Annotated in this window: 102 protein-coding genes (2 of these 102 cut by a window edge); 57 read left to right on the top strand and 45 right to left on the bottom strand. The window is 63.6% G+C overall.

The features are described 5' to 3' along the window. A protein-coding gene (locus tag OKW20_RS28665; RefSeq protein WP_429177614.1) for a D-TA family PLP-dependent enzyme crosses the window boundary here: on the bottom strand, positions 1-410 show its 5' end (the start). It extends 649 nt beyond the left edge of the window; 410 of the gene's 1,059 nt are visible here — the first part of the coding sequence; the start codon lies at positions 408-410; its stop codon lies beyond the left edge, outside the window. 162 nt (positions 411-572) lie between these two features. Between OKW20_RS28665 and OKW20_RS28660 the strand changes: the two genes are divergently transcribed. From OKW20_RS28660 to OKW20_RS28645, 4 genes are all read left to right on the top strand, one after another. Further along, entirely contained in the window at positions 573-1,412 is an 840-nt protein-coding gene (locus OKW20_RS28660; RefSeq protein ID WP_052201656.1) for a transporter substrate-binding domain-containing protein, read from the top strand. Between the two features lie 66 nt (positions 1,413-1,478). Beyond that, positions 1,479-2,141 (top strand): amino acid ABC transporter permease, encoded by a 663-nt coding sequence (locus OKW20_RS28655; protein ID WP_043613628.1) that lies wholly within the window; start codon positions 1,479-1,481, stop codon positions 2,139-2,141. A gap of 5 nt (positions 2,142-2,146) precedes the next feature. After that, positions 2,147-2,809 (top strand): amino acid ABC transporter permease, encoded by a 663-nt coding sequence (locus tag OKW20_RS28650; protein ID WP_043613630.1) that lies wholly within the window; start codon positions 2,147-2,149, stop codon positions 2,807-2,809. A 13-nt stretch (positions 2,810-2,822) separates the two neighbouring features. Continuing rightward, positions 2,823-3,593 carry an amino acid ABC transporter ATP-binding protein gene (locus OKW20_RS28645; protein ID WP_429177611.1) on the top strand — a complete coding sequence of 257 codons (771 nt, stop codon included), beginning with the start codon at positions 2,823-2,825 and terminating at the stop codon, positions 3,591-3,593. 66 nt (positions 3,594-3,659) lie between these two features. On the opposite strand, the gene OKW20_RS28640 is transcribed toward OKW20_RS28645, so the two are convergent. From OKW20_RS28640 to OKW20_RS28615, 6 genes are all read right to left on the bottom strand, one after another. Next, positions 3,660-4,745: an ABC transporter ATP-binding protein gene (locus OKW20_RS28640; protein WP_429177609.1), complete on the bottom strand. Its 1,086-nt coding sequence runs from the start codon at positions 4,743-4,745 to the stop codon at positions 3,660-3,662. Then, positions 4,742-5,677 carry a PfkB family carbohydrate kinase gene (locus tag OKW20_RS28635; protein ID WP_429177607.1) on the bottom strand — a complete coding sequence of 312 codons (936 nt, stop codon included), beginning with the start codon at positions 5,675-5,677 and terminating at the stop codon, positions 4,742-4,744. The genes OKW20_RS28640 and OKW20_RS28635 overlap by 4 nt, the downstream gene beginning before the upstream one ends. Positions 5,678-5,679: 2 nt before the next feature. After that, positions 5,680-6,705 carry an SIS domain-containing protein gene (locus OKW20_RS28630; RefSeq protein WP_429177605.1) on the bottom strand — a complete coding sequence of 342 codons (1,026 nt, stop codon included), beginning with the start codon at positions 6,703-6,705 and terminating at the stop codon, positions 5,680-5,682. Next, positions 6,702-7,547: a carbohydrate ABC transporter permease gene (locus tag OKW20_RS28625; protein ID WP_429177603.1), complete on the bottom strand. Its 846-nt coding sequence runs from the start codon at positions 7,545-7,547 to the stop codon at positions 6,702-6,704. Before OKW20_RS28625 ends, OKW20_RS28630 begins: the two co-directional genes overlap by 4 nt. Further along, positions 7,547-8,428, bottom strand: a complete 882-nt coding sequence (locus OKW20_RS28620) for a carbohydrate ABC transporter permease (RefSeq protein WP_429177601.1) — start codon at positions 8,426-8,428, stop codon at positions 7,547-7,549. Before OKW20_RS28620 ends, OKW20_RS28625 begins: the two co-directional genes overlap by 1 nt. Positions 8,429-8,601: 173 nt before the next feature. Beyond that, the gene (locus tag OKW20_RS28615) at positions 8,602-9,840 is read right to left on the bottom strand and encodes an extracellular solute-binding protein (protein ID WP_043613644.1); all 1,239 of its coding nucleotides are present in this window, start codon (positions 9,838-9,840) and stop codon (positions 8,602-8,604) included. Positions 9,841-10,071: 231 nt separating this feature from the next. On the opposite strand from OKW20_RS28615, the gene OKW20_RS28610 reads away from it, so the two are divergent. Continuing rightward, positions 10,072-11,301: an ROK family protein gene (locus tag OKW20_RS28610; RefSeq protein WP_429177594.1), complete on the top strand. Its 1,230-nt coding sequence runs from the start codon at positions 10,072-10,074 to the stop codon at positions 11,299-11,301. Positions 11,302-11,318: 17 nt separating this feature from the next. On the opposite strand, the gene OKW20_RS28605 is transcribed toward OKW20_RS28610, so the two are convergent. After that, complete coding sequence (locus OKW20_RS28605) at positions 11,319-12,239, bottom strand: LysR family transcriptional regulator (protein WP_429177592.1); 921 nt, start codon at positions 12,237-12,239, stop codon at positions 11,319-11,321. Positions 12,240-12,360: 121 nt separating this feature from the next. Between OKW20_RS28605 and OKW20_RS28600 the strand changes: the two genes are divergently transcribed. Both OKW20_RS28600 and OKW20_RS28595 read left to right on the top strand, forming a co-directional pair. Continuing rightward, positions 12,361-13,230, top strand: coding sequence for a pirin family protein (locus tag OKW20_RS28600; RefSeq protein ID WP_429177590.1), 870 nt, complete (start codon positions 12,361-12,363; stop codon positions 13,228-13,230). Between the two features lie 155 nt (positions 13,231-13,385). Then, positions 13,386-14,063 (top strand): isochorismatase family protein, encoded by a 678-nt coding sequence (locus tag OKW20_RS28595; protein ID WP_429177586.1) that lies wholly within the window; start codon positions 13,386-13,388, stop codon positions 14,061-14,063. Between the two features lie 66 nt (positions 14,064-14,129). Here the strand turns inward: OKW20_RS28595 and OKW20_RS28590 are convergent, their stop codons facing one another. From OKW20_RS28590 to OKW20_RS28545, 10 genes are all read right to left on the bottom strand, one after another. Next, a complete protein-coding gene (locus OKW20_RS28590) occupies positions 14,130-15,383 on the bottom strand; it encodes a Zn-dependent hydrolase (protein WP_429177584.1) in 1,254 nt (417 codons plus the stop codon). Next, positions 15,380-15,910 (bottom strand): L-2-amino-thiazoline-4-carboxylic acid hydrolase, encoded by a 531-nt coding sequence (locus OKW20_RS28585; RefSeq protein WP_429116363.1) that lies wholly within the window; start codon positions 15,908-15,910, stop codon positions 15,380-15,382. Before OKW20_RS28585 ends, OKW20_RS28590 begins: the two co-directional genes overlap by 4 nt. A gap of 206 nt (positions 15,911-16,116) precedes the next feature. Then, positions 16,117-18,672 (bottom strand): fused MFS/spermidine synthase, encoded by a 2,556-nt coding sequence (locus OKW20_RS28580; RefSeq protein WP_429177582.1) that lies wholly within the window; start codon positions 18,670-18,672, stop codon positions 16,117-16,119. Positions 18,673-18,737: 65 nt separating this feature from the next. Beyond that, a complete protein-coding gene (locus OKW20_RS28575; RefSeq protein ID WP_082005933.1) occupies positions 18,738-20,381 on the bottom strand; it encodes an arylsulfatase in 1,644 nt (547 codons plus the stop codon). A 135-nt stretch (positions 20,382-20,516) separates the two neighbouring features. Continuing rightward, positions 20,517-21,905, bottom strand: a complete 1,389-nt coding sequence (locus OKW20_RS28570) for a BatD family protein (protein WP_429177580.1) — start codon at positions 21,903-21,905, stop codon at positions 20,517-20,519. Then, positions 21,902-23,473 carry a VWA domain-containing protein gene (locus OKW20_RS28565; RefSeq protein WP_429177577.1) on the bottom strand — a complete coding sequence of 524 codons (1,572 nt, stop codon included), beginning with the start codon at positions 23,471-23,473 and terminating at the stop codon, positions 21,902-21,904. The genes OKW20_RS28570 and OKW20_RS28565 overlap by 4 nt, the downstream gene beginning before the upstream one ends. Next, entirely contained in the window at positions 23,470-24,474 is a 1,005-nt protein-coding gene (locus OKW20_RS28560) for a vWA domain-containing protein (protein WP_429177575.1), read from the bottom strand. Before OKW20_RS28560 ends, OKW20_RS28565 begins: the two co-directional genes overlap by 4 nt. Further along, positions 24,461-24,919, bottom strand: a complete 459-nt coding sequence (locus OKW20_RS28555; RefSeq protein ID WP_429177573.1) for a DUF4381 domain-containing protein — start codon at positions 24,917-24,919, stop codon at positions 24,461-24,463. Before OKW20_RS28555 ends, OKW20_RS28560 begins: the two co-directional genes overlap by 14 nt. 68 nt (positions 24,920-24,987) lie before the next feature. Continuing rightward, positions 24,988-25,983 carry a DUF58 domain-containing protein gene (locus OKW20_RS28550; RefSeq protein WP_082005935.1) on the bottom strand — a complete coding sequence of 332 codons (996 nt, stop codon included), beginning with the start codon at positions 25,981-25,983 and terminating at the stop codon, positions 24,988-24,990. Between the two features lie 16 nt (positions 25,984-25,999). After that, positions 26,000-26,971 carry an AAA family ATPase gene (locus OKW20_RS28545; RefSeq protein ID WP_429177654.1) on the bottom strand — a complete coding sequence of 324 codons (972 nt, stop codon included), beginning with the start codon at positions 26,969-26,971 and terminating at the stop codon, positions 26,000-26,002. Between the two features lie 278 nt (positions 26,972-27,249). Here OKW20_RS28545 and OKW20_RS28540 point away from each other — a divergent pair, with 278 nt between their 5' ends. From OKW20_RS28540 to OKW20_RS28525, 4 genes are all read left to right on the top strand, one after another. Next, a complete protein-coding gene (locus OKW20_RS28540) occupies positions 27,250-28,215 on the top strand; it encodes a formylglycine-generating enzyme family protein (RefSeq protein ID WP_429177571.1) in 966 nt (321 codons plus the stop codon). A 60-nt stretch (positions 28,216-28,275) separates the two neighbouring features. Continuing rightward, the gene (locus tag OKW20_RS28535; protein ID WP_429177652.1) at positions 28,276-29,325 is read left to right on the top strand and encodes an HAD family hydrolase; all 1,050 of its coding nucleotides are present in this window, start codon (positions 28,276-28,278) and stop codon (positions 29,323-29,325) included. A 441-nt stretch (positions 29,326-29,766) separates the two neighbouring features. Beyond that, positions 29,767-30,027 carry a hypothetical protein gene (locus OKW20_RS28530; protein ID WP_043613666.1) on the top strand — a complete coding sequence of 87 codons (261 nt, stop codon included), beginning with the start codon at positions 29,767-29,769 and terminating at the stop codon, positions 30,025-30,027. A gap of 233 nt (positions 30,028-30,260) precedes the next feature. Beyond that, positions 30,261-32,036 carry a tetratricopeptide repeat protein gene (locus tag OKW20_RS28525; RefSeq protein WP_429177569.1) on the top strand — a complete coding sequence of 592 codons (1,776 nt, stop codon included), beginning with the start codon at positions 30,261-30,263 and terminating at the stop codon, positions 32,034-32,036. An 18-nt stretch (positions 32,037-32,054) separates the two neighbouring features. Here the strand turns inward: OKW20_RS28525 and OKW20_RS28520 are convergent, their stop codons facing one another. From OKW20_RS28520 to OKW20_RS28480, 9 genes are all read right to left on the bottom strand, one after another. Continuing rightward, complete coding sequence (locus tag OKW20_RS28520) at positions 32,055-33,080, bottom strand: NADP-dependent oxidoreductase (RefSeq protein WP_429177567.1); 1,026 nt, start codon at positions 33,078-33,080, stop codon at positions 32,055-32,057. Between the two features lie 190 nt (positions 33,081-33,270). Continuing rightward, positions 33,271-34,632, bottom strand: coding sequence for an O-acetylhomoserine aminocarboxypropyltransferase/cysteine synthase family protein (locus OKW20_RS28515; protein ID WP_429177565.1), 1,362 nt, complete (start codon positions 34,630-34,632; stop codon positions 33,271-33,273). 45 nt (positions 34,633-34,677) lie between these two features. Further along, the gene (locus OKW20_RS28510; protein WP_429177562.1) at positions 34,678-35,715 is read right to left on the bottom strand and encodes an isopenicillin N synthase family dioxygenase; all 1,038 of its coding nucleotides are present in this window, start codon (positions 35,713-35,715) and stop codon (positions 34,678-34,680) included. A 464-nt stretch (positions 35,716-36,179) separates the two neighbouring features. After that, entirely contained in the window at positions 36,180-36,416 is a 237-nt protein-coding gene (locus tag OKW20_RS28505) for a hypothetical protein (RefSeq protein WP_034799160.1), read from the bottom strand. Positions 36,417-36,535: 119 nt separating this feature from the next. Beyond that, a complete protein-coding gene (locus tag OKW20_RS28500) occupies positions 36,536-37,261 on the bottom strand; it encodes a TfuA-like protein (RefSeq protein ID WP_429116396.1) in 726 nt (241 codons plus the stop codon). Then, positions 37,258-38,505, bottom strand: coding sequence for a YcaO-like family protein (locus OKW20_RS28495; RefSeq protein WP_429177560.1), 1,248 nt, complete (start codon positions 38,503-38,505; stop codon positions 37,258-37,260). The genes OKW20_RS28500 and OKW20_RS28495 overlap by 4 nt, the downstream gene beginning before the upstream one ends. A 7-nt stretch (positions 38,506-38,512) precedes the next feature. Continuing rightward, entirely contained in the window at positions 38,513-38,734 is a 222-nt protein-coding gene (locus OKW20_RS28490; protein WP_043613678.1) for a hypothetical protein, read from the bottom strand. Between the two features lie 32 nt (positions 38,735-38,766). Beyond that, complete coding sequence (locus OKW20_RS28485) at positions 38,767-40,638, bottom strand: SARP family transcriptional regulator (RefSeq protein WP_429177558.1); 1,872 nt, start codon at positions 40,636-40,638, stop codon at positions 38,767-38,769. Positions 40,639-40,680: 42 nt separating this feature from the next. Then, positions 40,681-41,130 (bottom strand): helix-turn-helix domain-containing protein, encoded by a 450-nt coding sequence (locus OKW20_RS28480; RefSeq protein WP_043613681.1) that lies wholly within the window; start codon positions 41,128-41,130, stop codon positions 40,681-40,683. A gap of 427 nt (positions 41,131-41,557) precedes the next feature. Here OKW20_RS28480 and OKW20_RS28475 point away from each other — a divergent pair, with 427 nt between their 5' ends. The 6 genes from OKW20_RS28475 (at position 41,558) to OKW20_RS28450 (ending at position 50,297) form a co-directional block, all read left to right on the top strand. Then, positions 41,558-44,167: an SH3 domain-containing protein gene (locus OKW20_RS28475; protein ID WP_429177556.1), complete on the top strand. Its 2,610-nt coding sequence runs from the start codon at positions 41,558-41,560 to the stop codon at positions 44,165-44,167. A gap of 109 nt (positions 44,168-44,276) precedes the next feature. Beyond that, on the top strand, positions 44,277-46,412 hold the full coding sequence (locus OKW20_RS28470; RefSeq protein WP_043613683.1) for a mechanosensitive ion channel family protein: 2,136 nt from the start codon (positions 44,277-44,279) through the stop codon (positions 46,410-46,412). Positions 46,413-46,448: 36 nt separating this feature from the next. Beyond that, positions 46,449-47,903 (top strand): lytic transglycosylase F, encoded by a 1,455-nt coding sequence (locus OKW20_RS28465; RefSeq protein ID WP_043613684.1) that lies wholly within the window; start codon positions 46,449-46,451, stop codon positions 47,901-47,903. Positions 47,904-48,009: 106 nt separating this feature from the next. Further along, positions 48,010-48,291 (top strand): hypothetical protein, encoded by a 282-nt coding sequence (locus tag OKW20_RS28460; protein ID WP_043613884.1) that lies wholly within the window; start codon positions 48,010-48,012, stop codon positions 48,289-48,291. A gap of 147 nt (positions 48,292-48,438) precedes the next feature. Next, entirely contained in the window at positions 48,439-49,536 is a 1,098-nt protein-coding gene (locus tag OKW20_RS28455; protein WP_043613685.1) for a glycosyltransferase family 4 protein, read from the top strand. Further along, entirely contained in the window at positions 49,533-50,297 is a 765-nt protein-coding gene (locus OKW20_RS28450; RefSeq protein WP_429177552.1) for a polysaccharide deacetylase family protein, read from the top strand. The genes OKW20_RS28455 and OKW20_RS28450 overlap by 4 nt, the downstream gene beginning before the upstream one ends. A 115-nt stretch (positions 50,298-50,412) precedes the next feature. Here the strand turns inward: OKW20_RS28450 and OKW20_RS28445 are convergent, their stop codons facing one another. Continuing rightward, a complete protein-coding gene (locus OKW20_RS28445) occupies positions 50,413-50,595 on the bottom strand; it encodes a hypothetical protein (RefSeq protein WP_043613687.1) in 183 nt (60 codons plus the stop codon). A gap of 108 nt (positions 50,596-50,703) precedes the next feature. After that, complete coding sequence (locus tag OKW20_RS28440; RefSeq protein WP_043613689.1) at positions 50,704-51,537, bottom strand: MBL fold metallo-hydrolase; 834 nt, start codon at positions 51,535-51,537, stop codon at positions 50,704-50,706. A 279-nt stretch (positions 51,538-51,816) separates the two neighbouring features. Between OKW20_RS28440 and OKW20_RS28435 the strand changes: the two genes are divergently transcribed. Further along, on the top strand, positions 51,817-53,010 hold the full coding sequence (locus OKW20_RS28435) for a DUF3095 domain-containing protein (protein ID WP_429177550.1): 1,194 nt from the start codon (positions 51,817-51,819) through the stop codon (positions 53,008-53,010). A gap of 32 nt (positions 53,011-53,042) precedes the next feature. Here the strand turns inward: OKW20_RS28435 and OKW20_RS28430 are convergent, their stop codons facing one another. Further along, entirely contained in the window at positions 53,043-54,380 is a 1,338-nt protein-coding gene (locus OKW20_RS28430) for a nucleotide sugar dehydrogenase (protein ID WP_429177548.1), read from the bottom strand. 382 nt (positions 54,381-54,762) lie between these two features. On the opposite strand from OKW20_RS28430, the gene OKW20_RS28425 reads away from it, so the two are divergent. The 10 genes from OKW20_RS28425 (at position 54,763) to OKW20_RS28380 (ending at position 68,493) form a co-directional block, all read left to right on the top strand. Then, a complete protein-coding gene (locus tag OKW20_RS28425; protein ID WP_043613693.1) occupies positions 54,763-56,112 on the top strand; it encodes an adenylate/guanylate cyclase domain-containing protein in 1,350 nt (449 codons plus the stop codon). An 8-nt stretch (positions 56,113-56,120) separates the two neighbouring features. Then, positions 56,121-57,071 carry a polysaccharide lyase gene (locus tag OKW20_RS28420; RefSeq protein WP_429177546.1) on the top strand — a complete coding sequence of 317 codons (951 nt, stop codon included), beginning with the start codon at positions 56,121-56,123 and terminating at the stop codon, positions 57,069-57,071. Positions 57,072-57,194: 123 nt separating this feature from the next. Then, positions 57,195-59,087 (top strand): ABC transporter ATP-binding protein, encoded by a 1,893-nt coding sequence (locus tag OKW20_RS28415; RefSeq protein WP_043613696.1) that lies wholly within the window; start codon positions 57,195-57,197, stop codon positions 59,085-59,087. Next, on the top strand, positions 59,084-60,985 hold the full coding sequence (locus tag OKW20_RS28410) for an ABC transporter substrate-binding protein (RefSeq protein ID WP_429177544.1): 1,902 nt from the start codon (positions 59,084-59,086) through the stop codon (positions 60,983-60,985). Before OKW20_RS28415 ends, OKW20_RS28410 begins: the two co-directional genes overlap by 4 nt. Before the next feature lies 1 nt (position 60,986). Beyond that, positions 60,987-61,985 carry an ABC transporter permease gene (locus OKW20_RS28405; RefSeq protein ID WP_043613700.1) on the top strand — a complete coding sequence of 333 codons (999 nt, stop codon included), beginning with the start codon at positions 60,987-60,989 and terminating at the stop codon, positions 61,983-61,985. Between the two features lie 29 nt (positions 61,986-62,014). Next, positions 62,015-63,157, top strand: coding sequence for an ABC transporter permease (locus tag OKW20_RS28400; protein ID WP_429116849.1), 1,143 nt, complete (start codon positions 62,015-62,017; stop codon positions 63,155-63,157). 70 nt (positions 63,158-63,227) lie between these two features. Continuing rightward, positions 63,228-64,445, top strand: a complete 1,218-nt coding sequence (locus OKW20_RS28395; RefSeq protein ID WP_402321784.1) for a glycosyltransferase family protein — start codon at positions 63,228-63,230, stop codon at positions 64,443-64,445. 4 nt (positions 64,446-64,449) lie between these two features. Next, positions 64,450-65,694, top strand: a complete 1,245-nt coding sequence (locus tag OKW20_RS28390; protein ID WP_429177542.1) for a glycosyltransferase family 4 protein — start codon at positions 64,450-64,452, stop codon at positions 65,692-65,694. Beyond that, entirely contained in the window at positions 65,694-66,830 is a 1,137-nt protein-coding gene (locus OKW20_RS28385; protein WP_429177540.1) for a glycosyltransferase family protein, read from the top strand. Before OKW20_RS28390 ends, OKW20_RS28385 begins: the two co-directional genes overlap by 1 nt. 496 nt (positions 66,831-67,326) lie before the next feature. Further along, entirely contained in the window at positions 67,327-68,493 is a 1,167-nt protein-coding gene (locus tag OKW20_RS28380) for a hypothetical protein (RefSeq protein WP_429177538.1), read from the top strand. An 84-nt stretch (positions 68,494-68,577) separates the two neighbouring features. Here OKW20_RS28380 and OKW20_RS28375 read toward each other — a convergent pair whose 3' ends face one another. Next, on the bottom strand, positions 68,578-69,252 hold the full coding sequence (locus OKW20_RS28375) for a class I SAM-dependent methyltransferase (RefSeq protein WP_429177536.1): 675 nt from the start codon (positions 69,250-69,252) through the stop codon (positions 68,578-68,580). Positions 69,253-69,553: 301 nt separating this feature from the next. On the opposite strand from OKW20_RS28375, the gene OKW20_RS28370 reads away from it, so the two are divergent. The 8 genes from OKW20_RS28370 to nadE all read left to right on the top strand — a co-directional run bounded on the left by OKW20_RS28370 (position 69,554) and on the right by nadE (position 79,065). Continuing rightward, positions 69,554-72,244 (top strand): ABC transporter transmembrane domain-containing protein, encoded by a 2,691-nt coding sequence (locus tag OKW20_RS28370; protein ID WP_429177534.1) that lies wholly within the window; start codon positions 69,554-69,556, stop codon positions 72,242-72,244. A gap of 91 nt (positions 72,245-72,335) precedes the next feature. Further along, positions 72,336-72,800 carry a cyclic nucleotide-binding domain-containing protein gene (locus OKW20_RS28365; protein WP_034799203.1) on the top strand — a complete coding sequence of 155 codons (465 nt, stop codon included), beginning with the start codon at positions 72,336-72,338 and terminating at the stop codon, positions 72,798-72,800. 137 nt (positions 72,801-72,937) lie between these two features. After that, entirely contained in the window at positions 72,938-73,699 is a 762-nt protein-coding gene (locus OKW20_RS28360) for an FkbM family methyltransferase (protein WP_429177532.1), read from the top strand. Positions 73,700-73,909: 210 nt separating this feature from the next. After that, positions 73,910-74,113 (top strand): hypothetical protein, encoded by a 204-nt coding sequence (locus tag OKW20_RS28355; RefSeq protein WP_429177530.1) that lies wholly within the window; start codon positions 73,910-73,912, stop codon positions 74,111-74,113. Positions 74,114-74,259: 146 nt separating this feature from the next. Beyond that, positions 74,260-76,197, top strand: a complete 1,938-nt coding sequence (gene asnB, locus OKW20_RS28350; protein ID WP_429177528.1) for an asparagine synthase (glutamine-hydrolyzing) — start codon at positions 74,260-74,262, stop codon at positions 76,195-76,197. A 23-nt stretch (positions 76,198-76,220) separates the two neighbouring features. Beyond that, the gene (locus OKW20_RS28345) at positions 76,221-76,487 is read left to right on the top strand and encodes an acyl carrier protein (RefSeq protein WP_034799210.1); all 267 of its coding nucleotides are present in this window, start codon (positions 76,221-76,223) and stop codon (positions 76,485-76,487) included. A 20-nt stretch (positions 76,488-76,507) separates the two neighbouring features. Beyond that, positions 76,508-78,058 (top strand): class I adenylate-forming enzyme family protein, encoded by a 1,551-nt coding sequence (locus OKW20_RS28340; RefSeq protein ID WP_429177525.1) that lies wholly within the window; start codon positions 76,508-76,510, stop codon positions 78,056-78,058. Beyond that, the gene (nadE, locus tag OKW20_RS28335) at positions 78,055-79,065 is read left to right on the top strand and encodes an NAD(+) synthase (RefSeq protein WP_429177523.1); all 1,011 of its coding nucleotides are present in this window, start codon (positions 78,055-78,057) and stop codon (positions 79,063-79,065) included. Before OKW20_RS28340 ends, nadE begins: the two co-directional genes overlap by 4 nt. A 25-nt stretch (positions 79,066-79,090) precedes the next feature. Here the strand turns inward: nadE and OKW20_RS28330 are convergent, their stop codons facing one another. Both OKW20_RS28330 and OKW20_RS28325 read right to left on the bottom strand, forming a co-directional pair. Further along, the gene (locus OKW20_RS28330) at positions 79,091-80,203 is read right to left on the bottom strand and encodes a hypothetical protein (RefSeq protein WP_429177521.1); all 1,113 of its coding nucleotides are present in this window, start codon (positions 80,201-80,203) and stop codon (positions 79,091-79,093) included. Continuing rightward, positions 80,200-80,865 (bottom strand): N5-glutamine methyltransferase family protein, encoded by a 666-nt coding sequence (locus OKW20_RS28325; RefSeq protein WP_402323017.1) that lies wholly within the window; start codon positions 80,863-80,865, stop codon positions 80,200-80,202. Before OKW20_RS28325 ends, OKW20_RS28330 begins: the two co-directional genes overlap by 4 nt. Before the next feature lie 283 nt (positions 80,866-81,148). Between OKW20_RS28325 and OKW20_RS28320 the strand changes: the two genes are divergently transcribed. The 11 genes from OKW20_RS28320 to OKW20_RS28270 all read left to right on the top strand — a co-directional run bounded on the left by OKW20_RS28320 (position 81,149) and on the right by OKW20_RS28270 (position 94,459). Next, entirely contained in the window at positions 81,149-82,468 is a 1,320-nt protein-coding gene (locus OKW20_RS28320; protein WP_429177519.1) for a lipopolysaccharide biosynthesis protein, read from the top strand. A 49-nt stretch (positions 82,469-82,517) separates the two neighbouring features. Next, positions 82,518-83,606, top strand: coding sequence for a GNAT family N-acetyltransferase (locus OKW20_RS28315; protein WP_429177517.1), 1,089 nt, complete (start codon positions 82,518-82,520; stop codon positions 83,604-83,606). Positions 83,607-83,733: 127 nt separating this feature from the next. Next, positions 83,734-85,374 carry a GumC family protein gene (locus OKW20_RS28310; protein WP_043613732.1) on the top strand — a complete coding sequence of 547 codons (1,641 nt, stop codon included), beginning with the start codon at positions 83,734-83,736 and terminating at the stop codon, positions 85,372-85,374. Positions 85,375-85,387: 13 nt separating this feature from the next. Continuing rightward, on the top strand, positions 85,388-86,719 hold the full coding sequence (locus OKW20_RS28305) for an O-antigen ligase family protein (RefSeq protein WP_429177515.1): 1,332 nt from the start codon (positions 85,388-85,390) through the stop codon (positions 86,717-86,719). Beyond that, complete coding sequence (locus tag OKW20_RS28300) at positions 86,712-87,482, top strand: polysaccharide deacetylase family protein (RefSeq protein ID WP_429177513.1); 771 nt, start codon at positions 86,712-86,714, stop codon at positions 87,480-87,482. The genes OKW20_RS28305 and OKW20_RS28300 overlap by 8 nt, the downstream gene beginning before the upstream one ends. Before the next feature lie 8 nt (positions 87,483-87,490). After that, a complete protein-coding gene (locus OKW20_RS28295; RefSeq protein ID WP_429177511.1) occupies positions 87,491-88,735 on the top strand; it encodes a glycosyltransferase family 4 protein in 1,245 nt (414 codons plus the stop codon). Positions 88,736-89,079: 344 nt separating this feature from the next. Beyond that, the gene (locus OKW20_RS28290; RefSeq protein WP_429177650.1) at positions 89,080-90,180 is read left to right on the top strand and encodes a glycosyltransferase family 4 protein; all 1,101 of its coding nucleotides are present in this window, start codon (positions 89,080-89,082) and stop codon (positions 90,178-90,180) included. A 173-nt stretch (positions 90,181-90,353) separates the two neighbouring features. Next, on the top strand, positions 90,354-90,716 hold the full coding sequence (locus OKW20_RS28285; protein ID WP_192449603.1) for a VanZ family protein: 363 nt from the start codon (positions 90,354-90,356) through the stop codon (positions 90,714-90,716). A gap of 77 nt (positions 90,717-90,793) precedes the next feature. Continuing rightward, positions 90,794-91,792 (top strand): glycosyltransferase, encoded by a 999-nt coding sequence (locus OKW20_RS28280; protein ID WP_429177508.1) that lies wholly within the window; start codon positions 90,794-90,796, stop codon positions 91,790-91,792. After that, positions 91,789-93,957 (top strand): glycoside hydrolase, encoded by a 2,169-nt coding sequence (locus OKW20_RS28275; RefSeq protein ID WP_429177506.1) that lies wholly within the window; start codon positions 91,789-91,791, stop codon positions 93,955-93,957. The genes OKW20_RS28280 and OKW20_RS28275 overlap by 4 nt, the downstream gene beginning before the upstream one ends. Positions 93,958-94,039: 82 nt before the next feature. Next, entirely contained in the window at positions 94,040-94,459 is a 420-nt protein-coding gene (locus tag OKW20_RS28270) for a CBS domain-containing protein (RefSeq protein WP_429177504.1), read from the top strand. A 62-nt stretch (positions 94,460-94,521) separates the two neighbouring features. Here the strand turns inward: OKW20_RS28270 and OKW20_RS28265 are convergent, their stop codons facing one another. The 6 genes from OKW20_RS28265 to OKW20_RS28240 all read right to left on the bottom strand — a co-directional run bounded on the left by OKW20_RS28265 (position 94,522) and on the right by OKW20_RS28240 (position 100,548). Further along, positions 94,522-95,229 (bottom strand): OmpW/AlkL family protein, encoded by a 708-nt coding sequence (locus tag OKW20_RS28265; RefSeq protein WP_429177502.1) that lies wholly within the window; start codon positions 95,227-95,229, stop codon positions 94,522-94,524. A 193-nt stretch (positions 95,230-95,422) separates the two neighbouring features. Further along, positions 95,423-96,169, bottom strand: a complete 747-nt coding sequence (locus OKW20_RS28260) for an ABC transporter ATP-binding protein (RefSeq protein WP_429177648.1) — start codon at positions 96,167-96,169, stop codon at positions 95,423-95,425. Continuing rightward, positions 96,163-96,975: an ATP-binding cassette domain-containing protein gene (locus OKW20_RS28255; protein WP_429177500.1), complete on the bottom strand. Its 813-nt coding sequence runs from the start codon at positions 96,973-96,975 to the stop codon at positions 96,163-96,165. The genes OKW20_RS28260 and OKW20_RS28255 overlap by 7 nt, the downstream gene beginning before the upstream one ends. Further along, complete coding sequence (locus OKW20_RS28250) at positions 96,972-97,823, bottom strand: ABC transporter permease (RefSeq protein ID WP_429177498.1); 852 nt, start codon at positions 97,821-97,823, stop codon at positions 96,972-96,974. Before OKW20_RS28250 ends, OKW20_RS28255 begins: the two co-directional genes overlap by 4 nt. Beyond that, complete coding sequence (locus tag OKW20_RS28245; RefSeq protein WP_429177646.1) at positions 97,820-98,785, bottom strand: ABC transporter permease; 966 nt, start codon at positions 98,783-98,785, stop codon at positions 97,820-97,822. Before OKW20_RS28245 ends, OKW20_RS28250 begins: the two co-directional genes overlap by 4 nt. Positions 98,786-99,003: 218 nt before the next feature. After that, a complete protein-coding gene (locus OKW20_RS28240; protein WP_429177496.1) occupies positions 99,004-100,548 on the bottom strand; it encodes an ABC transporter substrate-binding protein in 1,545 nt (514 codons plus the stop codon). A 433-nt stretch (positions 100,549-100,981) separates the two neighbouring features. Between OKW20_RS28240 and OKW20_RS28235 the strand changes: the two genes are divergently transcribed. From OKW20_RS28235 to OKW20_RS28205, 7 genes are all read left to right on the top strand, one after another. After that, complete coding sequence (locus OKW20_RS28235; protein ID WP_429177494.1) at positions 100,982-102,061, top strand: LacI family DNA-binding transcriptional regulator; 1,080 nt, start codon at positions 100,982-100,984, stop codon at positions 102,059-102,061. After that, the gene (locus tag OKW20_RS28230; RefSeq protein WP_429177492.1) at positions 102,058-103,080 is read left to right on the top strand and encodes an ABC transporter substrate-binding protein; all 1,023 of its coding nucleotides are present in this window, start codon (positions 102,058-102,060) and stop codon (positions 103,078-103,080) included. Before OKW20_RS28235 ends, OKW20_RS28230 begins: the two co-directional genes overlap by 4 nt. 104 nt (positions 103,081-103,184) lie before the next feature. After that, positions 103,185-104,012 (top strand): ABC transporter permease, encoded by an 828-nt coding sequence (locus OKW20_RS28225; RefSeq protein WP_043613763.1) that lies wholly within the window; start codon positions 103,185-103,187, stop codon positions 104,010-104,012. Next, positions 104,009-104,788: an ABC transporter permease gene (locus OKW20_RS28220; protein ID WP_043613765.1), complete on the top strand. Its 780-nt coding sequence runs from the start codon at positions 104,009-104,011 to the stop codon at positions 104,786-104,788. The genes OKW20_RS28225 and OKW20_RS28220 overlap by 4 nt, the downstream gene beginning before the upstream one ends. After that, positions 104,781-105,809: an ABC transporter ATP-binding protein gene (locus tag OKW20_RS28215; protein WP_402321866.1), complete on the top strand. Its 1,029-nt coding sequence runs from the start codon at positions 104,781-104,783 to the stop codon at positions 105,807-105,809. The genes OKW20_RS28220 and OKW20_RS28215 overlap by 8 nt, the downstream gene beginning before the upstream one ends. 7 nt (positions 105,810-105,816) lie before the next feature. Next, the gene (locus OKW20_RS28210) at positions 105,817-106,737 is read left to right on the top strand and encodes a nucleoside hydrolase (protein WP_429177490.1); all 921 of its coding nucleotides are present in this window, start codon (positions 105,817-105,819) and stop codon (positions 106,735-106,737) included. Between the two features lie 26 nt (positions 106,738-106,763). Further along, positions 106,764-108,521 carry an adenine deaminase gene (locus OKW20_RS28205; RefSeq protein ID WP_429177644.1) on the top strand — a complete coding sequence of 586 codons (1,758 nt, stop codon included), beginning with the start codon at positions 106,764-106,766 and terminating at the stop codon, positions 108,519-108,521. Positions 108,522-108,658: 137 nt separating this feature from the next. On the opposite strand, the gene OKW20_RS28200 is transcribed toward OKW20_RS28205, so the two are convergent. Next, positions 108,659-109,834 carry a M20 aminoacylase family protein gene (locus tag OKW20_RS28200; protein ID WP_429177488.1) on the bottom strand — a complete coding sequence of 392 codons (1,176 nt, stop codon included), beginning with the start codon at positions 109,832-109,834 and terminating at the stop codon, positions 108,659-108,661. A gap of 156 nt (positions 109,835-109,990) precedes the next feature. On the opposite strand from OKW20_RS28200, the gene OKW20_RS28195 reads away from it, so the two are divergent. The 3 genes from OKW20_RS28195 to OKW20_RS28185 all read left to right on the top strand — a co-directional run bounded on the left by OKW20_RS28195 (position 109,991) and on the right by OKW20_RS28185 (position 112,398). Then, on the top strand, positions 109,991-110,710 hold the full coding sequence (locus OKW20_RS28195) for a phosphoribosyltransferase (protein ID WP_429177642.1): 720 nt from the start codon (positions 109,991-109,993) through the stop codon (positions 110,708-110,710). Between the two features lie 216 nt (positions 110,711-110,926). Continuing rightward, a complete protein-coding gene (locus OKW20_RS28190) occupies positions 110,927-111,886 on the top strand; it encodes a hypothetical protein (RefSeq protein ID WP_429177486.1) in 960 nt (319 codons plus the stop codon). Positions 111,887-112,002: 116 nt separating this feature from the next. Continuing rightward, positions 112,003-112,398, top strand: a complete 396-nt coding sequence (locus OKW20_RS28185; protein WP_429177484.1) for a VOC family protein — start codon at positions 112,003-112,005, stop codon at positions 112,396-112,398. A 114-nt stretch (positions 112,399-112,512) separates the two neighbouring features. On the opposite strand, the gene OKW20_RS28180 is transcribed toward OKW20_RS28185, so the two are convergent. From OKW20_RS28180 to OKW20_RS28160, 5 genes are all read right to left on the bottom strand, one after another. Next, positions 112,513-112,971, bottom strand: coding sequence for a DUF411 domain-containing protein (locus OKW20_RS28180; protein WP_429177641.1), 459 nt, complete (start codon positions 112,969-112,971; stop codon positions 112,513-112,515). Between the two features lie 90 nt (positions 112,972-113,061). Continuing rightward, positions 113,062-113,349 (bottom strand): copper-binding protein, encoded by a 288-nt coding sequence (locus tag OKW20_RS28175; RefSeq protein ID WP_043613781.1) that lies wholly within the window; start codon positions 113,347-113,349, stop codon positions 113,062-113,064. A 27-nt stretch (positions 113,350-113,376) separates the two neighbouring features. Beyond that, positions 113,377-113,862: a cupredoxin domain-containing protein gene (locus OKW20_RS28170; protein ID WP_043613783.1), complete on the bottom strand. Its 486-nt coding sequence runs from the start codon at positions 113,860-113,862 to the stop codon at positions 113,377-113,379. 50 nt (positions 113,863-113,912) lie between these two features. Beyond that, a complete protein-coding gene (locus OKW20_RS28165) occupies positions 113,913-115,250 on the bottom strand; it encodes a multicopper oxidase family protein (protein ID WP_429177482.1) in 1,338 nt (445 codons plus the stop codon). Between the two features lie 57 nt (positions 115,251-115,307). Then, on the bottom strand, positions 115,308-115,343 hold the final stretch of the coding sequence (locus tag OKW20_RS28160) for a TolC family protein (RefSeq protein WP_429177480.1). 1,422 nt of this gene lie beyond the right edge of the window; only the last 36 of its 1,458 coding nucleotides appear in the window; its start codon lies off the right edge, out of view — the gene reads right to left on this strand; it ends in the stop codon at positions 115,308-115,310.

The following is a 115,343-nucleotide window of genomic DNA, read 5'->3' as shown; positions in this document are numbered from 1 at the left end:
CCGGTGTTGCATTCGACGAACACGCGCAGCGGCTTTTCTTTACCGGCGAAATAGCCGGCGAGCCCATCGATGACCGTTCCGCTGTCGGCGACGACCGCGAGCGAAACGCGGTCATTGAGCCGCTCCAGCCGCGCCATCTTGGCTTCGCCGAGAATGTTGTAGGTGATCAGCACGTCCCTGATCCGCTCGCTACCCGCAACCATCGCTTCCGCCTCGGTGACCTTCTGGCAGGTGATGCCGACGGCGCCGGCTTGAAGCTGAAGCTCGGCCATCTGCGGCAGCTTGTGCGTCTTGATGTGCGGGCGGACGCGAATGCCGTGCTCATCCGCATAGGCCTGAAAGCGCTCGATGTTGCGCTTGGCAATATCAAGATCGACGAGAACGGCCGGGGTTTCGATCGGCAGGGGCATCGCGACTCAACTCCTCTTGGGCGGCGCAGGATCGGGGCGAAACTACCTCAACTGCCCTTGACAAGATATGACCGCGGGCCTTTGATACGTCAATCCATTATTCAAGATTATGATGCATAGTAATAGAATAATGGTGGGGAGGCTAAAAAAGGGAGGAATGAAATGAGCAAGACCGTTTTTGCAGCGGCTGCCATCGCAGTCATGGCTATGGCCGGTACGGCCGCGGCCCAGGAACCGGCGAGCAAGCTGGACGAAGTGATCGCCCGCGGTCATCTGGTCATGGGCACCGGCAGCACCAATGCGCCGTGGCATTTCAAGAGCGCCGACGACAAGCTGCAGGGCTTCGATGTCGACATGGGCCGTATCATCGCCAAGGCGCTGTTCGGCGATCCGGAAAAGATCGAGTTCGTCAATCAGTCGTCCGACGCCCGCATTCCGAACATCACCACCAACAAGGTGGATATTACCTGCCAGTTCATGACGGTGACCGGTGAGCGCGCGCAGCAGATCGCCTTCACCATTCCCTACTATCGCGAGGGCGTGGGCCTGATGCTGAAGGCCGACGGCAAATATGCCGATTACGCCGCGCTCAAGGCCGCCGGCTCGTCCGTCACCGTATCCGTGCTGCAGAACGTCTATGCCGAGGCGATGGTGCATGCCGCCTTGCCAGAAGCGACGGTCGACCAGTACGAATCCGTCGACCTCATCTATCAGGCGCTGGAATCCGGACGCGCCGACACGGTCGCCACCGACCAGTCGTCGCTCGCCTGGTACATGACCCAGAACCCCAACCGCTACAAGGATGCCGGCTACGGCTGGAACCCGCAGACCTATGCCTGCGGCGTCAAGCGCGGCGACCAGGACTGGCTGAACTTCGTCAACACCGCACTGCACGAGGCGATGACCGGCGTCGAGTTCGACTTCTATGCGAAGTCGTTCAAGACCTGGTTCGGCAAGGACCTTGCTCCGCCGCAGATCGGTTTCCCGGTCGAGTACAAGTAAGCCTCTCCGGGGCGATCCCGCCGCCTGCGGGGTCGCTCTCCGTCCTTCGGCATGGGTGGCTGAAACATGGGCTATACTCTGAATTTTTCCGCGGTCTGGCGCTCCTTCGATCTTCTGCTCGAAGGGCTGGCGCTCAGCCTCGGCCTCGCCTTCGCGGCGATCCTTGCGGGCTGCCTGATCGGCCTCGTCACGGCGTTCGGGCTGGTGTCAAAAAACCCGTTCCTGCGCAAGCCGGCCGGTCTCTACGTGACCGTCATCCGCAACACGCCGATCCTGGTTCTGGTGCTGTTCAGCTACTTCGCCTTGCCGCAACTCGGCGTCAGGCTCGGCAAGATCGAGAGCTTCGTGCTGACGCTGGCGATCTATTCCGGCGCCTATCTCGCTGAAGTTTTTCGCGGCGGGCTGCTCTCGGTACCGCCGGGGCAGCGCGAGGCGGGGCTGGCGATCGGGCTCACGGAAATGCAGATCCGCACCTCGATCATCCTGCCCTTGATGCTGCGCAACGTGCTGCCCTCGCTCAGCAGCACGATGATCTCGCTGTTCAAGGACACTTCGCTTGCCGCGGCGATCGCCGTTCCCGAACTCACCTTCGAGGCGCGAAAGATCAACGTCGAGACCTTCCGGGTGATCGAGACCTGGATCGTCGCGAGCTGCCTCTATGTCGCCACCTGTTCGGTGCTTGCCGCCCTGATGCGCGCGGTCGAGCGTCGTCTCTCCGTGCCGAGGTGATCGCGATGGATTTTCCAGCATTTCTCGATCAGCTCTGGCTCGCCCGCATTCCCTTGCTGAAGGGGCTCGGTGTTTCGATCTCGATCTCCTTCCTGTCGATCGTCGTTGGAACGGTACTCGGCGTCTTCGTCGGCCTCGCGCTCACCTATGGCTATCGGCCGGTGCAATGGATCGTGCGCGGCTATACGGATTTCATCCGGGGTACGCCGGTTCTCGTGCTCGTTCTTGCGAGCTACTATGTGCTCAGCACCGTCGGCATCGATCTCGGGCCCTTCCAGGCCGGCATCCTGGCGTTGTCGATCTTCTGCAGCTCCCATGTCGGCGAGCTCGTTCGCGGCGCTCTGCAGGCAATCCCGAAGGGGCAGACGGAGGCGGCGAAGGCCATCGGTCTGACATTTTCGCAGACCTTCGTCTACGTGCTCGGCCCGCAGGCGTTGCGGCAGGCGCTGCCGGCCTGGGTCAATACAGCGGCCGAGATGGTCAAGGCCTCGACGCTTCTGTCGATCATCGGCGTCGCCGAGCTTCTGCTTCGCACCCAGGAGCAGATCTCGCGCAGCTTCATGAGCCTGGAGTTCTATTTCTTCGCTGGCTTCCTCTATTTCGTCATCAACTACAGCATCGAGCGCTTCGGCCGTTACGTCGAACGCAAGACCGCTGTCCCATCCTGAGGCTTCGGCTCCGATGACCCAGACATTGCTTGAAATCCGCGATCTCCATAAACGCTACGGCGCCGTCGAAGTGCTGAAGGGCGTCGACTGCACCATGGCGCAAGGGGAGGTCATCTCCATCATCGGCTCCAGCGGCTCGGGTAAGACGACGATGCTGCGCTGTATCAACATGCTGGAGGAGTTCCAGGGCGGCTCGATCCGCATCGACGGCCAGGAGATCGGCTACGAGACCGTGGGTGGCCAACGCCGCCGCAAGAAGGAAAAGGAAATCGCCCGCCAGCGGGCGATGACCGGCATGGCCTTCCAGCAGTTCAACCTCTTCCCGCATATGAGCGCGGCGAGAAACATCATGCTCGGCCTGATGAAAGTCCGCGGCATGGGGCGCGACGAGGCGCGGGCGGTTGCGGAGAAATGGCTGGACCGCGTCGGGCTGCTGTCGCGCATGGATCACTTTCCCGGCCAGCTCTCGGGCGGACAGCAGCAGCGCGTGGCGATCGCCCGGGCGATCGCGATGAACCCGAAGCTGATGCTGTTTGACGAGGTGACTTCGGCGCTCGATCCGGAACTCGTCAACGAGGTGCTGCAGGTGATCAAGGGGCTTGCCGAAGACGGCATGAGCATGCTGCTCGTCACCCACGAAATGCGCTTTGCCTATGAGGTCTCGACGCGGGTGATCTTCATGAACCAGGGGCGCATCGGCGAGGAGGGCAATCCGAAGGAAATGTTCGTGAAGCCGCAGACGGAACGTCTGGCGGAGTTCCTGAAAAGCTCGTCCTTCAACTGATCCGGGTTCTATGATCGGGCCGGCCGCCGCAAAAGCGACGGCCGGCTCTCATTTTCCGCGAAAGGCTCAGCCTTTCGCGAGCGACCGGCCGCTTTGCGGATCGAAGAGATGCAGCGCATCCGCCTCGATGGTGAAGGCGCGCTCGTCGCCGGCAAGCAGCGAACTGCGCGGCGGCAGGCAGGCGGTGATGCGCTGGTCACCGATCCGCGCGGTGGTGACGAGTTCCGGGCCGGTCAGTTCAACCACCTCGACACGCGCCTTGAACTGTGGCGCAGCCTCGTCGCCGGAGGCCAGTCTTAGCGCTTCCGGACGAATGCCGACCTTGACGCGCTGACCATCGGAGACCAGGCCGCGAAAATGGGGCGGCAGGGCGATTGCCTGATCACCGCCGGCGATCGTCACCGTGCCTTGCGCAACGATCGCGTCCAAGATGTTCATCGGCGGCGAGCCGACGAAGCCAGCGACATAGAGCGTAGCCGGCCGGTCGTAGATTTCCTCCGGTGTGCCGAGCTGCTCGATCCGGCCGTCGCGCATCACGGCGATGCGGGTTGCGAGTGTCATCGCCTCGATCTGGTCGTGGGTCACGTAGACGACGGTCGTCTTCAACATCTGGTGCAGGCGCTTGAGCTCGGTGCGCATTTCCATGCGCAGCTTGGCGTCGAGGTTGGAGAGCGGCTCGTCGAAGAGGAAGACCTGCGGATTGCGCACCAGCGCCCGGCCGATCGCGACGCGCTGGCGCTGGCCGCCCGAGAGCTGGCTTGGCTTGCGCTCGAGCAGGTTTTCGATCTGCAGCAGTTTTGCGGTTTCCTTCACCGCCTTCTCGCGTTCGGCGACCGGAACCTTGCGCATCTCCAGGCCGAAGCCGATGTTCCGCGCGACGCTCATGTTCGGGTAGAGCGCATAGGACTGGAACACCATGGCGATGTCGCGATCCTTCGGATGCGCGCCGAGAATGGAGCGCTCGCCGATGCGGATGTCGCCGCCTGTCGGCTCCGCCAGTCCGGCGATGATGTTGAGAAGCGTGGACTTGCCGCAGCCGGACGAGCCGAGAAGGACGAGGAACTCGCCGCTTTCGAGCGCGATGTCGATGCCCTTCAGCGTCTCGATCTCGCCATAGCGCTTGTGGATGTTCTCTATGGCAAGAGCGCTCATGCGCCGGTCTCCTGAAGGTAGGACGAAAGCGGTTGGCCGTAGCTGCGCGGCAGGGTGGAGATCGCCTCCGAGGCGATGGCGACGCCGGTGCGCAGGCAGGCTTCGAGCGGGACTTCGGCTGCAAGTGCCGCGAGGAAGCCGGCATTGAAGACGTCGCCGGCGCCGATCGTGTCGACCACGGTAACGACGGGTGCTGCCGCCGATGAAACGCGGCCTTCCGCGTCGATGGCGATCGCGCCGTGCGGGCCGCGCTTGACGACGACGATCGCGTCCTCGGGCATGTGTTTGCGGAGCTCGCGCGCCGCCTCGGTCGGGTCGGAGACGCCTGTCAGAGTCGTCGTCTCGACCTCGTTGAAGAGCGCCAGCCGGCAGCGCTTCAACCAGCCGATGGTCGCCGCGCAGTTCGCCTCGGTCCAGCCGTCGAGCGGCCAGCCGGTGTCGAGGGCCACTGCAATGTCGTGCGCATCGGCCCAGTCGAAGAAGCGGTCATAGTCTGCGGTCAGCGCGTCGGTCAGGAACGAGCCGGTCAGAAGCGCGTAACCGCCGCGCAGTCTTTCGCCGTCGAGCATGGCACGGACTTCCTCGAAATTGAGGAGCGGCAGATGCCCGCGCGTGGTGAAAAAGGTGCGCTCGCCATCGGGATGGGTGATGCCGACGGAGAGCGTGGTTCCGACAGTCTCGACCGGCCAGGCCTTGGATCGCTCGGGAAAGGCCTGCCTCAGCCAGGTGCCGAACTGGTCGTTGCCGACATTGGCCGCGATCGCGTAGTCGACGCCGAGCGCGTCCCAGGCAAGCGCGCTGTTGCCGGCGCAGCCGCCGACGCGCAACTCGTCATGGTCGACGATGATTTCGGTTCCGGCCTTGGGCCAGGGGGCCGCCGGCCCGAGGATGAGGTCGACATTGGCGTTGCCGACCACGGCAAGAGAACGCATCGTTATTCGCTCCGGGTAATCTTGGTCGAGCGCACGGGGGTGCCGGCATTCTCGACGCGGGCCGCCGCAAAGGCGATCATGAAGGATTGGGCGACCGGCAGCATGGCGAAGATCGCCGCCAGGCCGGAAGCCGATGCAAAGGGGATGGTGGTGACGCCATCGATCGCCGCCTCGCCGGACGCGTCGAAGACGACGACCGGCGAACCGGCTTCGGCAGCCGAGATCGCCATGGCGCGAACGAGCCCGGCGGTCGGATCCGCGCCACGGAAGAGAACGACGCCGACCGAAGGGCCGAGCATTTCCATCGGCCCATGCCGAAGCTGGCCGCCTTCGAGCGAGAAGCACGGCAGGCGAGAGAGTTCGGTGAGGCCGAGGCCGATCGCCTCGGCGAGACCCTGCAGACGACGGCCCGAAGTGACGACGGAGCGGACGTCCGTCAGCGCCGCAAGCGCTGCGGACGTATCCGGCGCTTGCGGATTTTCCAATGCGGAAAGCGCGTCGGCGGGATCGTCGCCGAGCGCTGCGAGCACGGCGAGATGCAGGGCGAAGCTGATCGTCAGGCTGCGGGTGGCGGCAAAGGCCTTTTCGGTCCCGCCGACACCGACGAGCGACGGCGCGTTGCTAGCGAGGAAGGAGCCGCCCTCCAGCGTCAGCCCGAACGTGTGCGGCGTTCCGCCATTGGTCTCGCCGAACCATCGCAGCACTTCGGCACTTTCGCCGGACTGAGAAGTGATGAGGATCGTCTTGCCTTCGATCGACAGCGGCTGGCCGAGCTGCTCGGAGAGTGGCAGGGCGACGGCGTCGATGCCATGGGCGCGGTAGAGCGGTTCGACGGCGCGGCCGACGGCATGCGAGCCGCCCATGCCAAGCAGGAGGAGTTTGCCGGTCGCCTTCAGTGAGCGGGCGATCTCCGCGGCGCGCGGCGCTGCGCCGCGGACCGAGGCGATGGCGTCGGCCGCCTGGCGCGCCATTTCACGATCGATTGCGACGAGCCCAGCGGGGCGTTCCGAAGTGGTCATAGCCGTCATCCCTTCACACCGCCGCTGGTCAGCCCGGAGATCAGGGCACGTTGCATGACGAGGCCGATCAGGACCGGGGGCAGGGCGGCCAGCACCCCGGCTGTGGCGATCAGCCCGTAATCGGAGACACGGCCGCCGGCGAGATCGGAAATGGCAACCGTCAGTGTCTTGGCGCGCAGATCCGACGTGAAGAGCAGCGCGTAGAAGAATTCGTCCCAGGCGAGCAGGAACGCAAAGAGGGCCGATGTCGCCATGACGGGTGCCGCGAGCGGAAGCGTGATGAGCCGCAGGATCTGGTCGAGGCGGGCGCCGTCGATCATCGCCGCACTCTCGATTTCCCTGGGGATGGAATCGAAGCCGGATTTCAAGAGCCAGGTGGTGAAGGGTGCGAGAATGGTGAGGTAGACGAGCGCCAGGCCGAACACCGAATTCAGAAGTCCGAGATAGGCAAGCCCCATGTAGAGCGGCACGGCAAGCGCCACCGGCGGCAGCATGTAGGTGGCAATCACCGCATAGAGCGACCAGGAGACATTTGACGTGCGCGACACCGCCCAGGCGGCCGGAATGGCGACCGCGATCGCTGCCAGCGTCGCCATGCCGGCGACCTTCAGGCTGTTGAAAAGCGAAGCGGTAAAGGCCGCGCCTGCGCTGTTTTCGATCGTCGAAAGCAGCAGCCGGTAGCGCGAAAGGTCGATTTCCTCCGGCCACCAGTTGAGCGGCTTCGCCGAGAGGTCGGCGGCCGACGAAATGCTCATGACGAAGAGCCAGAGGATCGGGGCTAGAATGACCGCGGCCAGCAGCAGTGCAGCCGCATAGACGAAAACGGTAAAGAGGGGGCTTTGGCGTTCCATCACGAGGCTCCCGCGGCTTTGCGCACCATGGCCGCGTAGGCGACGGCGAGCACGGTGACGAGCAGGGTGACGATCAGCGCCAGCGAGGCGCCGGATCCCGCCCGCTGAAAGGAGAAGGCTTCCTGGTAGACCAGGATCGACAGGGTGCGGGTGCTGTTGGCCGGTCCGCCGCGCGTCATCACCCAGATGAGGTCGAAGACCTTGAAGGCCTCGATGGTGCGCAGCACCAGCGCAACCAGCAGCGGGCCTGCCAGATAGGGCATGATGACGTAGCGGAACCGATTGAACGGCCCGGCGCCGTCGACGAGCGAGGCGGCGGTGATGTCGCGCGGTACGGCCTGAAGGGCGGCGAGCGCGATTAGCGCCACCAGCGGAAAGTTCTTCCAGCAGTCGGCGATGATCAGCGCCGTCAGCGCCGAGCCGGGCTCGCCGAGCCAGGAGCGGTAGCTGTCGATCAGGCCGATCTGCGTCAGGGCGGCGTTGAGCGCACCGTATTCCGGGTTGTAGATCAGCCGCCACAGCGTGGCGTTGACCACGGTCGGGAGCGCCCAGGGCAGGATCATCAGGGCTCTGAGCGCCGTGCGGCCGCGGAATTGCTGGTTGAGCAGCAGGGCTGCGAGCACGCCGAGCACCATTTCCGCCGTGACCGAGACGACCGCGAACCAGGTCGTCGTGATGAACGCACGCTGGAAATTCGAGCCACCAAGCATCTTGGCATAGTTGTCGAAGCCGACGAACGTGCCTTCCGTGCCGACGAGCTTGGCGTCGGTGAAGGAAAGCCTGATCGTGTCGATCAACGGCCAGCCGATGACGGCGATCATCACCGCCAGCAGTGGCAGCATGAGCAGCCATGCGCGCGTTGTTATCCAGGTGCCGGACATAGGATGGAAACCTTCTCGGGCCTAGGGAGCCCCGTCATGCTATCGCATACTGCCCCGGATCGTCATCGACCCAAGCGAATGATGCGCCAAATCAAAGTGTTGAAGCGTGGCGGTGCTGCCGCCAGTTCCCGCGGTCCCCGGGCGGTTTCCCGCCCGGGGCTTGGGAGGGCGGCTCAAAGGCCGCTGTTTTCGGCCGCCGTCTTCAGGGCGTCTTCGGCCGAAGCCTGGCCGAGAAGCGCTTCCTGGATCGCCTGTTGAAGGGCGGTCGAAAGTTCCTGGTACTTCGGGGTCGTCGGACGCGGATACATGGCCGCAAGGCCGAGCTTGGCAGCGCCGATCAGCTCTTCCTGGCCCTTGGTGACGCTGGCATCCTCATAGGACGAGGCCCAGATCGGCAGGCTGAGCTTGGCATAGGCGTTCTGCGTCTGCTGCGAGGTCATGTAGACGATGTACTTCCACGCCTCGTCCGGGCTCTTGCTGGTCGAGGTGACGCCGAGACCCATCGAGCCGTTGACGGCCGAGACTTCGCTCTTGCCGGCCACGCCCGGTGCCGGCACGACGCCGACCTTGCCCGCGACCTTGCTTTCCTTCGGATCGTTGGCGAGGTTGTACATGTAGGTCCAGTTGAGCGCGAAGGCAGCTTCGCCGTTCTGGAACACCTTGCGCACGTCCTCCTCCAGGAATTCCTTGGAGTTCGGATTGGTGAGCCCCGAGGTGTAGCTCGTCACCATGTAGTTGAGCGCATCGAGACCGCCGCCCGACGTAAAGGCCGGCTTGCCACCGTCGATGAACTTGCCGCCATAGGCGCTGACGAGGGTGGTATAGTCGCAGATCGCGGCTTCCGCCTGCGACCAGCTCCAGGCGATCGGGGTGGCGAGCAGGCCCTTGTCCTTGATGACCTTGGCCTGTTCGGCAAGCTCGTCCCAGGTCTTCGGCGGCGCCTTGATGCCGGCCTTCTCCAGGATTTCCTTGTTGTAGAACAGGTATTTGGTATCGAGAATCCAAGGCATGCCGTAGCGCTTGCCGTCATATTCGACCGTCGTCCAGGCGCCGGGCAGAACGCCGGACTTCATCTCGTCGGTGATGCGGTCGGTGACGTCGACGAGCACCTTGTTAGCTGCATATTCGGCCGGCCAGATCACGTCGAAGAGCACGACGTCGTAGCCGCCGCCGGAACCCTGCGCCAGCACGGTCTTGTCGTGCAGGCCTTCGTAGGGAACGAATTCGAGATTGACCTTCACATCCGGGTTGGCCTTGGTGAAGGCCTCGGTCATGGCGCGCACATCCGCCTCGCTATAGGCGGCCTGGGCCATGAACAGTGCGTTGAGCGTCGTTTCCGCATGCGCGTGGCCAGCAAAGGAGACGCCGGCAAGGGTCGCGCAAAGCAGCGTCGTTCTTATGGATTTCAACATTCCTACCTCCCAATGACATAAGCGTTTCAGATTTCCCGGCATGCCCTATGCGGCACGCCGCATGCGAGAAGTCCGCCTTTCGCGAAGCGGCTGTCGACATATCAATTGGAGCGCTCGCGGTGGTCTTGCCGCCGCTGTCGTTCCCCCGAAGCTCTTTTCGGCTTCTATTAAGTCAATTGTCTTGACTTATTTTTTGTTCAATATTCTAACAGTGTCAAGAGGGGTTTTTGGATGAACGATATGCGCCTGATCCGGGCGAAGAGCGGCACCAATCAGGAGGGGACGAGCGCGCATAACCGCCGCGTCATGATCGACGCGTTGCGGCTGAACGGCCAATTGTCCCGCGCTGACCTTGCCCGTGCGACGGCGCTGACCAAGCAGACCGTTTCCAACATCATCGAGGACCTGGAGCGAGACGGGCTGGTCGAGTCGCTGGAGGCCGTGCGCAATGGCCGCGGGCAGCCGTCCACGCCCTACCGGCTGGTTCCGGAAGGCGCGTTTGCGATCGGGTTGCAGATCGACCGGCACGTGACGCGCACGATCGCGGTCGATCTTGTCGGCCGGGTGCTTGCCCGCGGCGAGGCCAACCTGCCGGCCGGCGGGCCGGCGACCGGGGTCAGGACCATCCTCGAGCTGATCGAAAAGACCCGCCGCGACCTGACGGCGCTGGCGCCCCATTCGGAGGATCGTCTCGTCGGGCTTGGCGCCGCCATGCCCGGTCCGTTCGGTGTGGACGCCGATGCCGACGACCCCTGGATGATGGCCGCCTGGCAGAACTTTCCGTTGCTCGAAACGCTTGCCGCCGGTACCGGGCTCGATGTCGGCCTGCAGAACGACGCCGCTGCGGCCGCGACCGCCGAGCGCATGGTCGGGGCGGCGCATGGTGTCGATCATGCGATCTGCATTTACTTCGGCTACGGTCTCGGCGCGGGCCTGATCCTCAACGGCGAGCTTTATCGCGGCGCCAACGGCAATGCCGGCGAGATCGGCATGATCCTCAGCCTGCCGCGCGGGGCCAGTTCCGACGAGCGTATGCCGCTCGAACACCGTGCCTCGATCGCGTCGCTGTGCAAGCTTCTCGACCTCGATCCGGCCGACCCGGACCTCTATGCGCGCATTGATGCCGTGGCCACGAGCCCGGACCACAGCCTGCTTCGCTGGATCGACGCGGCCGCCTTCGAAATGCGCGCGGCTGTCCAGGCGCTGGAAACGATCTTCGACCCGCAGACTGTGATCCTCTGCGGTGGCCTGCCGCCGGGCCTTGCGCGCCTGTTGACCGACGCGATGATGCCGCTGCTGCCGTCGATCGCCGATCGGCGAGACCGCACGCTTCCGAGGCTTCAGGTCGGCTTCACCGACCCCTGGGCGGTGGCGATCGGTGCTGCCGCCGAGCCGATCAGCCGGACCTTCGATCCGCGCTTTTCGGCAATCCTCAAGACCCGGGTCGCCGCCGTCGTCTGACGGCCGGCTTCCGGCGATCAGGTCCGTGGTTCGTCCAGACGGGCAAGTTCCGCAAATTCGGCGCCGAGAAAATCGAGCAGGGCGCGCACGGATGGAAGCAGGCCGCGCCGCGACGGGAAGGCCGCATGAATGATGCCGGCCTTCGGCGCCCAGTCGGGCAAAACGTCCACAAGCGTGCCGTCCTTCAGGTCCTGCCGCACCACCATGGTCGGCAGTTGGCAGATGCCGACGCCGTTGAGCGCGGCGAGCCGCAGGGCCACCATATCCTCTGTCACCAGCCGCGGCCGGTGCCGGACGATCGCGGTCGCGCCGTCGGGGCCGTCGAGCCGCCAGTCGTGACTCTGGCGATCGGGGTTCCAGGCAAGGCTCGGCAGGCCACCGAGATCCGCCGGTGCCGGTGGGTTGGCCATGCCGGCAAGCAGCCTGGGGCTGGCGACCAGCCTTTGCTTGCTCTCAGCGAACCGCTTGACGACAAGATCGCTTTCCTCGAGCGGGGGGAAGCGCACGCGAATGGCGACATCGATGCCTTCGCGCAGGACGTCGACGCGCCGATTGGTGCTTTCGAGCACGACCTCGACCTTCGGGCATTCGGCCATGAAGCGCGCGATCATCTCGCCTACCTGGAAATAGACGACAGACGACGGGCAGCTGACATGAACCACGCCCTGTGGTTCGGAGCGGGTGCGGTCGATCATTTCCTGCGCGGCCTCGGCCTCCACCAGCATGGCCACGCAATGACGGTAATATTCGCGCCCGATCTCGGTGATGACGAAGTGGCGCGTCGAGCGCTGCACCAGCCGCACCCCGAGGCGCTCTTCGAGAAGGCCGATGCGACGGCTCAGGCGCGAGCGCGGCATGTTCAATTTGCGGGCCGCGGCGGCAAAGCCGTTCTGCTCGACAACGTCGACGAACAGCTTGAGATCGTTCAAATCCTGCATGGGCGTTTGTCCTGTTTTCAGGACACTATAGACCGATTTAGCCGTCTACCGCCAGATTTGGTGCACGCATATCTTCCCTACAATGCTCTCGCTGACATGGCGAGGCCAAGGAGAAACAGCCATGAGAAAGATACTCGGCATCTTCGGGAATGCGCATCCGCATTGGGTTGGCGATGGCTTTCCGGTTCGTTCGCTGCTGGCGCGTGACCGCGCCGGCGATCATGCAAGCCCCTTCCTGCTGCTCGACTACGCTGGGCCGATGAATTTTGCGCCGGGCGTTACCCCGCGCGGCGTCGGTGTCCATCCGCACCGCGGCTTCGAGACCGTGACCATCGTCTACCAGGGCGAGGTCGACCACCGCGACTCCGCCGGCAATGGCGGCCATATCGGTCCGGGCGACGTGCAATGGATGACGGCCGCCGGCGGTATCTTGCACGAGGAGTTCCATTCGGAGCGTTTCACCCGAGAAGGCGGCACGCTTGAAATGGTGCAGCTCTGGGTCAATCTGCCGGCCGCCCACAAGAGTGTCGATCCCGGCTACCAGACGCTGCTCGATCGCGACATTCCGACGGTCAGCCTGCCGGACGGTGCGGGATCGCTGAGGGTGATCGCCGGAAGCTACGCCGGAACGCAAGGACCTGCGCGCACCTACACGCCGCTCAATCTCTGGGACCTGCGCCTGAAGCAGCAGGGTTCGCTCAGCCTTGACCCGCCCGAGGGCCACTCGCTCGGCCTGGCGGTCCTGCGCGGCAACGTGCTCGTCAACGGCAGCGATCTCGTCGGCGAGGCGCAGTTCGTGCTCTTCGGCCGCGACGGTGGCGGCATCACGCTGGACGCCAGTTCGGATGCTGCTGCGCTGATCCTCACCGGCGAGCCGATCGACGAGCCGGTCGCCATGTACGGGCCCTTCGTCATGAACACCGAGCAGGAAATCAGGCAGGCGATGACGGACTTCCAGTCCGGTCGCTTCGGCAAGATCGCGAGCGCCTAGCTCCGGCTCGGCGCACGCACCGGGTCGATGCTCGGATGACCCACCGGCGGCAGCGATCCGCCTAAAGATCTAGAGCCTCACACGGAGCAACGGCCGCAAATCAACCGGGCCGTTGTCTCGACACAAATAGACGTCAATCAACAAGGAGCAAGACCATGACCCCTGCAAACTTCAACGGGCAGCGCCCGGTTATCGATCCCGATGATGCGGTGATGCTTTTGATCGACCACCAGAGCGGCCTGTTCCAGACCGTCAACGACATGCCGATGCCGAAGCTTCGCGCCCATGCGGCAGCGCTTGCCAGCATGGCGACGCTGACGAAGATGCCGGTCATCACCACCGCCTCCGTGCCACAGGGCCCGAACGGCCCGCTGATCCCGGAAATCCATGCCAATGCGCCGCATGCCAAGTATGTCGCCCGCCGCGGCGAGATCAACGCCTGGGACAATCCGGACTTCGTCGCCGCCGTCAAGGAAACCGGCCGCAAGACCCTGATCATTGCCGGCACGATCACCAGCGTCTGCATGGCCTTCCCGGCGATCAGCGCCGTCTATGATGGCTACAAGGTCTTCGTGGTCGTCGATGCCTCGGGCACCTATTCGAAGATGGCGGAGGAAATCACGCTTGCCCGTGTGGTCCAGGCCGGCGTGGTGCCGATGGATACGGCAGCCGTCGCGTCTGAACTGCAGCGCACCTGGCATCGCGACGACGCCCAGCAGTGGGCCGAGATCTACACCAAGATCTTCCCGGAATACCAGCTGCTGATCGAAAGCTACCTCAAGGCCCAGCAGGTCGAGAAGGACCAGGAAAAGCTGGACTCGCAGCGCGGCTAAGACCATCGCGAGAGCAAACGAAGCACCCACGGCAGACATTCTGCCGTGGGTGTTTTCTATTGATGGTCAGCGGCGGTCGATTTCCAGGATGGTCTGGAACAGGACCTCGGCGCCGCGGGCGCATTCCGCGGGTGACGTGTATTCCGCCTCGTTGTGCGACAGCCCGTCCTTGGACGGCACGAAGATCATGGCGGTCGGGGTGATCGTCGCGATATGGGCCGCATCATGGCCGGCGCCGGAGACCATGTCGGTCGCCGAATAGCCGAGCGCCTCCGTACTGGCGCGCACGGCGTTTACGATCGTCGGATCGAAAACGACGGGCGCCTTCGACCAGATGTGTTTCAAGGCGACGCCAGGGCCAGCCTTGCGGACTGCGTCTTCAAGAGCCGCCTGCATCTGGTCGAGCCCGGTCTCGGACGGATGGCGCATGTCGATCTGCAGCCGCACGGAACCCGGCACGACATTGCGCGAATTCGGGCCGACCTCGACGAAGCCGACGGTGCCGACGCCCGGCGGGTTCTGGTGGGCGATGTCGCGGACGGCAAGGACGATCTCGGCCGCCGCCACGAGCGCATCGTCGCGCTGCGCCATCGGCGTGCTGCCCGCATGCGCCTCCGTGCCGGTGATGGCGACATCGAACCAGCGCAATCCCTGGATACCGGTGACGACGCCGATTTCGGTCGCCGACGCTTCGAGCAGCGGCCCTTGCTCGATATGGAGCTCGACATAGGCGGCAAAGGAAGCAGGATCGATCGTGGCCTCGCCGCGATAGCCGATCGCATCGAGGGCCGCACCGACGGTTACGCCTTCGCGGTCGGTGCGCGCCTGGGCGTCATCGAGCGCCATCGCGCCGGCAAAGACGCCGGAACCCAGCATTGCCGGCGAGAAGCGAGAGCCTTCCTCGTTCGTCCAGTTGACGACCACAAGCGGATGGCGGAGCCGGGTGGCGCTTTCCTTGAGCGTGCGCAGGATTTCGACCCCGGCAAGCACGCCGAGAATACCGTCGAAGCGGCCGCCCTGCGGCTGGGTGTCGAGATGGCTGCCGACGGCGATCGCCGGCAGCGACATATCCTCGCCTGCATAGGTCGCGAAGATGTTGCCGATGGCGTCGATTTCGACCGTGCAGCCGAGCGCTCGGCATTCGGCAACGTACCAATCGCGGACCTCGCGATCCTCCTCGGTCAATGTCAGTCGCGTGACGCCGCCCTTGTCCGCAGCGCCGAAGCGCGCGGTCGAGACGATGTCGGCCCAAAGCCGGTCGCCGTTGGTCGCCGGCGTGTTGATGCGGCTCGGTTCGCTGCGCATGGCTTCCGCGTTCATTTCGACTGCTCCGGCGCGTCCTTGTTGAGCCGGTAGCGGAAATCGCAATGGGACGCGCCCTGCATCACGGTCTGGGTGCGCTCCAGCGTGATGCGCGGATCGTAGCCGGTGCAGAAGACGCCGTCGCGGTTGCAGGACAGCAGGTGTCCGATATGGCCGAGCCCCATTTCGCGATAGGTCTCGGCGTAGCGACAGCGCTTCACGTTGTAGTGGAATTCGTCGTCCGTCGCTTTCGTCACCTCGATGACGAGGGCGTCGTCCTGGGTCCAGAGATCCTGCAGTTCCTGGAAGGTGCGCAGGTTGGTGCCGCCGGGGGTCTTTGCGGCAAAGGTCCGGCCGGCCTCGATCGCGGCCTTGGTGATCGCCTTGTCGAGGATCGCCTGGGCGCGTTCCTCGCCGATCTCCTCGCGCATCGCCTCATAGATCGGCGCGATGATGCCGGCCTCGATACGGCGGCGTGCGAGAATGCCGATCTCGCCGTCCATCGCCGCGCGTGAATCGGTGTTTTGTTTGTCCGTCTTGTCCATGCAATGCCTCCCTGTCTGCCTCAGGGCAGATCGACAGGGGACAGGATACTACGCCGAACATGCCTCGGTGTTGCAAATCTGTGCCGGAGCTGTTTCTCCAGGTGCAATTTTTTGCGTCAAATTGCCGTTGTGCAGGAATCGATCGCGAGCTTGTCGAAAAGCAACGAACGACAGGTGCGTGGAAGCGCTGGATCTGCAGCGTGCGATCAGCGCTCGCTGCTCGAAACGAACCAGCGATAGTAGGGATTGTCCGGCTCCACGCGCATCAGCAACTCCATGTCGCGCGCCCACTCGTCGCGATAGCCGGCATAGGCGTTGAGCGAGGCCTGGTAGAACAGCATCAGCCGGTTGTGGGCGTCGCTTACGGATTTTTCGAGCGCGGCGTCGCCGCCGGCAATTGGCGCCTTCGAACGCAGGGCAACGAGGGCCGGAAGCGTGCGCTGCAATTCGTCGGGGCGAACCCAGCTTGCATACTCGATCCGCGGCTGGTCGTCGGTGACGGGAAGGGCGGAACCGGCATAGCGCTCGAGCCCGGCCCGGTCGGTCATCCAGGTGGCGATGAGGTCGGCCGGCCCGGAAATTCCGACCTCGCCAAGCGCCGCCGCAAGCGGCGGTTTGGAGAGCCGGGCGGCGATGCGGGAAGCGTCAAGCTCCTGCGGCTCGAGCGAGCCGACGAGCAGCATCTCGTGCAGTTCGGTCGACCAGAGCGTGGCGTGGGGGAAACTGTCGAGAAAGCTGCGCACGAGCGCGCGGGTGTCCTCGTCGTTCTGGGTGGCGATCGGCAGCCATTGCGCGACCAGGCCGTTCGGCGCGAGGCGCGCGCGCGCCAGAGCGTAGAAGTCGGAAGAGTAGAGATTGACGACGCCGGCGGCGGATGGCGGCGGCGGTTCGAGCGTGATGAGGTCGTAGTGCTCTTGGCTGCGCATCAGTTCGCGCCGCCCGTCGGCGACACGCATGTCGAGGCGGCTATCGCCGGCCGCATTGAAGTTGCCGGCAAAGAGCGCCGAGGCGCGGGCCACCGAGGGCAGGAGTTCGGCGGCAACGCGCCGGTCGAGACCGGGATAGGCAAGCAACGAACCGGCGGTGATGCCTGTGCCGAGGCCAATGACGAGAGCCGATTTCGGTTCGCCCTTATGAATGACCAGCGGCAACAGCGCCTGCAGCCGCATGTAGCGCAGCGACGGCATGGCGTCGCCGGTGTTGGAAACGCCCTGGATGTAGAGCCGGCGGAAGCGGCGGTCCTGCTGGCCCTGCTCGATGACGGCGACGGTCGCGCCGAGGCCCTCCTCATAGGAAACGATCGTGCCGTTGCCGCGCGACAGGTTGAGCAGGTTCGCCAGCCGGTCCGGCGGCACGACGAGGGCGATCATCACGGTGAGGACGCCGAGCGCCGGTGCGAGAAGCCGCCGACTGGTCCAACTGCCTTGTCCGCGGCTGACGGCGACAAGGCCGATTGCGGCTGCGGCCACGGCGAGAACGGCAAAGCTCCGGACAATGCCGAGGGACGGGATCAGCACGAAGCCGGTCAGAAGCGTGCCGAAGATGCCGCCGAGCGTGTTGAGCGCCAGAACCCGGCCGGTGTCGCGGCCGGCGTGTTCCGGATCGACCGCGAGCCTGAGGGCGACCGGGAAGGCGGCGCCGAGGATCAGCGTCGGAACGAAGACGATCGTCAGTGCTGCGACGAGGAACCGCGCGCACATGCCCGCAAAGATGCTGCCGGTAAGGCCGGCGACGGCGGCCTCGGCGTTCGTCTGCAGCGTTGTCAGCCAGGGGCCGAGCAAGGCGAGCTCGGCAAGCGCAACTAGGCCGGCAAGCGTGATCAGCAGGCCGAATGTGCTCCAGGGATCGGAGAGGCGCTCGCTCCGGCGCGCGAAAAGGGCGGCGCCGAGGGCAAGGCCGGCGAGATAGGTGGCAAGCACCACCGAAAAGGCGAAGGAGCGGGTGGAGATGAATTGCACGATCGCCTGCGACCAGGCGACTTCATAGCCAAGGGCGATCCCGCCGGCGACCGCATAAAGGACGAGCGCCAGCCGCGAACCGCCGGCGCTACGGGTTTCCACAGGCAGCCTCCCTAGAACGAGTTCGCGGGCGGCTGGGGTGTTCAGGAAAAGTGCTACCGCTGCGGCGGCAAGGCCGAGCCCCGCGGCCGCGAGCCCGGTCGCCTGAACGCCGAGGGCTGGAATGAGAACGAAGGAGACTGCAAGGCAGCCGGCGATCGCGCCGAGCGTATTGGCGGCATAGAGCCGGCCGCCCTTTGCCGCGACCCCGCCCGGAGCCGCATTCATCGCCCGCAGCAGCACCGGCAGGGTGCCGCCCATCAGGAAGGCCGGCGTGGCGACGATCAGGACCAGCAGGGTCCAGGCGGCCAGCGGGTTGGTGCCCTCGATCGCAACGAAGACCGGCGCAATCCTGGAAAGGATGAAGGTGACGCCGGCGCCGAGCACGGCGACGCCGGTTTCGAGCAGGGCGTAGAGGCGGAGCGGCTGTCGGGAACGGTCGCCGGCGCGGCCAAGGGCAAAGCTGCCGAGTGCAAGGCCGAGGAAGAAGGCGCTGACCCCGGTGCTGACTGCGTAGACGTCGACGCCGGCGACGAGCGAGAGCTGCTTGATCCAGAGAACCTGGAAGACCAGTGCGGCAGTGCCGGAGAGAAAGAGCATGAATGCAGCGGCTGCCGGAGCGAAGTGCACCGCTTCTTCCGCCATCGCGTCTTCATTCGACGCCTCCATGGCAACCGTTCGAGCGGGCGGAATGGTCTTCGTCATTGCGTCACGCCATCTCTTAACAAAGGCAATAGAAGGCGGCGCAGGGCGCGCCGCCTCCGAGAGTGTTATTGAGCCGGTTGCGACTTCGCCAGGATCTCGTCGATCTTCTGGTGCACGCTTTCTTCGATCTGGTCGACCGAGAAGCTTGCCGGCTTCTGGCTCGGCGGATACTCGATGAAGGTCTCGAGGAAGGTTGCGGTCCGCGCCACGGCCTGGGCGGTCAGGTAGACGTTCTTCGTTCGCCAGTCGTTGTACTGGTCGGAAACGATATCGGCCCGCTCATAGGGGTCCATGCGCAAGTTAAAGATCTTCGGAACACGCAGGCAGGTGAAAGGATCCTGCCAGACGTCGAAGCCGCCGGGCTTGCGCATTTCGCAGAAGACATACTTCCAGTTTTCGAAGCGCATGCCAACGAGTTTGGCGTCGTCGTTGAAATAGTAGAACTCGCTGCGCGCACTCTTCGGCTGCTCGCCGGTGAGGTAGGGCAACTGGTTGAAGCCGTCGAGGTGAACCTTGAACTCCTTGTCGCCAAGCTTGGTGCCCTTCAGCAACCGGTCCTTGATGTCCTTGTCGCCGGCAGCCGCCAGCAGCGTCGGGAACCAGTCGAGGCCGGAAACCATCTCGTTGGAGATGCCAGGTTTGATCTTGCCGGGCCAGCGGATCATCGCCGGTACGCGGAACGCGCCTTCCCAGTTCGAATCCTTTTCGCTGCGGAACGGAGTGGTCGCCGCATCCGGCCAGGAGAACTGGTTCGGGCCGTTGTCGGTCGTGTAGACGACGATGGTGTTGTCGGCGATCTTCAATTCGTCGAGCAGGTTGAGCAGCTTGCCGACGTCGCCGTCATGTTCGACCATGCCGTCGGCATAGTCGTTGCCGGGCATGCCGCTCTGGCCTTGGTACTCAGGGCGGATGTGGGTGAACATGTGCATCCGCGTGGTGTTCATCCAGGTGAAGAACGGCTTTTTCGCTTCCGTCTGCTTCTTGATGAACTCCATCGCGGCCGCGGTGGTTTCGTCGTCGATGGTCTCCATGCGCTTGGTGTTCAAGGCGCCGGTATCTTCCACCTTTCCGTCGGCGAAGGAGTGCAGCACGCCGCGCGGCGCATAGGCCTTGAGGAAGGCCGGGTCGTCCTTCGGCCAATAGGGCCGTTCGGGCTCCTCCTCGGCGTTCAGGTGATAGAGGTTGCCGAAGAACTCGTCGAAGCCGTGCGCTGTCGGCAGGAAGCGGTCCTGGTCGCCAAGGTGGTTCTTGCCGAACTGGCCGGTGGCATAGCCGAGCGGCTTCAGCGCCTGGGCAATGGTCACGTCGCGGTCCTGGATGCCAACCGGCGCGCCGGGAATGCCGACTTTCGACATGCCGGTGCGCAGCACCGTCTGGCCGGTAATGAAGGTCGACCGACCGGCGGTGCAACTGTTTTCGGCATAGTAATCGGTGAACATCACGCCGTCGCGGGCGATCCGGTCAATGTTCGGTGTCTTGTAGCCCATGACGCCGAAGGAATAGGCGCTGATGTTGGTCTGGCCGATATCGTCGCCGAAGATCACAAGAATGTTGGGTTTCGCCGCGTCCTGCGCGAAGGCCGGCAGCGCGGAGGCGGAAATCGTCGACATCAGCACGGTGCCGGCGAGCGCCAGCGCCTTCGGTTTCGCGGCATGCCCGATGGTACACGCGGCGAGCCGGCCAAGCCGGTTCTTCAGATCGATACTCATCTCATGTCTCCCTGAGGCAGTAAGCAATCGCTCTCGGAATGCAGGCAAAGCTTTGAATTCACCGATTCAACTTCTACCGGCGGGTGTCCGCAGGTAAGTACGTAACAGTTACGAAGGTCGGCGACGGCCGGTAAATCAGGTCAGGCCGACGGCTCCGAAGCGCCTTGGTGGCGCGGCCTCCAGGCCGGGATTGAGGTCGGGCAAGTCCGATGTCGGGCCGCCGCCATCGGCGGAGGTTTCCGAAAGCCAGCGCTGTCTCGCCACCTTCAATCCGCCGCGCAACCGGAGGAGATCAGGCCCGTCCTGATGGGAGCCGCCGCTGCCGTAGCGGCTCCGGCGAAAGTCGGCAAAAGCGTTCGCCGTCGCCGGATCGGCGAACCTGTCGAGCCAGCGCGAGAGTGGCGTGTTGCCGGTCCGACGTGACCAATGGTCGAGCGCCGTCTCCAGCCGCAACGGGTCGTGATCCCGGCAAGCGTCGAGCACGTGGCGAAATGCCGTCGCCTCGGATTGCGCCCTCTGTTCGAGTGCGGTTTCCAGCCGGGTTTCGAGGCGGCCGAACAGATTGGCGGTCAGTTGGATAAGCGCCGCGAGGGCGGCGACCGATGCCACGATGCTGAGCCACCACAGCCAGTCGAAGGGCTCCTCGGACGGCGGCGAGGTCGGCGGGGCAAGCGCAGGCTCCACCACTGGAGCCGCACCGACGCTGACGGCAGCGCCAGCCGCTTCGGCCGACTGCATCGATCCGCTGGCCGGATCGAACCACGGCAGGCTGATCGCCGGAAGCGAATAGCTGCCGGGCTTTGCAAAGACGTAGGTCGCCACGTCCTTGCGCAATCCCGCGGTTATCTCTCCGCGTGACGTGCGTTCCTGCGAAAGCACGGGGTCATGCCGGTAGACCTGCACGCCTGCCGGGGCATCGAAGGTCGGTTCGGGGATCATCATCGGCGCCAGTCCGGCCGCGCGGATGGTGATCGTACGCACCAGAGCGTCGCCCGCCTTCAACCCCGCTGGATCGCGGTCGAACGACTGGGCAATGGTGATTTCTCCGGTGGTGACGCCGGCCTTTCCGCCCGCGCTCTGAGGAACGGCTTCGACCGTGAACGTGAGCGAAGGCAACGTCACCTGACCCTTGCTCGTCTGGCCGGGCACGGCGGCATAGCCGAACGGAATGACCGCGGCCGGCAGCACGTAATCGCCAGGTGCCTGCGGGGTGATCGCGTAGGTCTTCCGGATGCCGGAGAAGGCCTCGCCGTTGACGGTCTCGTTGAGGTTCATGCCGCGTTCGTCGGGCATGGTGACGACAGTGCCGGGAAGATCGAACAGAGGAAACTGCGGCGGCGAAAGGAAGTAGTTCGGCACGAAAACGTCGACGTCGACCTCGATCTGCTGGCCGGCATAGATCGGCCCCTTCGTCGTGACCGTTGCGCGGGCGAAAGGATCGGCGGCGAAGGCCGTGCCCGCGAGCAAGAGCGACAGGCCGACGAGCCAGAGAACCAGACGTTGCAGGGCGACGAGGGCTGTCACGGGGCCTCCTCCTTCGCTTCGATCGCAAACTTTCTTGCCAGCAGTTCGGCCGGCGACACCTGGATGTTGCGCATCCACATGTCGGCCGTTTGCGGTCCGCCCTGAACGGTGGCTTCCGTTCCCTTCTTGCCCTTGTCGTCGAACTGGACCTGGTCGGGGTCGATGCCCGCCTGCTCCTGCTGCGCGTCCTGTTCCTGCTTGTCCTTGTCGGTCTTTCTCTTCCGGGCGATGTCGAGGTTCTTCTTGGCGTCGGGCCAGTCGGGACGGCGCTTCAACGCTTGCTCGTAGGCGGCGATCGCCTCCTCGGCCTTGTCGAGGTGCAGCAGCGCATTGCCCTGATTGTAGTAGCTTTCGGCCGTGTCGGTCTCGGCAAAGGCGTCGATCGCATCCTGGAAACGGCCGGCGCGGTAGAGCGCCGCGCCGCGCCAGGCGGGATCGGCGAACGTTTCTGACGCGCCCTGGAAATCGCCCTGTTCGAAGGCGCGTCGGCCCTGCTGGTCCGGCGTCAGCCAGAGGTCGATGAAGCGGTTGTCCGCTGCCTCTGCCCGATCGTTGCCGATCAGCGAAATGGCGGCGAGCAGATACACCGCCCAGCGGATGGTCCAGCCACGGCGGAACCAGAAGAGGCCGAAGACGGCGATCGGGATCGTCAGCCACCAGCCGAGATCGTGCCAGCGCGTCAGCCCCTCGGCCGTCTTCGCGGCAAAATTCGTCTGGATGCGCCTGACGATCCAGCTGACATCGGCGTCGTCGGCGGTCACCGAGGCGACCTCGGCCTTGGAGGCCGACTGTAGCGCCTTGAGGCCCTCGACATCGAGCTTCGCGCGGACATGCGCGCCGCTGGCGTCGGTCAGGAACCCGCCGTCCGCCGTCTTGACCGGGCCGCCCTCGGCCGTGCCGATGCCGAGCACCATCAATGAGTTGCGCCCCTGATACTCACCGAAGGCCTTGAAGGCGGAACGCTCGACGCCGTCGCTCATGAACAGGATGGTGCCGGGCACCGTTTCGTTGGCGAGCGCTTTTTCGACCGCCTGGAGGGCCTTGGCCGTGTCCTTGCCGTCGACCGGCATGATCTGCGGTGACAGCGCGGCAAGGTAGGACTTCACCAGCGCCGTGTCGTCGCTGAGCGGCAGCACCATGTGGGCGGAGCCGGCATAGGCGAACAGGGCGGTGCGCGAGCCTTTCCGCCGCTCGAGAATGTCCTGGACCTTCAGCTTGGCGCGTTCGAGCCGCGTCGGCGAAATATCGGTCGCGTTCATCGTCGGGTTGAGGTCGATGGCGATGGCCAGAGGCGCGGTGTCCTCGACGAAGGGCGGCCGCTCGCGCTGCCAGGTCGGGCCGGCGGCCGCGATCGCCGCGACGGCAATCAGTGCGGCGGTGACGTGCACCGGCTGGAAGCGCCGTTTCCCGCCCTTGTCGATCAGCAGATGATCGAGCAGATGCGGTGCGATCATGTCCTGCCACTGCGAGCGGACATCGCCACGCCGGGTAACGAGATAGATCAGCAGCGGGACGGCGGCGAGCGCCAGCAGCCACAGCGGCCTGAGAAAGTGGAAATCCGCGATCATGGCGCTGCCTCCCGGCGCTGGCGGCGGTCGCCGAGCGATGACAGGAGCCACATGGCGGCGTGATAGGCGAGCACCAGCAGGAGTGCCGCACCCAGAGGATAGTAAAACAGCTCGATGCGCGGCCGCCAGGAGAGCGTCTTCTGGTTTGCCGGCGTCAGCTGGTCGAGCAACTGGTAGATGTTTTGCAGACCGGCCTGATCCTGGCCGAAGAAGTAGCGCCCCTTCGTCGCTTCGGCGATCTGCTGCAGCGCCTTGGTGTCGAGCTTCTGTTCGCCCTGGGCATTGGCATCGCCAATGCCGACCGTATGGATCACCACCTTTCGCTCGGCGGCGATGCCGGCGGCCTTGTCGGGCGGCATCTTGCTGGCGGTGTCGTTGCCATCGGTCAAGAGGATCATCACCTTGTCCGGCGCGGTGCTGGCGTCGAACATCTTGATCGCAAGCCCGATCGCGTCGCCGACGGCGGTGCGCGGACCGGCCATGCCCGGCAGGCTGTCGGCCAGCATCAGCTTGACAGTCTTGTGGTCGAGCGTGAACGGAACGAGCGGATAGGGCGCATCGCCAAAGGCGATCAGGCCGAGCCGGTCATTGGGACGCCGGTCGATGAAGTCGGCGACCACCTTGTGCACGGCTTCGGCGCGGGTCTGCAGGTTGCCGGCGGGATCGCGAAAATCGCGTGTGTCCATGGATTGCGAAAGATCGATCGCCAGCATCAGGTCGCGCTGCGGCTCTACCTTTTCGATCGGCGGCTCGACATATTGCGGCCGGGCCAGTGCCAGCACGATCAGCGTCCAGCACAGGGGCGCGATCACCTTCTGGCCGAGATTGGTCCTCGGAACGACGGAACCTTCGGTCGGGCCGAGATTGGCGGCCGCCGTGATGTCCTTGAAGAAGGGCACCCTGACGGCAGCCGATTGCTCGCGGTATGGCGGAAGCAGCCACCAGACGAGGAAGGGCAACGGCAAGAGGATCAGCGCCCAGGCGTGGTCAAGCACGTACATGATGCGCCTCGATCCAATGCCGCGCTGCCGCGATGTAAGCCCTTGCCTCTGTCTCAGGAACCGCGGCGAGCGCCTGGCTGCCGCGATACTCGGCTTCCTCGAAAAAACGCGCAGAGGCGATCGGAAAGACCGGGCCGCCCGAATGAGCGTCGAGGTATTTGGTCCAGCCGGTACCGTGCAGGCGCGCAATAGCCTCACGCGGCCAGACCGAAAGCGCGGTCCGCTTCAAAAGGACAGGCAGGGCAACAAGGGCCTCGCCACGCGTGCCCGTGGCGGCCAGTCCGGCCTCGATCTTCTTGAGGTCGGCGAGCGCTTCGCGGCGGTAGCTATTGGCCTCCCAGCGGCGGTACCAGCGCCAGCAGGCAAGCGCAATCAGCAGCAATATGAAGCAGCCGAGCGCTGCCCATGCCTGGGTTTGAGGCATCATTGAGACCGGCTGCGGCAAGGCGATATCCGCGAGCCCGCGAAGGGCGGCGTCGAGCAGCGGGTCTTTCGGAGGGGCCGCCGTCGCCATCATCGCCTCCGTTGCCGGCTGGCGAGTTGGCCAAGCATGGTGCGCAGCTGCGGCGCCACCTCTTCCGCTGATGAGATCGGCAGCATCGGCAGGCCGAGCTCCTCCTGCCAGGCGCGCAGCGCCCGCCCGCGCTTGCGGGCAAAGCTGTCGATCGCCTCGCGCACGTTGCCGTGGCCGAACTGCACTTCGGCCTGAAGCAGCCCGCCGCTGAAGACGATATCGCCCTTGCGCGGCAGTTCGAGCAGGAAGGGATCGTAGATCAGAACGCAGATCACGTCGTTGTGGGCCGAGAGCTTCAAAAGCATGTCGCGGGTTTCGAGGCTGTAGCCGTCGAAGTCGCTGATGACGATGACCAGGTGATCGTGCCGGGCGATGTTGGCGACGGTCGTCAACACCACATCGAGCTGTTCGGCGCCATGCGGCGCCTGCGAACCCGCCTGCAGCGCGGTGTTGTGGCGAACGATGCTGTCGGCGAGCCGGATCACCGCTTCGCGGCTGCGGTAGGGGCGCGTCTCGGTCACCTCCTCGTCGCCGAAGACGAAGCCGCCGACACGGTCGCCGAGCGCCAGCACGCGCCAGGCGGAAAGTGCCGCGACCTCTGCCGCGGCGACGGACTTCATCGCGCGGCGGCTGCCGAAGAACATGTTGATGCGCTGGTCGACGACAATGAGGGCCGGACGGTCCTTCTCCTCGTCGTAGACGCGCACGACCGGCTTGCCGGTGCGCGCCGTCACGCGCCAGTCGATCGCGCGGATGTCGTCGCCGGGCAGGTAGTTGCGCAGTTCCTCGAAGGAAAGTCCGCGGCCGCGCATGCGCGATTCATGACGCCCGGCAAGCAGGCGCCGTACCGGCGCCTTGCGCAGGAACGTCAGGTCGCGGGCCATGGCTTCGAGCCCGACAAGCGCGTCCACGGAGGTATAGACGCCGGTGGTGTCGGCCGTGCGGGGCTTTATGATGCCGCGTGAGCGGGCGAGGGCCGGCAAGGAAATGGCCATCGACGAACCTCCATCCTCAGGCGACCGCGACGAGCTCGACGATGCGGTCGATCACCTGATTGGCGGTGGTGCCGCCGGCATGGGCTTCGTAGGAAAGCACCAGGCGATGGCGAAAGACGTCGTGCACGGTCGCCTGCACGTCGTCGGGCGTGACGAAATCGCGGCCGTTCAGCCAGGCATGCGCCCGCGAAACCTTGTCGAGGCCGATGACGCCGCGCGGGCTGACGCCGACCTGGAGCCACTTGGCGAGATCCTTGTCGACCTTGTCGGGATAGCGCGTCGCCATCACCAGCGCGACGATGTAGTTCTCGATCGCTTCGGAAACGGTGATCGCCGAAATTTCGTTGCGCGCCACGAAGACCGCGTCCTGGGCGAGCTTCTCGGTCGCATGGTTGTTGGACTTGGCGTTGGTTTCCTCCGAGCGTACGAGCCGCATGATGTCCGCCTCCGAGGCCGCATCCGGATAGTCCACCTGGATGTGCATGAGGAAGCGGTCGAGCTGTGCCTCGGGCAGCGGATAGGTGCCTTCCTGCTCGATCGGGTTCTGGGTCGCCATGACCAGGAAGAGATCGGGCAGCATATGGCTCTTGCCGCCGATCGTGACCTGGCGCTCCTCCATCGCCTCGAGCAGGGCCGACTGCACCTTGGCCGGCGCGCGGTTCACCTCGTCGGCGAGAATGAGATTGGCGAAGATCGGCCCTTCCTGGAACTGGAACGCGCCCTTGCCGCCCTCGGAGAAATAGACTTCGGAGCCGGTGATGTCGGCCGGCAAGAGGTCCGGCGTGAACTGGATGCGCGAAAGCTCCGCATCGAGGTTCTTCGCCATGCTCTTGATCGCGCGGGTTTTCGCAAGTCCGGGCAGGCCCTCGACCAGCAGGTGGCCGTTGCTGAGCAACCCCAGCAGCAAGCGCTCGATCATGCCCTCCTGGCCGATGATCGCTTCGCCGATGCGCTTGCCGAGTTGCTGGATATCGTCGCGTGCACCCATGAAGTCCTGCTCCCTTGCCCTGTCGGCAACATCAGTCGTCATGCACTTTCGCTTCAGCTTATTGTTAAATCAGTCCGATTGGAAAGAACGTAACAGTAACGAAGGACTGCGTGACGCTGGCGGATACGCCCCACGGCAGGCGGCTTCGCATCCCTGAGGCTTTGTGCGATTGCGTAACGGTTACGTACTTTGGGCGGCGGGCATTTGGCGCTAACGTGGGCCGGCCGTCCGCGGATATCTTGGCCGATGGTGCCCAGGGAGATCAGAGCCAGATGCAAATGTCCCCGAAAATACCCCTTGTCGACGAAACGCCGGCGGCGATCAGCGCCCGCGAGCAGGTCTGGATAGAGGGCGGGACCTTTGTCATGGGTTCGGACAAGCATTATCCGGAGGAGGCGCCGGCCCATCCGGTGAAGGTCGACGGCTTCTGGATCGACGTCACGCCCGTTACCAACCGGCAGTTTGCGGCCTTCGTCGAGGCGACCGGTTACGTGACCGAGGCGGAAAAGACGCCGGACCCGAAGGATTATCCGGGCGCGCTTCCGGAAATGATGCGGGCGGGCTCGGTGATCTTCGATCCGCCGAAACGGGTGGCCGGCAACAGTCCGTCGCAATGGTGGAACTTCAAGTTCGGCGCCGACTGGCGGCGACCCTACGGGCGGCAAAGCAACATCCGCGGCAAGTTCGACCATCCGGTCGTTCAGGTCTCCTATCTCGACGCCAAGGCCTATGCCGCCTGGGCGGGCAAGGACCTGCCGACGGAGGCAGAATGGGAGTTTGCCGCCAAAGGCGGGCTCGAAGGGGCGGAGTTTGCCTGGGGAGACGAGCTGGTGCCCGACGGGCGCTTCATGGCGAACACCTGGCACGGCATGTTTCCAACGGAAAATCTGAGGCCCGACGGCTTCGAGCGCACCTCGCCGGTCGCGAGCTTCCCCGCCAATGGCTACGGCCTCTACGACATGATCGGCAATACCTGGGAATGGACCAGCGACTTCTGGTCGACCCGCCACCCGGCGCCGGCGCAAAAAAGCTGCTGCATTCCCGCCAATCCGCGGGGCGGGGACCGGGAGGCAAGCTTCGATCCGCGTCAGCCCACGCTCCACATTGCCCGTCGGGTGGTGAAAGGGGGCTCGCACCTCTGTGCGCCCAACTATTGCCGCCGGTATCGGCCGGCGGCGCGTCACGCCCATGAGGAAAACGCGGCGACGACCCATATCGGGTTCCGTTGCATTCGGCGGCCCTGATCCGGCCAGAGGACTTTAAAAACCGTTCCGCGAGGAGGATGGATGATGACGGCAACAGCGATGCGTTCCGGGTCCGTGGTGGACGGCGATGCCCGTAGACTGTGGCGTCGCTCCAGGCTCGCCGGCCTGCTGTTTACGTTCGCTGCGGCCTTTGCATCGCCGAGCGCGCTCCTGGCAGCGGATACGCCGGCCGACACGCTCCCTTCGTGGAACGATGGCGCTGCGAAAACCGAGATCGTCGATTTTGTCACGCGGGTCACCAGCGAAGGCAGTGCCGATTTCGTGGCGCCGGCAGAGCGGATCGCCGTTTTCGACAATGACGGCACGCTTTGGACCGAGCAGCCGAACTATTTCCAGGGCATGTTCGCAATCGACCGCGTCAAGGCGATGGCGCCCGAGCATCCCGAGTGGAAGGACAAGGAGCCTTTCGCATCGCTGCTGAAGGGGGACATGGCAGGCGTTGCCGCCGCCGGTGAAAAAGGCATCGTCGAGCTCGTGATGGCGACCCATGCAGGAATGTCGACGGACGCGTTCACGAAGACGGTCAAGGACTGGTTTGCGACCGCCAGGCATCCGCGCTTCAATCGCCCTTATAACGAGATCACCTTTCTACCGATGCGCGAGTTGCTCGATTATCTCAGGGCAAACGGCTTCAAGACCTATATCGTCTCCGGCGGCGGTATCGAGTTCATGCGGCCGATGACCGAACAGATGTATGGGATCCCGCCCGAGCAGGTGGTCGGCAGCAGCATCACGACGAAGTACGAACTCGACGGCGACGCGCCGGTGCTGATGCGCGAACCCAAGATCGACTTTATCGACGACGGCGCCGGCAAGCCGGTTGGGATCAACACTTTTATCGGCCGGCGGCCGATCTTTGCCGCCGGCAATTCCGATGGCGACTACGAGATGCTGCGTTGGGTGACGGCCGGCTCCGGCCCGCGTTTCGGCATGATCGTGCACCATACGGACGGCGAGCGCGAATGGGCCTATGATCGCCAATCGCCTGTTGGCAAGCTGGACAAGGCGATGACCGAGGCCGAGCAGCGCAACTGGCTGCTGGTCGACATGAAGAACGACTGGCGCAAGATCTACGCCTTCGAAAAATAAACGGCTGCGCCGCTGGCGCGGTATGCGCCAGCGATCGATGTCGAGGCGAAGGCCGGTGCAGAGCGCGACGTCCTGCGCGAGCGCCACTGGCCGGCCATCGCCGCGCGAACGACGGTGCTTTGGCGCGTCTATCCCGCCGAGGAATATTTCCCAGGATCGATCGCGATATCGCCCATGCGGCCGGTGACGGCTCAATTCATGAGGATTCGGAGCGAAGATCGCCAAGACGGCGGCCAATACGGCCCAATGTTACTGTTACGTACTTCCGAAAATCGGCATTCGTGCCACTTTTCGTTCAGGGGAGAGGTAAGCGAGGGCCGGATTGGCCACAAGCGCCGACCGGCGAGCCGGCCCCCGCCCGCAACGGTGTCTGGTCGTCACTGACACCCCGGGGAATGCCAATGCATGAGCATCGATTGTCGTTCAGGCGGATGGTAACCCATGCCCAGCGCAGCCTTTCAACGGGGACTTCTGAAGCTTATGCTCAAGCTGCCGGCATTGCGCGGCCAGTTGCAATTGATCAGTGCCAAGAACCAGTCCCTGGCAAGCCTCTGCGAAGCCTATGAGGAAGCAAGCTCGATGCTTGACCGGCAAAGGCGTCTCGCCCCACTGGATCATTCGATGATCTCGGAGTATGAATTGATCTGTCGCGAGATCGAAGAAGAGGTCATTTCCGTCTGTATCGCCGATACGGGGACATGAGCCTAGTCCGTTGTGATTAACGAATACCTCGTTTGAGCTTGCCAGGGCGACGAAAACCCCACAAGAATTCTATGGGAATTATCGGGGGTTCCTGTTTCAATTTAAAATGATTCAATTCTTCGATAAAAATATTTTGTGACGGTGCGATATTCTTCTTTCCGCCACAGAAGCTCTCGTCTAGAGTTCGCCTCGCGTTGCACTCTCTTTGGGGTTGTGGCAGTTGGGAGCGCATCATGGAAGCCAGCAGAAATGCGGGTCATATGAACTGCATTGCCGTTGCAGAATGCGAGGCGCGAGCCGCCCTTGAGCGCATTCTTGCCGATAGCCAGTTTCACGCGACCGAGCGTCATCGCAAGCTGTTGCGGTATCTGGTTGACGAGTTTTTCGCTGGCCGTTCTGGCCAGGTGAAAGCCTACACGATCGCCATCGACGTCTTCGGGCGGCCAGCCTCCTTCGATCCTGCGACCGATCCGATCGTTCGGGTGGAAGCGTCGCGCCTGCGCGCTGCCATGGCGCAGTATTACGAGGCGCTCGGCGAAAGAGCAGAGCTTCGCATCGAGTTGCCGAAGGGCAATTACGTCCCACAGTTCGTGATCAGCGGCGAGCCCTTGAGAGGGATGCCCGAGAGCGCGGCGCCGGTTTCAGAGCCCGCAGCCGAGCAGCCCGTAGAGCCGGTGGTTGCGCCGGCCGTCGTTGCGCGCAAATGGCCCCCGCTTGCCGGCTTCGCCGCACTCGGTGCCGGCGCGGTGGTCATGGCCGGGGCCTTCTACCTGTCCGTGGCCGACCATCTTCCCTGGCAACCGGTTTTCTCGGCCAAGCCGACAATCGTCGTTGACGTGCCGACGCGGCTCGGGGCCGACGACGACGTGCAGAAGAAGGCGGGAGACTATCTCGTCCACGCGCTCTCGCAGTTTTCCGCTGTCCGTACCCTCGCGCCGGTCTCGCCCGCGGGTGTCGACGTGGCTTCGATCACCGGGTGGGTCTCGTCCGCGCCGCCGGTCAAGCTGCAGGGTAGCAAAGAATACAGGCTTTCGATCGCCTACAGCACCGACGAACGCCGGCATGAGGTCTCCTGGCAGGTCATCGACGTGCAAAGCAACGAGGCCCTGAGGGCCGGCATTTCGAAGGCGGCGCTCGACAGCGGCGATGCGCGCGAAATACAGGAGAAGCTGCTTTCCCGTCTTGCTCTTTCGCTTGCCGGCGAGGAGGGCGTCATCGTCAGCCTGGAGGCTGCGCGGCAGCTGGTGACGCCGTCGATCGGCTACGGCTGCGTCCTTCAGGCGGATGTGGCGCTGGCACGGATCGATCCTGAGGGCCTGGCTTCGGCTCACGGGTGCCTCGAAAAATCGGTCTCCTACCAGGCCGCCGACGCCGATGTTCTGGCGAGCCTGGCGATGGTCCTGGTTGCGACCGGCGAAGCCAGCGCTGCGCCGACGGTTGCCGAGCGCGCCTTGAAACTTGCGGACAAGGCCGTTGCTCTGGCGCCGCAATCGAGCCAGAGCTATGTGGCCCAGATGCAGGCGCGCTTTGCGGCTGGCGAGACGGAAGCGGCGTTCATCTCCGGCCGTCGTGCGGCCGCTCTCAATCCGCTCGACGACGCCATTCCGGCTCGGCTCGGCCTGCTGCTGTTCGTCAGCGGCGCCTATTCGGACGGTGTGAACCTGGCCCGCATGGCGGATGCCGGCAGCGAGTATCTGCACCACGACGCCGCGCTGACCCTGGCGCTGGAAGACTATCGCAGCGGCCGCTACCGCGAAGCACTGAGGCGTGCCCGCGAGCTTGCCAATCCGGCGGACACGGCCGTTAATCTTCTGCGCGTGGCAGCGGCAGGCCAGCTCGGCCTGACGCGGGAGGCGACAAGCGCGCTCGACGGATTGCGCCTGGGTAAAACGCGCTCGCCACAGCCATACGAGGCGGAACTCGTCGCTCGCGGCTACGCGCCGGACCTGATCGCACTGCTCGACGACGGTCTTGCCAAGGCCGGCCTACAGCCGGTCGCCCAGCAGTAACGCTGGGCCCGGGCCTACTCAGTTTTCGGCGGCGACCCGGATGACCAGCTTGCCGAAATTGCGGCCGTCGAGCAGGCCGATGAAGGCCTCCGGCGCATTCTCGATCCCGTCGACGATGTCTTCGCGATATCGCACCTCGCCGCCTTTGATCCAGCCGGCCATCTCCCGATAGAAGAGCGGCCGCTGATCGGCAAACTCGCGCTGGATGAAGCCCCGGATGAGCAGGCTCCGGCTCAGCACTTCACGCATGACGCCAGGCAGCCGGTCGCCCCCGGCTTGCGCGCCCGCGGGCTGGTTGTAGTGCGCAATCAAGCCGCAGACGGGTACGCGGGCGAAGTCGTTCAGCAGCGGAAACACCGCATCCCAGACATGGCCGCCGACATTCTCGAAATAAACGTCGATGCCTTTCGGGCAGGCGGCGGCGAGTTGTTCGGCGAAATCCGGCGCGCGATGATCTATCACCGCATCGAAGCCGAGCGTGTCGCGGACGAAGGCGCATTTGTCCGCGCCGCCGGCGATGCCGACTGCGCGCGCGCCCTTGATACGGGCAATCTGCCCGACCGCCGAGCCGACAGCGCCGCTTGCGGCCGCCACGACGACCGTTTCGCCGGGCTGGGGTTTGCCGATCGTCAGCAGTCCCGCATAGGCGGTGAAGCCGGGCATGCCGAGAATGCCGAGCGCCGTCGACAGGGGCGCGGCCGCCGGATCGAGCTTGCGCAGGTCAGCACCGCGCGATAGCGCATAGCTTTGCCAGCCGGAGTGGGAAAGCACGAAGTCGCCGTCGCTGAAATCCGGGTGACGCGAGCGGACGACGCGGGCGACCGTACCGCCCTCCATGACCGCACCGATCTCCACCGGCTTGGCATAGGACCGGCCGGCATTCATCCGGCCGCGCATATAGGGGTCGAGCGAAAGGTAGAGGATCTTCAGGAGAACCTCGCCTTCCGCCGGTTCCGGAATTGCCGTTTCGACGACGCGGAAATCGCTGGGTGCCGGTTTCCCGGATGGCCGCGCGGCAAGCAGGACCTGGGTGTTCGTGCTCATTGTCTTTTCCTCCTTGTGCGCGTCTCGATGTGCCGCGGCGACGGACGCGCCCGGCAACATCAATCCGACATGACCGCCCCTTTTCGCATGAAACGAAACAAAGGCCTATGGACGTGTCTTGAACCGAAAACGGCTCCGCGGGCTCACCCCTCGTGGATGAGCCCGCGGAAGATGCGAAAGCGTCGTTCGCTCAGGCCGCGTCGATCGCCTGCCTGAGGTCGGCGATGATGTCGTCGGCATGTTCGATCCCGATCGAAAGCCTGACATAGCCAGGCGTCACGCCGGTTTTCAGCTGGTCGATCTCAGACAGCTGCGAATGCGTCGTCGTTGCCGGATGGATGGCGAGCGAACGCGCGTCGCCGATATTGGCGACGTGGTAGAGCAGCTTCAGCCCGTCGATGAAGCGCCGCCCCGCCTCGCGACCGTCCTTCAGTTCGAAGCCGACAAGCGCGCCGTAGTGGCCGTTCAGCAGATATTTTTCGCCGCGCGCCCTTGCCTCGCCATCTTGGAACTTCGGGAAGATCACCCGCGCCACTTTCGGGTGGGTGCGGAGGAACTCGGCCACCTTGATGGCGTTCTCGTTGTGCTGCCGGATCCGCAGAGGCAGCGTTTCCAGGCCCTGGATGAACTGGAATGCGTTCAGCGGGCTGATCGCCGCGCCAAGGTCGCGCAGGAGCACGGCGCGGGCGCGCAGGATATAGGGATGAAACGCGATTGCGGCCGCTTTTTCGAGCCAGGTCTTGCCCTGGTAGCTCGGGTCCGGCTCGTGCAGGTTCGGATGCCGCGCCTCATGCTCGTGCCAGGGAAACTGGCCGCTGTCGATGATCGCGCCGCCGATCGAGGTGCCGTGCCCGCCGATGTATTTCGTCGTCGAGTAGACGACGACGGCCGCGCCATGGTCGAAGGGACGGATCGTCAGCGGCGCTGCGGTGTTGTCGACGATCAGCGGAATGCCGAAGCGCTTGCCGATTTCGGCGACCTCGGCAATCGGAAAGACCTCGAGCTTCGGGTTCGGCAGGGACTCGGCGTAGTAGGCGCGCGTCCGCTCGTCCGTCGCCCGGGCGAAGGCTTCCGGATCCGCGGCATCGACGAAACGGACCTCGATGCCGAAGCTTTTCAGCGTCGCGGCAAACAGCGCCCAGGTGCCGCCATAAAGGCCCGCAGCGCTGACGACATTGTCGCCGGAGCGTGCAAGGTTCAGGAGCGCAAAGGCCGATGCCGCCTGGCCGGAGCCAAGTGCGAGCGCTGCTGCACCCCCTTCGATTTCCGCCAGCCGCTGTTCGAAGGCGTCCTGCGTCGGGTTGGAGACGCGGGTGTAGAGATGCCCGGGCGCCTCCAGCGCAAAGAGCTTGTCGGCGCCGTCGGTGCCGGGCAGCTGGTAGGAGGTCGTCTGGTAGATCGGCACGGCGACGGCGCCGCTTGCCGGATCGAAGCGATAGCTGCCACCGTGCAGCGCCAGCGTTTCGGGATGCAGCCGGCCGCTGGCTTCGCGCAGGCCGGTCGGCACCTTGATCTCGACTGCAGGCTCTTCCGGCTTCTGATGGATCGTCATGCCATTTCTCCTTGGCTCTCAGGTTGATCGGCGCCGTCCGGTTGGTCAGGCGGGCACGGCCGCCTTTGGCTGCTCCAGCAGGTCTGCATGGTGCGCGGCGGCGACATCGGGGTGCGAGCGCAGCCGGGACTTCAGCACGTTGCGGCCGACCTCGTGGAAGAGCGGGTTCTGCGGATCCTGGGTAACGCCGCGGACTTCGGCTGCAAGATGTGGCGGCAGATCGAGGACCGGGATGGTCGATGCGAGATTGGCGCCGAGGAAGAAGGCGACCGAGAGCCGATCACCGCCGGCCGGCGGCGTCACCACCCGGTGGATGTTGGCGAGCAGATAGCCGTTCGACGCCAGTTCCAAGAGTTCGCCGACATTGATGACGAAGCTGCCGCGCTTCGGCGGTGCGTCGATCCAGCCGCCCTTGCCGTCGTCGACCTGCAGCCCGCCGACCACGTCCTGCAACAGGATCGTGACGAAGCCGCCATCCTTGTGGGCGCCCACGCCCTGGTCGCTTTCGGTCTTGTCGCGGCCGGGATAGCGGATGATTTTCAGCAACTGGTTGGGGCCATCGCGGTAGATCGGCCCGAAGACGTCTGGCTTCTGCCCAAGCGCTTCGGAGAAAATCTCGATCAAGCGGATGCCGAGCCCGGTGACCGCCTCGATATATCCAAGGATCGCAGGCTTCAGTTCCGGCAAGGCGCCGGGAAACTGGTTCGGGCCGACGAGTCGCTTCCACGGCGCGTCGCCGGACGCAACTTCGAGGCTCTGGCGCTCAGGGCCGAAGTCCACCTGTTCGCGCCAGTCCTGGGTGCCCCGGGTATATTCGAGGCCGGCGCGATTGTAGCCGCGGAAGTGCGGCGACTTGCGCATCTCGATCGCCAGCTTGTCATCCTCCGGCAGCGCGAAAAAGCGGCGCGAAAGCGAAAGAATGCCGTCGATCTCTTCCTGCGGAATGCCGTGGCCCTCGAGATAGAAGAAGCCCACCGAGCGGGCAACGCTACGCAACTCGTCGAGCGCTGCGGCCCGCTCGGGGTGGCCCGGCCCAAAGCGCGAGAGGTCAAGGACGGGCAGGGTTGGATTTGTCTGGCTCAAGCTGGTCTCCCTTGGTCGTTCGGGCGTTCGGGGCAGTCGCTCGGACAAGAGCCCTGCGCCGGTTCGCACGTGATGGGAGAAGCCTAACCGGAGGTGGTTCGTTCACTCAATATTATCTATGGAAATTATGGACTAAATTTCAACGAAAGCGCGAAGCGGGCTTTCGAACGGAACTGGTTTGTGGGGAATATCCGTCCCGGCCGCTTGTTTTCCGGATTCTCAGGGGGCTGACTCATGCGGTGCGAGAGAGTGATCGTTCGGCGACCAAATCCGCTCGCGGCGAAGCGCGGGGAGGGGCAAACCGCGGGCCGAACAACAGCGGCAACCCCGCTTCGCCTTTGGCAAAACGGGGCTATCCGGTTGTCGGCGTCATGGAGGTCATGCCGTCGCTTATCCGCAAAACTAAGGGTTCGCGGAGGCAGACCAATCGCCGGATGACGGCAATCCCAGAAGCGGCGTCGAATCTAGCAGCGACCGAGGCTCGGGCGCGTCAGCAGCTCGTTGGTCAGATGTGCTCTCTGGCTGCCACAGTCCTCGGCTTCCTTGAGCAGCGATGCGAGCGCGAGTTCGAGGCAGTATTGCACGCCTTCGACGTTGAGGGTCTTGGCGGAGTCGCGCGCATAGGTGACGAGACGAGCCAGTGCCAAGAGCTCCTTTTCCTTGTCTTCCGGTTCAACCGGTACAGCAAATGAAGATAGCATGATTTTCCCCAGCTTCCATTGGACCCAAAGGCCCAGCCCAGCGTGACCAATCATAGCGTGACTTGGCGGGAGTGCGCGTGACATGAGCGTGACACACGTTGTATCTGAAAACCACACCCTTAAGATGAAGCGTCAGGTTGACCGAACAACCTCTTCCACATGCTGGTAGAATTGAATTTCCAGCTTCGCGGTACAACCGTTCGTTGGGCCGGTGCATGTCGCAGTACGTCCAGCAAATGTCGCGCGTCGATGCCCTTCTGGTCGACATATTCGCGCGCGAGCAGAGCAACGAGACGGGTGCGGTCCGTGCCCGCCGGAAGCGCCACGCGCGCGACGATGCTCGCCCAGTTGCGCTCCTTGTAGAACATGGCGGACGCGGTCGCGCCGATCGACGCTGCGAGCTCCGGGGCAAGGGCGTGGCTCTGCGAAAGGCGCCTGAGCGTCGCATCGACATTGACCAGCGGTAGCGTCAGCGGCAGATAGCCGAGTTCGGCGGGGCCATGGATCAGCGCAACGTCGGCGTCGTCCACGCGCTCGCCCTCGGCGTATTGCCGGTAGATCTCACCAACGCCGACCATGCCGAAGGGGGCGCATTCTGCTGCCCGCAGCGCGCCCATGCTGGCCGCGCCGAAGACCTGCACGCCTCTCGACAGGGCATAGAGGATTTCCTTGTGCCAGACGGGCGCGACATTCTCGAAGTTGCCGTCGATTAGCCCGATCGCGGTTGCGCCGTCCTCAACTGCGCGCAGCACGTCGCCCTGGACGGCGGGCGGGAGGACGAGAACGCTCTTGTCCGCGGCGTTTCGTACGTCGGGCAAGGTCGGGCCGACAAAGGCGACGTTCATCCGGCCTCCAGTGCGCGCGCGAGCGCCCGTTCGCCGAAACGGCGCTTGCGCAGACCGTCGGGATTTTCAAGGGCCGGAACGATGACCTTGACCACGGAGAAAGGCGCAACGCCTTCCATCAGCGGAACGACGACAACCGTCCGGATGCCGGCCGTTTCGAGCCGCCACATGACGTCATCGAGCAGCGCCTTCGGCCCGGCAGGGGCATCTGGCGCCGCTAAGCTTCTCCGCTGCGGCGCGGCGGCAAACAGGCCTCGCGTTTCCTCGGGAAGGTCGCGGGTGAAGGTTTCCGGAAACACGTCGTCGCGGGCGCCGCTGATATAGGTGAGCCGCGACTGGGCAGCCTCCGTCATCGCACGGATGGCGGCGCGCCGCGCGACCGGATGGGCGCCGTGCCCGATGGTGACGTCGTGATAGCGCGGCTGCCTGACCGACAGAATGCCCGCTTCTGCAAGGGTCGCGGCATAGCAGGGAATGCCGACGTCGCTCGTCATGTCGAAGAGGCGCAGGTCCAGGCCCGCGGCGGCGATCCGTTCCGCGAGCCCGTCGAGAGCGGGATCCTCGAAGCTTCCCGGATCGATGCAGCCGCGGTGCTTGCCGCTTAGCGGCAGCATTCGCCACAGCGTTTCTGCATCGCGCTCGATGCGCTCGAGCAAGCCGTGCAGGACCGCCTCGGTCTCGGTGTTGCCCGATGCCAGGCCGTCGGAGGATTGCCAGTAGCGACAGCCGACGATCGTGCGGTCGAGGATCGCAGCTTGGCGCGGAATCCAGGTGGTTGCGCCGTCCAAGAGATCGAAGCCCCGGAGCCAGTCGATGGTTTCGTCGTCCTGAAGGTCCGCTTGCCCGGCCGCGATGAGCTCCGGCAGATGCAATGTTCGGTCGCCTGTTTCGGAAAGAGCCCGGCTGGTGGCCGTTCTTGTCGCGGTTGACGGTGCGCAGGCCACTGCGCGCTCGATCGCCTCCATGGCCGCCGAAACCTTGGCGTCGATATCGGTGATGCCTTTTCCCTGGTTGATGACGATTGATCGGGCGTTGGGCGATACGGCGCTCCACACCGGGATGCCAATCCGGTCGAGGCCCGTCAATCGCGCAAGCCGGGTGACGCCGAGCGCCGGCAAATATGCCTCGATCCGCCGGAATGTTTCTTCGGGCGGGCAGGTGCGATCGCTATAGCAAAACGCGCCGGCCGCCGGACGGCTGGAATGCTCGTCCGACGGCCGGCCGGTTTCATCGGCTTGTGCCACGCGTGGACTAGCCGTCCATGAACCCGCCGGAAACGGAGCCGGACGAGGCTGCAACGACGGCGAGATTGACGCCCTTGTGCACCATGGCCCCACTGTTGTTGCGTAGGTCGTTGGCCGCAGCCAGCGGTCCCTGCGTCGGCGTCGCAATCTGCGTGACCGTGCCCGCATCCAGATCCGCGACCCAAAGACGGTTGTCGTCCGCCAAACCGATCACCACTACTTTTGCCATTTTCCCCTCCTGGCCGTTGCTGATGTGAGAAATCAGAAGCCTGCCTTGCGCAGGCCCTCGCAATAATGAACGCGCTGCCATTCTTCCCTAAAGGGAACGATCGTCATCCACTTGTCGAGATCAAAGTCCGGATGCACGTCGAAAGTCTTACGGACGAACTGGCGCGCCTTCTTCCGGTTGCCGAGCATGCCCCAACTTGCCGCCGCCAGGCGGTCGGCAGGGGTCGGATCGCGCATGCGCTCGATATAGGCGATCGCCTGCTCATACTGGCCAAGCGAGTAGCTGGCGCCGGCCGCGGTCCAGAAATACTCGTCCGGCGCAATCGGGTTGAGCTCGATTGCTGCCTGGATCTTGCGCAGGCCGCCCTCGGGGCGTGAGGCCTGCACCAGCGTATCGGCATAGCTCGCGATCACGTTGGCGTGCTGAGGGCTCAGCGCCTCCGCCTTGTCATGGTATTCCATGCTCTCGTCGAACTGTCTCAAGTAGAGCTTGACGACGCCAAGCTCGCGGTAGCCCGTCGCCAGCGTGTCGTCGGCCACAACCGCATCGCGCGCATGCCGTTCGGCAAGCGCCAGCAGTTCGGCGTCGCCACGGGCCGTCAGCAGCCATTCGACGAAATAGCTGCGGGCCAGACCGCTCATCGCCGGCGCGAAGTCGCCGTTCTGGTAGAGCGCTTCGCGGAAACTCTTGCGGGCGCGCCGTACCTCCGGAAGATTGAGCTGCTTGAGATAGCGCTGGCCGAGCAGGAAGTTGCGGTAGGAACCGACATTGGTCTCGTAGCTCTGGCGATGGGTCTCGTTGCGCTCCACCTGGTTGGCGATCGCCAGCGCGATCTGGCGGGCGATTTCCCGTCGCGACGCCATCAGCCCGTCACCGTCGAGATTGAAACGGTCGGCCCAGATCACCTCGTCATTGGCAAAGAAGATCAGTTGCGTGAAGAGTGTCAGCCGGCTGCCTTCGTCGGTGAGGCGCGTGTCGAGAATGTAGCTGATGGCATGCTTCTGGTAGGTGTTGGCCTTGTCGGCCTGCAGGCTGATCTGCGCGGCCGTATAGGGCGCGATCACCGAAACCGAGCGAAGCGCGCAAAGCCCGATCGTCACATCCTCGATCAGGGCGCTCGCAAATTGTGTTGCCGGACTGTCGATCGCGCCGTTGTTCGGCGGCAGAAGGACGACGCGCGGCGGGCGCGTGTCGACGGCCGCCTCCGGCGTGGGCGCAATTATCGTGGAGACCGATCGAAATTCCGGCCTGCTGACCGCGATCGCACCGCCGCCATTCGAGACGGCCCGTGCCTCCAGGTGATTGCCTTCGAGCTGAAACGCCTGGGTCAGGATCTTGCGCACGTCCTCGTCGAGCGGGTTGCGCTCGAGCAGCCGGGTCGCCGCCGCCTTGACCAGCTTGCGATGGTTGTTCGTCGCCTCCGCTGCTGCGAGCAGCAGGCTTTCGCGCAGCAGCGCCATGTGCTCGCCACGCTGCCGCTCGATCCAGCCATGCAGCGCCTGGCCCTGGGACTTCAGGTCCTTGAGGAAGTCTTCCTGGAACGTTTCGACCGCCCACTGGAGACGCGAAAGCGGATCGCCGGCCTCACGCCCGATGGCATCGACGTCGCTTTTGAGCCGGCTGGCGTCGAGGCGCACGGACGACGGCGAGAAACTCAGGAAATGACAGCCGAGCTCTTCCTGGCGCGCGCTGATGCGGGAGATCGTCTTGCGCAGATTGACGAAGGCCTGGCTCGGGACGATCTCGTCCCAAAGGCGCTTGGCGATATCGTTTCTGGACTGCTCGCTGTGGCCGTCGACGATCAGATGACACAGGATCAGCAGACCCTTTTCGGGAAACGCTACCTCACGCCCGCCGTTATCGACGAGCCGCAAGCGCCCGAGGGTCTGCAGTCTGAATGTCATCCGGTCATTCCTGTCGGGCGCTGGCCTGTCGGGCGCGGGTGTTTAGCCGTGCAGGTCCTGAGCGTGGCTCGCGCTTGAGCGGGCGGTCTCGGTCTCCGGCGTCTGGGCAACGGCTGCCACCAGCGAGATGATCTTCTTGCGCAGCACCGGATCCGTGATCTTCAGGAAAGCGCGGTTGAGCGCGATGCCTTCCTTCGACGAAACGAAGGACGAGATTTCGCTCGGTTCGCGCGTTGTGTCGCCGTTGCGTGCGCCGGCAGGGTCTTCACCCTCCTGGAAGAAGAAGCTCGGGTGCACGCCGAGGATATCGGCGATCGCCTGCAGACGGCTCGCGCCGATGCGGTTGGTGCCTTTTTCGTACTTCTGTACCTGCTGGAATGTGATCCCGAGACCGTCGGCCAGCTTCTCCTGGCTCAGTCCGGCCATCAACCGACGCATCCTGACGCGGGAACCGACAAAGACATCGATCTGGCTGGGGGCTTTCGTGTTCACTTGTATTTCCTCCGCACGTAGGAGTGGTCAAATCATGCATATGAGTTTGCTTGAATAAATGACTCTATGCAATCACTACGGGCTAAAACACAAAGATTTGCGACGCTTTGATGATTTCCCTTGGGGAGACGGGATAGCGACCGTCGCGATCGGGACAGAAGCGGGCGACCTGAAGGACCGTAAGGGGTGGTGAAACGGCATGCGCCCCTGCGGCGCTCCGAATCGCTTCCGTGCGGCCGTATGCTGCGACACGCTCTGCGCCGTCGCATCCATCGTCTCGCTGACCCGTTACGGTCGCCGTTACTGTTACGTACTTGCGCTACGGCAGCGGGCAAAGATGCTTATGGCTCAACCGGTTCCGGTGTCGGCTTCTGCTTCAGTCGTTGCGGGCGCGCGTCGGGCCGCCCGGGATCTCGGAGAACCGTTAATGCGCAGACTGACGCTCGCTTTCACTCTCCTCGCGATTGCCACCGTTCCGGCGCAGGCCGGGCCGGCGACGACGAGCGCCTCCGTCAATTTCCGGGAAGGACCGGGAACCGGCTTCAACAGCCTGGGCACGATCGCCGAGGGAACCGAGGTCGATGTCAAGGAATGCGACGATGCGGGCACCTGGTGCGCGGTGAGCTTCAACGGCCAGAACGGTTTCGTCAGCGGCAAGTACCTGAACGATGCCGATCCCAAGGGGCTCGGCTGGCCGCGCGCCTACAAGACCGATAGCGGCGCGACCATCACGCTCTACCAGCCGCAGATCAACGACTGGAAGGATTTTACCGAACTCGATGCGCTGATTGCCGCCGAATACAAGCAGTCCGACGACGCCAAACCGATCTTCGGCGTGGTCGGCGTTACCGGCAAGACCGACGCCGACAGTGCGTCGGGCCAGGTCGTCGTTTCCGACATCAAGATGACGGAGATCAACTTTTCCGTCCTCGACCGCAAAGAGCTGGCGGACCTGACGCTTGAGGTCGGCAAGCTGATGCCGGTCGGGACGATAACCGTTTCGGAGGACAAGCTGACGGCGAGCCTTGCCGACTATCAGCGGCTCGGCAATGTCGAGGGGCTGAAGGCCGACGCACCGCCGATCTTCGTCAGCAAGAAGCCGGCAATCCTGGTGCAGACCGATGGCAAGATCGTGCTCGCCCCGGTCAAGGGCGTCGAGGGGCTCTCCTTCGCGGTCAACACCAATTGGGACCTGTTCAAGGTCGAGGCCGATGCGACCTACTACCTGCGCAACGACAAGTCATGGCTGCAGTCCAAGGACATGTCCTCGAGATGGCAGCCTGCGGCATCGCTTCCCGACATTCTCAGCAAGCTGCCGGACGACGACAACTGGAAGGATGCCAAGGCGGCGATCCCGCCGCAGGCAGACAAGGTGATCGTGCCCGACGTCATCTATTCGGACAAGCCGTCGGAACTGCTCGCCTTCGACGGTGAGCCGAAACTCGAGCAGGTTCCGGGCACCGGCCTCAAGGTTGCGACCAACACCGAGAGCGACGTCTTTTACCGTGACGCCGATAGCAGCTGGTACATCCTCGTATCCGGGCGCTGGTTCGCGAGCGCCTCGCTCGACGGACCCTGGACCTTTGCGACACCCAAACTGCCGCAGGACTTCCAGAACATCCCGCAGGATGCGGCCTACTACACGGTGCGCTCATCCGTTCCCGGCACCTCCGAGAATGCAGAGGCACGGCTGAAGGCCAGCATCCCCGAAAAGGCGCGTGTCGCCCTCGACGGTTCGGTCACCGTGGACGTCGCCTATAGCGGCGACCCGAAGTTCGAAAAGATCGACGGGACCTCCCTGACCTATGCGGTCAACACCAACGAGACCGTCATCAAGGTCGGCGATAAGTACTTCGTGCTGAAGGACGGGGTGTGGTTCGTCGGCGATGCACCGACCGGGCCATTCGCCGTGGCAAAGGCGGTGCCGGACGAGATCTATACCATCCCGCCGTCGTCGCCGATCTACAATGCCACCTATGTGCGCATCTACGATACCGAGCCCGATGCGGTCTGGTTCGGCTATACGATGGGTTATCTCGGCGCCTATCTTGCCTGGGATACCTTCGTCTACGGCACCGGCTGGTACTATGACGACTATTGGGATTACGGCTGGGCCGGTGGCGGCTACTGGCCCTATTATCCGCGCCCGGTGACCTATGGCGTCGGCGCTTTCTATAACCCCGCCATCGGCACGTTCGGCCGTTACGGATATGCCTACGGGCCCTATCGCGGCATTGCTGCCGGTGCGGCCTACAATCCGCGCACGGGCACCTATATTCGCGGCGCGGTTGGCTACGGGCCGAACGGAGACCGCGGCTTCGTTGCCGCCTACAATCCGCGCACCGGCAACGCGGCGATCGCCCGTGGAGGGCATAACGTTTACGGCAGCTGGGGCACGGCCGCCGTCAAGCACGGGTCCGATTTTGCCCGCATCAGCGGCGGCTCGACTGCCAACGGCGCCGGCGTCAACTGGCGCACGTCGGAGGGCAACCACGGCTTTGTCGCCGGGGGCAAGGGCGGTGACGTCTATGCCGGCCGCGACGGAAACGTCTATCGACGTGACGACGGACAATGGCAGAAGCATACGCCGGACGGCTGGCAGCCGGTCCAGAAGCCTTTGATCCAGGACAGGACAAAAGCCGGTGAGCAATTCTCCGCCAACCATCCGGATGCGGCTGCAAACCTCAACCAGCGGATCGAGACGCGCCAGCAAACCGGCCAGGGTGCGGCGCGGGCTGCCCGCGAGCACGCTCCCGATCATCTGGCGATCGACAATATCGGCCGGCAGCTTGGCAACCAGCGCACCTTCGAGCGGCAGTCCTTCGATCAGCGGCCGCTGAACTTCCCGGCCGGTGGCGGCGGCGGCTTCGACCGCCCGGGTGGTTTTGGCGGTGGCGGCTTTGACGGCGGCGGCTTCCACGGTGGCGGCGGCTTCCAGGGCGGTGGTGGATTTGGCGGCGGGGGTGGCTTCCATGGCGGAGGCGGGTTCCACGGAGGTGGCGGGTTCCATGGCGGTGGCGGTTTCCGCCGCCGTTGACCGCGCCGCTTTTTGACGTTAGCGCAACAGTTCGGTGGTATGTTAGCCTTTGTAAAGATTGGGAGTCGTGCCGGTCGGGGGACGGGCATGTTCGTCGGGGGTGTTGAGAATGGGCTGTGTCAGGTCGTCGGGTCGTTTGTTTCTGGGGCCGGTCATCGGTCTCCTTGTTTTTCTTTCCGTTGTCTTCGGGCTGGTTTCGCCGGGACTGGCGCAGGAGGCCGCGCCTGCGGCCCCGCCCGCAAAGGTCCAGCAACTGATCCAGCTTCTCGATGATCCGGAAGTGAAGCAGTGGCTGTCGACGAAACAGACGGCGCCGGCCGCGTCGGCTGATACAGCGGACGGAACGCCCGCGACCGGTGTCGTGGCGCGGTGGACCGCCGAAATCCGGCGTCACCTGACCGGCATCGGCAATGCGGTTCCGCGCGTCGGTCCGGAAATTCGGGCGGCACAGGAGCGCCTTGCCGGCGACATGGAGAGCCACGGCACTGCGCCCATTCTCAAAGGGTTTTTCCTGATCCTGGCGATCGGTTACGGCGCCGAATACCTCCTGCGCTGGCTGCTCGGACGCAGCCTGAAGGGGGCGGTGCTGACGGGGCCTGCCCGCACCATGCTCACACGGGTCCTGCCGCTCATCGTCTTTGCGGCTGCCACCATGTCGGTGCTGGCGATCGCCGACTGGCCGCCGCGGCTGGAAACGACGATCGCGCCGCTGCTCGGTGCCTGGATCGGAGCGCGCCTACTGATGATCATCGCGTCGGCCGTCCTTACGGGCGGGCCTGTCAATGAGGAGAGCGCGGATGGACGAGGGGGCTACCTCTCGCTCACGCCTGATGAGGCAAGCTTCTGGCATCGGCATGCCTTGTGGCTGATCGCTGGCGGAGCGCTCGTGTGGGGTGTCGGCGATGCGATGAGTGCGCTGTCGATTTCTGCCGACGTGCGCAATCTCATCACCGCAGTGCTCGGCCTGGTGGTCTTGGGGCTCGGGATCCTGACCGTGGTGCGACGTCCGGTCGGCGCCGTCATCGGCTCGCGCCGCATCGTCGGCAATGTGTTCCTGGTCGCGTTCCTGATCGTGCTGTGGCTGCTCTGGGTCGCCGGCATGGACGTGCTGTTCTGGATCGGCCTTTACCTGATCGGCCTGCCGCCGCTGCTGCGCTTCACCAGTGCCTTCACCAAGACGATGCTGGACGCCTCGGCCGAAGACGGGGCCCGTGTCATGCGCAATATCTTCATCGAGCGCGGCGCGCGGCTGCTGGTCATCGCGCTGGCAGCCGGCTGGCTGGCGCTCGTCTTCAAGGTAGGCGCCACGTCGATGATGCAGGACGACGCTTTCAATCGGGGTTTCCGCGGCGTCCTGGCGGGCATCGTCATTCTGCTGGCTGCAGATCTGGTCTGGCAGCTGGTGAAGGGTTTCATCAACCTGCGCGTCAAGCAGGCCAACCATGCGACGGAGGATGCGGCCGAGCGCGCGCGCAACACCCGCCTGATGACCTTGCTGCCGATCCTGCGCAATTTTCTGGCGGCCTTCATCGCCGTCGTGGCCGTGCTGATGGTGCTCTCCGGCCTAGGGGTGGAAATCGGCCCGCTGATCGCCGGCGCCGGCGTCTTCGGCGTGGCGATCGGCTTCGGCTCGCAGACGCTGGTCAAGGACGTCATCAGCGGCATCTTCTACATGATGGACGATGCCTTCCGGATCGGCGAGTACATCCAGAGCGGCAGCTACAAGGGCACGGTCGAGTCCTTCAGCATTCGCTCCGTCAAGCTCAGGCATCACCGTGGCCCGGTCTATACGGTGCCCTTCGGCTCGCTCGGCGCGGTGCAGAACATGAGCCGAGACTGGGTGATCGACAAGTTCCTGATCAACGTTTCCTTCGATGCCGACGTCGCCAAGGTGAAGAAGCTGGTGAAGGGCATCGGCGCCAAGCTGCTCGAGGATCCGGACATCGGGCCGCTGATCCTGGAAACGGTCAAGATGAAGGGCGTCGAGAACTTTGGCGACTACGGCATGACCTTGAGTTTCGCCATGAAGACCAAGCCGGGGGCACAGACCCAGGTAAGGCGTCGGGCGCAGGTCATGATCAAGGAATCCTTCAAGGAAAATGGCATCAATTTCGCCTCGCCGACCGTGCAGGTGGCGGGCGACGAGCAGCAGCAATCGGTCGCCGCGGCCGCTGCGACCCGTGACGCCATCGCCAAGAAGAATGCGGCCGCCGCGCTCGGCGAAGGCGGTCCGCCGCAGGAATAGCATTTCGGCAACAGGGTTCTCGGGCTGGGGGCTGACATGAAACGCGTTCTCTTGGGGCTGCTGCTTCTCGTGTTCTTCACGGGAAGCGGTGCGCTGGCACAGTCGAACGAGCAATTCCTTCGCTCGATGTTCGTTCCCCACAAGGACGACTTCGATGGAATGGAGAAGCGGCGGTTAATCCGCATTCTCGTGCCGTTCAGCAAGACCATCTACTTCGTCGATCGCGGCCAGCAACTGGGCACAGCCGTCGAGTTCGGCACGGCGCTCGAAAACGAGCTCAACAAGGGACGCAAGAAGCAGATCGACAAGATCCGCGTCGGGTTCCTACCGATGCCGCGGGCACGTTTGCTGTCGGCGCTCGAAGAAGGGCTCGGCGACATCGTCATGGCCAATCTGACGATCACCGAGGCACGGCTTGGAAAGGTCGATTTCACTGCGCCGCTCTTTGACGAAGCGCAGGAGGTGCTGGTCACCGGTCCTTCGGCTCCGGCGATCACGAGCGTCGACGATCTGAGCGGACAGGAACTGCATGTGCGCCGATCGAGCAGCTACTACGAGCACCTGGCGGCGCTCAGTGCCGGCTTCGAAAAGGCCGGCCGCGCGCCGATCGCGCTGAAGGACATGGATGAGAATCTCGAGGACGAAGATGTCCTGGAGATGATCAACGCCGGCCTGTTGCCCTGGACGGTCGTCGACAAATACAAGGCGGACATCTGGGTGAAGGTGTTCACCGACCTCAAGGTGCGTGACGATATCGTCGTTTCCGACCATGGCGAAATCGCCTGGGCGATCCGCAAGGACAGCCCCAAGCTCAAGGGGGTGCTCGACGACTTCGTCAAGACCCACAAGGTGGGGACCACCTTCGGCAACATTCTGAGGAGCACTTATTACAAGGGCGACAAGATGCTGAAGCGCGCCTATGCGCCGGCCGATGTCGAGCGCTTCAAGCAACTCGTGGAAATCTTCCGCACGCACGGGAAGACCTATTCCTTCGACCATCTGATGCTGATGGCGCAGGGCTACCAGGAATCGCAGCTCGACCAGTCCCGCCGCAGCCACCGGGGCGCGGTCGGCATCATGCAGCTTCTGCCATCGACCGCCGCCGACAAGGCCGTCAACATCCAGGGCATCGACAAGGACGAAAACCTCAACGTCGAGGCCGGCTCGAAATATCTGCGTTACCTCGTCGATACCTACATCAACGACCCGGCCGTCACACCGAAAAACCAGATGCTTTTCGCCTTCGCGGCTTACAATGCCGGGCCAGGAAACCTCCGCAAGTTCAGGGCCAAGGCCAAGGATATGGGGCTCGACCCGAACCTCTGGTTCGGCAATGTCGAGAATGCCGCGGCGGCGATCGTCGGGCGCGAGACGGTGCAATACGTCAGCAACATCTACAAATACTATGTCGCCTATAGCCTGCTGTCGGAGCATGATACGGAAACCTCGGTCGAGAAGGCCGGCAGCACAGGGGTGGTCGCAACACCTTAGTGGGCGTGGCGGTCACATTTCGCGGTCCGGCCACGGGCTGGAAGAAGAGAAACGAAACAAGGAGTGGCGGGCACCGCGCGTTGGGCACCGGGCTCGCCAGGTGATCATGGTGAAAAGCATCCGAAGTCTTGGTGGGCTGTATGGCCTGCTTGCTCTGTCCGCGGTGACGCTTGCGGGCTGTACGACGCCGGACCTGGAGCCGATCCCCGGCAGCATCACCTATGGCGGGCAGCCCCGCACGAAGCTGACGAAAGCGCCGGTCGGCAGCATCGTCCCGCACCGCTTCACGAGCGGCAACAGCTTCGTTCAGGAAACCTATGTCATCGAGCCGGACCGCTCGCTGAAACTGATCCGCCGGGATTACTACGATTTACCGATCGACCGATGAACCGGTGGCGGCCGCGCCTGGCATGCCCCTGGCCGCAATTGGCGGCGCGGACGCGTCCTTTTCATTCCCGCGTTGCCATCGGAAAGCGGCAAGCTTCCGGTGCAGTCGGTTGACACTGCGCTGCGGAGAAACGATAGCTCGCTGCGGATGAAGATCGCCTTTTACGCACCGCTGAAATCTCCTGACCATCCGGTTCCCTCGGGCGACCGGCTGATGGCGCGCATGCTGGTTGCGGCACTCGACGCGGGAGGGCACGAGGTCGCGGTCGTCTCGGGCCTGCGCAGCTTCATGGCGACCGCATCGGACGCAGAATTTCATGAGCTGGAGCAAAGGGCGGCCGGTGAGATCGCCCGCCTTCGGCAGGACTGGACGCGCGACGGCGCCCCCGATCTCTGGTTCTGCTACCATCCCTACTACAAGGCGCCCGATCTCCTCGGTCCGACACTCGCCGCCGAATTCGCCATCCCCTATGTGACGGCCGAAGCTTCGTATTCGGCGCGGCGAAACGAGGGTGTGCGCGCGATCGCCCAGCGCCACGTGCTCCAGGCCATTAAGCAGGCGGCGGTCAACATCTGTCTGACGCGCCGGGACCGCGATGGGCTGCTGGAGGCCGCGCCCGACTGCCGCCACGCGATGCTTGCGCCGTTCATCGATGCGACCCCCTTCGTGCCGGCCGGCGGAAGCACGGATGACCTCTGCCGCATGGTCGTTGTCGCGATGATGCGCAGCGGCGACAAGATGGACAGCTACCGCATGCTGGCGCAATCGCTGACACGCATCGCCGATAGCCGCTGGACCCTGACGATCGTCGGTGACGGTCCGTGCCGCAACGAGGTGCAACAGGCTTTTTCGACCCTGGCGTCCGACCGGCTGGAATGGCTCGGCGAAAGGAGCGCTGCCGATCTGCCGGCCATTCTTGCGCGCGGCGACCTCTATGTCTGGCCGGGTTGCGGCGAGGCCTATGGGCTTGCCTACCTCGAAGCCCAGGCGGCGGGCCTGCCGATCGTTGCGCAAAATACTGCCGGCGTGCCAGAAGTGGTCAAGGACGGCGAGACAGGGATCCTCACGTCCGACGGCGATGTGGCGGCCTTCGCGGCGGCGATGCGGGCGCTAATAGAGGACCCGGCTCGTAGCCGAAGATTGGGCGCAGCAGCCGCACGGTTCGTCCACGAGGAACGTTCCTTTCCTGCCGCGACGGGGCGGCTGCGCACGATATTCGACGAGCACCTGGAGGCGACGGCATGACGCAATCCCACTGGCAGCAGCTTGCCGCCGCGCTCGACCGCGTGGCTGAATCCGGGCGACAGGTGGATTTCTGGCTGCGGGACGACGATGCCGCCGAGCCGACGGCAGCGCTTGACCGCCTGCTGTCGCTGGTCGACAGCCACCAGCTTCCCGTGGTCATCGCCGTGCCGCCGGCGCTGACGGGCGAGGCGCTTGCGCGCCACCTGGATGGGCATGCCGGCGTCAGCATCGCGGTGCACGGCTGGGCGCATCGCAACCACGCTCTACCGGAAGAGAAGAAGCAGGAACTCGGCGCCCACCGGCCGCGCTCAACGGTTCTCCAGGAACTCGCCGAGGGCTATGCGCGCCTCCAGGCGCTGTTTCCGCGCAGCTTCGTGCCGATGCTGGTGCCGCCGTGGAACCGGATCGATGCCGCGCTTCTGGATGGCCTGCCCGGGATCGGTTTTGAAGCGCTCTCGGTCTACGGCCCCGAAAAGCCTTCGCCGTTCAAGCTCGTCAACACCCATGTCGATGTGATGGACTGGCAGGGAACACGCGGTTGCCGCGACCACGCGGCAATCGTGTCTGACCTAATCGGCCGGCTGCGGCAGGTCTGCGGTGGCGATGAAGAGAAGCGGGATCAGACCGGGCGAACCATCGGCGTGCTCACCCATCATCTGGTTCACGACGCCGGCGTCTGGTCCTTCATGGAGGCGCTGTTCGCCCTGACGGCCGGGCATCCGGCCTGTCGCTGGCGGACCGGTGCCGATCTCACAGCCTGACAGATCTGTGCTGACAAATGCTTCGCTGACTGTCTCGAAAGCGTCTCGGAATGGGCGCTTGCCGCGATGTAAGGTCGAGGCGGCCGTCGCGTGCGACGGCCACGCTTAGACACCCTCAGCCGCTACCGGGAACGATCGCGTCGTCGTCGTTGTCCGGCAGCAAGCCGGAGCCGGGCGTCTTGCTCTTGTCGGTCAGCCGATCCTTCGCATGGGGACCTGCAGTCGGAAGATTCTGCCCACCCGAGGGTTCCTTGCCGGTTTCCTCGATCGCCTGCTGGGCCTTCTTGTCCTTGTTCATGCGCTACTCCTTCTTTGGAAAGAAGGAATCCGCAGGGCGAGAAATAGTTCCGCCCGGGATTTTCTGCGCAGGGGAATGTGAAGCCTGCTCCGACGCGGTATCGTATGCTCAGTCGAGCTCGACGATCTGTCCGTCACGGGCGGCAAAGGCACCGGGGAACGTCGCCTGGACGTCGCGTTCCATGGCGGCCAACGCCTCGTCGGTGCGCGACGGGTCGTGGTGGAACATGGCAAGCTGCTTGACGCCGGCGGCCATTGCCAGTCTTGCGCCATGCATCCCGGTCGAATGTCCGTAACCCTGAAAATGCTCCATCTCGCTTTCGAGATAGGTGCAGTCGTAGACGAACAGGTCGGCACCGGCGATCAGCTCAAGGACCCCAGGATCGAGAACGCCCGGCTCGTGCTCGGTATCGTAGACGAGCGCGACGGCGCGGCCGTTCCATTCGATCCGGTAGCCGACGCAGCCGCCAGGATGGTTGAGGCTCGTCGTGCGGATGGTGACGCCGGCACGTGGGGTCAGCACGTCACCCGGTTTGAAGTCCATGCCGTCGAGGCTAGCCTGACAGATGTCGGGATCCACCGGGAACCACGGCGGGCGCATGAAATCGCGGATCATCTCCCGCGTGGTCATGGTGCCGTGCAGATGGCCGGACCAGAAGCGCACCGAATTGCGACACTTGTAGATGGGTTTGAAATAGGGAAGACCGATGATGTGGTCGTAGTGGCTGTGGGTGAAGAACAGATCGAACTCTTCGACACCTTCGGCGATCAGGGCATAGCCCGCCTCGCGCAGGCCGGAACCGGCGTCGAACAGCAATACGTCCTTGCCGCATCGAATCTCGATGCAGGATGTATTTCCCCCATAGGCGACGTATTGTTGGCCGGAGACCGGCAAACTTCCTCTTACGCCCCAGAACCGCACTCGAAAGTTGTCGTCACGCATTCAGTTTCGGCTTCACTACGCACGCTTGGACCATTTTGATCCTTGTGTGACTGTTAAACAAGCACAGATGGCCACACCCCTGCAATGCCATGGGTTATTATTTGGAAACTAACCTTCGCGTCGCCAAGTCCCGCTCCAGCCAAATCCGCTCCTCGCATGTCTTCTAGGCCATCGAACCAGAAAGAGGTGTCCCCGTGGTAACAGCCAATGAAACTTTTTGTTGCGCTCCTGCGTGAATTATCTATCGAACGTTAAGAGCGAGCGAAGATCGAGGCGCTGATGGCTGAAGCAATGGAAGGCCGATTTTACGATAGCGTGCCGCTGTTCGACGCCTTCGAGGGCGTCGCGGACGAGGCGAATTACCGGCCATTGCCGGATGGCTGGCTGCTGGCCGTCGCCGATATCGTCAATTCGACCGGCGCGATTGCCGACGGCCGCTACAAGACGGTCAACATGGCCGGCGCGAGCGTCATATCCGCCCTGATGAACGTGCTCGAAGAAAAGACGATGCCCTTCGTATTCGGGGGGGACGGCGCCTTGGCGGCGCTGCCGGCCTCGATGGCCGACCGGGCGCGGGATGCGCTTGCGGCGGTGAAGACCTGGGTGGCGGAGGAACTAGACCTTGAGTTGCGGACCGCGCTTGTTCCGGTCGGCGACATTCGCCAGCACGGGCTCGATATGCGCGTCGCCCGCTTCAAGGCGAGCGACGAGGTTTCCTACGCGATGTTTGCTGGCGGTGGCGCTAGCTGGGCCGAGGCGGCAATGAAGGCCGGGCGCTATCACGTCGCGGCGGCGCCTGCCGGAAGCCGGCCCGACCTGACCGGCCTTTCCTGTCGCTGGAACCCGATCGAGTCCCGCCACGGCACCATCGCTTCGATCATCGCGGTGCCGGGGGCAAAGGGCAACGGCCCGGAATTTCAGGCGCTGATCGCCGACGTCGTCGCGCTTGCCGACGAGGAAGACCGCGGCGGTCACCCTGTTCCCGAGCTCGGGCCGACCGCGCGGTTCTCTTTCCAGGGGATCGACACCGAGACGCGTGCGGCCGCTCCGCGAGGACGGCGTTTCCTGAAGCGTTGCATCATCACCGTGCAGACGCTGGCACTATTCGTCTGCCTTCGCATGGGCTGGAACCTCGGCCCCTTCGATACGAACCGGTATCGCCGTGACCTTGCCGACAACACCGACTTCCGCAAATTCGACGACGGCCTGAAAATGACGATCGATATCAGCGCGGCGCGCCTCGAGCGGATCGAGGCGCGATTGCAGCGGGCAGAGGCCGAGGGCGTCGGGCATTATGGCCTACACCGGCAGGATTCGGCGCTGATGACCTGCATCGTGCCGACGCCCATGACCCGCGACCACATACACTTCGTCGACGGTGCCTCAGGCGGTTATGCGGTGGCGGCAAGCAATCTCAAGGCTGCGCTGGCGCGCAACAAGGCCGCCCCACCCTTCGCGGGTGGCGCTGCCTAACGTTGCGGCGGCGATGCGCGTCATCCGTCGCGCTATGCCTTGATGATGTGGCTGCCCGTCAGGCCGTTGCGGTGGAAGACATTGCGGGTATCGACGATGAGCGGCGCCCACTTGGCGAGGGCCGCGTAGTCCACCTGATCGTGGTCGGTGGCGATCAGCACGGCGTCGAACGCCGCCACCGTGGGCTCGTCGAGCGCCACCGAACGGCGGCCCTTCAGAGCAGCATATTCGCGTGTCGGCGGGATCTCGGCGACGTAGGGGTCGTGATAGGAGGTACGGCCGCCACGCTCCTCGATCAGTTCGATCAGACGCAGCGAAGGGCTCTCGCGAATATCGGGAACGTTCTTCTTGTAGGCGAGGCCGATGACGAGGACGTTGGAGCGGCTGAGCGCCTTGCCCGCGTGCCGGTCCAGCGCTTCGGCCAGCCGGCTGACGACGTGGCGCGGCATGGCCGAGTTGATCTCGCCGGCAAGCTCGATGAAGCGCGTCGGCAGGTCGTACTCGCGCGACTTCCAGGTGAGGTAGAAGGGGTCGATCGGAATACAGTGCCCGCCGAGGCCGGGGCCGGGATAGAACGGCATGTAGCCGAACGGCTTGGTCTTGGCCGCCTCGATCACTTCCCAGACATCGATGCCCATCGCCTCGTAGACGATCTTCAATTCGTTGACGAGCGCGATGTTGACCGAGCGGAAGATGTTCTCGGTGAGCTTCACGGCTTCCGCCGTGGCGTTGGACGAGACCGGCACGACGGTCTTGACTACGGAGGCGTAGAACGTCTCCATCAGCTTTGACGCCTCCGGCCCGTCGCCGGCGACCACCTTCGGAATGCTCACGGTCTCATAGACCGGATTGCCGGGGTCTTCGCGTTCCGGCGAAAAGCCGACGAAAAATTCGGCTCCGGACTTGAGGCCGGTTTCCTCGAGAATGCTGCGCACGATGCCGTCGGTCGTGCCGGGGTAGGTGGTCGATTCCAGGACGATGAGCTGCGCGGGGCGCAGGGTCGCGGCGATCGCCCGCGACGTCTTTTCGACGAAGGAAAGGTCCGGGTCGCGGTATTTGGTCAGGGGCGTCGGTACGCAGATGACGATGACGTCGCAACGGGACAGTTCGAGGAAATCCGTCGTGGAACGGAAGCGGCCGGCGCTGCTCTCCTTAGCCAGAACAGCATCCGAGACCGCTCCGATATAGGACTTGCCCGCGTCGAGCGCGACGATCTTGCCGGGATCGATGTCGAAACCGATGACGGAATAGCCCGCGCGCGCAGCGGCGATCGCCAATGGCAGGCCGACATAGCCGAGCCCGATGACGCCGACCTTGGCGCTCCGGGCGGAGATGGACGACAGCAGGCTTTCGAAATGAGGTGAGGTCAAGTTTCGGTTCCGGATCTCGTGGACAGACAGGCGCGGCGCGCGAACATGTCGTGGTTTGTTGGAGAGAAACAAGCCCCAAGTCAAGCGAGGCACGGCGCTGCGGCTGTCGGCAGGCCGGTGAGCCGGCTATCAAATCTTCGTGCTGCAACAGGTCGGAAAAATCTTCGTCCGCCTCTGGAAATTGGCGGCGCGCGTGAATATCTGCAACATATAAGTGCCGCATTCCGGGTGCCTGCACGTCATCGACGCCGGAATCGGTTGGAGCATTTTCTTAACGGGCACGGCTCATCATCATCCACCGCGAACATGAACCGGCAAATTGCCGGGGCGTTCGCCGTCTCCGGATGCTGACGCGGGACGGTCTGTCATGCGAGGACGCGAAATGGGCCCGACGAACGACAACGTATCCGAAATCCTCATCGACAAGGTCGCCGACTGGCTGATGCGCACATCGCTGAGCGACGCGCCGCTGGAGACGATCGTCAAGGGCTTCTGCGAGCGGCTGGCGGCCGCCGGCCTGCCGCTGATGCGCGTCCATCTTTCCTTCTCCATGCTGCACCCGCTTTATGATGCGTTGGGTTTTACCTGGGTGCGCGGCAAGGGCGTGGAGGTCAGCGGCCTTCGGCACGAGGAACTGGCGCTCAACCCCGAGCGGTTCCTGCAGAGCCCCTATTACTACCTTCTTAACAACAATCTCGAGCATGTCCGCCGGCGCCTCTACCAGGATACGCCGTCCGAGTTCCCGATTTTCGACGACCTCAAGGAAATGGGGGCAACGGATTATCTCGCCTTCATGCAATCGCTGGGCGCCGATTCCGGCCACGGCATGGTTGGTTCCTGGACGACCGATCGCCACGGTGGTTTTACAGATGACGTGATCGGTGCGCTTTTGAAGCTGCAATATCACCTGGCGGTCGCCGCGAAGATGGCGGTGCTCGGCAAGCTCGCCGACAACATGCTGACCACCTATCTCGGCTCCAGCGCCGGCCGGCGCGTAATGAGCGGCCAGGTTCGCCGCGGCGACGGCGAGACCGTACGCGCCATCCTCGTCATGGGCGACATGCGCCGCTCGACGATGCTTGCGGAAAAGGAAGGGCGTCAGTCCTATATCGAGACGCTGAACACCTATTTCGATGCGATCGCAGCCCCGTTCAATCGCAACGGCGGCCATATTCTGAGCTTCGTCGGTGACGGCTTCATCGCCGTCTATCCCTGTGGGCGCCACAAGGAACCCTCGGAATTTGCCGCCCGGGAGGCCTTTGCCGCCGTTCGCGCGGCAACCGCCCGCATGGACATGCTGAACGGCGAGCGGCGCAAGCAGGCGCGCGATCCGATCGGCTACGGCATCGGCTTGCATGTGGGCAACGTGATGTTCGGCAATGTGGGCCTGCGCGACCGGCTGACGTTCTCGGCTTTCGGCTCCGCCGTCAACGAAGTCCAGAGGTTGCAGAACCTGACCAAGAAATACGCCCATAGCGTCGTCGCAAGCGAAGCCTTCGTCAATTATTGCGGCGGTGACTGGACGGCGCTCGGCCAGGAAAAGCTCCGGGGCGTCCGGCAGAAATTCACGATCCTCTACCCCAACGACGCGGCCTTGCTCGCAAGGGCCGACGAACGCTTCGACGACGTGTTGCAGGATGGACTTTCCGAGGCGGAGCATGTCATGCTGCTTCATCGCAATACGCGTCCGCTGCAGCCGCCGCGCGGCCTGATCGACAAGATGCTTCAGTAGGGGGAAGAATGTTTCGTACCGTCCTTTTCGCCGCTTCCATCCTCATGGCCGGGAGCGCGATGGCGCAGCCATGGGAAACCAAGCTTTCCGACGGCTTCGAGGGGCGGGATTTCGCGCCTGAGGGCGGGCTCTACTATCGCGAGAATTTCGAACAGACCGCCGGCACGGTGGAGTTCCAGGGCGACGTCAAGCACAACGGCAACGGCGCGCTCAAGCTGAGCGTCGTTCCGACCTGTCCCGATTCGCTCGACGGTTGCAGCGAGCGGGCCGAGATCTGGGAGAAGACGGCACTGCGTGTGCCCTACGACCAGGGTGTTTGGTATGGCTTTGCCGTCAAGTTTGCCGACCCGATCCCCAACGAGGACCATCGTTATCTGATCGCCCAGTGGAAGCGCGAGATCGACCCGGGTGCGGAGGGCGATTTCAGCCCGTTCCTCGCCCTGAGGCTCGAGGCTGGCAAGCTCTTCGCCACGGTGGAAACGAACTATATCGCGCCGCTCTCGGCCGGTCCTGAGGGAAAGCCGGCGAGCTGCAAGCCGGGTGAAGTCCCCGTCTGGGGACGGCCGGGCGTCAACCAGATGCGCATGCTGGTCGCGGCGGACAACAATTGGGAGCTGATCGACGGCAGCCTGTTCAATGCGTGCACCGATGCAATCAAGGTGACGAGCCACGGCAATCCGTTGCCCGACCCGAAGTCCGGCTGGATCGATTTCGCGATCTACACGCTGCCGGGAGCCAATGGCACGGGGCGCATCGAACTCTTTGCCAACGACAAGCCGATCATCACGGTGACCGGCCATATCGGCCACGACGACAAGGGGCTCGGCAAGAACCAGTACTTCAAGTTCGGCCCCTACCGGGCGGCCGATGACACCAACTGGACGCTGTTTTACGACGACTTCCGACGCTCGCCCAATTGCGCCGACGTGTTGAAGGGCGGTGCCTGCCCTTCGTTCTAACCATCTGAAGATGCAGGTGGGTATAGCCTCGTCTGCCACCGGGTGTGCTGGACAGCCCTTAGAAGCTGCGCTAGTCTTTTTTTAGAGGCGGCGGATAAAAAGCAATGAGGGAAGCGTGCTGCTATGACATCTGGGGCGGACCTGCTTCGAGTTGAAGGTCTGCGGATCACATTCTCGGTGCTCGGCGGCGAAGTTCAAGCCGTCAATAACGCGAATTTCAGGATTTTGCCCGGCAAGGTGACGGCGCTCGTCGGCGAATCCGGATCGGGGAAATCCGCAATCAGCCAGGCGGTGATGGGCATTTTGCCCAACGTCGCCAAGGTTGGTGGCAAAATTTTGTTCAACGACCCGACGACGGCGGCAAAGCCGATCGACCTGCTCTCGCTCGAGCGGGAAGGGGAGGAGATCCGCGCCCTGCGCGGCACGCGCATCAGCAAGATTTTCCAGGAGCCGATGACATCGCTGTCGCCGCTCCACACGATCGGAAACCAGATTTCCGAAGTCCTGAAGATCCACACGGACGCGGAAAAGGCGGAACGCCGGGCGCGAACGGAAGAGCTGCTCGGCTATGTGGGTTTTGCCAATCCGAAGCGCGCCTACGACATGTATCCGTTCGAGCTTTCGGGCGGCATGCGCCAGCGCGCGATGATCGCCATGGCATTGATCTGCCGGCCGGCGCTGTTGATCGCCGACGAGCCGACGACGGCGCTCGACGTGACGGTTCAGGCGCAGATCCTGAAACTCTTGCGCGAGCTTCAGGTCAAGCTCAACATGGCGATGCTGCTGATCACGCACGATCTCGGCGTCGTCGCCAACATGGCCGACGAGGTTGTGGTGATCTATCACGGCCAGATCGTCGAGGCCGGTCCGGTCGAAGCGATCTTCCGCAATCCGCAGCATCCCTATCTCAAGGGTCTGATGGCCGCGGTTCCGCATTTCGACATGAAGCCCGGCGAGCGGCTGAAGGCGCTGCGCGAAGTGCCGGTCAAGGCCGGCACGCTGCTTGGGACCTCGGCGGCCGACCGGCGCGCCGGTCCCGATGTGCTGTTGTCCGTCCGCAATGTCTCGAAGACCTACGGAACGCGGAAATCGTCCTGGTTCGGCGGTGGCGAAAATACGCTCCATCGCGCCGTCGACGATGTCAGCTTCGACATCCGCCGTGGCGAGTGCCTCGGCCTCGTCGGGGAAAGCGGCTGCGGCAAGACCACTGTCAGCAAGATCCTGATGCGCGCCATCACGCCCGACCAGGGCTCGGTGACCTTCGACAATGGCGAGGGACCGGTCGATGTGCTGAAGGTGCAGGGCGACGACCTCAAGGCCATGCGATCCAAGATCCAGATGGTCTTCCAGGATCCGGTCTCTTCGCTCTCGCCGCGCATGACCGTCAAGAACATCCTCAGCGAGCCGCTGGAGATCCACAGCCGCGGTACGGCGAAGTCGCGCGTCGAGACGGTGCGGTCGCTGTTGCAGGCCGTCGGCCTCGACCAGCGCTTCATCAACCGCTACCCGCATTCGTTCTCGGGCGGCCAACGCCAGCGCATCGGCATTGCGCGTGCGCTTGCGCTCGTGCCGGAACTGCTGATCTGCGACGAACCGGTGTCGGCGCTCGACGTTTCCGTCCAGGCGCAGATCCTCAACCTGCTCAAGGATCTGCAGAAGGAATTGGGGCTGACCTGCCTGTTCATCTCGCATAATCTTGCGGTCGTGGACTACATGGCCGATCGCATCGCCGTGATGTGCGCCGGGCGCATTGTCGAACTGGCGCCGCGAGAGGTGCTGATGCGCAATCCGGTTCATCCCTATACCAAGTCGCTGCTGGCGGCGGTCCCTTACCCGGATCTCGACCGGCCGCTTGATTTCGAACGGCTGAAGGACAGCGAAGGTTCGGACATGCGGCGCTGGGGGCCACAGTTCCGGGACGACGATGCCGGCGACGCGCTGATCCCCGCGGATCTCGGCGGTGACCACATCGTGCTGGCACGCCGATCCGTGGATGCAAGGGAGTTGCGGCCATGATCACCCGCCGAACTGTACTGGCATTGCTTGCGACCGTGGCTCTGCCGACGCGGCTCTTTGCGGCTGCGGGCGAGCCCGCGTTCTGGGAAAAGCAGATTGCTGACGGCAAGCTGCCGCCGCTTGCCGAGCGTCTGCCGAAGACGCCGCGCGTCATCAACGTCGCAGCCATGGGGCGCCAGCCCGGCAAGTACGGCGGCGAGGTGCGGATGCTGATCGGCAGCGCCAAGGACATCCGCCTGATGACGATCTACGGCTATGCCCGCCTGGTCGGTTTCGACGAGGCGCTGAAGATCGAGCCGGACGTTCTCGAAAGCTTCGAAACGATCGAGGACCGCATCTTCACCTTCCACATCCGCGAAGGCCACAAATGGTCCGACGGCACGCCGCTGACGTCGGAGGATTTCCGCTATTGCTGGGACGACGTTCTCAACAACGAGAAGCTGAGCCCGGCCGGGCTGCCGACGGCGCTGGTCATGGACGGCGAGGCCGCCAAGTTCGAGATCATCGACGAACGCACGGTGCGCTACTCCTGGTCGACGCCCAATCCCGACTTCCTGCAGAAACTCGCCGGCCCGCAGCCGATGGTGGTGGTGATGCCATCGGCCTACCTGAAACAATTCCATGAGAAGTATCAGGAAGAAGACAAGCTCAAGGCCCTGATGAAAGAAGAGCGGGTCAAGAAATGGAGCCAGCTGCACATGCGCATGGCCCGTTCCTACCGCCCGGAAAACCCGGACCTGCCGACGCTGGACCCCTGGCGCAACACGACGCCGCTTCCGGCCGAACAATTCGTCTTTGAGCGCAATCCCTACTATCATCGCGTCGACGAGAACGGTCTGCAGTTACCCTATATCGACAAGTTTGTGCTCAGCGTCAGTTCCTCGGCGCTGATCCCGGCCAAGACCGGCACCGGCGAGAGCGACCTGCAGGCGACCAGTATCGACTTCGTCGACTATACCTTCCTGAAGGATTCCGAGAAGCGCTACCCGGTGAAGGTGCTTCTGTGGAAGAAGACGCAGGGTTCGCGTCTGGCGCTGCTTCCCAATCTCAATTGCTCGGATGAGGTCTGGCGGGCGCTGCTGCAGGATGTGCGTGTTCGCCGCGCGCTGTCGCTTGCCATCGACCGTACCGAAATCAACAAGGCGGTGTTCTACGGCCTGACGAAGGAAAGCGCCGATACGATTCTGCCGGACAGTCCGCTCTTCCGGCCCGAGTTTGCCAGTGCCTGGGTCGCCCACGATCCGGAACAGGCCAATGCACTGCTCGACGAGGCGGGCCTCACCAAAAAGGGCAGCGACGGCATCCGCATTCTTTCCGACGGGCGCGCAGCGCAGATCGTCGTGGAGACGGCGGGCGAGAGCACGCTCGAGACGGACGTGCTGCAGCTCATCACCGACTACTGGCAGAAGGTCGGGATATCGCTCTTCATCCGGACATCGCAGCGCGACACGTTCCGCAGCCGCGCCGTCGGTGGCGAGATCATCATGTCGATGTGGTTTGGCATAGACAATGGCGTGCCGACGGCCAGCATGAACCCCGGCCAGCTTGCGCCGACCGCCGACGACCAGCTGCAGTGGCCGGTCTGGGGGCTGAACTATCTTTCCCACGGCGAAATGGGCCAGGCCCCGGACCTTCCGGCAGCCGTCGAATTGACGGAACTGCTGCAGCGCTGGCGGCATTCGGCCGAGGACGCCGAACGGACGGAGATCTGGAGCCGGATGCTCTCGATCTATACCGACCAGGTGTTCTCGATCGGCATCGTCAACGCTTCGCTCCAGCCGATCCTCGTGGCAAAGAAGCTGAGGAACGTGCCTGACACTGCGCTCTACGGCTTCGACCCCACGTGTTATTTCGGTGTCTACAAACCCGACACCTTCTGGATCGAACAGGAAGGCTGACATGCTGCGATATATTCTCTGGCGTATCGCGGCGATGGTTCCGACCCTCCTCATCATTTCCGCCCTTGTCTTCACCATCATCGAACTGCCGCCGGGCGACTACTTCGAAAGCTATGTCGCCGAGATCAAGGCGCAGGGCGAAGGCGTCGACATGGAGCAGATCGAGGCGCTCCGGAAGGAGTACGGCTTCGACCAGCCGCCGGTGCTGCGCTACGTCTACTGGCTCGGCGGCATGCTGCAGGGCGACTTCGGCTATTCCTTCGAGTACGAGCTTCCGGTCAGCGCCGTCGTCGGCGATCGCCTGTGGCTGACGATCCTCGTTTCCTTTGTCACCATCATCTTCACCTGGCTGATCGCTTTCCCGATCGGCATCTACTCGGCGACCCATCAGTACAGCTGGGGCGATTACGGCCTCTCGCTGATGGGCCTGATCGGCATCGCCATCCCTAATTTCATGCTAGCGCTGATCCTGATGTACTTCGCCAACATCTGGTTCGGGATTTCCATCGGCCACCTGATGGACCAGAAGTATCTCGCCGAACCCATGAGTTGGGAAAAGGCGAAGTCGATCCTCGAACACATCTGGATTCCGGTGATCATCGTCGGCGCGGCGGGTACCGCCGGCATGATCCGGCGCCTGCGCGCCAACTTGCTCGACGAACTGCAGAAGCAGTATGTGGTGACGGCGCGCGCCAAGGGCCTGTCACCGATGCGCACGCTGGTGAAGTATCCGCTGCGCATGGCGCTCAACTTCTTCATCTCCGATATCGGTTCGATCCTGCCGGCGATCATCTCCGGCGCGGAAATCACGGCGATCGTGCTGTCGCTCGAGACTACCGGCCCGATGCTGATCAAGGCGTTGCAGAGCCAGGACATGTATCTTGCCGGGTCGTTCCTGATGTTCCTGGCCTTCCTGACGGTGATCGGTGTGCTGATCTCCGACATCGCGCTCGCCATTCTTGATCCTCGAATTCGGCTGCAAGGCAGGAGCACCAAGTGACGTCATTTCTCCCGGCGCCCGGCGAGCCCATGCCGCACTACGTATCGACGGCCCCGTTCGATCCCTATTCCGTCGAGGCGATGACGGACGAGCAGGTGCGCGTCAACCAGGCTTCGCAGCTGCGATTGATGTGGTGGAAGTTCCGCCGCCACAGGCTCGCGCTTGCGTCTGGCATCTTTCTCGCAGCGCTGTACCTGATGATCGTCGTCTGCGAGTTTCTGGCGCCCTACAACCTGCACACACGCAACATGGACTACATCTATGCCCCGCCGCAGGGGGTGCATCTTTTCCATGAGGGCAAGTTCGTCGGTCCCTTCGTCTACGGCCGCACGATGACGCTGGATATGGACACGCTGAAGCGCAACTACGCCGACGATACCAAGGACGTGCAGCCGCTTCGCTTCTTCTGCCGCGGCGACGGCTATCGCTTCTGGGGGCTGTTCGAAAGCAACGTGCATCTCGTCTGTCCGGCAAAGGGCGGCCAGGCCTTCTTCCTCGGAACAGACCGCCTCGGTCGTGACGTGCTGTCGCGCATCATCTATGGCGCGCGGATTTCGCTGACCATCGGCCTTCTCGGCATCACCGTCAGCTTCGTGCTCGGCATCGTCATCGGTGGTCTCGCCGGCTACCATGGCGGCGTCTTCGATCTCATCGTCCAGCGCGTGATCGAGGTGCTGCAGTCGATCCCGAGCATTCCGCTCTGGCTGTCGCTGGCGGCGATCATGCCGGCGACCTGGAGTCCGATCTTCATCTACCTCGCGATCACGATCATCCTCGGCCTGCTCGATTGGACCGGGCTTGCGCGCGCTGTCCGCTCGAAGCTGCTGGCCCTGCGTGAGGAAGACTATGTGCTTGCGGCCCAGCTTATGGGCGCAAGGAGCAGCCGCATCATCGGCCGGCACCTCGTGCCCGGTTTCATGTCGCATCTGATCGCCACCGCGACCATCTCTATTCCCGGCATGATCCTCGGGGAAACGGCGCTCAGCTTCCTTGGCCTCGGTCTCAGGCCGCCGATCACCAGCTGGGGCATTCTGCTGACGGAGGCGAAAAGCGTCAGCGTCATTGCTTTCTATCCCTGGCTCCTATTTCCCACAATTCCGGTCATTCTTGTGATTTTGGCGTTCAACTTCTTGGGAGATGGGTTGCGTGACGCCGCCGATCCATACAAATGAAGCCCGGTTTGACGCAGCTATACGGCCCGCGTGAAACGGTTCATCGTACCCTGAGTGAAAGGTTTCTTGCATGATGCGGCGTTTTGAAGATGCCCGGATCCTCATGTATAGCCATGACACGTTCGGGCTCGGACACCTCAGGCGCTGCCGCACGATCGCGCATTCGCTGGTGGAAGACTATCGCGGCTTGAACATCCTGATCATTTCCGGGGCGACGATTGCTGGCGCGTTCGACTATCGCGCGCGCGTGGATTTCGTGAAGATCCCGAGCGTGATCAAGCTGCACAATGGCGACTACACCTCGCTCGACCGCCATATCGAACTCGACGAGACGCTGAAGATGCGCCAGGCGATCATTCGCCATACGGCAGAGACCTTCAAGCCGGATATCTTCATCGTCGACAAGGAGCCGATGGGCCTGCGCGGCGAGGTCGAGGAGACGCTGACCTATCTGAAGGCGCACGGCACGACGCTCGTCCTCGGCCTGCGTGAGGTCATGGATGCGCCGCACCTGCTCGAGGCCGAGTGGAAGCGCCGCGACACCATGCGCAAGATCGAGCAGTATTACGACACGATCTGGGTCTACGGCCCGCCCGACTTCTACGACCCGCTGACCGAACTCGACGTGCCGCCGGCGGTGCGCGAGCGCATGAACTTCGTCGGTTTCCTGCAGCGCAGCGTTCCGCGCGAGGAACTGCCGGGCCATAAGCCCCAGGGCGACTACATCCTCGTCACCACGGGCGGCGGCGGCGACGGCGCGGACCTGATCCATGACGTCATCCACGCCTATCAGCAAGATCCCGAGCTCACCCACAAGGCGCTGATCGTGCTTGGGCCCTACATGCCGGTGAAGAAGCGGGAGAAGCTGATCCGCAAGGGCAGCAAGATCCCCTTCATCAAGATCATCGAATTCGACAATCGCATGGAGGAGCTCATCGCCGGCGCCAAAGGCGTCGTCGCCATGGGCGGCTACAACACCTATTGCGAAATCCTCTCCTTCGACAAGCCGGCGCTGATCGTGCCACGCATCCAGCCGCGCGAGGAGCAATTGATCCGCGCGCGCCGGGCTGCCGAGCTGGGGCTGGTCGAGATGCTCCTGCCGGACGAGGCGGAAGATCCGTTGCGGCTGGCGGCGGCGCTGAGGGCGCTGCCCTATCGCGCGCCACCGTCGAAAAGCAGCGCCAACGGCCTGCGGCTGGAAGGCCTCGTGCACATCTCCGAAATCGTCGGCAGATGGCTCGATCGGCCATCGAGCGACCACCTGAACATCGTGAAGAAATCGAGCTGAAGCATTGCCGACAGACCGCAAGATTGCAGTCGTGCTGAAGGGCTACCCGCGTCTTTCGGAAACATTCATCGCCCAGGAACTGCTTGGCCTCGAACGCGCCGGGATGGAACTCGTCCTGATCTCGCTTCGTCGTCCAACGGACGGCAAGCGCCACCCGGTTCACGACGAAATCCGCGCCGACGTCCACTACCTGCCGGAATATCTGCACGAGGAGCCGCTAAGGGTCCTGCGCGGGCTCGTGCGCTGTCTGCCGAAGCCCGGGTTCTGGCGCGCCCTGGGCTTGTTCCTCAAGGACCTGCCGCGCGATTTCAGCCGCAACCGCTTTCGCCGCCTCGGCCAGGCGCTAGTGCTCGCCGCCGAGTGGCCGGGGCAGCCGCGCTGGCTGCACGCGCACTTCATCCATACGCCTGCCTCGGTGACGGCCTATGCCAGCGTGATTGCGGGCACGCCCTGGACCTGTTCGGCGCATGCAAAGGACATCTGGACCTCGCCGAACTGGGAACTGTCCGAAAAGCTTGACCTTGCGCGCTGGACCGTGACCTGCACGCGCATGGGCTACGAGCATCTCCGCAGCCTTGCGCGCGACAAGTCGAGGGTTCATCTGAGCTATCATGGCCTCGACCTCGATCGCTTCCAGCGTTTCCACGGCACGCATTCCAGCCGCACAGGCTCCGATCCTTCAGATCCCGTCCGCATCGTCAGCGTCGGGCGTGCCGTTGGCAAGAAGGGCTACGACGTGTTGCTGAGGGCGTTGGCCAAGCTTCCCTCGGAGCTTCATTGGCGGTTCGAGCATATCGGTGCCGGGGAACTGACCGGCCAGTTGAAGACGCTCGCCACGGAACTCGGCATCTCCGACCGCATCGTCTGGAAGGGCGCGCTCGACCAGACCGATGTGCTTGCGCACTATCGGGCAAGCGACATCTTCGCGCTCGCCTGCCGGATCACGGCGGACGGCGATCGGGACGGCTTGCCGAACGTGCTTGTGGAAGCATCGAGCCAGCGCCTTGCCTGCGTCTCGACGGACATATCCGGCGTGCCGGAACTGCTCGAGGATGGCGAAAACGGTCGTGTCGTTCCGTCGGAGGACCCGCAGGCGCTTGAGGTCGCGCTAGAGGAACTGATCCGCAATCCGGCCCTTCGCCACCGGTTCGGCGATGCGGCCGAGCGGAAGGTTCGCGGCCAGTTCGACCACCACACCAGCATCGAACAACTCGCCGGCCTGTTTGTCCGCGAATGGAGAGCCGCCTGATGTCCGCCCGTCGCGTCTTCTTCTACGTACAGCACCTGCTCGGCATCGGTCACCTGGCGCGGGCAAGCCGGATCGCGAGCGCCTTGGCGGCCAAAGGCTATGACGTGACCGTCGTGACGGGCGGCAGCCCGGTGCCGGGGTTCCCGGCAAACGATGTGAAACACGTGGCCCTGCCGCCGGTGCTGGCGGGCGACAAGGGGTTTAGCGGACTTGCCGATGGCGAGGGAAATCCGGTCAGCGAAGCTTTCAAGCAAAAGCGCCGGAACCTTCTGATCGAGGCCTTTCTTGCCTGCAAGCCCGACATCGTCATCTTCGAAGCCTTTCCGTTTGGCCGTCGCCAGATGCGTTTCGAGTTGATGCCGCTGCTGGAGGTGATCGAGAAGCAGGAGCCGCGACCCCTCGTTGCCGCGTCGCTGCGCGATATCCTGCAGGAACGCACGAAGCCGGGACGCGCCGAAGAAACCCTCGACGTGGTCAGGGCGCATTTCGATCTCGTGCTCGTGCACGGCGATCCGGCCTTCGCGCGGCTCGAAGAGACCTATCCCTATACGGCGGAGATGGAAGACAAGATCGTCTACACAGGCCTTGTCGCCGGCCATCCCCCTGAACCGCCGGCTGAAAGGTTCGACGTGCTTGTTTCGGCCGGCGGCGGCGCGGTCGGCAAGGAACTGATCGGCGCGGCTCTACAGGCGGCCGGGCTGCTTGCGGGCGACCTGAAATGGTGCCTGATCACCGGGCCGAACCTGCCGCAGGACGACTACGACGGCTTTGCCGCCGCAGCGCCCGCAAACGTGCATCTCTTCCGCTTCCGCAAGGATTTTGCGAGCCTCTTGTCGGGTGCGCGTCTCTCGGTCTCCCAGGCCGGCTACAACACCGTCTGCGATATCTTCCGTGCCGGCTGTGCGTCGCTGCTCATTCCCTTCGTCGCCGGCGGCGAGACCGAGCAATCGACGCGCGCGGAAAGGCTTGAAAAACTGGGCCTTGCCGGCGTTCTGCCGGAAGCGGACGTAACACCGGAGCGGCTGGCCCGCGACGTCGAGATGATGCTGGCGCGGCCAAGGCCGGAGATCCCGCCGCTCGATCTTAACGGTGCCGCTAAAACGGCCGAGATACTGGAGCTTCAGGCGGTTCGCTAGCCCGTGATCGGTGGTGCCCGATCGGTCTTCCGCGAAGGGCGCGATGGAGCGGAACCACCGCCGTAGAAAGGTCGCTCGGCAAACCAACGCTCGGGCGACCGCTCGCTTGTCTGCCAGTATGTAGCCTGGATATATTACTCGCGCTCTGCGTGTTCCGGCTAGCTGCCTCCAGAATCGTATGTTAGGTAAATAAATAATACCGATTCTGAATATACGCAGTGCAATTCCACCGAACGATAAACCTGGGTTCCCTTGCGCACGAAACGCAAGGTCTCGCCAGGACTGGGTCATTCTCTTGGTGAAGCGTTTCCCGCACGGATCTCCTGCCTTGTCTACCTCTCCAACATCCGCTGGCCTCTGGCGCACGGCATCGCCTGTGCGCTGAACCAGCGCCGGCTGACGGGCGTAGAAGCGGTGGCGTAGTCGCGGTGAACGTCGATCGCAGAGCAATGCCAGGGGATTTCGGCGCGTCGAGCGCGTAAGGCAGGAGGGGCCGTTGAGAAATCTGATCGCGCTGTTGATCTCAGTGACCCTGGCGTTGGGGGCCGGGGAGGTAATGCTGCGCGCGTTCACGCCGTTTCCGATCGGAACGCAATCGCACCGAACCACCGACGAGAAGTACGGTTATCGTCTCGACCCTACCCTTTCCGGCGTTGACGGGGACGGCTTCCGCGACCCGGCAGGCGCTCGGCAGGACTTTCACGTCGCTGCAATCGGCGACTCGATGACCTATGGCAACAACGTCGAGAGCGGCCAGGCCTGGCCGGCCGTCTTCCAGGCCATCACCGGCGAACACACCTACAATTTCGGTGTCGGAAGCTACGGCATCTACACCTACCACGCGCTCATCCATGACGCGCTGGCACAGGGAGCCAAAGGCGCGATCGTCGCTATTTTTCCAGGCAACGACTTCGCGATCGTCTTTTCGGCCTGCGATATCATGAACGCGCGTTCCGACTTCTGGCTTGCAGAACAGGCGCGGCTTCACCTGCAGGCTCTTTTCAGCCCGACCGGAAGCCATACGGAATGCACCAAGGCACGATCGGCGAGCATCAAGACGAAGCTGTTCGAGAACGTCGCGCTTCTGAGCGCTTATCAGTATGCGATTAAGGACCGTGTGGCGAGTTTGTATGCGCGCCTCGTTGGCGCGGGCGGCGATGAAACCTCCGACTATTACCGGTTCCCGGACGGGATCCCGCCCGTGTCGCGGCGTTATGTGGATGATGCCGGTCGCATGAGCGATTTGGCCTCGTCCGAGACGGCAGCGATGTTTGGGGACTTTGAACGTTTCGCGGCCGACTGGGCCGCGCAGGGACGGGGACGCGTAGGGCTGTTGCTCATTCCGTCGAAGGAGCGTGTGATTTTCGAGTATCTTCGGCGCGGTGGCCAACTGGCCGTTGCCGATCCCGGCTTCATCCGCAGTGTTGAACGTCAGATCGCCCTTGAGGATAAAATTCGGGAAGTCGCCGGCCGGCTTGATCTGCCGTATCGCAGCGCGGTCGATGCAACGACCGACGCCTTGCGGGATGCGATCCTGGCCGGGCAGCGCTTTTATCCCGACAACGACGGACATCCGTTTGAAGCAGGCTACGGGGCCTTCGCCGGAACCGCGTCGTCGCTCTGGAGCGAGATGAAAGCAAGAGCTGCCGAGACGCATGACTGAACGTCGAGGAGCGGCGGTAACCGCCGCTGCCGGTGCCGGAGCGCATGGGTGCCGTCCGGCCAAACACGTGCACTCCCGATCGGTTCAGACCGTGCCGATCAGCATGAAGCGGGTGTATTTTTTCGTCGGCAGCGCGCCTGCGAATTCGACCGTCTTCAACGCCGCCTGCTTGGCGAATTCCTCTACCGACGCCACGCAGTTGATATGCGTCGGCTCGCTGAAATAGTCGTTGGATTGCAGCAGCACCCGCGTGCCGGCCGGAATGCGATCGAGCCAACCCTTGAGGTCCGCGATATGCTCGCAGCTCGTGTTGGTCACCAGGTCCGCCTTGAGCGCCGTATAGTCGATCGCGTACATGTCCGCCGTCACGGCATGAAATTTGTCCGGAAAGGCAGCGTTCAGCGTCCGCGCCACCGCTTCGACGTCCGGGTCGATGTCGAAGCTGTCGACGGCTGCCACGTCGAAGCGCTGGTCTTCCAGAAGCATGGCGCCGAGAATGCCGTACCAGCCGCCGAGAATGGCGATCTTGCCATAGGAGGGGCCCGCGACCTCAAACAGCGTATCGCGCGCCCAGACCTTGCAGGCGACCTGCTTGTGATTGAAGGCATTGGCGATATGGGCGTCGGGATGCTTGGCGATCACCCGGCCGATCCCTTCGATCAGCGGACTGCGCGTATAGGCGGCGATGCCACGTGCGAGATCGAAGGCATGCTCGTACCAATCGCTGGTTTGGCAGGGGGGATGGCTGGTTTGTTTCATGCGGTCGTTGTAAGCTGCGCATCGAGCGAGTGCAATAACGGCGTGTGCTTTCGGGAGCGTCGACCTCTGCCGGTTGACTTCAAGGCCGCCTGTTGGAAACCGCGTCCATTGCAGATTTCCCTCGCACCTGCATAATCGATCAACCGGATTCGGCGCCGGGCGGAATATGCAGGCGTCCCTTCAGAAACGTGCCGTGAGGCCTCGTCCGAAGGTGCCGCCGAAGAGTGATGCGTGCAGGGGACATGTGGCAACCCGGCCCGCCAGCAGCAGTCGTGTTCAATAAGGTCCTATCGCCAGTAACATGGAACCACGCCTTTCCCGCTATATCTGGACCCACACGCGCAAGGACCAGCTTTGGATCCTGGTTGTCGTCGCGCTGTCGATGATCCCTTACTTCCTGTCGTTCGATCTGCCGAAACAGATCGTCAACGGGCCGATCCAGGGTGATGGCTTCGACAGTCCGGAGGCCACGCAGGCCTTCCTGCCGATATCCTTCGACCTGCCGTATTTGGGCACGTTCAATGTCTTTGACGGCTTCCAGCTCGGCCGCGAAGGCATGCTGCTCGCCCTCAGCCTGGTGTTCCTGGCGCTGGTGGTGGTCAACGGCCTCTTCAAATTCTACATCAACACCTTCAAGGGACGGCTCGGCGAGCGGCTGTTGCGGCGCATCCGTTTCGAGCTTGTCGACCGGGTGTTGCGTTTTCCGCCCAGCCATTTCAAGCGGGTGAAGCCCGCCGAAATCGCGACGATGATCAAGGACGAGGTCGAGCCGCTCGGCGGTTTCACCGGCGATGCCTTCGTCTCGCCCGCGTTGCTCGGCGGCCAGGCCTTGACGGCGCTGGTGTTCATCCTGCTGCAGAGCTTCTGGCTCGGGCTGATCGCAACGCTGATCGTCGCGGTTCAGGCGATCATCATTCCGCGCATGCGCAAGCGGCTCCTCGTGCTTGGACGGGAGCGGCAGTTGACGGCGCGCGAGCTCTCCGGCCGCGTCAGTGAGATCGTCGACGGCATCGGCGCGATCCGCGGTCACGACACGTCGAACTACGAGCGTGCCGACATTGCGGCTCGCCTCGGCCGGATCTTCCAGATCCGCTACGACCTCTACCAGTGGAAATTCCTCGTCAAGTTCATCAACAACTTCCTGGCGCAGGTCACGCCCTTCCTGTTCTACGCGATCGGCGGCTATTTCGCCCTGCAGGGTCGCCTCGACATCGGCCAGCTCGTCGCCGTCATCGGCGCCTACAAGGACCTGCCGGGTCCGCTGAAGGAACTGATTGACTGGGACCAGGCCCGTCAGGACGTCCAGGTGAAATATGCGCAGGTGGTCGAGCAGTTCAGCGTCGACACGCTGCTCGATCCCAAGGTGCAGGCGGTGGCGACGACCGCTGCGGCGCCGCTCGCCGGGCCGCTTGCGGCCGTCAATCTGACGGTGATCGACGACGGCGGCTCGACTTTGCTCGACCATGTCTCGCTGCAGGTCCAGCCCGGCGAGAAGGTGGCGCTGATGGGCGGCGGCGAAGTGCTCGCCGAGGCCTTCGGCCGCCTCGTCTGGCCGGCAAGCGGCAAGGTGCTCGTCGGTGGACAGGACATTCTGGAGCTGCCGGAATCGGTGACCGGCCGGCGGATCGCCTATGCTTCCTCCGACGTCTACGTCTTCCAGGGCAGCCTCGGCGACAACATCCTTTACGGGCTGAAGCATGCGCCGCTCACGAACGAGGTCTATGAGGGCGAGCGAGCGACGCACCGCAAGTGGGAGGTGACCGAGGCCCGGCTGGCCGGCAACCCGTATCTCGACGTCAACAGCGACTGGATCGACTATGGATCCGCCGGGGCGAACGGGCCGGACGATCTGCTCGTGCAGATCCGGCCGGTTCTCGACGCCGTGCTTCTGACCAACGACGTCATGGCGCTGGCCGTGCGCTCGACCATCGATCCCCATGAGCATGCGGAGTTTGCCGCTGGCATCGTCGAGATGCGCAGCGCGCTCCGGCAGCGTCTCGAAAAGGAAAAGCTCAGCGACCTCGTCGTGTTCTTCGAGCCCGGGACCTACAATGTCGAGGCGACGATCGGCGAAAACATGCTCTTCGGCACCATCACCGATCAGGTGGTATGGGCAGACGCGCTCGAGAACCATCCGTTCTTCAAGACGATCCTGCAGCGGGTCGGCCTGCGCGACACCTTTTATGAGATGGGCATCGAAATCGCCGAGAACGTCGTCGAACTGTTCCGCGACTTGCCGCCGGATCACCCGTTCTTCCAGCAGTTGACCTTCATGACCGCCGAGGAAATCCCGGTTTATGAGGCCATCCTCCAGAAGGTCCGCACCAAGGGCAAGGGCGAGGTTTCCGAGGACGACCAGATCAAGGTGATCAGGCTGTGCTTCGACTATATCGAGCCGCGGCACCGCTTCGGTCTGTTGACGGACGAGGTGATGGCGAAGATCGTTGCCGCCCGACGCGAGTTCGACGAAGGCCTGCCGGCCGATCTCGCAGGCATGATCGAGCACTACCGTCCGAACCGCTTCATCGCGTCCGGCAGCATCATCGACAACGTGCTCTTCGGACGTATCGGTCACAAACACGCCGACGGCTCGGAGAAAATCCGCGCCATCGTCCGGGATCTCTTCGAGGCTGGCGGCCTCTACAACGAAGTGCTTTCCTTCGGCTTCGATTTCAATGTCGGCGCCGGCGGTAAGCGGCTGACGGCCGCGCAGCGGCAAAAGCTCGATCTTGCGCGCGCGTTGATCCGCAATTGCGATTACTACATCTTCAATCAGCCGCTCCTGGCGCTCGACCAGCGTGTCCAGGAACAGGTCGTCCGCAACGTTTTTGCGATGCTCGATCAGGGCGGGCGCGATCCGGCGGTGATCTGGGTCCTTGCCAATCCGGCGTTGACGGACCTCTTCGATCGCGTCGCCCGTTTCGAAAACGGGCGCCTGCTGCACGACGCCAATGTGGATGAACGACCTGACTATAAGGAAATGGCATCTTGATGTAATATTAATGTCAGGGCACGAGCATATGGTCCCGCCGCGATGCGGGAGGCAAGTTGCTCCCGACGGGAACTCGGAGACACGGATTGTGATGTTGCTCAAAGATGAAGTCGAAATGCTGCGCCGAATAACCCTTTTCTCGGGATTGCCGCCGGCAAAGCTGAAACTTCTGGCCTTCACGTCCGACAGGGTCATGTACAGCGCTGGCGAAGCGCTCTTCTACCAGGGTGACATCGGCGACGCGGCCTATGTCATTCTTTCCGGCAAGGCCGAGGTGCTGATCAATACGGCGGGCGGACCGTTCAAGATCGCCGAAGTCGAGCAGAATTCGATCGTCGGCGAAATCGCCATTCTCTGCAATACGCCACGCACGGCGACCGTGCGCACCAGCACGCCGCTCGAAGCCCTGCGCATCCGCAAGGACGATTTCCTTAAACTTCTGGCCGATTTCCCCGAGATGGCGGTGGAAATCATGCGTGTTCTTGCCGACCGCCTCGCGCAGACGACGGCGGAACTCAGCGAGGCCCGCGGTTCGATGGAGCCGGTGGACGCCTGACGTCGGCGGCTCCCTTGTACGGGCGGTCCTTCCCGAAAATGCAGACGGTGATGCGCCGGGGCAGTCATTCGCCTCGGGCATACGAGCCCTTCGCAAAATCGATTCCGCTTCGTCCGGATATGGGTTAGAGAAACGCCATGCGTTCGATCACCTATTTCCACAAGACCGTTCAGTTTCCCGACAAGCCGGAAAAGAAGCGCTTTTTCGCGCGGCTGCAGAACGGCGACTGGGAGCCCTGCACGTTCCAGAACATCGAACGCCTGGTCGACGCCAAGACGACCTTCATCGACATCGGCGGCTGGATCGGCGTGACACCCTATTGGGCGGCGCAGATTGCCGACAACGTCATCACGGTCGAGCCCGACCCTGTCTGTTTCGGCATCCTCAAGGAAATGCAGCCGGAGAATTGCGGCGAGGTGCGGGTCATCAATGCCGCGCTGTCGGAGGATGACGTTCTCGTGCTGCATTCCGTCGGCGGCGGTTTCGGCAGCTCCGAAACATCGGCCCTGATCGCCGACGACGACGGCGAGGCGATCCGGGCGCGTACCGTGACGATCGCAACCCTTCAGGACATGGCCCGGACCGAACGGCTTTGTTTCAAGATCGACATCGAAGGCTACGAGTATCGCGCACTGGACCAGTTCCGAACGATCGATCGGACGCGGACGGCCGGGGTGTTGCTGGCGGTCCACCCGCAGATCCTGTTTGCGTCGCTGACGGGCTCCAGGCTGTCACGTGTCCTTCGCACCATGACCGCCACTGTCGGGCTGATCCGCAGCTTCAAAGGTTTCCGCCTCGACAATCCGTCGGCTATCTGGACGGCGCTGCGCAAATCGATCGCGCGCCGGGAGTTCCGCGGTTTCGACCTGCTGTTCGTGCCCCGCGAGGGCAGCCGCTAAGGACTGTTGGCAGCTCAAATTCGTTCCGTGTCTTTAGAACGCGAATGGCAATGCCCGGGGCATTGGCCGAGAACCGAAACGATCCCCGGTTCGGTTAACCATGCCTCCGCTTAAAGTTAATTCTTCGTTTCAAGATGTTACTTCCGGTGGTATAAGTTCGCTATTGCTATTTCCTGGTTTCGGTTGTGGCGCGTCGCGGAGGGCGGTCGCATGTCCTGGTTATACGTTGCCGGTGTCGCCTATGGCCTGACGGCGTTTTTTCTTGTGGCGATGACCTATCTCGAAGGCCTGCAGGCGCATGCACCCTGGAACATGTACCGCGTCGCCGGGCTTCTGGTCTGCGTTTTCTGGCCAATCCTGTTTCTGTATCTGACGCTCAGGATGGTATCGAAAAGACGAATTCCGGAGCGCTGACGGCAGAGGCCAGCGGCGCGCATCCTCAAGGCGGCGCCTGAACGGCGGTATTTACCATACAACTAGAAAATGCCGGAGATTAACCCATGATTCCGTCATGCGGTTTATGGTCCGGCAGTGATCGAACGGTGTGAAAGTATCTCGGCATGTGCGGTTACGGTGGCTATTTCGGGTCGGTCCCGGAGGCGGAAATCCTTCTCGAAAGGATGGCCTCTGCGATCGCGCATCGCGGCCCGGATGAAAACGGTATTCTTGCCGCGCCGGAGGCCGGCCTCGCCCATGTGCGGCTCTCGATCGTCGGTCTCGGCGACGGCCAGCAGCCGATGTCTGACGAAGCCGGCGACCTTTCGATCGCCTTCAATGGCGAGATCTTCAACTACGTCGAATTGCGCGAGGAACTGCGCGCCAAGGGGCGGCGGTTCCGCACCGGAAGCGACACCGAGGTCATCTTGCACCTCTACGCCGAGATGGGCGAGGACTGCCTGTCCGTCCTCAATGGCGATTTCTCTTTCGCGATCTGGGATCGACGCCGCCAGCGCATGATGTTGGCGCGCGACCGCATGGGCGTGCGCCCGCTGTTTTACACGACCCATGGCGGGACATTCTATTTTGCCTCCGAAATCAAGGCGCTGCTTCAGGTTCCCGGCATATCCGCCGAACTCGATCCGGTTGCGCTCGATCAGATCTTTACCCTTTGGGCACCGATCGCGCCGCGGACCGGTTTTCGCGGCATTCACGAGCTTGAGCCGGCTCACCTGATGATCGTCGAGAAGGGCAGGACGTCGATCCGCCCCTACTGGCAACTCGACTATCCGGACCACGACGCGCCGCCATCGTTTACGGATGAGCGCAGCGCGGCTGAGGAATTGCGCGCCCTTCTTACCGATGCGACCCGGATCCGCATGCGGGCCGACGTGACCGTCGGCTCCTATCTTTCGGGCGGGCTCGACAGTTCCATCGTCTCGGCGCTTGCGGCGGGAATGGCACCGCAGGGGTTGCGCACGTTTTCCGTGACCTTCGATAGCGTCGAGCACGACGAGAGTGCCTTCCAGATGGAAATGGCGAAGGCTCTCGGCACGCATCATAGCGCGGTCGCCTGTCGCGCCGGCGACATTGCGAAAGTGTTCCCGCAGGTCGTCCGCTTCGCCGAACGTCCAATCATCCGCACGGCGCCTGCTCCGCTTTACCAGCTCTCGGGTCTCGTGCGCGAGCAAGGGCTGAAGGTCGTGCTGACGGGCGAGGGCGCCGACGAGGTCTTTGCCGGCTACGATATCTTCAAGGAGGCGCGGGTGCGCCGCTTCTGCGGCCGCCAGCCCGGTTCGAAGATCCGCCCGCATTTGTTCCGGAAGCTCTACCCATACCTGCCCGGCCTGCAGCAGCAATCGGCGGAGTATCTCGCTGCCTTCTTCGGCGCCGGCGACGTGCCGCTCGACGACCCATTGTTCTCGCATCGGCCGCGGTTCAAGAGCACGGCCGCGACCAAGATCTTCTTTTCTCCCGACCTGCGCGCCACGCTGAAGGGCTACGACGCCGCCGAAGATCTGGCGAGCCGGCTTCCTGCCGCCTTCGGTCGCTGGCATCCGCTGCACCAGGCGCAATATCTCGAAAGCCGTTTCCTTCTGCCCGGCTACATTCTCTCCAGCCAGGGTGATCGCATGGCGATGGCGCACGGGATCGAGGGGCGCTTCCCGTTCCTGGATCACCGCCTCGTCGAGTTCGCGACGCGTCTGCCGCCCGAGATGAAGCTGAAGGGCCTGGTGGAAAAACACATCCTGCGCGAAGCGACGAAGGATCTGCTTCCGCCGACGATCGGTCAGCGCACCAAGCAGCCCTATCGCGCGCCCGACAGCCATTCGTTCACCGGCGCCGGCGAACTGGATTACGTTCGCGATGCCATGAGCGAGACGCGCATCGGCGACAACGGTCTGTTCAATGCCAAGGCCGTGAGCAAGCTCTACGAGAAATGCCAGTCGCAACCGACCACCGGCTTCAGGGACAACGCCGCCTTCGTCGGCATCCTGTCGACGCAGCTCTGGCTGCAGACCTTTACCGGCACCAGCATCCGCGCCGCTCAAGCGGCCTGAAACCCATTGGGAAAGGACATGAAATGACGGAAACGATCAAGGACAAGGTCAGGGCCTTTGTCATCGAAAACTTCCTGTTTGGCGATACCTCCTACGATCTCGCCGACGGCGCTTCGCTGATCGAGAACGATATCATCGACTCGACCGGCGTTCTCGAACTCGTCGCCTTCATCGAAGACCAGTTCGGCATTGCCATGGCCGACGCCGACATCGTGCCTGCGAACCTCGACTCGCTCGCGCGCATCTCGGCCTTCATCGAGGCAAAGGCCGGAGTGCCGGCCACGGCCTAACCAAGACCCGAGGGCGTTCCATGCGGTTCGAGCAATTTCTCATCGGCAATGCGGCACGGCATGCGGCCAAGACGGCGCTGGTCACCGATCGCAAGCGGCTCAGCTATGGCGAGTTCGACGAGCTGTCGAGCCGGCTGGCGGCCGCACTGGCTAACGCAGGCGTCAAGCGCAACGACCGCGTCCTCGTGTTCATGGACAATTGCTGGGAGGCGGCCCTCTCGATCTTTGCGATCCTGAAGGCGGGCGCGACCTTCAGCCCGATCAACGCCTCCACCAAGGCGGACAAGCTCGCCTACATTATCGATGACTGCGAGCCGACCGCGATCCTGACGCAGGCCAAGCTGATGCCGGTGGTGGCGGAAGCCCGGGCGCAAAGCAGCGGCAAGGCCGACATCTTCGTTGCATCGACCGCGGCGCCGAATGGCCAGTCGACTGCCGGCGCGGTGCCCTTCGACGCCTGCCTGTCGGCGGCGGCGACGCCGGTGTCGCATCGCGGCATCGACGTCGATCTGGCGATGCTGATCTACACGTCGGGTTCGACCGGGCGCCCGAAGGGCGTGATGATGACCCATCGCAACATCGATGCGGCATCGGAATCGATCACCACCTACCTGCGCAACGAGCACGACGACATCATCCTCAACGTGCTGCCGCTCGCCTTCGACTATGGCCTCTACCAGCTGCTGATGGCGATCAGGCTCGGCGCGACGCTGGTGCTCGAAAAGTCCTTCGCGTTCCCGCATGCGATCTTCGAGCGTATTCGCGAGGAGGGCGTCACCGGCTTCCCGCTGGTGCCGACGATGGCGGCGATGATCCTGCAGATGCGCGATCTGGAGCCGGGGTTCCTGCCGAGCCTGCGTTATCTCTCCAACACTGCCGCGGCGCTGCCGCCGCCGCATATCGCCCGCCTGCGCGAGCTTTTCCCGGGCGCGCGGCTCTATTCGATGTACGGGCTGACCGAGTGCAAGCGCTGCACCTACCTGCCGCCGGAGGAGCTGGATCGCCGGCCGGGCTCCGTCGGCATCGCCATCCCGAATACAGAAGCCTTCGTCGTCGACGACGAGGGCAGCCGCGTGCCGCCGGGCGTTCCCGGCGAACTCGTCATCCGCGGGCCGCATGTGATGCAGGGCTACTGGCGCAACGACGCGGCGACCGAGCGCATGCTGCGGCCCGGACCGAACCCGTGGGAAAAGGTGCTCTATACGGGCGACCTCTTCCAGACGGACGAAGAGGGCTTTCTCTATTTCGTCGGCCGCAAGGACGACATCATCAAGACCCGTGGCGAGAAGGTGGCGCCCAAGGAAGTCGAGACCGTGCTCCATGCCCATCCCGGCATCGCTGAGGCTGTCGTGGTCGGCGTGGCCGATCCGGTGCTCGGCCACGCGATCGCTGCCCTTGTAGTGCGTACGGATCCTGACTTGACCGACAAGGACATCATCCGCCACTGCACCCGCCACCTCGAGGATTTCATGGTGCCGAAGATCATCGAATTCCGCACCGAACTGCCGAAGACGGATACCGGCAAGGTAAGCCGCCGACTTGCCGCCGAGACGATGGAGCCTGCACAATGAACATCAGAACAACCGGGGGCACGGGCCTGTTTTCGGCCGAAACCCTGACGATCGACCATGCGGCCGAGACCGACCGCATCGTTTCCGGCTTGCGCGGGCAGTTGCGCTCCATGAAGAAGCGCGGTCTGGTGCTCGGGCTCTCCGGCGGCATCGACTCGAGCGTCTCCGTGGCGCTTGCGGTGCGCGCGGTCGGCGCCAAGAACGTCTTCTGCCTGTTCATGCCGGAAAACGATTCCGATCCGGAAAGCCTGCGCTTCGGCCGGCTGGTGGCCGAAACCTTCGGCGTCGAGGCGATCGTCGAAGACATTGGGCCGACGCTCAAGGCCATGGGCTGCTACGAGCGCCGCGACGCATTCATTCGGGAACTGGTTCCGGACTATGGGGACGGATGGGCCTCGAAGGTCGTCATCGCCAATGCGCTCGAGGGCGAAGGCTACAACATCTCCTCGCTGGTGGTTCAGAGCCCTGAAGGCGTGCAATCGAAACACCGCATGCCGCCGTCGGTCTATCTCGGTGTCGTCGCTGCCACCAACATGAAGCAGCGAACCCGCAAGCAGGTCGAGTACTACCATGCCGATCGGCTGAACTTCGCCGTCCTCGGCACGCCGAACCGGCTGGAATACGACCAGGGCTTCTTCGTCAAGAACGGCGATGGCGCCGCCGACGTCAAGCCGATCGCCCATCTCTACAAGTCGCAGGTCTATGCGCTCGCCGCCCATCTCGGCGTTCCCGCCGAAGTTTGCCGTCGCCCGCCGACGACCGACACCTATTCGCTGGAGCAGACGCAGGAGGAGTTTTATTTCTCACTGCCTTACGATCGCATGGACCTCTGCCTTTACGGCCTCAACCACGGGATCGAGATTGACGCCGTCGCCAAGGCGGCCGGCCTGACCATTGTGCAGGTCGAACGGGTCTGGGCGGATATCGCGGCCAAGCGCAAGGCGACGCGCTACCTGCATCTCGGGCCGCAACTGGTGCAGCCCGTGGAGGAGATCGCCGGCTATTGAGGACTGGCCGGACCGCCGGTCACGCTCAAGGGAAGCTGCCGCCGATCAGCCGGCTCCAATATTCGCCAGAAATACCGTTGAAGAAGCCCTGCCCGTCGCGGCAGGCTTCGACAATCTCCTGGTCGCGCGAATGCACGACGGTTGAGGCGACGTGCACGAAGGCGATGCGTCGGCCGAGCATGGCTTCCATCAGCGCCGGCTGCGTGCGTCCGCGCAAGCCCGCAAGGCCCCGTCTCGACGCCTCGTCGACCAGGCAGTCGATGACCGGCCCGGCCTGTCCTGCCCGCGCCAGGATCTGCAGTACCCGACCGATTTCACCGGCCTTGGCGTAGTAGGCGAAGGCTCCGACGACGGTGCCCGTGCGGGCCGTTACCAGTGCGTAGACGAGCTCGCCCTGCCCCGGTTTCTTTTCAGCATCGGCAAGGATGTGGTCGAGCTGGCCATCGCTCCATTCGGGGCGAAGCGGAAATTGCGCGGTGAACTGGTCGACGACGGCGGCAAAGCCGCTGCGGTCCGTCTCGGTCGCGATGAAGCCGGCCGGTGCCGCTCCCGCTTCGGGGAGGGCGGACCAGCGCTGCTCGCCCTGGCCCATGCGCTTGCGATAGAAATTGTCGAGCGCACGCGCGAAGGGCGCGGCGAGCCGGGCGGGCTTGATACGGTTCGAGGCGACGCTGAGGCTGAACGTCGCCGGACGGATGACGCGCACCCAGTCGAGGCTGTACTGCGGCAGAACCACGCCGCGAAGCCGCGTCCACATCTGCACCGAGACTTCGCTTGCCGTCTCGCTGAACGATAGATCCTGCGGACCGGCGAGGAACGCCTTCATGAGGCGCGCTCCGGCCAAAGGATCGCTTTCACGGTCTTCCGCCATCAGCGATCCGCAGATTGCGGCGCGCAGAGGCCGGCCGTTCAGCGTCATCGGCAGCGCGTTGACGCCGACGAAACCGGTGATCCGGCCTTCGTCGTTCACATGCACCAGCGGTCTGATTTCCGCATCGGAGTTCGGTCCGTCGAGATAGAGCTGCCGCATATAGTCGGCAAGGGCTGGCGAAGTGGTGCGCTCCTCGCGGAACACCCGCTGGAACATTCCGGCGACCGCTGGAACGTCCGCGTAGTCTAGCGAACGGGTTTCGCTCATCGGGCGAGCTCTCCGGTGCCCGCCGCCGCCGGGTCGGCGATTTTCTGGACGATGGCGACGCGCGGTTTGCCGTCGCGGTCGGTCGCGAAGGTGACCGGTGCATAGGCTTTCGCCCGTGAGAGAAGGGCGGCTGCCTGCCGCTCCTGGCCCTCGCCGAACTCGAACAACAGCCAGCCTCCCGGCTTCAGGAAGGCAAGCGCGTCGCGGATCAGGCGCTGATGGATGGAAATGCCGTAGGGGCCGCCGTCGAAGGCTTCGCGCGGCTCGCTCTCAAGCAGATGCGCGCGGTCGCCCTCCAGCCGGCCGGTCGAGATATAGGGCGGATTGCAGACCACGACGTCAATCTTGCCTTGCAGATCGTCGCTTTCAAGCGCCGCGAAAAGATCGCCCTGCCGGATGGAGACGCGCGAGCCGAGGCCGAGCCGATCGACGTTGCGGCGGGCAAGCGCGACGGTGCTGTCCGTCAGATCCGCGCCCCAGACACGCGCCGAGGGGATCTCGCTGGCGATGCCAAGGGCGAGGTTGCCGGAACCGCAGCACATGTCGATGATGGTGACGTCCGAAGGGCCGCCTTCAAGGATCGAAACGGCCTTCCTTCCAAGAAGCTCCGTTTCTTCCCGCGGCACCAGGACGTCGGGCGCAAGTTCCAGTTCGACACCCATGAACCGGTGCAGTGTCGCGGCCCGGTCGTCTGTCGGTCGGTCGGTCGGATTGATGTCGTCGTGCGCCACGGCCACTCCTCATGTCGTTGGAAAACTCTGTAGACGTGCGGACCGCAGCCTAGTGTAATTGAGTAAACGGAAGCTGAAATACAATTGCTGCGAGCACGTTAACCGCGCAATCATTTCTGCCTGTTACTGTGCGCGTGATCAGAGGCGGGTGCTCGCTGTCATTGAACGCTTTTTGAGCGTAACAATGAGCGGTTGAGATCAAGGGCAGATCGGAATGGCTTCGGAAGGTGTGAAGGAACGCGCGCACAAACCGTTCCTCTCGATGATCATATCCTATGCTGCATCCGGCGGCAGCCTTGTCATTGGCTCGGCTGCGCAACTCCTGACCTTTGCGATCCTCGCGCGTTTTCTCGGCGTGCATGAGTTCAGCGTCTTCGTCGCAATCACGGCCGTTGCCAACATCGCAGTTCACCTGTGCGGTCTCGGCGCGATGGAGTGCCTGGTGCGCCGCGTCGCGCGCGACCGCAGCATGTACCCACAGATGCTCGGCCACAACATCATCCTGACTGCGATCAGCGGCGTGCTGCTGGTGCTGCTTGGCGCGGCGGTGTTGCCGTTCTTCTTTACGCTTTCGCCCGATCCCGTGACCAATGTCACGGTGATCACCTTGATGCTCGTGACCAACATCATCTTCGTGCGCGTCATCGTGCTGGCGGAGCAGATCTTTCTCGCGCATTCGAATTTTGCCTCGGCCAACAAGGTGGTCGTCGGCTTCGCCCTGGCGCGCACCATCGCTGCAGCGCTCGCCTGCATCGCCTTCGGAGTGGCGTCGGTTGCCTCCTGGGCCGTGTGGCAGTTCGTGTGCCATGTGATCGTGGCCCTTGGCTGCTGGCGGGCGGTCAAGGGACTGGGACGCCCGACCTACGGGATCGTGCGGGAAGAGCTGCCGCTCGGGCTCTATTTCAGTATCCCGTTCATCCTGCGCGCCGTCCGGCAGAACGCCGATCTTCTGGTCCTGAGCCTGGTCGCGAGTGCCGAGGTCATGTCCAGCTACAGCGTCGCGCGGCGCATGCTGGAGAGCAGCTACCTGTCGGTCGAGGCCTTGAACCGGTTGATCTATCCCGGTTCGGCAAAGGCGACTGCAGCCGGCCTGCATCATGCCTTCGAGCGCGTGCGCAAGGTGCTGTTTGCGGCCACCTCGATCAGCATTGCCGCAGCCGTCGCCGTCTTCGTGCTGGCGCCAGTGCTGCCCTATCTCTTCGGCAAGGACTACGTCTCTCTCGTTTCCTTCGTTCGCATCCTGTGCTGGGTGGTCGTGCCGCTTGCCATGTGGTCGGTGGCGATGGAGGCGCTTGGCGCGTCCGGCCACCATCCGGCGCGCGCGTCGGTCATGGGCCTTGGCAGCGTGCTTGGGGCGGCACTCACCGCTTGGGCCACCTGGTACGCACCGCCGGCAGGCACGTTCATTTCCTTCTACGTGATCGAGATCGCGATGGTGATCGTCTCATGGGCGGTCTTCCTGCGTTTCGTGAGGCGCGATCGGGAGCAGGCCGGTGCAACTTCCCTGTCGACGGGGGTGGCGCATGGAGGCTGAACTGGGGAAAATCCAGGCCGCACGGTCGCTCGGACGGGAAATGCCCCGGATGGGCAATGTGCGTGCCATGGAACCCCGGGATATCCCGGCCGTCAGCAGCATGTTCACCCGGATCTTTCGCAAGCGGGAGCAGGACGCGAGCCCGGAACTGCAGAACTATGTCGAGACCATCTTCTTCGGTAGCCCGCTATACGCCCCGGAACACGGCAGCATCGTCTACGACGACGGGTCCGGAAGCATCGGTAGCGCTATCCTGGCGCTTCCGATGGAGTTCACCGTCAATGGCCGCCGGACGGTCGCAAAGCTTCTTTGCGCCTTCATGTCCGAGGGCAAGGCCGGTGCGGTCGGCGCCGCCTGCCTGGCGCGCGCCATGCGGGCGACACGACAGGACATGTGTTTTTCCGACAACTCGTCTCCGGTCAGCGCCGATCACTGGGTCGCCGGCGGTGGCGTCGTGCTGCCGATCCAGAGCCTCGACTGGCGTCGCTCCTTCCGGCCGTTCAGAGCCTGGGGGTTGACGGTTGGTCGGCAAGTGCGCCCGCTCCGATCCCCGATCCTTTCCAAGCCGCTCGCGCTTGCCGACCGACTGCTGCGGCGTCGCCGCCCGCGCACGAAACCCGATCCGGTGGCCGGCTGCACGACGCACGCCATCGACCCCGCCGCCTTCGTCGATCTCGCAGAACCGATGCTGCAGCGCTTTTCCGTGAGGCCGGTCTGGTCGCGTAGCGAGTTCGACTGGCTGGTGATGGTCGCGCGACTGAACACGCCGCTCGGCAATCTTCTCTGCCGCGAGGTTCGAGACGAGAGCGGGCGCGTCATCGGCGCCTATCTCTACTTCGGCAAGGCCGGCGAGCGGGCGACGGTGCTCAACGTCGTCTGCGAGGCCGGTCGCGAGTTCGACGTCACCGCACAGATGTTCCATGCGCTTGACGCCGAAGGCTATGCGCTCGCCGTCGGCAGTTCGCAGCCGTTCCTCATGAATGCGATCTCGCGCCAGAGATGGCTGTCTTTCCACCATCGCGGCTATTTCTGCATGGTGACGCGGCATGCCGATCTGAAAGACGCGGCCCAGCGCAACGATATCTATGTCGGCGGCCTGGCATCGGAGAGCTGGAGCCGGTTGTTGACCGACTTCTGAAGCCATGGGTTAAGCGACAATCCTGCCGTTTAACGGAATATTCACCGTACAACCTTAATTCTGCGCTAGAAGGCGGCTCGCGGGGTCACGATCTTCGCGTCTTGATGGGCGTGCGTGAGGGATGCTTATGTATAGGCCGGACGAGGCCGGAAAACAGGGGGCCAGCCAACCGGCACGCGAGCAGCGTGCACCGGTCGAAAGAGGCTCGTTGCTCGATCTGCTCTCGTCAGACCTTCACGAAGCGGAGACTGCCGCCGACAGGTCGGCAACAGACCGGCCCGCCGAAATCCAGCGCCAATCCAGAGATATTCCGAACGCCACGCCCCACCCCACTGACGTGGCGCGTCCCGTGTCCAGTACGGCTAACGCGCCTCGTGATAGCTACTTTCCCGGGTTGAGCGACCTTAACAGGATCGGCATCGACGATATCATCGGCTGGTTGCGCGACGGGCTCATCTGGATCGTGCTGGCGCTCGTCCTGTGTGTGGGCGGTGCGCTCGCCTATGCGATGACGGCGACGCCGCGCTATACGGTCTACACCGATATCGTCGTCGATCCGTCCAACCTCAATGTCGTCAGCGATGACGTCTTCACCAGCAACCCGCAGCGCGATGCACAGTTGCTCGAGGTCGAAAGCAAGCTGCGCATCCTGACGTCGCGCAATGTGCTGTCGCGGGTGATTACCCAGCTGCGCCTCACCGAGGATCCTGAATTCGTGAAGCCCTCGGCCTTCAGTTCGCTGAAGAACCTCTTCTCGACGAAGGCGGAGCAGCAGGCCGGAAACGAGCTTGCCGCCATGCGCGCCCTGTCGGAGCGGGTGGAAGCCCGGCGCGAAGAGCGATCCTTCGTGGTGGTGATGAAGGTCTGGAGCGAAGAGCCTGCGAAAGCGGTGACGCTGTCGGATGCGATCGTCGCGGCCTTCGAGCAGGAGCTGTTTCAGTCCGCCGCAGAGAGTGCCGGTCGCGTCGCACAAAGCCTCAACGCCCGGCTCGACGAGCTTCGCCACAACGTCACCGAATCCGAGCGGGCGGTCGAGGATTTCCGCCGCAAGAACGGGCTGCAGTCGACCAATGACGGCCAGCTCGTCAGCAATCAGCTTTCCAACGAACTCAACACCCAGGTCCTCGACGCCCAGCAGCGCTTCATCCAGGCCGATACCCGCTACCGGCAGATGAACGACGCGATCGCGCAGGGACGGACCGCAAGCGCTTCCGAGTTCGAATCCGTCAACATGACGAACCTGCGCGAACAGTACAACGTGCTGCAGCAGCAGATCGCCTCGATGCAGCGCACCTATGGCGAGCGCCATCCGCGCCTCGTCAACGCGCGCTCGGAGCGTGCGAACCTGGAATCGGCCATGGCTGACGAGGCGCGCCGCATCCTCGATCGCGCCAAGGCGGACATGGACCGGGAGCAGCAGGCCTTTTCGGCCTTGCGCGCCAAGGCGAGCGACGAGAAGTCGAACGTATTTTCCGACAACGAAGCCCAGGTACAGCTGCGCGATCTCGAAAGGGACGCCCGTGCCAAGGCCGCCATCTATGAGACCCACCTGGCGCGTGCCCAGCAGATCACTGAACGCCAGCAGATCGACACGACCAATGTTCGCGTGATCTCGCGCGCCTTGCCGCCGAATGCACGCAGCTGGCCGCCGCGCACCGTGGTTCTGCTCGCCGGCGGCGGTTTCCTCGGGATCGTTCTCGGCATATCGCTTGCGCTTGCCCTCGGTCTGTGGAGATACATCCGTCGTCCGCAGCCCCTGGCGCCGTGAGAGGGCGGCCATCGTGCCCGATCTCAGCGGCAATCCGGCCAATTCTGCAGAAACCTTGAGGGTCCGCGTCGGGACCTTCCTGTTTCTGGCGATTTCCATCTACTACTGGATTCCCTTTCATTCCTTCGTCGACCTGACCAAGGAAAGCCTGCTGGAGCCGGGCGGTGACAATTCCAGCCGGCTGAACCAGATCGTGGCACTGCTGCTGTTTGCTGGCGCTTCTTGTTACGGTGTGCTGCATCCGATGCGGCGCGGGCTGATGCAGCCGCGGGTGCTGCTTGCGGTCCTGCTTTTGTGGGTGCTCTTTGCTTGCCTGGTTTCCGCTCATCCGGCCAACGGCATCAAGGCGATCATCCTCACGACGATGGTCGCGGTCAACGCCAACGTCTATCTGCTGCTGCCGGCCAACGAGCGGCACTTCGCCAAGATGCTGGCGATCTCGACGCTCGTCATGCTCGCGGTTGCCTATTACGGCGTTCTGTTCAAGCCGCTTCTGTCCATTCACCAGGCCAACGAAGTGTTGGAGCCGATGCATGCAGGGCTGTGGCGCGGCCATTTCCGCCACAAGAACGAAGCGGCCGTCGCGATGGTGCTGGCCTCGTTTCTCGGCCTTTACGTCCTGCACCGGTGGTCGAAGCTTGTCGGCGTGACCATCGTTGGCCTCGCCTTCTTCTTCCTCATCCACACGGGAGGGAAGACCTCGACGGCGATGCTGCCGGGCATCCTGCTTCTGGCATGGCTGTTCGAACGCGTGCGCCTGCTGCGCATCCCGATCGCGATCGGCGGCGTGGCCCTGTTCAACCTTTTCGCCGTCGGGTCTGCCGTCTTCCGGCCGCTTGGGGAATTCGTCACGTCGCTCGGCATCGACGCGACCTTCACGAACCGCGCCGATGTCTGGCGCTTCGCCTTTTCGGTGATCGCCGAACAGCCGTTTATCGGCCGCGGCTTCAAGGCCTTCTGGCAGACCGAGGAAGTGGTCTTTAGCGGCGGCGGCATCGAGACCTGGGCGGTTCGCGCCGCCCATGCGCACAATTCCTATCTCGAGACGCTTCTGGTGATCGGCATACCCGGATTGATCCTCACGCTGCTCTGGCTGGTGGTGCTCCCGCTTTATCATATCTCGCGCATTCCGCCGGCCCGGCAGCACAGCGACCTCACGCGGCTGTTCCTGCGGATCTGGCTCTATTCGATCTACAGCGCCAGCCTCGAGGCCTTCTTCTTCGATGGTCCGAACGTGCTGTGGTTTACCTTGCTCTTCGCGATTTGCGGTTTGCGCCTGCAGTCCTCGGCAGCGCTTGCAACCGAACCACACCCGCTTGCACAAAGGATGGTGGCGCATGCCTAGTTTTTCACAGGCTCTGTCGAGGGTCGACGGCCTTGTCGACCGCGTCGCCAACCGGCTGATCTGGCGTCTCGCGGCGAAACCGCGTGACGTCATAACCGATGCGCCGCTCGTCTCCTTCACCTTCGACGACGTGCCGGACACAGCACTGCACAACGGCGCCGCTATCCTCGAACGTCATGGCGTGCGCGGAACGTTTTATATCGCCGGAGGGCTTGGGGGGCGGGTCGAGACGGATCGTACCCTGATCTCGCCGGAGGGCTGCGCCGAGCTCGCTCGTCGGGGTCACGAGGTCGGCTGCCACACGTATTCCCACAGCAAGATCAGGCGTCTGGGCGGAGGTAGGCTGGCCCGGGATCTCGACCGGAATGCCGCCTATCTCAGCCAGAGCGGCGTCAATGCGGCTGCAACCAACTTCGCCTTTCCCTACAATGCCGCCTGGCCGCTGGCGCGGCGGGAACTGGGGCGCCGCTACCGCACCTGCCGTGCGGCCGGCGAGAGCATCAACCGCACGGCCGTCGATCCGCTGATGCTGAAGTCCGTCGAGATCCGGCAGCCGGAGGCGGACGCCCAGGCGCTCACGGGCTGGATCGACGATGTCGTCGATCGACCGGGCTGGCTCGTGTTTTTCACCCACGACATCGCCGCGCGTCCGACGCCCTACGGCTGCACGCCCGAGACTTTCGAAACCCTGGTTCGCTACACGGTTGAGAAGGGCTGTGTCGTGTTGCCGGTCGAGCAGGCGCTCGACAGGCTCGGCTGGTAGGAGGGCGCATGTCGGGGCAGGGGAACGGCGGCAACAGGCTGCTCGCCATCAACAACTACTTCTACCGCCGCGGCGGCGCGGAAGCGGTGTTTTTCGACCATATGAAGATGTTTTCGGACATCGGCTGGGACGTGGTGCCTTTCGCCATGCAGCACGAGGATAACGAAGCCTCGCCATGGTCCGACTATTTCGTCTCCGAGATCGAGTATGGCCGGCGCACCAACCTCCTGCGCAAGGTCGTTCAGGCGGCAAGCGTCATCTACTCGCGTGAAGCGCAGAAGAACGTCAGCCGGCTGATCGAGCGCGCCCGCCCCTCCGTCGCCCACGCACACAACGTCTACCATCATCTTTCGCCGGCGATCTTCTCGACGCTGAAGGCGGCCGGCATCCCGGTCGTCATGACCGCTCACGATCTGAAGCTTGCCTGTCCCTCCTACAAGATGCTGCGTGACGGTGCCGTCTGCGAGGACTGTCGCGGCGGCCATATCTACAACGTCTTGCGTCATCGCTGCATCAAGGGGGAGACGACGCTGAGCGCCGTCGTGCTCGCCGAAACCGTCGTTCACCGCGGGCTCGGTCTCTACCGCAACAAGGTGGACCGCATCGTCGTACCAAGCAAATTCTACGTCGAGAAGCTGGTCGAATGGGGCTGGCCGCGCGAACAGATGGTCCATATCCCGAACTTCGTCGATGTCGACGACTATTCGGCCGACTGGGTCGAGGGCGACTATTTCGTCTTTGCCGGGCGCCTGGCCCCAGAGAAGGGGCTGGCGACGCTGATCCGCGCGGCGGCCGCATCGGGCCAACGGCTGGTGATCGCCGGAACCGGGCCCGAGGAAGCGATGCTGCGGCAACTGGTTGCGCAAACCGGCGCCGATGTGACCTTTGCCGGCTATCTCTCCGGCGAGGCCCTGCACCGCCTGATCGGGCAGTCACTGGCGCTGGTTCTGCCTTCCGAATGGTATGAGAACGCGCCGATCAGCGTGCTCGAGGCCTATGCGTTGGGGCGGCCGGTGATCGGGGCCTCGATCGGCGGCATTCCCGAAATGATCCGCGAGGGCGAGACCGGCATAACCGCGATTTCGGGGGACGCCGACGATCTCGCCCGCGTGCTCTCGACGATGGCCGGTCTGCCGGCTGCCGAACGCGCTGCGATGGGGGCTTCGGGCCGACGCTGGATCGCAAACGAGTTCTCCGCCGCCGCCTATCGGCAAAGGACGATCGACCTCTATTCCAGGCTGGGCGCGGTCTGATGGCTTCCGCCATTAACGTTACGATACAATTTGTAGTAACCTGGGCTCGCGCTATGGTTTTCGGTCATTTATATAAGGGGTAAATGAAATATCTTGGCGGTGATTAAGTATATCGCCCTAGTAAACGGAACGGGCAACCTTCGAGGCGACACATGAGCAGAAAGTCTGATGTTTCGCGAAGTCATCGCCAGCAACAGCCGGTGATTGCGCAGGAGATGGTACAGACCGGACTGTCGGACGGCGCCGGCCGGCTGCCCCTGCAAAGCGCCGCACGCGCTGGCCGACAGCACGGCCACCCCGCTCAGAGCGGCGCACTGGCCGCACGCGGTGAGCGCAAGCGCGTGATGATGCTGGGCCTGCGCGGCATCCCCAACGTTCAAGGTGGCGTCGAGAAACACGTCGAAATGCTGGCGAGCAAGCTGCTCGGATACGGCTGGGACGTCGAGGTGGTCGGGCGCCGCGGCTATCTGGAGGATCGCAAGGCTTACGCCTGGAACGGGGTGGACGTCGTTCCTCTCTGGGCGCCGCGCCGCATGGCGCTGGAAGCGATCGTCCATACCTTCCTCGGGGTCTGGCTCGCCGCCTGGCGGCGCCCGGATGTCCTACACATTCATGCCATCGGCCCGGCGCTGATGACGCCGCTTGCCCGCTTGCTCGGTCTGAAGGTCGTGGTGACCCATCATGGCTACGACTATGACCGGCAGAAATGGGGCGGGTTCGCCAGGCGCACGCTGAAGCTCGGTGAGCGCCTCGGCATGCGGTTCTCGAACGGACGCGTGGCGATCTCGAAGGACATCGCCGAGACGATGCACGCGCGGCACCATGTTGCGATGACGCTGGTGCCGAACGGCGTCCAGGTCACCCCGCCGACGGGAGAGGCCGGTACTCTCGCGGAGTTCGGCCTTGAACGGCGGCGCTATATCCTGCTCGCCGCCCGGCTGGTTCCGGAAAAGCGGCAACTCGATCTCATCCGTGCTTTTGCCAAGTGCGGCCTCAGCGACACCAAGCTCGTTCTTGCGGGCGGCGCTGAGTTCGAAACGCCCTATGCCAATGAGGTGAGGGCGCTTGCGCACGACGTGCCGGGTGTCGTGCTCACCGGCTTTCAGACGGGCGACAGGCTGGCGGAACTCTTCGACAATGCCGCCCTCTTCGTGCTGCCGTCCAGCCACGAGGGCATGCCGATTGCGCTGCTCGAGGCGATGGCCTACGGGCTGCCGGTCCTGGCAAGCGATATCGTCGCCAATCAGGAACTGGAGCTGGCGCCCGACGAGTATTTCCCGTTGGGAGACATCGATGCGCTGGCGTCCGGCATCGTGGACAAGCTCGCAGCACCGCTCAGCGACGAGGAGGTGCGCGAGCGTGCGGCGCACGCCGAAGCCGCCTATAGCTGGACAAATGTGGCGCAAAGGACCGCGGCGGTGTATAGCGCATTGCTGGCGAAGTAGCCGGACGTTCGCGTCCGCCGTGTCGCCGGCCGGAGCCTGCCTCGTGCGTTCACCGCACACCGCTCTCCTCAAGAATGCGACCGCGCCCCCGCAACGCGATGAACGCGCAGGCGCCGTCGCCGATCGTTCGATGATTGCCGTGCCTCGCACGCCGCCTGGAAGACAAGCCGACAATGACTATCAAACGCGCCGCCAGCCTTTTCGCATGGATCCTGTTTGCCGTGATCGCCTACTCGACGATGTCGCCGCTCGATCTCAGGCCCCGCATCGGGCACATGGTCCATCTCGAACGTTTCGGGGCCTTCGGACTGCTGGGCCTGCTGTTTGCGATCGCCTATCCGCGGCGGCTGGCGCTCGTGCTGGTTCTGGTCTTTGCGACCGCCATCGGCTTCGAACTGTTGCAGATGGTTTCGGCTGACCGCCACGCACGCCTGACGGATGTGATGGTCAAGCTTCTTGGCGGCGCCTGCGGCGTCTTTGGCGGCTGGTTCCTCTATCGCTTTCGTTTGCCGCTGCTGCGGCTGCTGGGACGGTAAACCAAAACGCAAAATATCGCCGGTAAGATTGGCGGCAACCGGAGCAGGCCTGCGCTCCGTCGAGACTGGGGGATCGCGTGGCAGTATCCGTCATCATCAAGACGCTGAACGAAGAAAAGCGCATCGCTGCGACCATTGAAAGCGCGTTGAAGGCGCTCGAAACCGTTGGCGGCGAGGTCATCGTTGCTGACAGCGGCTCCAGGGACCGGACGGTGGAAATCGCCTCGCGCTATCCAGTTGTCATCGCCCAGATCAGCCCGCCGGCGCTTCCGAGCTGCGGCATCGGCCCGCAACTCGGCTTCCAATATTCGCGGCACGCGCATATTTGCCTGCTCGACGGCGACATGTTGCTGGACGACGACTTCCTCGAGGTGGCGGAAGCGTTCCTCGCCGACGATCCCGCCGTGGCTGGTGTTACCGGCCACGTGCAGGAGATGCTGACCTCCAACCTCGAATTTTCCCGGCGGGTCACCCGTAATTCCCCGGAAAACCGGATCGGCGCGATCGACCGCATGAACGGCGGCGGCCTCTATCGCCGGGCGGCGATAGAGGCGGTCGGCTATCTCTCCGATCGCAACCTGCACGGCTATGAGGAGTTTGACCTCGGCATCCGGCTCAGAAGCGCCGGCTTCAAGCTGCATCGCCTCGACCGACGCTTCGTCCAGCATTTCGGCCACACGGACAATTCCTACCGCCTGCTCGTGCGCCGCTGGAAGAGCAAGTACCTGTTTGGCATCGGGGAGTTGCTGCGCGCCTCGCTCGGCCAGCCCTATTTCTTCCAGCTCGTCCGGGAACTGCCGGAGCTCAAGCTTTGGGCGCTGGTCTATCTCTGGTGGGCAGCGTCGCTGGCGATCCTGCTGTTCGTGCCCGACAAGCTCGTCGCGCTCGGTATCGTTCTTGCGATCCTTGCCGGCGTCGTCGGGCTGATGAGCCTGCGCAAGGGCGGGTTCAGCATGGGGCTCTACACCGTCGTCGCCTGGTTCTTTCATGCGGCGGCGTTGCCGGTCGGCTTCTTCCGGGCACGGCGAAAGCCTGACGCGCCGATCGAAAGCAAGCTGCTCGGAGCCCCGGCATGAGGTGGCGGCCACTGCTGGCGGCAGCCGCGGCGCTGGCTGCCGTCTGCGCGCCGGTGCAGGCATCGGACCAGTGGCTTCCCGTGTGGGAAATCTCGCTTGAGTTCGAGGCTGGCAGCCCTCTCGATTTTTCCTCTTTCCTGCCGAACGGCACGATCGATGCGGATCACCGCCTGGTCGCCGGTGCCGGCGGACGGCTTGCCTTCGCGAAGTCACCGGCAAAGCCGGAGCGCATGCTCTGCGCATCGCTTGCCTGGAGCCCGGCTTCCGGCGGGTTTCCCGATCACGAAGCCGCCGATCGTTACGCCCGGCAACTGGCGATGCGCGGCTACAATCTCGCCCGGCTGCATTTCGTCGACGGCAGCCTGATGTTCGGCCGCGACCGCGACTTCGATTTCGACCCAGAGACGCTCGACCGCATCCACTATCTGCTGGCGGCGCTGAAGCGTAACGGCATCTACTGGATGATGGACGGCCTGTCGTCCCTGCGCGGCGTTTACGGCGGCTTTGACGATCGCTGGGACGATGGCGGCAACCTCAAGCTCGAGCTGTTTGTCGACGAGCGGGCGTTCGACCACTGGAAGCGCATGCAGGAGACGATCCTCGGGCGCGTAAACCCCTATACGGGCGTGGCGCCGATCCGCGACGACGCGCTCGCGGTCGTCATTCTCGCCAACGAGAACGGCATGGAGTTCGACACCGTCGTGCATGATCGGCCGGGCAAGCCGCCCTATGATCCGCAGCTTGCCAAACCGTTCAACGCATGGCTCGCCAAACGCTACGGATCGACCGCGGCGCTCGCCAAGGCGTGGCCTGATCTGCGCCCAGACGAGACGATCGAAGCGAGATCCGTGGCGCTGCCGTCGGACCGCTACGTTCCCGGCCCGCGGCTGCGCGATCTGCAGGCGTTCTTCACCGAGACGGAAGAGGCGACGACCGCGCGCATGAGCGAGGTGCTGCGCGGGCTCGGCTACCGCGGCCTGATCAGCAACTACAACAACTGGCCGACGGTTCAGGCGTCGCTCAGCCGGCGCGGCCTCGAAGCCGTGACCATGAACACCTATCACGACTGGGTCAGCGGCTATGCGCCCGGCAGCAAGACGACGCAGGTCAGTTCGATCGCCGACGGGGTGAATTACATCCGCATGATCGCGGCAACGCGCTGGCTCGACCGACCGTTCCTCGTCAGCGAATACGATCACCTCTTCTGGAACCGCTACCGCTACGAGGCCGGGCTGGCGATGCCGGCCTATGCGGCGCTGCAAGGCTGGGATGCGCTCTGCCGTCACGGCCATGGCCCGATCGTTCTTTCCTATGGCGAACCCTTCCCGCACAAGAAGGCAATGCTGCCCTACGCCATTGCGCTCGATCCCGTCGCGCGCGCCGGCGAGACGCTGTCGGCGCTTCTCTACCGCCGTGGCGACGTGGCGACCTCAGCCGTTACTGTCCCGTTTGCAGTGCGTGGCGAGGATGACCTTTCCGACGACATGCAGGCGCGCGAACCGGAGCGCCTGACGGACCTCGCGCTGGTCGGACGGATCGGTCTTGAAGAGGCGACCCGGCTCGGCGATGTGCCCGCGGTGAAGCAACCGCGCCAGCAGGACAGCGAAGGGATACTCGACGGCCTGCGCCAAGACGGCGCGCTTTCTGATGATAACGGCACCAGCATCGATACCGGCATTTACCAGAGCAGTACCGGCGAAATCCTGTTGAACCGCTTTGCCGGACAATTGCGCGTCGTCACCGACAGGACCGAGGCCGCCGCCTTCTCGACGCTGCGGGAGCCGATCGATCTCGGCCTGCTCCGGGTCGAACGGGCCGATGGCAACGGGCTTGTTGCGCTCTCGGCGCTTGATGCGAATGCAGGGCTCGCCACCGGCCGGCGCCTGCTGCTGATCTTTGCGACCGATGCGCAGAACACCGGCATGGCGTTTCGCGACACCGAGGAGAAGGTGATCGAGGATTTTGGCCGGCTGCCGGTTCGGCTGCGCGAAGGTTATGTCGATCTGAGGTTGGCGCGAACCGCGGGGAACTGGAGCGTTTCGCCGGTGGGCCTAGACGGCAAGGTGCATGCGCCGCTGGTGCAAGGCACGGGCAACGTCGCCTTCCGGCTCTCCAACAATAGTCCTTCCGGCCCGACCACCTATTTCCTTCTCGAACTGCGGTAGGGGTGGTGCAGCGTTTCGCTGGATCAATGAATGGCCACGATGTCAGCCTATGCTCCGCCGCTTTCACGCACAGGAGGATGAGATGAGAATATCGGAAGCCATGCATCCCGGCGCTCGCTGGATCTCTCCCGAAACCGATCTGAAGACGATCGCGCGTATCATGCGCGACGAGGACATCGGCGCGTTGCCGGTCGGCGAAAACGACCGCCTGATCGGCATGGTCACGGACCGCGACATTGCGCTGCGCGCCTTTGCCAACGGGCGGGACCCGGCGTCGATGACGGCGCGGGACGTGATGACGAGGGATATCGTCTATTGCCGGACGGACGAGACGATCGAGCATGCCGTCTATCTGATGGAGGCAAAGCAGGTGCGGCGTCTGCCGGTGATCGACCAGGACAAGCGCATGGTCGGTATGCTGTCGCTGGGGGATGTCTCCCATGCAGGCAGCCAGCAACTGTCGGGCGAACTCGCCAAGGCCGTCACGGCCCATCACGTCTGACGTCGGTTTTGCCGAATGCGGCGCCTCTAAGAGGGCGCCGCCAGCCGTTTCGTTCGAGGCTGTCAGAACCGGTAGCTGATACCGGTGCCGATCAGCCACGGATTAAGCTTGACCTTGCCACTGACAACGCCGGCGCCCGGCAGGGTGGCGTTGACCTCAGGCTCCAGGAACAGCTTCTTCACGTCGAAGTTCAGGCCCCAGTGGTCGTCGAGCTTGATATCGACGCCCGCCTGCAGCGCCACGCCGAAGGTGTTTTTCAGATTGAAGCTGGAGAAGTCGCCGCGGGGTTTCTCGTTGTAGAACATTGTGTAGTTCACGCCGGCGCCGACATAGGGCTTGATCTCGTCGGTGACGTTGAAGTGATACTGCAGTGTGAGCGTCGGCGGCAGCAGCCAAGCCTTGCCGATCTCGCCGAGGCCGGCGATCGAGCCGCTGCCGCGCGCCGTGTGCGGCGTCGTGCCGAGGATCAGTTCGGCGGCGATGTTGTCAGTGAAGAAATAGGTGATGTCGAGTTCCGGCACGACGGAGTTGCTGACGCCGACCTTTTCGCCGTCGAGCGCGCTGCCGTTGAGATAGAGCGTGCCCTTGTCGTCAGGCAGAACAGCGAGCGCGCGGCCACGGATCATCCAAGGGCCGGGCTCGCTTGCCAGTGGCATTTCCGGTGCCGCGACCGCGCCCGGCTCGGAGAGATCTGCCGCCGTCGCGAGCGCGAGCGGTGCCGCAAGCGCGGCGAAAAGGACGGCAGATGGCAGAATGGCGCGAGTAGGCATGATTTTCCGGACCCCCAGAAGAAGTTGAACATCGCCGGTCATGGCGTTCGGCGGCAGGGATTCTGCGGCCGACGGCACTATGCTCAACAGGGCCTCTCAGCGGTTGTCCTGGATCAATGCAGGCGCGAATCATCAAGCCCTTGGGGATAAAGGTGGATTCGGCCAAAGACGCGATATCCGCGCCAATCCCTTGTCAGGCGGGCATGCGCGGAATGCTGGCGAGCAGACGCTGCGTATAGGGATGCTTCGGCGCGGCCAAAATGTCGCGGGTCTTGCCGCTTTCGACCACCTTGCCACGCTCCAGAATGACCATCTCCTCGCAGAGGGCCGCGACGACGCCGAGATCGTGGGAGACGAAAACCAGCGTCAACTTCTCGGCGAGCGTCTTGAACAGCTCGACGATGCGGATGCGGGTGGAAAGGTCGAGCGCGCTGACCGCCTCGTCGGCAAGCACGATCTGCGGGCGGGCGACGATGGCGCGGGCAATGGCGATGCGCTGGCGCTGGCCGCCGGAAAACTCGTGCGGATAGCGGCGGAGTGCATCGGCAGGAAGTCCGACCGCTTCGAGTGCCGCAGTGACCGCCTGCGTCCGGTCGCCTGGGATCCGCAGCGACCGCAGTGGCTCGCCGATGATGTCGATCACCCGCTGGCGCGGGTCGAGAGAGGAATAGGGATCCTGGAAAACGGGTTGCACGGCGCGGCGGTAGCGCTGCATGAAGGCGCTGCTGCCGGTGTCGAGGGCTTCCTCGCCGAAGCGAATGGTACCGCTCGTCGGGCGAATGAGCCCGAGCATCAGTCGCAGCAGCGTCGTCTTGCCCGACCCGGATTCGCCGACCAGACCGACGCTCACCCCCGGTCGCACCGAGAGCGAGACGTTGTCGAGCGTGGTCTGCTGGCGGGAGTAGCCGAAGCTGACGTTTTGAAGATCGAGCATCATGATCCGGTTGCTCCGAGCGCTTCGTCGAACAGGCGGGCGGCCTCGACCAGGGTCTTGGTATAGTCGTGCTGCGGTGTGCCGAAGACCGAACCGACCAGGCCCTCTTCGACAGCGATGCCGTTTTTCAGCACGATGACGCGCTCCACCACCTGGGAGACGACCGGCAGGTCGTGGCTGATGAACAGAAGCGCCATGCCGGTCTCGCGTACCAGCTGGTCCAGCAGTTTCAGGATCTCGGCCTGCGTCGTGACGTCGAGCGCGGTCGTCGGCTCGTCGGCAATCAGCAGCTTCGGGCGGCAGGCGAGTGCCATGGCGATGGCCACGCGCTGGCGCTGGCCACCGGACACTTCGTGCGGGTAGGAATTGATGATGCGGTCGGGCTGAGGCAATGCCACCTTGGCGATCAGGTCGCGGACTTCGCGTTGAACCGCTTCCTTCGTCGCCTTGCCGCCGTCTCGCTCCAGACGTCGGCGAACCGGTTCGGCGATCTGCCGGCCGATCTTCATCAGGGGATCGAGCGCGGTCAACGGCTCCTGGAAGACGACCGCTGCGGCGACGCCGCGCAGCCGGTTCATCACCCGGTCGGTGGCGCCGACAACCTGTTGCCCGTCAAGCGTGATCGAACCGGTGACAGTGATCGAAGGCGGCAACAGGCCAGTCGCGGCCATTGCCGTCATCGACTTGCCGGAGCCGGATTCGCCGATCAGGCCGATGCGTTCACCGGGTCGGATGGCAAGAGAGAGGTCGGACACCAGCGGCTTGTCGCCGGCGCGGATGGTAAGACCCTTGATGTCGAGAAGCGGCGTCATCGCGATCTCCCCCGCGTCGGATCGGCGATATCGCGCAGGCCGTCAGCCAGAAGATTCATGCCGATGACGAGCGCAACGAGGGCGATGCCCGGTGCGATCGCGCCGATCGGCGCCGTATAGACGGTCCCCTGTGCTTCCTGCAGCAGCCGTCCCCACGAGGCGTTCGGTGGTGGTGCGCCAAGGCCGAGATAGGAGAGCGACGCCTCCGCGATCACGGCGAGGCCGAACTGCAGGGCAAAATTGACCGACAGCGTCGGCCAGATATTGGGCAGCACGTGGCGGAAGACGACGCCGGCCCAGGAGGTTCCCGATGTGCGCGAGGCGACGATGTAGTCCTGCCTAAGCACGCGCTTGGCGAGGATGCGGGTCAGCCGCGCAACAATCGCCGAGATGGCAAGCCCGAGTGCCAGGATCGCAGACCAGAGGCTGGCGCTGTCGCTTGCCGCCACCACCAGCATTGCAAGCAGCAGGGTGGGGAATGCGATCAGGATATCGAGCGTCGCTGCCATCACGTCGTCGGCCAGGCGCGTGGCGAAGGCGGCGACAACGCCGAGGCTGACACCGATCGCAGCCCCGATCGCAACTGCACCGGTGCCGACCAGCAGAGCGGTACGGGCGCCGATCATCAACTGGGTAAGCAGGTCGCGGCCCAAGCGGTCGGTGCCGAGCCAGTGCAAAAGCGACGGCGCTTCCAGTCGTCCACCCGAGGCATTCAGCGGATCATAGGGCGTCCAGAAAAGCGTCAGCACCGCGACGGCGACGTTGAGACCGACGAGGGCAAGGCCGACGGTAAGCGCCAGCGAGCGCCGGCGCCTCGGCGCGGAAACGGCTGTGTCGACGGGGCTCATGCATTGCCTCCGACGGCGCGTTCGCGCAGGCGTGGATCGATCAGCCTTTGGGTGAGATCAGCGGCAAAACCGATGAGCAGCACCAGCAGGGTGGAGATGAACAGCACGCCCTGAACATTAGGATAGTCACGCTGCTCGATCGCAAGCAGCAGCATCGAGCCAAGGCCCGGCAGGGCAAAGACGCGCTCGACGACCACCGCGCCGAGCAGTGTCGTTGCAAGCTCGATGCCGAGGATGGAGACGATCGGCACGGCGCCGTTGCGGATGCCGTGACGAATGAGCGCCTCGGGGAAGCTGGCGCCGAGGGCACGTGCGGTGCGCAGATAGTCGCTACCGAGGACATCCTGGGTCGCCGAGCGGACATAACGCAGCAGGGACGCGCCCATGACGAGACCGATCGTCATGACGGGCAATGCAAGAGCATACAGCACTTGTCCCTCGTTCTGCCAGCCGCGGCGGGGAAAGCCGCCGGAAGGGAACAGCCGGAAGGTGACGGCAAACACCGTGACCAGCAGGATGCCGACCCAGAAGACGGGGATGGCGATGCCGAGCTGTGAAATGGTCGAGATCAGTCCGCCATACCAGCGATCAGCTTTGACGGCCGAGAGGATGCCGAGCGGAACGGCAATCAGGATGGCGAGCACGAAGCCCATCAGCGCCAGCGGTACGGTGACCGTCAGCCGCGCGGCGATCTCCTCGATCACCGGCTTGCCGCTCACAAAAGAGGTCCCGAGATCGAATCGGGCGAGGCTGCCGGCAAAGCGCAGGAACTGCTGCCAGAGCGGCAGGTTCGAGCCGACCTGTTCGCGCGCCTTCTCGATCTGCACGGCATCGGCGCCGACAGAGAGAAGCGCATTGGCGGGATCACCGGGCAAGAGGCGCAAAAGCACGAACAGCACCACCGCCGCGATCAGCAGCGACAGAAGCAGAATGGCAAAGCGGCGGACGAGATAGGTGAGAATGGCTGCATTCCTTTCTTCTCACGGGGGCCGTGATCAGAGAGCTGGCTTTTGCACCAAAAAGATCGGGCAGGCTAGAGCATGGCCCATCTTTGGTCGCGCCTGTGGAAGGACGGCGAATTGCCCGGACCTTTGGCGCGAAACGCAATCAGCCCCCGGAACGGATCCAGGGGCTGCTGTTCGTGCACCGGTGTGGGGTGCACACCGGACGGCGGTGCCGCTTATTGCTCGCTTTTCTTGATGCCGAAGGCGAAGAACTGCGAGTTCAGTCCATTCACCGGGTAACCGGTCACAGCCGAGCTCGAGACAACGATCTGCGGGTAGAGATAGAGCCAGTTGCTGGCCGCATCCTCGGCGATGATCGTGTTGGCTTCCTTCAGCTTCGCCGTCTGCTCGTCGGTGTTGGCGGCGGCCTCCGACGCCTTGATCAGATCGACGACCTCAGGATTGTTGTAACCCCAGTAGAAATCCGGATTGCCGTAGAAGACGATGTCGCGGTGATTTACGTGCTCCTGCAGCGTGGCCTGGAAGTCATGCGCCTTGTAGACCTTGGTGTACCACTCGTTGGCGGTGATCACGTTGATCTCGACCTTGATGTTGACCTTTGCGAGTTCGCTCTGAATGAACTGCGCGACGATCGGGTGCGGATCGTAGTTCGGCGTATCGAGCTTGAAGGCGAAGCCATCGGCAAAGCCCGCTTCCTTCAAGAGCGCCTTGGCGCTTTCGACGTCATAGGCGTCGACGGCGGTCAGGTCCACGTACCAGGGATCGGTCGGCGGAACGAAGGAGCCGATCAGGGTGCCGTATTCGCCCCAGATTGAGGTCAAAAGCTTCTTGTCGTCGATGGCACGGGCGATCGCCTTGCGGACCTTGACGTTGTCGAACGGGGCGACGCGGTCGTTGAACGCGAGCAGTTCCTTGGTCGTCGACTGGCCGGCGGTGACGGTGAAGTCAGGATTGTCCTTGAACTGGGCAATGGAGTCCGGGCTCTGGACGCTGGTGATGATGTCGACGGCGCCGGTCAATAGCGCATTGTTGAGCGCGGTCGCATCGGTGAAATATTGGAAGACGACTTCGCCATTGGTGGGTGCCGAGCCCCAGTACTTGTCGTTGCGGATGAGCGCCAGCGACGAACCGCGGCGCCATTCGTCGAGGCGATAGGGTCCGGTGCCGTCTTCGCCCGCGTTCAGGTCCTTGGCCGCATCGTTGACGATCCAGACATAGCTCAGATTGTAGGGCAACGAGATCGAGCGGGCGGACAGCTTGACGACGACCGTCTGGTCATCGGGCGTTTCGATCGCGCTGATGGTTGCGAGGCTCTTCTTGCGCGAGCTCTTGGATTGCTCGGCCGTTACGCGCTCGATGCTGTACTTGACGTCGGCGGCCGTCAGAGGATCGCCGGAGTGGAAGGTGACGCCGGGGCGAAGCTTGAAAGTGTAGGTGAGGCCATCGTCGCTGACGCTCTGCTCGGCCACAAGACCCGGCTGAACGTCGCCGGCATCGGTCAGCGTGAACAGCGCCTCATAGACATTGCCGTTGAAGGCTTCGTTGATGCCCTGGCCGGCGCCGGCAGTGTTGTCGAGGTTCTGCGGCTCATAAAGCGAGCCGATGGTGATAGAGGCGTTGGGATCGAACTTCGCGTCCTCGGCGAATACGGCCGTGCTCGACGCAAGAGCCAGTGCCAGCGTGGTGGCTGCCAAGGTTGCGCCGCGCGCCCGGCGGGCCTGTCCCGCGGTCTTGCCAAAGCCGATGATAGTGCCAGTCATGTCCCAAACTCCTGCTTATGCCTGTTGTGCGGATCGCACCGCCGCCCGAATTCTAGCCATCGGACGATTGCCGTGCATCATACTTATTCCCTAGTAATTTAGTGGGAAAATTGATTTCTTTTGTCAGGCGAAGTTGAAATTTGTACCCGCGATTGCGGCGGTTAGGCAGATGCGCATTTCGCTTTTCACCGCGTGGTGTGGACAGAGATATATCAGGCCGGCCCGGATAGGCCCGCCACCCTTTGACAAATTGGCGCGAATTCCTTCCGCTGGCTGTGAATGCCGGGCGTCAGACAGAAATCGATTGTTGTTCGCGTAGGCTTTCCCTCGAAAATTGCAAAATGCAACGAGTCGACAAAAGGATTCGACAGTCAGGAGATTCTGATATATCGGCTGATTAATCGTTTAATCACGCGATAGCGGGAACACTGTCTTGGCGCGTTCCGGACCAAAACTGACGAGGATTGCCAGAACGCTGGGCGTCTCCGCGGCGACGGTTTCCAACGCGCTCTCGGGCAAGGGGCGTGTTTCCGCCGAGATGGTGGAAAAGATCCGCGCGACCGCTGCCGAGCTCGGCTATGTGCCGAGCCAGGCGGGCAGGGCGCTGCGCACCGGCCGCACCGGCGTTCTCGGCCTTGTCCTTCCCGATATCGCCAATCCGCTCTTCCCGCAGATCGCCCAGGCGATCGAGCTCGCCGCTTCGTCGTCGGGCTATGGCGTGCTGATCGCCGACTCCCGCGGTGACGTCTCGACCCAGACCAAGGCGATCGAGCGCCTGATCGATCGTGACGTCGATGGCCTGGTGATCGTGCCCAGGCGCGGCACCCGCGTTGCCGATGTCGGCTGTCCGGTCGCCGTCATCGATACGCCGTCGACCCCCGGAAACACGGTTGCCGCCGACCATTGGGGTGGCGGCCAGCAGATCGCCGAGCATCTGAAGGCGCTCGGCCACCGCCGGGTGCTGATCATCGGCAACAATCCCGCCTCGAACGTACAGAACGACCGCGCCGGCGGCATCCGCTCGGTCTTTGGCGAGGGCTGCCATACCGATACGCTCTGGATCGAGCCATTGGAAAAAGCGGCGGGCAAGGGCTGTCCGCTCGGCCTCGCCGATAAGGTGGCCGAAGGCTACACCGCCTTTGCCTGCATCTCCGATCTTCATGCGCTCCGGGCGCTCACCGAATTGCAGCGCGCCGGCATCGATGTGCCGGAAAAGGCAAGCGTCACCGGTTTCGACGACCTGATCTGGTCGCCGGTCATCACGCCGGCGCTGACGACGGCGCGCATGGACATGACCGAGATCGCGGCGGTCGCCGTCGCGGCGCTCGTCAGGGCGATCAGCGAGCGCGACCCGTCCGATCCTGAGATCGGTGCGCCGGTTACGGCGGCGACCTCCAAGGTGCCAATGCACCTGGTCGTCCGGCAATCGGCCGCAGCGCCGCCCGCGTCTCAACCCGTTCATACCACTGTCACCGCAGCCACATCTGTCACCGAAGGAGGACCCCAGCCATGAAGAAGTTCCTGCTCGCCTCAAGCGCGCTCTTGCTCGTTACCGCCAACGCCGCATCTGCCCAGGACAAGACGCTCACCATTTCCGTCTACGGCTTTGCCCAGGACGCCTTCAAGGAACTGGTCTACACGCCGTTCGAACAGAAGTGCGGATGCAAGCTCGTCGTCGAAACCGGCAACAGCGTCGAGCGCCTGGCCAAGATGGAAGCCAACAAGGCAAGCCCGGTCGTCGACATGGCCGTCGTGTCGATGGCTGACGCGCTTTCGGCCACCCGCGCCGATCTGATCGAGAAGATCGATACCTCGAAGCTCCAGAACTTCAACAAGCTCTACGACCTCGCCAAGGACCCGAACGGCGACGGCATGAGCGTCGGCTACACCTTCTACGCCACGTCGATCGTCTACCGCTCGGACAAGATGGAAGTGAACTCCTGGGCCGACCTCCTGAGCGAGAAGAACGCCAGCCACGTCGCCTTCCCGAACGTCACAACCAACCAGGGCCCGCCGGCGCTCTACATGGTCGGCGAAGCCATCGGCAAGAACACGCCTGACCTCAAGGAAGCGATCGCCGCCGTCGGCGCCAAGAAGGACGAGATCGTCACCTTCTACGTCAAGTCCTCGCAGCTCGTTCAGCTGATGCAGCAGGAAGAAATCTGGGCCGCCCCGATCGGTCGTTTCTCTTGGGAAGGCTTCACCAAGCTCGGCCTGCCGATCAAGTGGGCAACGCCTAAGGAAGGCCAGACCGGCGGCATGAACGTGATGGTACTGACCAAGGGCGGCAAGAACCAGGATCTCGCACTTCAGTTCATGGACTTCTGGCTTTCGACCGAAGTTCAGACCGCACTTGCCGAAAAGCTGGTCGACAGCCCGGCCAACAAGGACGTGAAGGTCTCGCCCGAGATCGCCGAAAACCTGACCTACGGCGAAGAGACCGTGAAGAATCTCAAGCTGATCCCGTCGGCCGTCGCCCTCGACAACCGCGAAGCGTGGCTGTCGGAGTGGAACGCCCAGGTCGGCCAGTAAGTCCAAGCCTTTGCGACCTCCACCGGCGGACACGGACCGCCGGTGGAGACCTGATGCGACGGGCGCGATGAGATGCGCCCAGGAATGCCTTGAAAGGAAGAAGGATGTTCCAGAACCGCGCCGAAGCCCTGGCGCTCGCTCTGCCCGCAGCGGTCTTTGCGGCGATCGTCTTTCTGGCGCCGGTGGTGATCCTGCTGGCGGAAGGCTTTCGCAGCGCAGACAGCTGGTCGCTGTCGGCCTATACGACCTTCTTTTCCGATCCGCTGAACCGCACCGTCTTCCTGCGCACCTTCCGGCTCGGCCTGATGGTTACCGTCGTTTCGGCGGTCATCGGCTATGCCGCGGCCTTTGCTATCGTCAATCTGTCGCCGCGCAACAAGGGACAGATGATCGGCCTTGTCGTGCTGCCGCTGATGATCTCGTCGGTTGCGCGCACCTATGCCTGGATCGTCATTCTCGGCCGCACCGGCATCGTCAACCAGGCGCTCCAGCTCGTCGGCCTTTCGGATGAGCCGATCCGCTTTCTCTTCACCGAGACCGCCGTGTTCATCGGTCTGCTGCAGCTGTTCCTGCCTCTGATGATCCTGTCCTTGATCAGCGCGCTCGAGAACATGCCGAAGGATGCGATCCCGGCCGCCCGCGTTCTCGGCGCCAACTGGTTCCAGGTGTTCTTCAAGGTGATCCTGCCGCTGACCAAGGAAGGCCTTGTGATCGGCGGAACGCTCGTCTTCACCGGTTCGCTCACCGCCTATATCACGCCTGCGATCCTCGGCGGTTCCAAGGTGCTAATGCTTGAAACGCTGCTCTACCAGCGCGTCACCGTCGCCAACGACTTCGTCGCCGCAAGCGTCATCGCCTTCATCCTGATCGTCATGAGCTTTGCCGCCAATCTTCTCCTAAAACGGCTTGCCACTGCGAGGAACAAGCGATGACCCCTCGTATCTTTACTCCGCTCGTCCTCTTCCTGGTGATCGCCTTCCTGATCGGGCCGTTCTTCATCATCGTCGCGGCGTCGCTCTCGGGCGGCGAGACGCTGGCCTTCCCGCCGCAGGGCTTCTCGCTCAAGTGGGTCGCCAAGGTCTTCACGGTCGAGAGCTTCCAGGAGAGTTTCGCGATCTCGATGCTGCTTGCGATCGGCGGCACCGCGGCCGCTCTCGTGCTCGGCGTTCCCGCCTCTTACGCGCTGTCGCGCTACAAGCTGCCTTTCGGCGAAACCATCCGCACGATCGTGTCGCTGCCGATCATCGTGCCGGGCATCATCGTCGGCCTGGCGCTCTTGCGTTACATCGTCGTGCCCTTTGGCCTCAACATCACGCTGACGCTGTTCCTCGCTCACACGGCGCTGGTTCTGCCCTACGCGGTGCGGGTCGTCTCGGCGAGCCTCAACAACCTGCGCTCGGATATCGAAGAGGCAGCCGTGCTGCTCGGCTCGTCGCGCGCCGGCGCTTTCTTCCGCGTGGTGATGCCCAACATCCGCAGCGGCATTCTCGCCGCCTTCATCCTCGGCTTCGTCACGAGCTTCAACCAGGTGCCGGTGTCGCTCTTCCTCTCCGGCCCGGGTGTGCGCACCCTGCCGATCGACATGCTCTCCTACATGGAGATCACCTACGATCCGTCGGTTGCAGCCCTCTCGGCACTGCTCGCCTTCATGTCCATCGGCATCGTCTTCCTTGCCGAACGCTTCCTGGGATTCTCTCGCTATGTCTGACGCCCCCTTCCTCAGCCTTGAAAAACTGACGCTCGCCTATGGCGACACCGTTGCGGTGAAGGATCTCGACCTGTCGATCCGCAAGGGCGAACTGGTGGCGTTCCTTGGGCCCTCCGGTTGCGGCAAGACGACGACGATGCGCTCGATCGCCGGCCTGCTGTCGCCGGCCTCAGGCGCGATCAAGCTCGATGGAGCCGACATCACCCGCGTGTCCGCCAACAAGCGTTCGGTAGGCCTCGTCTTCCAGTCCTATGCGCTGTTCCCTCACCTGACCGTGTTCGAAAATGTCGCCTTCGGCCTGCGGTTGAAGAAGCTGCCGGCTGCCGATATCGAGAGCAAGGTGACGGCTGGCCTCAAGTCCGTCGGGCTTTCGAAGTTCTCCGCCCGCAAGCCGGGCGAGCTTTCGGGCGGCCAGCAGCAGCGCGTGGCGCTGGCGCGTTCCATGGTGATGGAACCGAAGGTGCTGCTTCTCGACGAGCCGCTGTCGAACCTCGATGCTCGCCTGCGCCTCGAAATGCGCACGGAGCTGCAGCGGGTGCAGAAGGAAACCGGCGTCACGATGATCTTCGTCACCCACGATCAGGGCGAAGCCCTGTCGCTGGCGGACCGCATCGTCGTGATGCTGAACGGCGCGATCGAGCAGATCGGCACGCCCGAGGATATCTACAACCGCCCGATCTCGCGCTTCGTCGCCGATTTCGTCGGTTTCGAAAACATCTTTGCCGTCGAAGGCGGCAAGCTGAAGGCCGAAAACGGCCCGATCGATCTTTCCGGATCCCTGCCGCCTGACACGGCAGGGCTTGCGTGGCGTCCGCGCATGGTGACCCTTGGTTCAGGTCCTTTCCAAGGCACCGTGCGCGGAGCCTCTTTCTCCGGCAGCACGCGCGAGTATCTGCTCGACACGCCGCTCGGCGCCATCAAGGCGGAAGAGGACGCAGCGCTTGCAGCCCGTGAAACCGGCTCTGCCATCGCCTTCGACCTGCCGGTCGAAAAGGCCGCGCGCCTCAAGAAGTTCGGGTAACCTGAAGATGGGTGTCTGGATCGATACGGACATGGGATTCGACGACATTGCCGCCGTGCTTGTCGTCCTTCATGCCGGTGAAGAAATCGACGGCGTTTCGCTCGTTTTCGGCAACACGCCGCTCGACCGGGTGAAGCGAAACGCCGCCAGTGCCGCGCGCGCCTTCGCCTGGCCGTTCCCAATCCACGAAGGGCGCGCCCTTCCGGTGCTCGGCAAGCTCGAAACCGCCGAACGCATTCTCGGCGAAGCCGGCATGCCGACCACCGGCCTGACGCTGCCTGAAGCCGATGCCTTGCCGGCAAGCGACGCCTTTGCCGCTCTTTGTGGCTGGCTGGAACAGGAGGGGCCGAAGCGCATTCTGGCACTCGGACCGCTCACCAATCTCGCTGCCCTTTGCCTTGCCCGTCCGGACCTGGCCAGCCGGATCACCGATCTCACCTGGATGGGCGGCGGTGTCACCAGCGGCAACCATACGGCATCCGCCGAGTTCAACGCCTTTGCCGATCCTGAAGCGTTGGCGATCGTCATCGCGCATGGCCTGCCGCTGCGCATGGTCGATCTCGATCTTTGCCGCAAGGTCTTTGCCTACCCCGATGACGTCGCGCCGATCCGCTCGGCCGGCGGCGCCCACGCGGCCCTCATCGCCGATCTGCTTGCCGGCTTCATCTCGATCGGCACCAGCCGTGGCCGGCCGGGCATGGCGATCTATGATCCTTGCGCTGCCGTTGCCTTCGTCAATCCGGGCGCGATCTCGTTTCGCCAGGCGCGCATCGATGTCGAACTCGGCGGGACGCTGACCCGCGGGCGTACCGTCGTCGAAACACGCGAAAGCCATGCGAACTTCAATGCCGAATATGCTGTCGATGCCCATGTCGAGACGACGCGGGCACAAATCCTGGGCGCCCTGATGAAGGAAGCGCAGAAGTGAGTTTCATAGAGCAGCCTCGGGACTTGATGGATGCGGCGCTCCGCAGCCGGGCAGTGGCCGCAGCGCGTGGTGCCGAGCCGTTCGACGTTCTGATTTCGGGCGGCACGCTCGTCGACGTCGTGACCGGGGAGCTTCGTCCGGCCGATATCGGCCTCGTCGGATCCTTGATCGCAAGCGTCCACGAACCGGGCGCGCGCAGTGACGCAGTAACCGTCGTTGATGCCACCGGCGCTTTCGTTTCGCCCGGCCTGATCGACACGCACATGCATGTCGAAAGCTCGATGGTGACGCCGGCGACCTACGCAAATGCGGTGCTGCCGCGTGGCGTGACGACCGTCGTCTGGGATCCGCATGAGTTCGGCAATGTCAACGGCGTTGCCGGCGTGCGCTGGGCGGCGGACGCCAGTCGCGATCTGCCGCTGCGCACGGTGCTGCTGGCGCCCTCCAGCGTGCCCTCGGCACCCGGCCTGGAATTGGCCGGTGCGGATTTCGACGCTGCTGTGATTGCCGACATTCTGAGCTGGCCGGAAATCGGCGGTATCGCCGAAATGATGAACATGCGCGGCGTCATCGACGGCGAAGCGCGCATCACCGGGATCGTCCAGGCGGGGCTTGCCGCCGGCAAGCCGGTCAACGGCCATGCGCGCAGTCTTGCCGGCTCTGATCTCCAGGCCTTCGTGACGGCCGGCGTCAGCTCCGACCATGAGCTGGTCTCGGGCGACGATCTCTTGGCAAAGCTCCGGGCTGGTCTGTCGATCGAACTGCGCGGCTCGCACGACCACCTGCTGCCGGATTTCGTCAAGACGATCAAGGCTCTGGGCCATCTTCCTCAGACGGTAACGCTCTGCACCGACGACGTCTTCCCCGACGATCTCGCCCATGCCGGCGGCCTCGACGACGTCGTTCGTCGACTGGTGCGCTATGGCCTGCCCGCCGAATGGGCGCTTCGGGCGGCAACGCTGAACGGCGCGGTGCGCCTCAGCCGTCAAGACCTCGGGCTCGTGGCGCCGGGCCGCCGGGCGGATATCGTGCTCTTCGGGGATCTTGCTGATTTCCGTGCGCGCACCGTCATTGTCGGTGGCAAAGTGATTGCAGATGCCGGACGGATGATCGAGCCGCTGAGCGGCATCGCCGCCGAGACCTTGCACGGCACGATGAAGATCGCGCCGCTTTCGGATGACGATTTCCGCATTCCTGCCGACGGCACCAAGGTCCGCGTCGCGACCATCGACCGGCCTCGCTTCACCCAGTGGGGCGAAGCCGTTGCTACGGTTGAGGGCGGCTTCGTCGTCCCGCCGGAGGGCACGACGCTGATCGCCGTCGCGCATCGCCATGGGCGCGCCGACAGCCGACCGCGCGTTGGTCTGTTGTCGAGCTGGGGCAACTGGCGCGGCGCCTTTGCGACCACGGTTTCGCATGACAGCCACAACCTCACGGTCTTCGGCGGCAATGCGCAGGATATGGCGATCGCGGCCAATGCGGTGATTGCAGCCGGCGGCGGCATGGCTGTCGCGTCCGGCGGCAAGGTCGATGCGCTCCTGCCGCTGCCGCTGGCCGGGCTGGTTTCCGAGGAGCCGTTGGAAGAGGTGGCGGATCGCTTTGCGGCAATCCGCGAAGCGGTCGGCCGCATCGTCGATTGGCAGCCGCCATACCTGGTCTTCAAGGCCTGCTTTGGCGCAACGCTTGCCTGCAACGCCGGCCCGCACCAGACCGATCGCGGCATCGCCGACGTGGCGACGGGCACGGTCATGGAAAGCCCGATCCTCGAGATCCTTGAAGCCTGACATTCAAAGGCCGCCCTGCCTGGGCGGCCTTTGAAGTCCGACGTCACTTCCATCAAGGCGGGCAGCCTCGCTCTTTAAGCGCTGGCTCTAAATCCTTGAGAACACGGGTTCCTGCGAGCATCTTCGCGATGCACGCGTTACTCCGCCTGTGCCAGCTCCTGCTCCACCAGGGTCGACCAGAAGGCGGCGCCCGGACCGATCGCTTCGTCGTTGAAATCATAGGCGGTGTTGTGATGCAGCGCGCCGTCGACGGCGGGGCCGTTGCCGAGCCAGACGTAGCAGCCGGGCGCCTCCAGCCCGAAGAAGGCGAAATCGTCGCCGGCGGTCGACGGCGGGAACGCCGTGCGGGTCTTGTCGCCAAAGACGGCGCGAGCGGCTTTCAACGCCCGGGCCGTGGCATCGGCGTCGTTGACGACGGGCGGAATGCGGCGCTCGAATTCGTAATCGACGGAAATCCCGTACATCTCTGCCGTACCGCGCGCGAGACGGCCGATCTCCGTTTCGAGCTGGTCGCGCACTTCGGGCGTATAGGCGCGCGCCGTGCCGCCAATCTCGACGATATCGGGGATGACGTTGAGCGCCTTCGGGTCGCCGGCGCGCACGGAGCAGGCGCTGACGACGGCCGGCTGCAAGGGATCGACGACGCGGCCGACGATCGACTGTAGCGAGGCAAGGAAGGTGCCTGATGCCGTTACCGGATCGCGGCCGAGATGCGGCTTGGCCCCATGGGTGCCGACGCCGCGGAAGGTGACACGCCAGCTATCGGATGAGGCGAGCTGCGGGCCGGCCACGACGGCCATTTCGTCCGGATCGAGACCGGGCATGTTGTGCAGGCCATAAACGGCGTCGCAGGGGAAGAGCTTAAACAGCTCGTCTTCGACCATGCGCTTGGCGCCGCCGCGGCCTTCTTCGGCCGGCTGGAAGATGAAATGTACGGTGCCGGAGAAATTGCGGGTCTTCGCCAAATGGCGGGCAGCGCCGAGCAGCATTGTCGTGTGGCCGTCATGACCACAGGCATGCATCTTGCCGGCCTCGCGGGATTTGTAGGGACGGTCGGCGATCTCCGGCATGGCGAGCGCATCCATATCGGCGCGAAGGCCGATGGAGCGCGTGCCGTTGCCGACCTGCAGCGTGCCGACGACGCCGGTTTTTCCTAGGCCACGATGGACCTTGATCCCTGCGTCTTCAAGCCATTTGGCAACGAGGTCGCTGGTGCGCAACTCTTCGAAGCCGAGTTCAGGATGGGCATGCAGGTCGCGACGGAAGTCGGTGAGGAAGGTGAGGTCGTCGGCTATTCCGTCTGGCAGGCGCATCGGCTGGCATTCCCATGTTCATTGCGCGAAGGGGCTTGTGAATTCCGCGTGCTTTGCTTCAGCCGCGGCGCCCTTTCGGTTTGATCGAAGTCGCAAACGGTATAGACGAAAACGGCCGGAACCAGAACAGCAAGCCGGCCTTTTTGATCGCCTTTCATTTCGGGCGAAAGCGCGCAGACGAGGACCGGACCGATGCAGCCCCACGACTTCTGGCAGGAAATCTACCCGCCGAAAAGCTTCGACATTCAGGCAGGTTATCGCGATTTCTTCCCGGCGTCTCTCGGCGATGCCAGGCAGATCCTGTTGCCGATCCGCCCGCTTTCGGACGGCAAGCACGCGCTGGCCTCGCTGATCGTCAATCAGGCAAGCTTTGCCGTCGAGGACGCGCTGGCAACGGAACTTGCGGCCAAGCTGGCGCCATTCGAGCCGGATGTCGTTGCCGGCCTGCCGACACTGGGTCTCACGCTTGCCTCAGCCGTCGCCCGCAAGCTCGGCCACAGCCGCTACGTGCCGCTCGGGACCTCGAGAAAATTCTGGTATGTCGACGATCTCTCCGTCCCACTTTCCTCGATCACGACGCCCGACCAGAAGAAGCGGCTCTATGTCGATCCGCGCATGCTGCCGTTGCTTGAAGGAAAACGGGTGGCGCTGATCGACGACGTAATTTCCAGCGGCACGTCTATCCTTGCCGGGCTGACGCTGATGGAGACCTGCGGCATCGAGCCGGTCGCGATCGGTGCCGCCATGCTGCAGACCGAGCGCTGGCGCCAACCGCTCGCCGACCGCGCGCCGCATTGGCCGGAGCGTGTCGTCGGGGTGTTCCAGACCCCGCTGCTTACCCGTAGCGAAGACGGCGCTGGCTGGCAGATGGTATGACGACGCAAACGTTGGCGAGATCCCTTGAACTTGCTTGATTTTCAACCACGCGCACGATTGCCATAACACGCGACGAGTACCAATCGGTGTGGGCATATCGGTCGACATGCGGATTCGTCGTTATTCCGGAGTGCGCGCAATAGTAGCAGAATATAATAGGAAATCTAAATAGTTGCTCGCCTATTGTCCCGGTCGCACATGATATAGGAGGAGCGCATGGCAGACTTTTTGGAACGTTGTTTCGATGAAAGACTCGGTTACGGGATGTTTCGAAATGACCGCTACGGCATCCTCTCCAGAACAGCAGATCTAATGCAAGCCTCAATAGAGGCGCCCGAGGAACTGCAAGGCGCATTTGTTCGCGCGCAAGAGTCAGCAGCGTGCTTGCAAGATATCGCAGTCGCTTTGAACAACCCTGCAGACCCTCTGCCAACCTGGACCTTGTTTAGAGGATTGCTTGAAGGCTCGCACAAGTTCGTAAGCAGAGAATTGAGAAGCTGGGACAATGAAGGGGTCCTAACCGGTGGTTTGCTCACAAAGTTGTTCGACGAGGTTCAAGTGTGGGGTAGTAAAGTGTTGACCGCCACTGGGAGGGATCCCCAACTTCATCTGTGCCGTGCAAACACCGTCTTGAATTATGGTGAAGGGATCAGCGGGGGCGACTTTGGTCTGATCATTCAGCGTGGCGATCACGATTTTGTATCGTTGGTAATACAGGTTAAATTGGTTCGATATGTTTCCGCGGATGTCAGTCACTACGTCGCTGAAACTAAAGAATTTCAACGCGACACTCTCAACAAGACGCCCGGTCTTGGACACTACCTGTTTATCCGTAAGCGCTGGCGACGTGGCGGCGGTTTTGCACCAGTAATGGTGTCCGCGGAAGAGGTGGCAACTTACATTCAGTCTTACGGGGGTAAGTCGTATCCGGCGATGAAAGCTGGAGTGGATATGGCGGCATATCTAGCCTACGGGACAAGCATGCAGGCTCATGTTGGGGTGAAGTCCGCCACGCCTAGTGATGCCGTGAACGTTATCTTTGAGGGCTATCCTGATTTGAAGGAAGCGCTAGACAGGATTTATGTGATCCGCGCTGGAAGTGATCGGGATTATGATTGGGATTACATCATCCACAATCATTCAGAGTATACCGGTGGATTAACACACGGAGGATGAGTTGGAGATGTAGAGGGTGCTGAAGCTCTAGTTACCTTGTACTACCAATAGCGATTGCCGTGCGAAATGAATGAGTCGTGGTCACGCTAGGCCGCGCGGGCACCACGAGGCAATTCATGCGCTTCATCAATCCTATCCCCTTTGTCGGCGACATCGACCGATCGCGGATCTTTTACGAGACAGTACTTGGTCTGACGATCCGAGAGGACTTCGGCGACTTCGTGCTTTTCGAGGGCGGCTTTGCCATCCACGAAGGACGTGCGCTCGAGCGGACGATCTGGCGGCAGGACCTGTCTCCGGGCGAACCCTATGGGCGGAAAAACGTGCTCCTGTACTTCGAGCATGACGATGTAGACGCAGCTTTCGCGCGCATCGCACCGCATGTGGAGCTGATCCATCCGATCGAGCAGCAGGCGTGGGGCCAGCGCGTCTTTCGATTTTACGATCCGGACGGGCATGCAATCGAGATCGGAGAGCCGCAGGACTTGGGCGCCGGAGGCACCGCAGTTTAGGACGTCTCAATTGGCGAGGCGACGTCAAAGTTCGGGCGCCGCCGCGATCGCGGAGGCCCCCGAACTCTTTCGTGCAAGACAGCCCAGAGGGCTTTGAACGGCTGGGACCGGTTTCTAGTTCGCCGGCCGGACCTGATAATAGACCGTCGACTTCGCGCCGCCTGCCTTGGCGATCGTGTAGACATCGTAGGAGGCCTGCGGATCGTTGCCCATGCCGAGCGAGCCCGAGGGCATGCCGGGAACCGCGATGCCTGCGACATCAGGCTTTTCCGCGAGCAGCTTCTTCACTGCCTCGAGCGGCACATGCCCTTCGATGACATAACCATCGATCACGGCGGTATGGCAGCCTTCCATGTCGGCGGGAACCGCAAAGCGCGTCTTGATCACCGACATGTCGGCCTCGTCGCGCACCTCGACCTTGTAGCCGGCCGCTTCCATCGCGTCCGCCCATAGTTCGCAGCAACCGCATTGCGGGTCCTTGTAGACCGCCATGGTGCCGGTTGCTGCGACTGCGCCTGTTGCCAAGAGGGTGATGCCCGCAATCGTGCCTGCAACGAAATGCCTGCGTAACACGTTCATCGAACACTCCTTTCCGTTTCTTCCTGATTTTAAGGATTGTGACGCCCGGGCCGCGCAAAGTCGACCCGGGCGGTTTGCCGCAGCTTACTTGACCTCGGTCACCGTGAGCTTGCCGTTGACCCGGTCGGCCACGAATTCGATCGCAGCACCTTCCTTGAGTTTGGCAAGCACCGCGTCGTCGGCGCGGAACACCATGGTCATGGCCGGCATGTCGAGGTTCTTCAGATCCTCATGGTCGATCGTCACCTTCTTGGCCTTGGTGTCGATCTTCTTGACCACGCCCTTGGTGAACTCCGCCGCATAAGCGGGCAGAGCGAAGGTGGCGGAAACGGTGAGCGCGAGCGCTGCAAAGAGGGTACCTACGGTTTTCATGGTTTCATCCTTTCCTGTTTTCTCGGGTTACTTCTTCACGACGTCGAGCGGGCCGTGCATGCCAGCGTCGTAGTGGCCCGGCACCAGGCAGGCGAATTCGAAGGTGCCGTCATTGGTGAAGGTCCAGTAAATGTCTCCGGACTTGCCGGGCTCGAGCCGAATGGCGTTCGGGTCGTCGTGCTCCATGTCCGGGAACTTCTCCATGGTGATCTTGTGTTCCTGGATCGTCGCCTTGTCGTCGAGCACGAATTCATGCGCGAGTTCGCCGGCGTTCTTGATCGCGAAATGGACCGTCTGGCCCTGGCGAACCTTGATGGTCGAGGGCGTGAAGATCATCTTGCCGTCGTCGGTTTCCTTCATGGTGACGCGGATCGTCTGCGTCGACTTCTTGCTGTCGCCGGGCTCGCCGATCGACACCTTGTCGTGGCCACCGGCGTGGCTGCCGCTGGCGAGCGCCTGGGAGGAAAGGGCGGAGGCGACAACGAGCGCCAGAGCGAATGCTGATTTCTTCATCGTAATGTTCCTGATGGATTTGAAAGAGTTCATTGCAGTCGGCCGCCCTCTCACGGTTTGGGCGTGAGCACGGTCTTGGCATCCTTGGCCCGCGTCGGTTCCGGCAACGCACCGGTCCATTCCCAGGCCTGTGTTCCCGGCGGGTTTTCGTACCAGCCAGGATCGCTGTAATCGCCGGCGGAGATGCCTTCGCGCACCTTCACCACCGAGAACATGCCGCCCATCTCCAACGCGCCGTGCGGACCCCAGCCGGTCATCATCGGGATCGTGTTGTCGGGGAGCGGCATTTCCATTTCGCCCATGTCGGCCATGCCGGCCGTACCCATGGGCATGTAGTCGGGCTTCACCTTGCGGATCTTCGTCGCGACCGATTTCTTGTCGGCGCCGATGAAGGTCGGGATATCGTGACCCATGGCGTTCATCGTGTGGTGCGACTTGTGGCAATGGATCGCCCAGTCGCCCTCGTACTTGGCGTCGAACTCGTAGGCGCGCATGGCGCCGACGGGGATGTCGATCGACACTTCCGGCCAGCGTGCCTCCGGCCGCACCCAACCGCCATCGGTGCAGGTGACCTCGAAGTCGTAACCATGCATGTGGATCGGATGGTTGGTCATGGTGAGGTTGCCGACCCTGACCCGCACCCGGTCGTTCTTCGACACGACCAAAGGGTCGATGTCCGGAAAGATCCGGCTGTTCCAGCACCACATGTTGAAGTCGGTCATTTCCATGATGCGCGGCACATAGGTGCCGGGATCGATGTCATAGGCGTTGAGCAGGAACACGAAGTCGCGGTCGACGCGCATGAAGTTCGGATCCTTCGGATGCACCACGAAGAAGCCCATCATGCCCATGGCCATCTGCACCATCTCGTCGGCATGGGGGTGGTACATGAAGGTGCCGGACTTCACGAGGTCGAACTCGTAGACATAGGTCTTGCCGGCGGGGATATGCGGCTGCGACAAGCCGCCGACACCGTCCATGCCCGAGGGCAGGATCATGCCGTGCCAATGGATGGTGGTGTGCTCCGGCAGCTTGTTGGTGACGAAAATCCTGACGCGATCGCCCTCGACCGCCTCGATCGTCGGGCCAGGCGACTGGCCGTTATAGCCCCAGAGATAGGCAGTCATGCCGTCGGCCATCTCGCGTTCGACCGGCTCGGCGACAAGGTGGAACTCCTTGACGCCGTTGTTCACCCGGTGCGGCAGCGTCCAGCCGTTGAGGGTGACGACCGGGTTGTAGTCCGGTCCGCTCGTCGGCGCGAGCGGCTTCTGGGTCGTGGCATTGTCCATGCTTGCCGCTTCGGGCAGCCCGGAGTTGGAGGTTTGCGCCCAGGCGGCGGTCGAAACGAGAGCAGCACCGGCACCGAGGAAGTTTCTTCTGTTGAACATGATCTGATCCTTTCTGAATTAGGCGGATGCGTACGGAAAACCGCACCTCAGCCCGCCCTAGTGCCCGGCGCCGCCGGCTTCCGCTGCCGCGGG

This window comes from Ensifer sp. LBL (assembly GCF_050435225.1).
Taxonomy (GTDB): domain Bacteria; phylum Pseudomonadota; class Alphaproteobacteria; order Rhizobiales; family Rhizobiaceae; genus Ensifer.
Note: the sequence above shows the minus strand (reverse complement) of the source record. Positions and strands in the feature narration are given on the sequence as shown.

Coding starts and splice junctions, on each gene's coding strand:
- OKW20_RS28355 (WP_429177530.1), top strand. CDS start 73,910: ATGTCCTGGTTATACGTTGCCGGTGTCGCCTATGGCCTGACGGCGTTT.
- OKW20_RS28450 (WP_429177552.1), top strand. CDS start 49,533: ATGACGCAATCCCACTGGCAGCAGCTTGCCGCCGCGCTCGACCGCGTG.
- OKW20_RS28210 (WP_429177490.1), top strand. CDS start 105,817: ATGGGTGTCTGGATCGATACGGACATGGGATTCGACGACATTGCCGCC.
- OKW20_RS28185 (WP_429177484.1), top strand. CDS start 112,003: ATGCGCTTCATCAATCCTATCCCCTTTGTCGGCGACATCGACCGATCG.
- OKW20_RS28370 (WP_429177534.1), top strand. CDS start 69,554: ATGGAACCACGCCTTTCCCGCTATATCTGGACCCACACGCGCAAGGAC.
- OKW20_RS28330 (WP_429177521.1), bottom strand. CDS start 80,203: ATGAGCGAAACCCGTTCGCTAGACTACGCGGACGTTCCAGCGGTCGCC.
- OKW20_RS28605 (WP_429177592.1), bottom strand. CDS start 12,239: ATGCAGGATTTGAACGATCTCAAGCTGTTCGTCGACGTTGTCGAGCAG.
- OKW20_RS28630 (WP_429177605.1), bottom strand. CDS start 6,705: ATGACGGCTATGACCACTTCGGAACGCCCCGCTGGGCTCGTCGCAATC.
- OKW20_RS28400 (WP_429116849.1), top strand. CDS start 62,015: ATGCCGCACTACGTATCGACGGCCCCGTTCGATCCCTATTCCGTCGAG.
- OKW20_RS28635 (WP_429177607.1), bottom strand. CDS start 5,677: ATGCGTTCTCTTGCCGTGGTCGGCAACGCCAATGTCGACCTCATCCTC.
- OKW20_RS28225 (WP_043613763.1), top strand. CDS start 103,185: ATGTTCCAGAACCGCGCCGAAGCCCTGGCGCTCGCTCTGCCCGCAGCG.
- OKW20_RS28315 (WP_429177517.1), top strand. CDS start 82,518: ATGGGCAATGTGCGTGCCATGGAACCCCGGGATATCCCGGCCGTCAGC.
- OKW20_RS28310 (WP_043613732.1), top strand. CDS start 83,734: ATGTATAGGCCGGACGAGGCCGGAAAACAGGGGGCCAGCCAACCGGCA.
- OKW20_RS28445 (WP_043613687.1), bottom strand. CDS start 50,595: ATGAACAAGGACAAGAAGGCCCAGCAGGCGATCGAGGAAACCGGCAAG.
- OKW20_RS28320 (WP_429177519.1), top strand. CDS start 81,149: ATGGCTTCGGAAGGTGTGAAGGAACGCGCGCACAAACCGTTCCTCTCG.
- OKW20_RS28345 (WP_034799210.1), top strand. CDS start 76,221: ATGACGGAAACGATCAAGGACAAGGTCAGGGCCTTTGTCATCGAAAAC.
- OKW20_RS28295 (WP_429177511.1), top strand. CDS start 87,491: ATGTCGGGGCAGGGGAACGGCGGCAACAGGCTGCTCGCCATCAACAAC.
- OKW20_RS28575 (WP_082005933.1), bottom strand. CDS start 20,381: ATGAGTATCGATCTGAAGAACCGGCTTGGCCGGCTCGCCGCGTGTACC.
- OKW20_RS28375 (WP_429177536.1), bottom strand. CDS start 69,252: ATGAAACAAACCAGCCATCCCCCCTGCCAAACCAGCGATTGGTACGAG.
- OKW20_RS28640 (WP_429177609.1), bottom strand. CDS start 4,745: ATGAGCGCTCTTGCCATAGAGAACATCCACAAGCGCTATGGCGAGATC.
- OKW20_RS28655 (WP_043613628.1), top strand. CDS start 1,479: ATGGGCTATACTCTGAATTTTTCCGCGGTCTGGCGCTCCTTCGATCTT.
- OKW20_RS28360 (WP_429177532.1), top strand. CDS start 72,938: ATGCGTTCGATCACCTATTTCCACAAGACCGTTCAGTTTCCCGACAAG.
- OKW20_RS28530 (WP_043613666.1), top strand. CDS start 29,767: ATGCCCAGCGCAGCCTTTCAACGGGGACTTCTGAAGCTTATGCTCAAG.
- nadE (WP_429177523.1), top strand. CDS start 78,055: ATGAACATCAGAACAACCGGGGGCACGGGCCTGTTTTCGGCCGAAACC.
- OKW20_RS28515 (WP_429177565.1), bottom strand. CDS start 34,632: ATGACGATCCATCAGAAGCCGGAAGAGCCTGCAGTCGAGATCAAGGTG.
- OKW20_RS28465 (WP_043613684.1), top strand. CDS start 46,449: ATGAAACGCGTTCTCTTGGGGCTGCTGCTTCTCGTGTTCTTCACGGGA.
- OKW20_RS28545 (WP_429177654.1), bottom strand. CDS start 26,971: ATGGGTGCACGCGACGATATCCAGCAACTCGGCAAGCGCATCGGCGAA.
- OKW20_RS28200 (WP_429177488.1), bottom strand. CDS start 109,834: ATGCGCCTGCCAGACGGAATAGCCGACGACCTCACCTTCCTCACCGAC.
- OKW20_RS28505 (WP_034799160.1), bottom strand. CDS start 36,416: ATGCTATCTTCATTTGCTGTACCGGTTGAACCGGAAGACAAGGAAAAG.
- OKW20_RS28560 (WP_429177575.1), bottom strand. CDS start 24,474: ATGTACGTGCTTGACCACGCCTGGGCGCTGATCCTCTTGCCGTTGCCC.
- OKW20_RS28600 (WP_429177590.1), top strand. CDS start 12,361: ATGAGAAAGATACTCGGCATCTTCGGGAATGCGCATCCGCATTGGGTT.
- OKW20_RS28455 (WP_043613685.1), top strand. CDS start 48,439: ATGAAGATCGCCTTTTACGCACCGCTGAAATCTCCTGACCATCCGGTT.
- OKW20_RS28395 (WP_402321784.1), top strand. CDS start 63,228: ATGATGCGGCGTTTTGAAGATGCCCGGATCCTCATGTATAGCCATGAC.
- OKW20_RS28660 (WP_052201656.1), top strand. CDS start 573: ATGAGCAAGACCGTTTTTGCAGCGGCTGCCATCGCAGTCATGGCTATG.
- OKW20_RS28625 (WP_429177603.1), bottom strand. CDS start 7,547: ATGGAACGCCAAAGCCCCCTCTTTACCGTTTTCGTCTATGCGGCTGCA.
- OKW20_RS28615 (WP_043613644.1), bottom strand. CDS start 9,840: ATGTTGAAATCCATAAGAACGACGCTGCTTTGCGCGACCCTTGCCGGC.
- OKW20_RS28535 (WP_429177652.1), top strand. CDS start 28,276: ATGCGTTCCGGGTCCGTGGTGGACGGCGATGCCCGTAGACTGTGGCGT.
- OKW20_RS28435 (WP_429177550.1), top strand. CDS start 51,817: ATGGCTGAAGCAATGGAAGGCCGATTTTACGATAGCGTGCCGCTGTTC.
- OKW20_RS28485 (WP_429177558.1), bottom strand. CDS start 40,638: ATGACATTCAGACTGCAGACCCTCGGGCGCTTGCGGCTCGTCGATAAC.
- asnB (WP_429177528.1), top strand. CDS start 74,260: ATGTGCGGTTACGGTGGCTATTTCGGGTCGGTCCCGGAGGCGGAAATC.
- OKW20_RS28620 (WP_429177601.1), bottom strand. CDS start 8,428: ATGTCCGGCACCTGGATAACAACGCGCGCATGGCTGCTCATGCTGCCA.
- OKW20_RS28230 (WP_429177492.1), top strand. CDS start 102,058: ATGAAGAAGTTCCTGCTCGCCTCAAGCGCGCTCTTGCTCGTTACCGCC.
- OKW20_RS28190 (WP_429177486.1), top strand. CDS start 110,927: ATGGCAGACTTTTTGGAACGTTGTTTCGATGAAAGACTCGGTTACGGG.
- OKW20_RS28540 (WP_429177571.1), top strand. CDS start 27,250: ATGTCCCCGAAAATACCCCTTGTCGACGAAACGCCGGCGGCGATCAGC.
- OKW20_RS28250 (WP_429177498.1), bottom strand. CDS start 97,823: ATGAGCCCCGTCGACACAGCCGTTTCCGCGCCGAGGCGCCGGCGCTCG.
- OKW20_RS28650 (WP_043613630.1), top strand. CDS start 2,147: ATGGATTTTCCAGCATTTCTCGATCAGCTCTGGCTCGCCCGCATTCCC.
- OKW20_RS28565 (WP_429177577.1), bottom strand. CDS start 23,473: ATGATCGCGGATTTCCACTTTCTCAGGCCGCTGTGGCTGCTGGCGCTC.
- OKW20_RS28410 (WP_429177544.1), top strand. CDS start 59,084: ATGATCACCCGCCGAACTGTACTGGCATTGCTTGCGACCGTGGCTCTG.
- OKW20_RS28550 (WP_082005935.1), bottom strand. CDS start 25,983: ATGGCCATTTCCTTGCCGGCCCTCGCCCGCTCACGCGGCATCATAAAG.
- OKW20_RS28405 (WP_043613700.1), top strand. CDS start 60,987: ATGCTGCGATATATTCTCTGGCGTATCGCGGCGATGGTTCCGACCCTC.
- OKW20_RS28520 (WP_429177567.1), bottom strand. CDS start 33,080: ATGAGCACGAACACCCAGGTCCTGCTTGCCGCGCGGCCATCCGGGAAA.
- OKW20_RS28285 (WP_192449603.1), top strand. CDS start 90,354: ATGACTATCAAACGCGCCGCCAGCCTTTTCGCATGGATCCTGTTTGCC.
- OKW20_RS28475 (WP_429177556.1), top strand. CDS start 41,558: ATGCGCAGACTGACGCTCGCTTTCACTCTCCTCGCGATTGCCACCGTT.
- OKW20_RS28290 (WP_429177650.1), top strand. CDS start 89,080: ATGATGCTGGGCCTGCGCGGCATCCCCAACGTTCAAGGTGGCGTCGAG.
- OKW20_RS28300 (WP_429177513.1), top strand. CDS start 86,712: ATGCCTAGTTTTTCACAGGCTCTGTCGAGGGTCGACGGCCTTGTCGAC.
- OKW20_RS28340 (WP_429177525.1), top strand. CDS start 76,508: ATGCGGTTCGAGCAATTTCTCATCGGCAATGCGGCACGGCATGCGGCC.
- OKW20_RS28275 (WP_429177506.1), top strand. CDS start 91,789: ATGAGGTGGCGGCCACTGCTGGCGGCAGCCGCGGCGCTGGCTGCCGTC.
- OKW20_RS28205 (WP_429177644.1), top strand. CDS start 106,764: ATGGATGCGGCGCTCCGCAGCCGGGCAGTGGCCGCAGCGCGTGGTGCC.
- OKW20_RS28385 (WP_429177540.1), top strand. CDS start 65,694: ATGTCCGCCCGTCGCGTCTTCTTCTACGTACAGCACCTGCTCGGCATC.
- OKW20_RS28590 (WP_429177584.1), bottom strand. CDS start 15,383: ATGAACGCGGAAGCCATGCGCAGCGAACCGAGCCGCATCAACACGCCG.
- OKW20_RS28325 (WP_402323017.1), bottom strand. CDS start 80,865: ATGGGTGTCGAACTGGAACTTGCGCCCGACGTCCTGGTGCCGCGGGAA.
- OKW20_RS28525 (WP_429177569.1), top strand. CDS start 30,261: ATGGAAGCCAGCAGAAATGCGGGTCATATGAACTGCATTGCCGTTGCA.
- OKW20_RS28500 (WP_429116396.1), bottom strand. CDS start 37,261: ATGAACGTCGCCTTTGTCGGCCCGACCTTGCCCGACGTACGAAACGCC.
- OKW20_RS28610 (WP_429177594.1), top strand. CDS start 10,072: ATGAACGATATGCGCCTGATCCGGGCGAAGAGCGGCACCAATCAGGAG.
- OKW20_RS28595 (WP_429177586.1), top strand. CDS start 13,386: ATGACCCCTGCAAACTTCAACGGGCAGCGCCCGGTTATCGATCCCGAT.
- OKW20_RS28220 (WP_043613765.1), top strand. CDS start 104,009: ATGACCCCTCGTATCTTTACTCCGCTCGTCCTCTTCCTGGTGATCGCC.
- OKW20_RS28365 (WP_034799203.1), top strand. CDS start 72,336: ATGTTGCTCAAAGATGAAGTCGAAATGCTGCGCCGAATAACCCTTTTC.
- OKW20_RS28425 (WP_043613693.1), top strand. CDS start 54,763: ATGGGCCCGACGAACGACAACGTATCCGAAATCCTCATCGACAAGGTC.
- OKW20_RS28265 (WP_429177502.1), bottom strand. CDS start 95,229: ATGCCTACTCGCGCCATTCTGCCATCTGCCGTCCTTTTCGCCGCGCTT.
- OKW20_RS28580 (WP_429177582.1), bottom strand. CDS start 18,672: ATGACGAAGACCATTCCGCCCGCTCGAACGGTTGCCATGGAGGCGTCG.
- OKW20_RS28215 (WP_402321866.1), top strand. CDS start 104,781: ATGTCTGACGCCCCCTTCCTCAGCCTTGAAAAACTGACGCTCGCCTAT.
- OKW20_RS28420 (WP_429177546.1), top strand. CDS start 56,121: ATGTTTCGTACCGTCCTTTTCGCCGCTTCCATCCTCATGGCCGGGAGC.
- OKW20_RS28240 (WP_429177496.1), bottom strand. CDS start 100,548: ATGACTGGCACTATCATCGGCTTTGGCAAGACCGCGGGACAGGCCCGC.
- OKW20_RS28170 (WP_043613783.1), bottom strand. CDS start 113,862: ATGAAGAAATCAGCATTCGCTCTGGCGCTCGTTGTCGCCTCCGCCCTT.
- OKW20_RS28645 (WP_429177611.1), top strand. CDS start 2,823: ATGACCCAGACATTGCTTGAAATCCGCGATCTCCATAAACGCTACGGC.
- OKW20_RS28270 (WP_429177504.1), top strand. CDS start 94,040: ATGAGAATATCGGAAGCCATGCATCCCGGCGCTCGCTGGATCTCTCCC.
- OKW20_RS28415 (WP_043613696.1), top strand. CDS start 57,195: ATGACATCTGGGGCGGACCTGCTTCGAGTTGAAGGTCTGCGGATCACA.
- OKW20_RS28460 (WP_043613884.1), top strand. CDS start 48,010: ATGGTGAAAAGCATCCGAAGTCTTGGTGGGCTGTATGGCCTGCTTGCT.
- OKW20_RS28585 (WP_429116363.1), bottom strand. CDS start 15,910: ATGGACAAGACGGACAAACAAAACACCGATTCACGCGCGGCGATGGAC.
- OKW20_RS28175 (WP_043613781.1), bottom strand. CDS start 113,349: ATGAAAACCGTAGGTACCCTCTTTGCAGCGCTCGCGCTCACCGTTTCC.
- OKW20_RS28470 (WP_043613683.1), top strand. CDS start 44,277: ATGGGCTGTGTCAGGTCGTCGGGTCGTTTGTTTCTGGGGCCGGTCATC.
- OKW20_RS28165 (WP_429177482.1), bottom strand. CDS start 115,250: ATGTTCAACAGAAGAAACTTCCTCGGTGCCGGTGCTGCTCTCGTTTCG.
- OKW20_RS28490 (WP_043613678.1), bottom strand. CDS start 38,734: ATGGCAAAAGTAGTGGTGATCGGTTTGGCGGACGACAACCGTCTTTGG.
- OKW20_RS28255 (WP_429177500.1), bottom strand. CDS start 96,975: ATGACGCCGCTTCTCGACATCAAGGGTCTTACCATCCGCGCCGGCGAC.
- OKW20_RS28440 (WP_043613689.1), bottom strand. CDS start 51,537: ATGCGTGACGACAACTTTCGAGTGCGGTTCTGGGGCGTAAGAGGAAGT.